Annotated in this window: 90 protein-coding genes, 1 tRNA gene, 1 other RNA gene and 1 pseudogene (1 of these 93 running past the window's edge); 40 read left to right on the top strand and 53 right to left on the bottom strand. The window is 69.3% G+C overall.

Features of this window, described 5'->3' with window-relative positions:
• The 3 genes from JFB92_RS03355 to JFB92_RS03365 form a co-directional block, all read left to right on the top strand.
• On the top strand, positions 1-619 hold the 3' portion of the coding sequence (locus JFB92_RS03355) for an MFS transporter (RefSeq protein ID WP_199035034.1). It extends 590 nt beyond the left edge of the window; only the last 619 of its 1,209 coding nucleotides appear in the window; the start codon falls outside the window, past its left edge; its stop codon occupies positions 617-619.
• A 126-nt stretch (positions 620-745) separates the two neighbouring features.
• Positions 746-1,171: a universal stress protein gene (locus JFB92_RS03360; RefSeq protein ID WP_199034898.1), complete on the top strand. Its 426-nt coding sequence runs from the start codon at positions 746-748 to the stop codon at positions 1,169-1,171.
• Between the two features lie 76 nt (positions 1,172-1,247).
• Positions 1,248-2,249 carry a 2-hydroxyacid dehydrogenase gene (locus JFB92_RS03365; protein WP_199034899.1) on the top strand — a complete coding sequence of 334 codons (1,002 nt, stop codon included), beginning with the start codon at positions 1,248-1,250 and terminating at the stop codon, positions 2,247-2,249.
• A gap of 69 nt (positions 2,250-2,318) precedes the next feature.
• On the opposite strand, the gene JFB92_RS03370 is transcribed toward JFB92_RS03365, so the two are convergent.
• Complete coding sequence (locus JFB92_RS03370; RefSeq protein WP_199034900.1) at positions 2,319-4,697, bottom strand: phosphoketolase family protein; 2,379 nt, start codon at positions 4,695-4,697, stop codon at positions 2,319-2,321.
• Positions 4,698-4,850: 153 nt separating this feature from the next.
• Between JFB92_RS03370 and JFB92_RS03375 the strand changes: the two genes are divergently transcribed.
• Positions 4,851-6,086, top strand: coding sequence for a GAF domain-containing sensor histidine kinase (locus JFB92_RS03375; protein ID WP_199034901.1), 1,236 nt, complete (start codon positions 4,851-4,853; stop codon positions 6,084-6,086).
• Here the strand turns inward: JFB92_RS03375 and JFB92_RS03380 are convergent.
• Positions 6,083-6,724 carry a response regulator gene (locus tag JFB92_RS03380; RefSeq protein WP_199034902.1) on the bottom strand — a complete coding sequence of 214 codons (642 nt, stop codon included), beginning with the start codon at positions 6,722-6,724 and terminating at the stop codon, positions 6,083-6,085. The genes JFB92_RS03375 and JFB92_RS03380 overlap by 4 nt on opposite strands.
• Positions 6,725-6,939: 215 nt before the next feature.
• On the opposite strand from JFB92_RS03380, the gene JFB92_RS03385 reads away from it, so the two are divergent.
• Positions 6,940-9,621, top strand: a complete 2,682-nt coding sequence (locus JFB92_RS03385) for a bifunctional acetate--CoA ligase family protein/GNAT family N-acetyltransferase (RefSeq protein ID WP_199034905.1) — start codon at positions 6,940-6,942, stop codon at positions 9,619-9,621.
• A 158-nt stretch (positions 9,622-9,779) separates the two neighbouring features.
• Here the strand turns inward: JFB92_RS03385 and JFB92_RS03390 are convergent, their stop codons facing one another.
• From JFB92_RS03390 to hypF, 10 genes are all read right to left on the bottom strand, one after another.
• Positions 9,780-9,956: a DUF397 domain-containing protein gene (locus JFB92_RS03390; RefSeq protein WP_199034906.1), complete on the bottom strand. Its 177-nt coding sequence runs from the start codon at positions 9,954-9,956 to the stop codon at positions 9,780-9,782.
• Complete coding sequence (locus JFB92_RS03395) at positions 9,953-10,774, bottom strand: helix-turn-helix domain-containing protein (protein WP_199034908.1); 822 nt, start codon at positions 10,772-10,774, stop codon at positions 9,953-9,955. Before JFB92_RS03395 ends, JFB92_RS03390 begins: the two co-directional genes overlap by 4 nt.
• 88 nt (positions 10,775-10,862) lie before the next feature.
• Positions 10,863-12,158 (bottom strand): Ni/Fe hydrogenase subunit alpha, encoded by a 1,296-nt coding sequence (locus JFB92_RS03400; RefSeq protein ID WP_199034910.1) that lies wholly within the window; start codon positions 12,156-12,158, stop codon positions 10,863-10,865.
• Positions 12,148-12,933 (bottom strand): NADH-quinone oxidoreductase subunit B family protein, encoded by a 786-nt coding sequence (locus tag JFB92_RS03405; RefSeq protein WP_199034912.1) that lies wholly within the window; start codon positions 12,931-12,933, stop codon positions 12,148-12,150. The genes JFB92_RS03400 and JFB92_RS03405 overlap by 11 nt, the downstream gene beginning before the upstream one ends.
• Complete coding sequence (locus JFB92_RS03410) at positions 12,933-13,802, bottom strand: FAD/NAD(P)-binding protein (RefSeq protein ID WP_233162213.1); 870 nt, start codon at positions 13,800-13,802, stop codon at positions 12,933-12,935. The genes JFB92_RS03405 and JFB92_RS03410 overlap by 1 nt, the downstream gene beginning before the upstream one ends.
• Complete coding sequence (locus tag JFB92_RS03415) at positions 13,799-14,890, bottom strand: 4Fe-4S dicluster domain-containing protein (protein ID WP_199034914.1); 1,092 nt, start codon at positions 14,888-14,890, stop codon at positions 13,799-13,801. The genes JFB92_RS03410 and JFB92_RS03415 overlap by 4 nt, the downstream gene beginning before the upstream one ends.
• 14 nt (positions 14,891-14,904) lie before the next feature.
• Positions 14,905-15,951, bottom strand: coding sequence for a hydrogenase expression/formation protein HypE (hypE, locus tag JFB92_RS03420; RefSeq protein ID WP_199034916.1), 1,047 nt, complete (start codon positions 15,949-15,951; stop codon positions 14,905-14,907).
• Positions 15,948-17,069 (bottom strand): hydrogenase formation protein HypD, encoded by a 1,122-nt coding sequence (hypD, locus tag JFB92_RS03425; RefSeq protein ID WP_199034922.1) that lies wholly within the window; start codon positions 17,067-17,069, stop codon positions 15,948-15,950. The genes hypE and hypD overlap by 4 nt, the downstream gene beginning before the upstream one ends.
• Positions 17,066-17,317 carry a HypC/HybG/HupF family hydrogenase formation chaperone gene (locus JFB92_RS03430; protein ID WP_199034924.1) on the bottom strand — a complete coding sequence of 84 codons (252 nt, stop codon included), beginning with the start codon at positions 17,315-17,317 and terminating at the stop codon, positions 17,066-17,068. The genes hypD and JFB92_RS03430 overlap by 4 nt, the downstream gene beginning before the upstream one ends.
• Entirely contained in the window at positions 17,317-19,614 is a 2,298-nt protein-coding gene (hypF, locus tag JFB92_RS03435; protein ID WP_199034926.1) for a carbamoyltransferase HypF, read from the bottom strand. The genes JFB92_RS03430 and hypF overlap by 1 nt, the downstream gene beginning before the upstream one ends.
• Before the next feature lie 142 nt (positions 19,615-19,756).
• Between hypF and JFB92_RS03440 the strand changes: the two genes are divergently transcribed.
• Positions 19,757-20,242 carry a hydrogenase maturation protease gene (locus tag JFB92_RS03440; RefSeq protein WP_199034928.1) on the top strand — a complete coding sequence of 162 codons (486 nt, stop codon included), beginning with the start codon at positions 19,757-19,759 and terminating at the stop codon, positions 20,240-20,242.
• A gap of 75 nt (positions 20,243-20,317) precedes the next feature.
• Here JFB92_RS03440 and JFB92_RS03445 read toward each other — a convergent pair whose 3' ends face one another.
• Together JFB92_RS03445 and JFB92_RS03450 are read right to left on the bottom strand one after the other, a co-directional pair.
• Positions 20,318-20,857, bottom strand: coding sequence for a DoxX family protein (locus JFB92_RS03445; RefSeq protein WP_199034930.1), 540 nt, complete (start codon positions 20,855-20,857; stop codon positions 20,318-20,320).
• Positions 20,858-21,066: 209 nt separating this feature from the next.
• A complete protein-coding gene (locus tag JFB92_RS03450) occupies positions 21,067-22,347 on the bottom strand; it encodes an NAD(P)/FAD-dependent oxidoreductase (RefSeq protein ID WP_199034932.1) in 1,281 nt (426 codons plus the stop codon).
• A 741-nt stretch (positions 22,348-23,088) separates the two neighbouring features.
• Between JFB92_RS03450 and JFB92_RS03455 the strand changes: the two genes are divergently transcribed.
• Positions 23,089-23,532 (top strand): OsmC family protein, encoded by a 444-nt coding sequence (locus JFB92_RS03455; RefSeq protein WP_199034935.1) that lies wholly within the window; start codon positions 23,089-23,091, stop codon positions 23,530-23,532.
• Between the two features lie 1,002 nt (positions 23,533-24,534).
• Positions 24,535-26,049: a lectin gene (locus JFB92_RS03460; protein ID WP_199034936.1), complete on the top strand. Its 1,515-nt coding sequence runs from the start codon at positions 24,535-24,537 to the stop codon at positions 26,047-26,049.
• Positions 26,050-26,113: 64 nt separating this feature from the next.
• On the opposite strand, the gene JFB92_RS03465 is transcribed toward JFB92_RS03460, so the two are convergent.
• Positions 26,114-27,016 carry a DUF6807 domain-containing protein gene (locus tag JFB92_RS03465; RefSeq protein WP_199034938.1) on the bottom strand — a complete coding sequence of 301 codons (903 nt, stop codon included), beginning with the start codon at positions 27,014-27,016 and terminating at the stop codon, positions 26,114-26,116.
• A 235-nt stretch (positions 27,017-27,251) separates the two neighbouring features.
• On the opposite strand from JFB92_RS03465, the gene JFB92_RS03470 reads away from it, so the two are divergent.
• A complete protein-coding gene (locus JFB92_RS03470) occupies positions 27,252-28,268 on the top strand; it encodes a LacI family DNA-binding transcriptional regulator (RefSeq protein WP_199034940.1) in 1,017 nt (338 codons plus the stop codon).
• Between the two features lie 79 nt (positions 28,269-28,347).
• On the opposite strand, the gene JFB92_RS03475 is transcribed toward JFB92_RS03470, so the two are convergent.
• The 5 genes from JFB92_RS03475 to JFB92_RS03495 form a co-directional block, all read right to left on the bottom strand.
• The gene (locus JFB92_RS03475; protein ID WP_199034942.1) at positions 28,348-29,640 is read right to left on the bottom strand and encodes an RICIN domain-containing protein; all 1,293 of its coding nucleotides are present in this window, start codon (positions 29,638-29,640) and stop codon (positions 28,348-28,350) included.
• An 81-nt stretch (positions 29,641-29,721) separates the two neighbouring features.
• Positions 29,722-31,401, bottom strand: coding sequence for a type 2 periplasmic-binding domain-containing protein (locus JFB92_RS03480; protein WP_199034943.1), 1,680 nt, complete (start codon positions 31,399-31,401; stop codon positions 29,722-29,724).
• 157 nt (positions 31,402-31,558) lie between these two features.
• Positions 31,559-32,368 (bottom strand): GH12 family glycosyl hydrolase domain-containing protein, encoded by an 810-nt coding sequence (locus JFB92_RS03485; RefSeq protein ID WP_199034944.1) that lies wholly within the window; start codon positions 32,366-32,368, stop codon positions 31,559-31,561.
• An 872-nt stretch (positions 32,369-33,240) separates the two neighbouring features.
• Positions 33,241-33,317, bottom strand: a tRNA-Pro gene (locus tag JFB92_RS03490).
• 80 nt (positions 33,318-33,397) lie between these two features.
• Positions 33,398-34,663, bottom strand: coding sequence for an MFS transporter (locus JFB92_RS03495; protein WP_199034945.1), 1,266 nt, complete (start codon positions 34,661-34,663; stop codon positions 33,398-33,400).
• A 64-nt stretch (positions 34,664-34,727) separates the two neighbouring features.
• Between JFB92_RS03495 and JFB92_RS03500 the strand changes: the two genes are divergently transcribed.
• The 6 genes from JFB92_RS03500 to JFB92_RS03525 all read left to right on the top strand — a co-directional run bounded on the left by JFB92_RS03500 (position 34,728) and on the right by JFB92_RS03525 (position 41,397).
• Positions 34,728-35,696: an ArsR/SmtB family transcription factor gene (locus JFB92_RS03500; RefSeq protein ID WP_199034946.1), complete on the top strand. Its 969-nt coding sequence runs from the start codon at positions 34,728-34,730 to the stop codon at positions 35,694-35,696.
• Positions 35,697-35,763: 67 nt separating this feature from the next.
• Complete coding sequence (gene macS, locus JFB92_RS03505) at positions 35,764-36,903, top strand: MacS family sensor histidine kinase (protein WP_199034947.1); 1,140 nt, start codon at positions 35,764-35,766, stop codon at positions 36,901-36,903.
• Complete coding sequence (locus JFB92_RS03510) at positions 36,878-37,516, top strand: response regulator (RefSeq protein WP_199034948.1); 639 nt, start codon at positions 36,878-36,880, stop codon at positions 37,514-37,516. The genes macS and JFB92_RS03510 overlap by 26 nt, the downstream gene beginning before the upstream one ends.
• A 96-nt stretch (positions 37,517-37,612) precedes the next feature.
• Complete coding sequence (dacB, locus tag JFB92_RS03515; protein ID WP_199034958.1) at positions 37,613-38,773, top strand: D-alanyl-D-alanine carboxypeptidase/D-alanyl-D-alanine endopeptidase; 1,161 nt, start codon at positions 37,613-37,615, stop codon at positions 38,771-38,773.
• Between the two features lie 4 nt (positions 38,774-38,777).
• Positions 38,778-40,589: a 3-oxoacyl-[acyl-carrier-protein] synthase III C-terminal domain-containing protein gene (locus JFB92_RS03520; protein ID WP_199034959.1), complete on the top strand. Its 1,812-nt coding sequence runs from the start codon at positions 38,778-38,780 to the stop codon at positions 40,587-40,589.
• Positions 40,582-41,397 (top strand): DUF6999 family protein, encoded by an 816-nt coding sequence (locus tag JFB92_RS03525; RefSeq protein WP_199034960.1) that lies wholly within the window; start codon positions 40,582-40,584, stop codon positions 41,395-41,397. Before JFB92_RS03520 ends, JFB92_RS03525 begins: the two co-directional genes overlap by 8 nt.
• Positions 41,398-41,427: 30 nt before the next feature.
• Here the strand turns inward: JFB92_RS03525 and JFB92_RS03530 are convergent, their stop codons facing one another.
• Complete coding sequence (locus tag JFB92_RS03530; RefSeq protein ID WP_199034961.1) at positions 41,428-41,751, bottom strand: DUF3817 domain-containing protein; 324 nt, start codon at positions 41,749-41,751, stop codon at positions 41,428-41,430.
• Positions 41,752-42,028: 277 nt separating this feature from the next.
• Here JFB92_RS03530 and JFB92_RS03535 point away from each other — a divergent pair, with 277 nt between their 5' ends.
• Together JFB92_RS03535 and JFB92_RS03540 are read left to right on the top strand one after the other, a co-directional pair.
• Complete coding sequence (locus JFB92_RS03535; RefSeq protein WP_199034962.1) at positions 42,029-43,225, top strand: MFS transporter; 1,197 nt, start codon at positions 42,029-42,031, stop codon at positions 43,223-43,225.
• 134 nt (positions 43,226-43,359) lie between these two features.
• On the top strand, positions 43,360-46,491 hold the full coding sequence (locus tag JFB92_RS03540) for an AbfB domain-containing protein (RefSeq protein ID WP_199034963.1): 3,132 nt from the start codon (positions 43,360-43,362) through the stop codon (positions 46,489-46,491).
• A gap of 90 nt (positions 46,492-46,581) precedes the next feature.
• Here JFB92_RS03540 and JFB92_RS03545 read toward each other — a convergent pair whose 3' ends face one another.
• The 4 genes from JFB92_RS03545 to JFB92_RS03565 form a co-directional block, all read right to left on the bottom strand.
• Complete coding sequence (locus tag JFB92_RS03545; protein ID WP_233162216.1) at positions 46,582-48,036, bottom strand: glycosyl hydrolase family 18 protein; 1,455 nt, start codon at positions 48,034-48,036, stop codon at positions 46,582-46,584.
• Between the two features lie 124 nt (positions 48,037-48,160).
• Positions 48,161-50,758 carry a bifunctional [glutamine synthetase] adenylyltransferase/[glutamine synthetase]-adenylyl-L-tyrosine phosphorylase gene (locus JFB92_RS03555; RefSeq protein ID WP_199034964.1) on the bottom strand — a complete coding sequence of 866 codons (2,598 nt, stop codon included), beginning with the start codon at positions 50,756-50,758 and terminating at the stop codon, positions 48,161-48,163.
• Entirely contained in the window at positions 50,751-51,434 is a 684-nt protein-coding gene (locus JFB92_RS03560; RefSeq protein ID WP_199034965.1) for a type 1 glutamine amidotransferase, read from the bottom strand. The genes JFB92_RS03555 and JFB92_RS03560 overlap by 8 nt, the downstream gene beginning before the upstream one ends.
• A 17-nt stretch (positions 51,435-51,451) precedes the next feature.
• Entirely contained in the window at positions 51,452-52,792 is a 1,341-nt protein-coding gene (locus tag JFB92_RS03565) for a glutamine synthetase family protein (RefSeq protein WP_199034967.1), read from the bottom strand.
• A 107-nt stretch (positions 52,793-52,899) separates the two neighbouring features.
• Between JFB92_RS03565 and JFB92_RS03570 the strand changes: the two genes are divergently transcribed.
• Positions 52,900-53,601 (top strand): MOSC domain-containing protein, encoded by a 702-nt coding sequence (locus JFB92_RS03570; RefSeq protein WP_199034968.1) that lies wholly within the window; start codon positions 52,900-52,902, stop codon positions 53,599-53,601.
• Positions 53,602-53,711: 110 nt separating this feature from the next.
• Here the strand turns inward: JFB92_RS03570 and JFB92_RS03575 are convergent, their stop codons facing one another.
• A complete protein-coding gene (locus tag JFB92_RS03575) occupies positions 53,712-54,410 on the bottom strand; it encodes an HAD family hydrolase (RefSeq protein WP_199034969.1) in 699 nt (232 codons plus the stop codon).
• A gap of 177 nt (positions 54,411-54,587) precedes the next feature.
• Between JFB92_RS03575 and JFB92_RS03580 the strand changes: the two genes are divergently transcribed.
• Positions 54,588-55,733: an RNA-guided endonuclease InsQ/TnpB family protein gene (locus JFB92_RS03580; protein ID WP_199034970.1), complete on the top strand. Its 1,146-nt coding sequence runs from the start codon at positions 54,588-54,590 to the stop codon at positions 55,731-55,733.
• Positions 55,734-55,863: 130 nt separating this feature from the next.
• Here JFB92_RS03580 and panB read toward each other — a convergent pair whose 3' ends face one another.
• From panB to JFB92_RS03595, 3 genes are all read right to left on the bottom strand, one after another.
• Positions 55,864-56,715: a 3-methyl-2-oxobutanoate hydroxymethyltransferase gene (gene panB, locus JFB92_RS03585; protein ID WP_199034971.1), complete on the bottom strand. Its 852-nt coding sequence runs from the start codon at positions 56,713-56,715 to the stop codon at positions 55,864-55,866.
• A gap of 124 nt (positions 56,716-56,839) precedes the next feature.
• The gene (locus tag JFB92_RS03590) at positions 56,840-58,579 is read right to left on the bottom strand and encodes an NAD+ synthase (protein WP_199034972.1); all 1,740 of its coding nucleotides are present in this window, start codon (positions 58,577-58,579) and stop codon (positions 56,840-56,842) included.
• A gap of 32 nt (positions 58,580-58,611) precedes the next feature.
• Positions 58,612-59,373: a sulfite exporter TauE/SafE family protein gene (locus JFB92_RS03595; RefSeq protein ID WP_199034973.1), complete on the bottom strand. Its 762-nt coding sequence runs from the start codon at positions 59,371-59,373 to the stop codon at positions 58,612-58,614.
• 31 nt (positions 59,374-59,404) lie between these two features.
• On the opposite strand from JFB92_RS03595, the gene rnpB reads away from it, so the two are divergent.
• An RNA gene (gene rnpB / locus JFB92_RS03600) (RNase P RNA component class A) lies at positions 59,405-59,792 on the top strand.
• Positions 59,793-59,876: 84 nt separating this feature from the next.
• A complete protein-coding gene (locus tag JFB92_RS03605; protein WP_199034974.1) occupies positions 59,877-60,344 on the top strand; it encodes an NUDIX hydrolase in 468 nt (155 codons plus the stop codon).
• Positions 60,345-60,394: 50 nt separating this feature from the next.
• On the opposite strand, the gene JFB92_RS03610 is transcribed toward JFB92_RS03605, so the two are convergent.
• Together JFB92_RS03610 and ctaC are read right to left on the bottom strand one after the other, a co-directional pair.
• Positions 60,395-60,841 (bottom strand): cytochrome c oxidase subunit 4, encoded by a 447-nt coding sequence (locus JFB92_RS03610; RefSeq protein ID WP_199034975.1) that lies wholly within the window; start codon positions 60,839-60,841, stop codon positions 60,395-60,397.
• 13 nt (positions 60,842-60,854) lie between these two features.
• A complete protein-coding gene (gene ctaC, locus JFB92_RS03615) occupies positions 60,855-61,781 on the bottom strand; it encodes an aa3-type cytochrome oxidase subunit II (protein WP_199034976.1) in 927 nt (308 codons plus the stop codon).
• Between the two features lie 138 nt (positions 61,782-61,919).
• Here ctaC and JFB92_RS03620 point away from each other — a divergent pair, with 138 nt between their 5' ends.
• Entirely contained in the window at positions 61,920-63,035 is a 1,116-nt protein-coding gene (locus JFB92_RS03620) for a cysteine desulfurase family protein (protein WP_199034977.1), read from the top strand.
• Here JFB92_RS03620 and JFB92_RS03625 read toward each other — a convergent pair.
• From JFB92_RS03625 to JFB92_RS03660, 8 genes are all read right to left on the bottom strand, one after another.
• Entirely contained in the window at positions 63,028-64,113 is a 1,086-nt protein-coding gene (locus tag JFB92_RS03625) for an ABC transporter ATP-binding protein (RefSeq protein WP_199034978.1), read from the bottom strand. The two genes, JFB92_RS03620 and JFB92_RS03625, sit on opposite strands and share 8 nt — an antisense overlap.
• Positions 64,103-65,092 (bottom strand): ABC transporter ATP-binding protein, encoded by a 990-nt coding sequence (locus tag JFB92_RS03630; RefSeq protein WP_199035040.1) that lies wholly within the window; start codon positions 65,090-65,092, stop codon positions 64,103-64,105. Before JFB92_RS03630 ends, JFB92_RS03625 begins: the two co-directional genes overlap by 11 nt.
• A 53-nt stretch (positions 65,093-65,145) precedes the next feature.
• Positions 65,146-66,069 carry an ABC transporter permease gene (locus JFB92_RS03635; RefSeq protein WP_199034979.1) on the bottom strand — a complete coding sequence of 308 codons (924 nt, stop codon included), beginning with the start codon at positions 66,067-66,069 and terminating at the stop codon, positions 65,146-65,148.
• Complete coding sequence (locus JFB92_RS03640) at positions 66,062-67,072, bottom strand: ABC transporter permease (RefSeq protein WP_199034980.1); 1,011 nt, start codon at positions 67,070-67,072, stop codon at positions 66,062-66,064. Before JFB92_RS03640 ends, JFB92_RS03635 begins: the two co-directional genes overlap by 8 nt.
• Positions 67,073-67,145: 73 nt before the next feature.
• A complete protein-coding gene (locus JFB92_RS03645) occupies positions 67,146-68,786 on the bottom strand; it encodes a peptide ABC transporter substrate-binding protein (protein WP_199034982.1) in 1,641 nt (546 codons plus the stop codon).
• 226 nt (positions 68,787-69,012) lie between these two features.
• Positions 69,013-69,735, bottom strand: a complete 723-nt coding sequence (locus JFB92_RS03650; protein ID WP_199034983.1) for a PfkB family carbohydrate kinase — start codon at positions 69,733-69,735, stop codon at positions 69,013-69,015.
• Positions 69,736-69,836: 101 nt separating this feature from the next.
• Entirely contained in the window at positions 69,837-70,202 is a 366-nt protein-coding gene (erpA, locus tag JFB92_RS03655; protein ID WP_199034984.1) for an iron-sulfur cluster insertion protein ErpA, read from the bottom strand.
• 142 nt (positions 70,203-70,344) lie between these two features.
• Positions 70,345-71,445 (bottom strand): glycerate kinase family protein, encoded by a 1,101-nt coding sequence (locus tag JFB92_RS03660; RefSeq protein ID WP_199034985.1) that lies wholly within the window; start codon positions 71,443-71,445, stop codon positions 70,345-70,347.
• A 110-nt stretch (positions 71,446-71,555) separates the two neighbouring features.
• Here JFB92_RS03660 and nadA point away from each other — a divergent pair, with 110 nt between their 5' ends.
• The 5 genes from nadA to JFB92_RS03685 all read left to right on the top strand — a co-directional run bounded on the left by nadA (position 71,556) and on the right by JFB92_RS03685 (position 77,247).
• On the top strand, positions 71,556-72,722 hold the full coding sequence (gene nadA, locus JFB92_RS03665; RefSeq protein WP_199034986.1) for a quinolinate synthase NadA: 1,167 nt from the start codon (positions 71,556-71,558) through the stop codon (positions 72,720-72,722).
• Positions 72,723-72,914: 192 nt separating this feature from the next.
• Positions 72,915-74,246: a UDP-N-acetylglucosamine 1-carboxyvinyltransferase gene (murA, locus tag JFB92_RS03670; protein WP_199035048.1), complete on the top strand. Its 1,332-nt coding sequence runs from the start codon at positions 72,915-72,917 to the stop codon at positions 74,244-74,246.
• A gap of 51 nt (positions 74,247-74,297) precedes the next feature.
• On the top strand, positions 74,298-74,948 hold the full coding sequence (locus tag JFB92_RS03675; RefSeq protein ID WP_199034990.1) for a DUF3043 domain-containing protein: 651 nt from the start codon (positions 74,298-74,300) through the stop codon (positions 74,946-74,948).
• A gap of 114 nt (positions 74,949-75,062) precedes the next feature.
• Positions 75,063-76,166 carry a WG repeat-containing protein gene (locus JFB92_RS03680; protein ID WP_199034991.1) on the top strand — a complete coding sequence of 368 codons (1,104 nt, stop codon included), beginning with the start codon at positions 75,063-75,065 and terminating at the stop codon, positions 76,164-76,166.
• 85 nt (positions 76,167-76,251) lie between these two features.
• Positions 76,252-77,247, top strand: a complete 996-nt coding sequence (locus JFB92_RS03685; RefSeq protein ID WP_199034992.1) for an aldo/keto reductase family protein — start codon at positions 76,252-76,254, stop codon at positions 77,245-77,247.
• Here JFB92_RS03685 and miaA read toward each other — a convergent pair.
• Complete coding sequence (miaA, locus tag JFB92_RS03690) at positions 77,219-78,115, bottom strand: tRNA (adenosine(37)-N6)-dimethylallyltransferase MiaA (protein ID WP_307789004.1); 897 nt, start codon at positions 78,113-78,115, stop codon at positions 77,219-77,221. The genes JFB92_RS03685 and miaA overlap by 29 nt on opposite strands.
• A gap of 122 nt (positions 78,116-78,237) precedes the next feature.
• Between miaA and JFB92_RS03695 the strand changes: the two genes are divergently transcribed.
• From JFB92_RS03695 to JFB92_RS03715, 5 genes are all read left to right on the top strand, one after another.
• On the top strand, positions 78,238-79,455 hold the full coding sequence (locus JFB92_RS03695) for a DUF349 domain-containing protein (RefSeq protein WP_199034994.1): 1,218 nt from the start codon (positions 78,238-78,240) through the stop codon (positions 79,453-79,455).
• Between the two features lie 106 nt (positions 79,456-79,561).
• Positions 79,562-80,308 carry a tyrosine-protein phosphatase gene (locus JFB92_RS03700; protein ID WP_199034995.1) on the top strand — a complete coding sequence of 249 codons (747 nt, stop codon included), beginning with the start codon at positions 79,562-79,564 and terminating at the stop codon, positions 80,306-80,308.
• 150 nt (positions 80,309-80,458) lie between these two features.
• Positions 80,459-82,177, top strand: a complete 1,719-nt coding sequence (locus JFB92_RS03705) for an ABC transporter ATP-binding protein (RefSeq protein WP_199034996.1) — start codon at positions 80,459-80,461, stop codon at positions 82,175-82,177.
• Positions 82,174-84,030 carry an ABC transporter ATP-binding protein gene (locus JFB92_RS03710; RefSeq protein WP_307789005.1) on the top strand — a complete coding sequence of 619 codons (1,857 nt, stop codon included), beginning with the start codon at positions 82,174-82,176 and terminating at the stop codon, positions 84,028-84,030. Before JFB92_RS03705 ends, JFB92_RS03710 begins: the two co-directional genes overlap by 4 nt.
• Positions 84,031-84,134: 104 nt before the next feature.
• Positions 84,135-84,614: a DUF1707 and DUF4190 domain-containing protein gene (locus JFB92_RS03715; RefSeq protein WP_199034998.1), complete on the top strand. Its 480-nt coding sequence runs from the start codon at positions 84,135-84,137 to the stop codon at positions 84,612-84,614.
• A 21-nt stretch (positions 84,615-84,635) separates the two neighbouring features.
• On the opposite strand, the gene JFB92_RS03720 is transcribed toward JFB92_RS03715, so the two are convergent.
• The 4 genes from JFB92_RS03720 to miaB form a co-directional block, all read right to left on the bottom strand.
• Positions 84,636-85,073 carry a type II toxin-antitoxin system VapC family toxin gene (locus tag JFB92_RS03720; protein ID WP_199035000.1) on the bottom strand — a complete coding sequence of 146 codons (438 nt, stop codon included), beginning with the start codon at positions 85,071-85,073 and terminating at the stop codon, positions 84,636-84,638.
• On the bottom strand, positions 85,070-85,378 hold the full coding sequence (locus JFB92_RS03725; RefSeq protein ID WP_199035002.1) for a FitA-like ribbon-helix-helix domain-containing protein: 309 nt from the start codon (positions 85,376-85,378) through the stop codon (positions 85,070-85,072). The genes JFB92_RS03720 and JFB92_RS03725 overlap by 4 nt, the downstream gene beginning before the upstream one ends.
• A 62-nt stretch (positions 85,379-85,440) precedes the next feature.
• Complete coding sequence (locus tag JFB92_RS03730) at positions 85,441-86,244, bottom strand: class I SAM-dependent methyltransferase (RefSeq protein ID WP_199035004.1); 804 nt, start codon at positions 86,242-86,244, stop codon at positions 85,441-85,443.
• Between the two features lie 107 nt (positions 86,245-86,351).
• Entirely contained in the window at positions 86,352-87,860 is a 1,509-nt protein-coding gene (gene miaB / locus JFB92_RS03735) for a tRNA (N6-isopentenyl adenosine(37)-C2)-methylthiotransferase MiaB (RefSeq protein ID WP_307789006.1), read from the bottom strand.
• 350 nt (positions 87,861-88,210) lie between these two features.
• Here miaB and JFB92_RS03740 point away from each other — a divergent pair, with 350 nt between their 5' ends.
• From JFB92_RS03740 to JFB92_RS03770, 7 genes are all read left to right on the top strand, one after another.
• Positions 88,211-89,392, top strand: a complete 1,182-nt coding sequence (locus JFB92_RS03740) for an ABC transporter substrate-binding protein (protein WP_199035008.1) — start codon at positions 88,211-88,213, stop codon at positions 89,390-89,392.
• Between the two features lie 43 nt (positions 89,393-89,435).
• On the top strand, positions 89,436-90,314 hold the full coding sequence (locus JFB92_RS03745; protein ID WP_199035010.1) for a branched-chain amino acid ABC transporter permease: 879 nt from the start codon (positions 89,436-89,438) through the stop codon (positions 90,312-90,314).
• On the top strand, positions 90,314-92,008 hold the full coding sequence (locus tag JFB92_RS03750; RefSeq protein WP_199035011.1) for a branched-chain amino acid ABC transporter ATP-binding protein/permease: 1,695 nt from the start codon (positions 90,314-90,316) through the stop codon (positions 92,006-92,008). Before JFB92_RS03745 ends, JFB92_RS03750 begins: the two co-directional genes overlap by 1 nt.
• Positions 92,001-92,711 carry an ABC transporter ATP-binding protein gene (locus JFB92_RS03755; protein WP_199035013.1) on the top strand — a complete coding sequence of 237 codons (711 nt, stop codon included), beginning with the start codon at positions 92,001-92,003 and terminating at the stop codon, positions 92,709-92,711. The genes JFB92_RS03750 and JFB92_RS03755 overlap by 8 nt, the downstream gene beginning before the upstream one ends.
• 50 nt (positions 92,712-92,761) lie before the next feature.
• Complete coding sequence (locus tag JFB92_RS03760; RefSeq protein WP_199035015.1) at positions 92,762-95,260, top strand: nitrate- and nitrite sensing domain-containing protein; 2,499 nt, start codon at positions 92,762-92,764, stop codon at positions 95,258-95,260.
• 10 nt (positions 95,261-95,270) lie between these two features.
• Entirely contained in the window at positions 95,271-95,813 is a 543-nt protein-coding gene (locus JFB92_RS03765) for a roadblock/LC7 domain-containing protein (protein WP_199035016.1), read from the top strand.
• Positions 95,814-96,361: 548 nt separating this feature from the next.
• Entirely contained in the window at positions 96,362-98,341 is a 1,980-nt protein-coding gene (locus JFB92_RS03770; protein WP_199035017.1) for a hypothetical protein, read from the top strand.
• 254 nt (positions 98,342-98,595) lie between these two features.
• On the opposite strand, the gene JFB92_RS03775 is transcribed toward JFB92_RS03770, so the two are convergent.
• The 4 genes and pseudogenes from JFB92_RS03775 to JFB92_RS03785 all read right to left on the bottom strand — a co-directional run bounded on the left by JFB92_RS03775 (position 98,596) and on the right by JFB92_RS03785 (position 103,094).
• On the bottom strand, positions 98,596-99,813 hold the full coding sequence (locus JFB92_RS03775; RefSeq protein WP_199035018.1) for an alpha-L-fucosidase: 1,218 nt from the start codon (positions 99,811-99,813) through the stop codon (positions 98,596-98,598).
• A gap of 33 nt (positions 99,814-99,846) precedes the next feature.
• On the bottom strand, positions 99,847-100,800 hold the full coding sequence (locus tag JFB92_RS26795; protein ID WP_233162251.1) for an aldo/keto reductase: 954 nt from the start codon (positions 100,798-100,800) through the stop codon (positions 99,847-99,849).
• Between the two features lie 198 nt (positions 100,801-100,998).
• Positions 100,999-102,129 (bottom strand): annotated as a pseudogene (locus tag JFB92_RS26800) (heparan-alpha-glucosaminide N-acetyltransferase domain-containing protein); the annotation flags it as partial.
• 47 nt (positions 102,130-102,176) lie between these two features.
• Entirely contained in the window at positions 102,177-103,094 is a 918-nt protein-coding gene (locus JFB92_RS03785; protein ID WP_199035020.1) for a LysR family transcriptional regulator, read from the bottom strand.
• Between the two features lie 72 nt (positions 103,095-103,166).
• On the opposite strand from JFB92_RS03785, the gene JFB92_RS03790 reads away from it, so the two are divergent.
• On the top strand, positions 103,167-104,159 hold the full coding sequence (locus JFB92_RS03790) for a DMT family transporter (RefSeq protein ID WP_199035022.1): 993 nt from the start codon (positions 103,167-103,169) through the stop codon (positions 104,157-104,159).
• Here the strand turns inward: JFB92_RS03790 and JFB92_RS03795 are convergent.
• The 5 genes from JFB92_RS03795 to JFB92_RS03815 all read right to left on the bottom strand — a co-directional run.
• The gene (locus JFB92_RS03795) at positions 104,146-105,069 is read right to left on the bottom strand and encodes a DUF6807 domain-containing protein (RefSeq protein WP_199035027.1); all 924 of its coding nucleotides are present in this window, start codon (positions 105,067-105,069) and stop codon (positions 104,146-104,148) included. The genes JFB92_RS03790 and JFB92_RS03795 overlap by 14 nt on opposite strands.
• A complete protein-coding gene (locus tag JFB92_RS03800; RefSeq protein WP_199035028.1) occupies positions 105,066-106,175 on the bottom strand; it encodes a Gfo/Idh/MocA family protein in 1,110 nt (369 codons plus the stop codon). Before JFB92_RS03800 ends, JFB92_RS03795 begins: the two co-directional genes overlap by 4 nt.
• A gap of 69 nt (positions 106,176-106,244) precedes the next feature.
• A complete protein-coding gene (locus JFB92_RS03805; protein ID WP_199035029.1) occupies positions 106,245-107,546 on the bottom strand; it encodes an ABC transporter substrate-binding protein in 1,302 nt (433 codons plus the stop codon).
• Between the two features lie 44 nt (positions 107,547-107,590).
• The gene (locus tag JFB92_RS03810; protein WP_199035030.1) at positions 107,591-108,502 is read right to left on the bottom strand and encodes a carbohydrate ABC transporter permease; all 912 of its coding nucleotides are present in this window, start codon (positions 108,500-108,502) and stop codon (positions 107,591-107,593) included.
• Positions 108,495-108,976: carbohydrate ABC transporter permease (locus tag JFB92_RS03815; RefSeq protein WP_199035032.1), on the bottom strand; the 482-nt coding region annotated here is incomplete at its 5' end. The genes JFB92_RS03815 and JFB92_RS03810, both read right to left, overlap by 8 nt.

A 108,976-nucleotide genomic window follows, 5' to 3' on the forward strand; every position in this document is an offset into this window, starting at 1 on the left:
GGAGTGGACGCCGAATCGTCAGCCGGCGGTGCCGCGGTTCCGGGCGGTGCTGAAACTCCGCGTGACCTGGCAGCTGTCACTGTTGTACGCACTCGCGTTCGGCGGTTTCGTGGCGTTCTCGACCTACCTGCCGACGATGCTGACCAGCGCATACGACTTCGCACAGACCGAGGCGGGCATGCGCGCCGCCGGGTTCTCGTTCGCTGCGGTCGTGGCCAGGCCGCTGGGCGGCATGCTGTCGGACCGGATCGGCCCGGTGAGAGTGTGCCTGGCGTCGTTCTTCGGCGCGATGGCGATGGCGGTGGTCCTCGCCTTCCACCCGCCGGCGGAGCTGCCGGCCGGGTTGTCGTTCGTGCTCATGGCGACCGCGCTGGGGCTGGGTACCGGAGGCGTGTTCGCGCTCTTGGCCGCCTTGGTCGAGCCGTCCCGCGTGGGCACGGTGACAGGGGTGGTCGGCGCCGCCGGCGGGCTGGGCGGCTACTTCCCGCCGCTGGTGATGGGCGTGGTGTACCAGGCCACCGGCGACTACATGCTCGGCCTGCTGCTGCTGGCGACGACGGCCCTGCTCGTCGGGATCTTCACGTTGAGGGTCTTTCGGGCCCGTTTCCAAAGCGCGTGATCCGCTCGCGACAGCCGATCGTCGAAGTCGTGCCTCAGCGCCCTGTGCATCGAGGACATTGGTCCCTGACTGCGGCAGTCCCCCGAGAGAAGACTTGGCCTCACAGACCAGTGAAAGGGTAAGAAGATGTCACAGGAGCAGAGCCGGGGTCGGATCGTTGTCGGAATCGACGGCGCGCCGTCGTCGGTCCGAGCACTGCAGTGGGCCCTGAAGCAGGCCGAGGCTACCGGTGCGGAGGTCGAGGCGGTGCATGCATGGCAGGTGCCGGCCTCCTTCGGGATGGCGGTTCCCACCACGATCGGTGAGGGATGGGCCGAGTCCGCCGAGGAGTCGCTGGAGAAGGTCCTCGCGCAGGACACCGACGGCTCGGTGCCCATCAAACGCTGGATCGTCGAAGGCTACCCCGCCAAAGTCTTGCTGGAGCGGTCCAAAGACGCCGGTCTCCTCGTGGTCGGCAACCGTGGACATGGCGGCCTCGTAGAGGCGCTGCTCGGCTCGGTGAGCCAGCACTGCATCCAGCACGCGACCTGCCCGGTGGTCGTGGTCCGTTGAGAGTGAAGCGATTCGCACGTGGCCGACGGTGGACGCCCGCCGTCGGTCCCGTCTTCGTCTGTTGAGGAGGACACGCATGAGGGTGGCAGTGTTCAGCACCAAGCCGTACGACGAGGAGTTCCTGCGGAAAGCGGGAGAGGGCGGCGTCCACGAGCTGAGGTTCCTGGAGCCGAGGCTCAACCGCGACACCGCCGCTCTGGCCGCCGGATGCGGGGCGGTGTGCGCGTTCGTCAACGACGACCTGGGCGCCGACGTCCTCGCCGCGTTGGCCGGGCAGGGCGTGCGGCTGATCGCACTGCGCTCGGCCGGGTTCAACCACGTGGACCTGCGCGCGGCGGCACGGCTCGGCCTGACCGTGGCCCGGGTCCCCGGCTACTCCCCGTATTCGGTGGCAGAGCACTGCGCGGCACTCGTCTTGGCGCTCAACCGGAAGATCCACCGCTCCTACAACCGGGTGCGGGAGCACAACTTCGCGCTCAACGGCCTGCTCGGCTTCGACCTGCACGGCCGCACCGTAGGCGTGGTCGGCACCGGCAAGATCGGCGTGTGCTTCACCCGGATCATGGTCGGCTTCGGCTGCCGCGTCCTCGCCTACGACCCCTACCCCAGCGAGTCGGCCCGCGCGGCCGGGGCCGAGTACACCTCGATGGAACGACTGCTCGCCGAGTCGCACATCGTGTCGCTGCACTGCCCGCTCACGCCCGAGACGTTCCACCTGATCGACCGCGAACAGATCGAGCGGATGCGCCCGGGCGTCATGCTGGTCAACACCAGCCGCGGCGCGCTGGTGGACACAGCCGCCGTCATCGACGGCCTCAAAAGCGGCCGGATCGGCTACCTCGGCCTGGACGTGTACGAGGAAGAGGCCGACCTGTTCTTCGAAGACCTCTCGGACCAGGTGCTCGGCGACGACGTCTTCGCCCGGCTCGGCACCTTCCCGAACGTGCTCATCACCGGACACCAGGCGTTCTTCACCGCCGAGGCCCTGGCGAACATCGCGGCGACCACGTTGGAGAACCTCACCGCGTTCGAGAGCGGCGAAGCAGGTCCGAACCTCATCGCGCTGGACGACGCCTAGTCTCATTCGGTCGCGCGAAGTCGCGGCCACCGATCTCGGTGGCCGCGACTTCGTCACGCCGGCCGGCGGTCAGGAACGGTTCACTCCCGTGAACTCCCACTCGGTGATCTGCGGGTGGTCCACGCCGTGGAGGCGGGTGTGGTCGCGGCATTCCAGGCGCATGTCGACCATGCGCTGGCGAAGCCCGGCGGCGGCCTGCCCCAGGCCCGGCACCCGGTCGATCACGTCGATGACGAGGGTGAACCGATCGAGCTCGTTGAGCATGACCATGTCGAACGGTGTGGTGGTCGTGCCCTCCTCCTTGTAGCCGCGAACGTGGAGGTTCTCGTGGCCGGCTCGCCGATAGGCGAGGCGGTGAATCAGCCACGGGTAGCCGTGGAAGGCGAAGATGACCGGCTTGTCGACGGTGAACAACGCGTCGAACTGTCCGTCGGGCAGCCCGTGCGGGTGCTCGCTGGGCGGCTGGAGCCGCATGAGGTCGACCACGTTCACCACGCGGACCCGGACCTGCGGCAGGTGCTCGCGGAGCAGGTCGGCCGCCGCCACGGTCTCCAGCGTGGGGACGTCGCCGGCGCAGGCCAGGACGACGTCGGGCTCGCCGCCCTCATCGCTGGAAGCCCACTCCCAGATGCCGATGCCGCGCTCGCAGTGGCGTGCCGCCGCCTCCATGTCCAGCCAGTTCGGCGCGGGCTGCTTGCCGGCGACGACGACGTTGACGTACTGCCGGCTGCGCAGGCAGTGGTCGGCGACCGACAGCAGCGTGTTCGCGTCCGGCGGCAGGTAGACCCGCACGACCTCGGCCTTCTTGTTGACGACGTGGTCGATGAAGCCGGGGTCCTGGTGGGAGAACCCGTTGTGGTCCTGCCTCCAGACGTGACTGGACAGCAGGTAGTTCAGCGAGGCGATCGGTCGACGCCACGGGATGCCGTTGGTCGTCTTGAGCCACTTCGCGTGCTGATTGAACATCGAGTCGATCAGGTGGATGAACGCCTCGTAGGAGGTGAACAGGCCGTGGCGGCCGGTCAGCAGGTAGCCTTCCAGCCAGCCTTGGCACAGGTGCTCGGAGAGCACCTCGAGGACGCGGCCTTCGGGACCGAGGTGGTCGTCGCCGGATTCGGTCCGGGCCATGAAGGCCCGGTCGGTGACCTCGAAGGCGCCGCCGAGCCGGTTGGACGCGACCTCGTCGGGGCCGAAGAGACGGAAGCGGTCGGGGTTCGCCGCGATGACGTCGCGGATCCAGGTCCCGAGGACGCGGGTCGGTTCGGCGGTCGAGCCGCCCGGCGCCGGCACGTCCACTCCGTACCCGCGGTAGTCCGGCAGGACCAGGTCGCGCAGCAATACGCCGCCGTTGGCGTGCGGATTCGCGCTCATGCGCCGCTCACCGGTCGGCGGGAGCGACCGCAGTTCGGCCACGGGGGCGCCGGTGGCGTCGAACAGCTCCTCGGGCTTGTAGGAGCGCAGCCACTCGTCGAGCGCGGCCAGTTGATCGGGGTGCTCCCGAACCGATGCCAGCGGCACCTGATGCGATCGCCAGGTGCCTTCGAGCGGAACACCACCCAGCTCGCGCGGCCCGGTCCAGCCTTTCGGGGTGCGCAGCACGATCATCGGCCATCGAGGACGGTCGCCGTCGCCGCCGGAGCGCGCCCGCCGCTGGATGTCGGCGATCTGGTCTAGGGCGCTGTCGAGCGTGGTCGCGAGCTGCCGGTGAATCGCGGCCGGGTCGTCGCCTTCGACCAGGTGCGGTTCGTAGCCGAAACCGCGCATCATCGACATCAGGTCGGATCGGGGAATGCGGTCGAGGACGGTCGGGTTCGCGATCTTGTAGCCGTTCAGGTGCAGGATCGGCAGGACCGCGCCGTCGCGGGCCGGGTTGAGGAAGACATTGGAGAGCCAGCTGGCGGCCAGCGGCCCGGTCTCCGCCTCGCCGTCGCCGATGACGCAGGCGACCAGGAGATCCGGGTTGTCGAATGCCGCGCCGTAGGCGTGCATGAGCGAGTAGCCCAGCTCGCCGCCCTCGTGGATGGACCCGGGGACCTCGGGCGCCACGTGGGAGGGGATACCGCCGGGAAAGGAGAACTGGCGGAACAGACGGCCCATGCCGGCCTCGTCCAGGCTCACCGAGGGATAGTGCTCGGAGTAGGTGCCCTCCAGCCAGGTGTTGGCCACCAGCGCCGGACCGCCGTGGCCTGGCCCGGTGATGTAGATTGTGCTCAGGTCGCGCTCGACGATGCACCGGTTCAGGTGCGCGTAGATCAGGTTCAGCCCGGGACTGGTGCCCCAGTGGCCGAGGAGGCGCGGCTTGACGTGCTCGGCCCGCAGCGGCTCGCGCAGGAGCGGGTTGTCGAGCAGATAGATCTGACCGACGGTGAGGTAGTTCGCGGCACGCCAATAGGCGTCGATCCAGCGCAACTGCGCGTCGGTGAGCGATTCGGGGAGCGTCTGCTTCATGTTCGTCCTTGCGGTTGGGTGGTCTCGGGACTACTTTCAGCGTCACCGCTTCGGCGCCCCGGAGGGAGGGCCGAAGGTCCCGTCCCGGCGGGCACAACGGCGAACCGCCGCATCGGACATCGGTCGGTGCCCTCGCATCGATACCATCGGTGTATGGCCTCCACGCCCGAACTCGGACCAAGCGGCTCCGACTTGCCGCACTCGCACCTGCCGGTCGATCAGCTGCTCGCAGAGCTGAGTTCCCGTATCGACGATATCGTGGTTGGCAGGGAGCGGCTTCGCGCGCTGTTGGACGCCGTCATCAGCATCGGCTCCGGCCTGGAGCTGGCCGCGGTCCTCGACCGGATCGTCGCCGCCGCCTGCAAACTCGTCGACGCCCGCTACGGCGCTCTCGGCGTCCTCGACGACTCCGGCGGCCTGGTCGACTTCCGCACCCACGGCCTGTCGGAGGAGGAGATCGCCGCGCTCGGTGAACCCCCGCGGGGACGGGGCATTCTCGGGCACATCATCGACCATCCCGCACCGCTGCGCCTGAAACGCCTCCAGGACCACCCCGACTCGGTCGGCTTCCCGCCGCATCACCCGCCGATGACGACGTTCCTGGGCGTGCCGATCCTCATCGGCGACAAGGCGTGGGGCAACCTGTACCTGACCGACAAGCGTGGCGGCGGCGAGTTCACCGAGGACGACATCGCCATGATCAAAGCCCTCGCCGTGTCCGCGGCCGTGGCGATCGACAATGCCCGGCTGTATGCCAAACTGGACGCCTCGCAGGTCGAACGCGAGCGCCTGGTGGTCTTCCGCGACCGCGACCGGATCAGTCGCGACCTGCACGACCTGGTCATCCAACGACTGTTCGCCACCGGGCTCCGACTCCAAGGAGCCCTGCACCTGATCGAGCAGCCCGAGGCGGTTACTCGCGTCAACGCCGCCGTCGACGAGATCGACAGCGCCATCGGGGACCTGCGGGCGGCGATCTTCAGCCTCCACACCGACGCCGAGACCGACCTGTCCACGACCGTGCGCGGACTGATCGGCGTGGTGCGCCACCAGCTCGGATTCTCCCCGAAAGTCCAATTCAACGGCCAGGTCGACAGTGCCGTGGACGAGGCGACCCGCATCGAGGCCCTGGCCGTCCTCCGCGAAGCGCTCAGCAACGCCGCCCGCCATGCGGCGGCGACGCACGTCGACGTCGAGCTGACCGTCGAGGACGGCATGCTCACCGTGCGCGTCGCCGACGACGGCCGCGGCATCCCCGAGCACGCGCAGCGCCGCGGCCTGGCCAATCTCGCCGCCCGAGCCGAGACCCTGGGAGGCGAGTTCAAGACCGAGGGGCGCGAGCCGAACGGCACCGTGCTCCAATGGAGCGTCCCTTTGGGGAATGCCTAGGCGAACAACCGGCTGGCCAGCACCGCCGCCTGCGTACGGCGTTTGAGGTCGAGTTTGGCGAGGATGTGCGTGACGTAGTTCTTCACGGTCTTCTCTGCCAGGTGCATCCGCTCGGCGATCTCCCGGTTGGACAGGCCCTGGCCGATGAGCTCGAGGACGTTCCGCTCCCGCTCGGTCAGCGCCTCGAGTTCCGGAGACTTCGGGGCGCCGTGCCGCAGCCGCTCCAGCACCGCACCGGTGACTCTCGGGTCGAGCAGCGAGGCGCCCGCGGCCACCTTGCGGACGGCGTCGACCAAGTCGTTGCCTCGGACCTGCTTGAGCAGGAATCCCGCGGCTCCCGCCTCGATGGCCGCGAACAAGATCTCATCGTCTTCGTAAGAGGTCAGCACCAGCACCGCGATCGAGTCGTCCGCCTGTTTGACCTCTCGGCAGACGTCGATGCCGCTGCCGTCCGGCAGCCGGGCGTCGACCACGACCACGTCGGGCCGGGCGGCCGGAATCCGCCGCAGCGCCTCCGCGACCAGGGCGGCTTCGCCGACAACTTCGATATCCCCGTCGCGTTCCAACATCTCGCACAGGCCCCTGCGGACGACCTCGTGGTCGTCCAGGAGGAACACGCGCGTATCAGGTGAGTTCATTCCTCCAGTATCGCCGCGATCGGTGCGAAGTCCACCGCCCTGGAGGTCCGCACCGACCGGGACCTTCGTCCCGACCTCCCGATCCGGGACCTATGACCCGGCCGTCGACGGCGTTCGGCACTGTCCCGCCAAGGCCCTCGCGGCGGATCGTGGTCTCAGGGCGCGGATCCGGTGAGATCCGCGGCCCGCACACCCCGCTTCGACGAGGAGTCAACATGACCGTTCAATCCCCCAGGCCGGCCGATGCGCTGGCCGCCGACGGCCGGATCGTCCGCATCCGGCCGGTCACCTCCGACGATGTCCCCGACCTGATCGCCATGCACGACGCCTGCACCGTGTCGGACCTGCGGCAGCGGTTCTTCGGCACCGGCCGCGGCGTCGTCGGCGTCGAGGTGGGACGCCTGGTCCACCTCAACACGGCCGGCAGCGGTCTGGCCGTGGTGGCCGTCGACGACGGAATCCCGATCGGCGCGGCTTCATTCGAGATCCTTCCCGACCGACCCGAGCGCGCCGAGTTCGGGCTCCTCGTCTGCGCCGCCCACCAGCACCGCGGCATCGGGACCCTGCTGCTCGAGCATCTCGCCCGCGCCGCGGTCGCCTCCGGCGTCAAGGAGCTGTCCGGGCAGGTCCTCGGCGGCAACATCGCCATGCTGCGCCTGGCAAGGAGCCTCGCTCCCGGTGTTCCGATGCCGTTCAGGGACGGCGTGGTCGACGTGGTCCTCTCGACCGATTTCGACCAAGCGTTCACTGAAGGCATCGAGCAGCGCGAACGAGCCGCCGAGCGCTTGTCGCTCCAGCCGCTGCTGGAGCCTCGTTCGGTGGCCGTGGTCGGCGCCAGCCGCTCCGGAACCGGAATCGGCCATGAGATCCTGCGGTCGATCGCCGACCACGACTTCAATGGACCGGTCTACCCGGTTAACTCCGCGGCCACCGAACTGGCCGGCATGACCGCGTATCCGTCGTTGGCGAGTCTGCCCGAACCGGTCGATCTCGTCATCATCGCGGTCCCGGCCCGAGCGGTCGCCGGTGTCGTCCACGAGGCCGGGACCGCCGGAGCGCGGGCCGCGGTCGTCGTCAGCTCCGGGTTCGCCGAGATCGGCGACGCGGAGGCGCAGGCCGAGCTGGTCCGCATTGCCCGGAACCACGACATGCGCCTGGTCGGCCCCAACTGCCTGGGCATCGTCAACACCGACGACTCGATCCGGCTGCAGGCGAGCTTCGCGGTCGACGCGCCGACTTCCGGCGGTCTGTGCCTGGCCTCCCAGTCCGGAGCCGTCGGCATCGCCGCGCTCGCCCACGCCAGCCGCACCGGCCTGGGCGTGCACTCGTTCGTCTCGCTGGGCAACAAGGCCGACGTCTCCGGCAACGACCTGCTCTCCTACTGGTACGACGATCCGCAGTGCAAGGCGGTGGCCCTGTACCTGGAGTCGTTCGGAAACCCGCGTAAGTTCGCGCGCGTGGCACGTGCGGTGGCCAGGCGCAAGCCGGTCCTGGCCGTCAAGGGCGGCCGCAGCGACTCGGGCCGCCGCGCCGGGCTTTCGCACACCGCCGCGGCCGCTTCCCCGGACGTCGCCGTCGACAGCCTGTTCGCGCAGGCCGGCGTCATCCGCACCGACTCTCTGGAGGCGATGCTGGACACCGCTCGAGTACTGGTCGACCAGCCGTTGCCCGCGGGCCGGCGGATCGGCCTGGTCGGCAACGCCGGTGGTGTGAACGTCCTGGCCGCCGACGCCGCGGCGTCGAACGCGCTGACCGTGCCGACTCTGAGTAGGGAGACGTGCGACCGCCTGAACGCGTCCGTGGCGGGCGCGGCCGCGCTGGACAACCCGATCGACTTGGGCGCCGCGGCCTCCCCCAGGGCCTACCTTGAGGCGATCACGATGCTCGGGGCGTCCGGCGAGGTCGATGCGCTGGTCGTGGTCTTCGCCGCGACCCGGACCAACGACATCCCGGGGAACCTGGACGCGATGGCCGCGGCGCTCGACGCGCTGCCCGGCCTGCCGGTCGCGGTGGTCGTACTCGGTCTGGCCGAAGCACCGACCGCTCTCGGCGAGCGGCGCATTCCGGTGTTCGACTTCCCCGAGGACGCGGTTGCCGCGATGGGGCGGGCCGCCGAATACGCGGCCTGGCGAGAGCGACCCCTGGGCAAGCGCCCCGAGCCGGACGGTGTCGACCGCGACGCGGCCCGCGCGATCGTCGACCGGCTGCTCGAGCGGGGCGGGGGCTGGCAGTTGTCGGTCGACGCCGTCGAACTGCTGCGGTGCTACGGCATCCCGGTGGTGGCCACCGAGCGTGTCGAGTCCAAGCGGGAGGCGGTCGCGGCCGCCCGCGCCTTGGGCTATCCGGTGGCGCTCAAGGCCGACGATCCGCGCCTGATCCACAAGACCGACGCCGGAGCGGTCCGTCTGGGGCTCGGCCACGACGCCGAAGTGCGCTCGTCGTTCCGGGACGTCGCCGCTCTGACCGAGGGCGACGGCGGCGCGATCGTCGTGCAGCCCATGGTGGAGGCCCAGGTCGAGCTGGTGGCCGGGGTGACCCACGATCCGCTGTTCGGGTCTCTGGTCATGTTCGGCATCGGCGGCGTCCAAACCGACCTGCTGGGCGACAAGATCTTCCGGCTGCTGCCGCTGACCGATGTGGATGCCGAATCGATGTGGCGTTCGCTGAAGACCTCGAAATTGCTGACCGGTTTCCGCGGATCGGGGCCGGTCGACCTGGCCGGACTGACCGACCTGCTCGAGCGCCTGGGACGACTCGCCGAGGACTTCCCCCAGATCGCCGAGCTCGACCTGAACCCGATCATGGCCGGCCCCGAAGGAGTCCAGGCCGTCGACGTCAAGCTCCGTCTCGCGCACGTCGGCGTCGAACCCGACCCGGTCGCGAGAGTGATGCGCTGAGGCGGGGCCGCCTGCCTCGGGCGAATCCGTGCCGGTATCCGCCGGTATGCGGCAAACCGACCGTAATGCGGCCTTCCCCGAATCGCGGGGAAGGCCGCTGCCGTGGGGCGAGATGCGTAGTCGGCGCGTCGTCGGTATCCTGCCGGTGGTCGACAGCGCTAGCGCCGCGCGGCGCGCATGAGGGTCGTGAATCCCTCGGTCGTGAGGTCGAAGATCGGGGAGTCGTCTCCGAGCTTCGAGTCGCGGATCTGGAAGCCCTCGCCGTCGGCGCGGACCTCTACGCAGTTGCCGCCAGCGTTCGCTGACCGGCTGGACTTGCGCCACTCGGTCTTCATCGCAGGTATTCCTCCAGTTCTACTGATTGCCCGTCCCCGACGGTTTCGAACACCGCCTGGTACTGCGACACTACGTCACCTTCGACGTAGCGCCCGCCGTCGATGTCCTCGACATAGGCGAAGGGCCGAGCGCCGGTGCTGTCGGGAGGCGTCAGAATCGTAAACGAGCCGGACATGGCGGCGTGGAACCCGGTGATCACTCTGATCTCGACCCCCTTCATCGCGTCGACCTTGCGCAGGCGGGCGATCTGGGCGTCCCTCATCGCCGGACGCGCATCGAGGTAGGCGAGTGCCGCGAGCCCGATCAAGAAGCGCATCTTGGCGGGGCCTCTGCGGCCGAACACGATCTCCTGTCGGCGCGCGCGGAGCTTGCGGAGGGTCTCGGCGCGCTCGGGTTCGATGGGAGGCAGTGCTTCCTGGACGGTGCGGTGGTACTCGGGGGTCTGGAGCAGCCCGGGGATGTGCTCGAGTTGAATGTCCTGGATGAGACGCGCGGTCGCCTCGGTCTCGGTTATGACCCTCAAGTCAGGCGGGACGTTGGGACCCTCGAACAGCCCGTCCTGCTTCGCGGCGAGCGCCAGCGAGGACATGCGGCTCATCTCCTCGGGCGTGGCCCCGACCGCCTCCGCGATCGCCTTGATGCTGATCGGCTTCGGAGCGAACTTGCCCGACTCCCAACGGCGGTACGTACTCACATTGATCCCGAGTTCGGCGGCGACCTCGGAAGGAGTCTTCCCGGAAGCCTCACGGAGGCGGGTGAGCAGCACGCCCGAGGCGAGCTTGGCGATCGTAGGCGTCGGTGTACTCGGTGTAGCCATCCCCACAGTATGTGAATCGTCCGGACGTGAGGCAAGGTCCAACGCGGCAACGCAGACCGTGCAAAATGCCGCACATTTTCTGCAGCGGCTAGCCCCGCTCCACGGTCAGGAAGTGCGCCGAGCAGGAGATGCAGGGGTCGTAGTTGCGGATCGCCCGCTCGGCCTCGGCGGTCAGTTCCCCGTCCTCGAGGTCGAGCCAGTCCGCGGCCAGGGTCTTCAGGTCCGCTTCGATGGCAGGCTGGTTCTGCGCCGTGGGCGAGACGATCTGGGCCTGTTGGATCAGGCCGTTCTCGTCGAGCTTGTAGCGGTGGTAGAGGATGCCGCGGGGTGCCTCGGTCACCCCGTGGCCCTCGCCGGCCCGCGGCGGGACGTCGACCGCGGGGCGGCGGGGCGGTTCGTACTCTTCCAGGATTCGCATGGCCTCGTCGATCGCGTAGACCACCTCGATCGCGCGAACGATGATGCTCTGGAAGGGATTCACGCACCGCTCCCCCAGCCCCGCGGCCCGGGCCGCCTGGCGGGCCAGCGGCGACAGGTTCGCGTAGTTCAGCGAGTACCGTGCCAGCGGGCCGCTCAGATACCGGCGTCCCCGGAGGAATGCTTGCAGCGCCGTCGAATGCGGCACCTGGACGCTCTCGATGAAGTCGTTCCAGGCCGAGGCCGGGAACTCTTCTCTCGAGGCGGTGATCAAGTGGCCCCGTTCGATCGGGTACGTGTCCGGATGGGACATCGCCAGGAGCTCGTGCCCGCAGTCGTAGTCCGGGAAGTCGAGGGTCGAGGTCCACTCGACGGTCTTGAGAGCCTGGTCAAGAGCCGGCCGGAGCATGCTCTTCAGGTGTTCGAGTTCTTCGGGGGTCGGGAGGCGGTAGAAGCCGCCGAGCCTGACGTTGACCGGGTGGATCGCCCGGCCGCCCAGGATCTCCATGATGTCGTTGCCGACCTTCTTGAGGGCCAGGCCGGTCTCGACCAGCTCGCGGTTCGTCTTCGCCAGTTCGATCGCGTCCGGCAGGCCCAGGAAGTCCGGGGCGTGCAGGAGGTAGATGTGGAGCGCGTGGCTTTCGATCCACTCGCCGCAGTACAGGAGGCGGCGCAGCGCCCATATCGTCTCCGGAACCTGGACTCCGCAGGCGTCCTCGATGGCCTGGCAGCTCGACATCTGGTAGGCCACCGGGCAGATGCCGCAGATCCTGGCTGTGATGTCCGGCGGTTCGGTGTACTTGCGTCCGACCAGGAACGCCTCGAAGTAGCGCGGCGGCTCGTAGATGTTCAGCTCGGCCTCGGCCACCTCGCCGTCGACCACGCGCAGGCGCAGCGCCCCCTCGCCCTCGACTCGGGCCAGTTCGTCGACGGCGACCAGCCGGTCACTCGCACCCTTATGCGTCATCGTGGGCCCCTTCCAGGCGGTCTCCGGCCGCCGCCAGTTTCGGCGCGGCGGCGTTGTAGGTGCGCAGCATGCGCACGATGTCCGGGTCGGCCAGGCCGAGTCGGGACAGGACGGGGATGAGGGCCTCGGGCTGAGCCGAGTCGCTCGGTCCGAAGCAGCCGTAGCAGCCTCGGTTGTACGAGGGGCAGATCGCCCCGCAGCCCGCCTGCGTTATCGGGCCCAGGCACGGCTCCTTCCCTTCCACGAGGAGGCAGTTGACGCCTCGTTGCTTGCACTCGTTGCAGACCGCGCCCTTGGGAAGGTCGGGCCTGCGGCCCTTCAGGAGCGCCGAGAGCAGGCCGAGGAGTTGGCGCTTGTCGATCGGGCAGCCGCGCAGCTCGTAGTCCACGTCCACGTGTGCCGCGATCGGGGCGACCTGCTCCAGGGAGTGCAGGAACTCCGGGTGGGGGTAGATGATCCGCTGGAACTCGTCCAGGTCGGCGAAGTTGCGCAGGGCCTGGATGCCGCCGCTGGTGGCGCAGGCGCCGATGGCGACGAGGGTTCCGGTCTCCTCGCGGATCCGCTTGATGCGCTCGGCTTCCGCCGGGGTCGAGATCGAGCCTTCGACCAGGGAGACGTCGAACGGGCCCGGCAGGTCTTTGCGGGTGGCCTCTGGGAAGTGCTTGATCTGCACCGCGTCGGCGATCGCCAAGAGTTCGTCCTCGCAGTCGAGGAGGGTGAGTTGGCATCCGTCGCAGGAGGTGAACTTCCAGACGGCCAGCGTCGGCTTTCCCATCACAGCTCCTCTATGTCGAGCAGGTCGGCGACGGCGTCCCAGCGGCACACCGGGCCGCTGCGGCACAGCAGGTGCGGACCGAGCTGGCAGTGGCCGCACCAGCCGACGCCGCATTTCATGTTGCGTTCCAGGGAGACCTGGATGCGTTCGGGAGGCACGCCGCGCGCGGCCAGCGCGTCGGCGCAGACCTTGATCATGATCTCGGGCCCGCACAGGTACGCGGTGGTCCGTTCGGGGACGATCGCGGTCTCGGCGAGCGGGCCGGTGATGAGCCCGACTCGACCGGTCCATCCGGGGTCGGGCCGATCGAGGGTCACCGTGACGGCGGTGTCCCGGCGGCGGGCCCAGGCGTCGAGCTGGAGCGGGTACAGCAGGTCGGCATAGGAGCGGGCACCCGCGAGGAGGGTGACGTCGCCGAAGTGCTCGCGGCGGCCGAGCGCGGAGCGGATCAACGGGCGCAACGGGGCCAGGCCGATGCCTCCGGCGACGACGAGGAGGTCGCCGTCGAGCGCGGAGGCGAGTCTCCAGCCGTGGCCGTACGGGCCCCGGACGCCTATCTCGCTGCCGGCCTCGGACCGGCACAGTGCGGCCGAGACCGCCCCGACCTCGCGGATGGTCTGCACGAGCCGGCCGTCGTGCTGGTCGTCGGGGTCGCCGCTGATCGAGACCGGGATCTCGCCGATGCCCTCGGCGGAGAGCATCGTGAACTGACCCGGTCGGAACCGGGGCAGGGCGGTGCCGCGCCCCGGCAGCAGGGTCAAGGTGACGGTGTCGTGCGTTTCGCGACGGTGGTCGACCACGGTGTAGGCCGCTGGGACCATCGCCTCGGCCCGGGCCGGGCGGGCGGTCTCGCGCATCGCCTGGATCATCGCGTCCGCTCCTTCTCGGCGAGGGCTGCCGCCTCGGCGGTGATGTCGATGCCGGCGGGGCACCACGCGATGCAGCGACCGCAGCCGACGCAGCCTGAGGTGCCGAACTGGTCGTGCCAGGTCGACAGTTTGTGGCTCATCCATTGCCGGTACCGGGAGCCGACGGACTTCCGGACGGCGCCGCCGTGGATGTAGGAGAAGTCGGGGTCGAAGCAGGAGTCCCACCGCTGCCAGCGCTCGGCGTTGTCGCCTTCCAGGTCCGTGGCGTCCTCCACGGTGGTGCAGAAGCAGGTCGGGCAGACCATGGTGCAGTTGGCGCAGGCCAGGCAGCGGTTCGCCACCTGCTCCCAGTGTTCGGACCCGCGGGCCCGGTTGAGCAGTCCGCGCAGGTCGGTCTCGGGCATGGACCGGCCCATGCTTCCGGCCGCGTCGTCGACGGCCCGCCTGGCCTCGCGGATCTCGCCTCCGGTCGCGGTGCGGTGGGTGAGGCGGTCGAGGATCTCCTCGCCGGCGACCGACCCCGTGCCCAGCAGGAACCGGTGCCCGCCTTCGCCCTCCTGTTCGGTGAGGACGAGGTCGTAACCCCATTCGGCGGCGGGGCCGGTGCCGGTCGAGGCGCAGAAGCAGGTGTTCCCGGGTTCGACGCAGTTCACCGCCACTACGAAGATCTGGTCGCGGCGGGCCAGGTAGCGGTCGTCGGGATAGGGGGCGGCACCGAGGACGCCGTCGAGGATCGCGAGGGCGGCGAGGTCGCAGGGGCGAACGCCGATGAAGGCGAGGCGGCGGACCGGCTCGGGCGCATCGACGCGCTGGCGGGGCGGGTGGACGAACTGCTTCCACGACTGCGGTCCCGCCGAGTGGTTGAAGACGGCGCCGTCGGCGCGTTCCCGCAGGCGGTAGTGCCCGGCGCCGGTCTCGACGCCGATGCCGTCGGGGAGGTCGGCGCCGCCGGCCAGTTCGTCCAGGACGAGGGCGCCGTCGCGTTCGGTGGGGCCGACGACGGTGTAGCCGTCGGCTTGCAGCAGTTTGACGAGCTGGTCGAGCCCGGCTCGGTCGATGACCTCTGGGAGCGGGTGGTCGAAGAGCATGGTGCCGCCTCTTTTCAGCAGATCCTCGGGAGTTGCTCGCCCAGCGGCATGTCGACAACGCGGGTCGCGCCGATGCCGGTGCGCGCGGTGACGCGCCCGGCGGGCGAGTCGGTGACGGTGCCGATCCGGTGGGCTCCTTCGCCTTCGGGCCGGGCTCGCATCGCGGCGAGCACGTCGTCGGCCGCTTCTGGGGCGACCACGGCGACGAGAGTGCCTTCGCAGGCGAGGTGGAACGGGTCGATGCCGAGCACCTCGCACACGGCGGCGACCTGGTCGGGAACGGCGACGGCGAGTTCTTCGATCCGGATGCCGGCCCCGGAGGCGTGGGCGAGTTCGTTCAGGACGGCCGCGAGGCCCCCGCGGGTGGCGTCGCGCAGGACGTGAACACGGCGCCCGGAAGCGCGGATCATGTCCTCGACCATGCCGGCCAGCGCGCACGAGTCGGATCGGAGGTCGAAGACGAAGCCCTCGCGAGCGGCGAGGACGGCCGCGCCGTGGCGTCCGATCGGACCGGATACGAGGACGGCGTCGCCGGGCTCGGCCCCCGCTGCGGTGACGACGGCGTGCGGCAGGAGTTCGCCGATCCCTGTGGTGTTGATGTAGATGCCGTCGGCGCCGCCGCGTTCCACCACCTTCGTGTCGCCCGCGACGATGTGGACACACGCTTGTTCGGCGGCGCGGGCGGCGGAGGCGGTGATTCGGGCCAGTTCGGCCGTCGGGAAACCCTCCTCGATGATGTAGGCGAGGGTGAGCGCGACCGGCCGCGCGCCCCGCATGGCCACGTCGTTGACGGTCCCGTGGACGGCGAGCGACCCGATGTCGCCGCCGGGGAAATCGTGCGGAGTGACCACGAAGCTGTCGGTGGAGATCACCACACCGACGCCGTCCACGGCGACGATGGCGGCGTCCTCGGCGACGGGGTCGGCGCCGATGGGCGGACCGATGACGGTGTCGAAGAGCTCGGCGAAGAGTCGGCCCCCGGCTCCGTGTCCCATGAGGACGCGGTCGGCGTCGGTGCGGGGCACCGGGCACGCGAGCCCGAGCGGATCTGAGGTCTTCATGTGTTTCTCCCTGCGGGCGAGGTCTGCGGGGCGGCGGTTCGCCCGGCGAGGTGGTAGGCGGAGCAAGTGCCTTCGGTGGAGACCATCGGGGCTCCCAGCGGGCGGCGCGGAGTGCATTCGGTGCCGTAGGCGGCGCAGTCGGTGGGGAGGGCGCCGCCTTGGAGGATCCGTCCGGCGATGCACCGGGGGTCTTCGGTGGCGTTCAGGTCGCCGACGCCGAAGCGCCGCTCGGCGTCGTAGTCGGCGTAGCGTTCGGCGAGGGCCAGGCCCGAATCGGGGATCGGGCCGATGCCGCGCCAGTGGCGGGTGGCGACGTCGAACACCTCGCCGATGGCGTCCTGGGCGGCGGTGTTGCCTTCGCGGCGGACGGCGCGGACGTACTGGTTCTCCACCTCGCAGCGTCCCTCTTCAAGCTGGCGGACGGCCATGACGATGCCTTCGAGGAGGTCGAGCGGCTCGAAGCCGGTGACGACGATGGGGGTGCCGAATTCGGTGGCGAGCGGCTCGTACTCCCTCCAGCCCATCACCGCGCACACGTGCCCGGCGGCGAGGAAGCCCTGGACCTCGTTGTGCTCCGATTCGAGGATCGCGGTCATCGCCGGTGGCACCAGGACGTGGGAGGCGAGCATCGAGAAGTTGTCCAATCCGAGGCGGTGCGCCTCCAAGACGGCCATGGCGTTGGCGGGTGCGGTGGTCTCGAAGCCGACTGCGAAGAACACGACCTGCCTGTCGGGTTCGGCCAGCGCGATGCGGACGGCCTCGAGCGGCGAATAGACGACGCGGACGTCGCCGCCGGCGGCCTTGACGCTGAGCAGGTCCGTCTCGGAGCCGGGGACGCGGAGCATGTCGCCGAAGCTGGTGAAGACGACGTCGGGCCTGGCGGCGATGGCGAGGGCGCGGTCGATGGTCTGGAGCGGGGTGACGCAGACGGGGCACCCTGGGCCGTGGATCATGCGCATCCCGGCGGGTAGCATCTCGTCGATGCCCTGGCGCACCAGGGTGTGAGTCTGGCCGCCGCAGACCTCCATGAGCGTCCACGGCTCGGTGGCGAGCCCGCCCAGTTCGGCGAGGAGGGCGCGAGCCAGGACCGGGTCGCGGTATTCGTCGAGGTACTTCACTGCCCCACCCCCAGTTCGGTCTCCAGAGCGCCGGGCAGGGCGCGGATGACGGCGAGGGTCTTGGCGGCCTCGTCGGGACGGACGCGGCTGATGGCGAAGCCGACGTGGACGATCACATAGTCGCCGATCTCGGCCTCGGGGGTGTAGGCGAGGCAGACGGACCGGCGGATGCCGCCGAAGTCGACCGTGCCCGTCGGCGGGGCGGAGCGGTCGATGGAGAGGATCTCGCCGGGGATGCCGAGACACATCAGCGCTCGTCCTTCCTCGCTCGTCGGGCGGCCAGGATCGCGGCCTGCCCGTATGCGATGCCGCCGTCCCCGGGTGGGACCTTCTCGCCGAGGTGGACCTCGAAGCCGTCGTCTCCGAGGGCGGCGATGAGCCCGTGCGCGAGGATGCGGTTGGCGAACACGCCGCCGCCGAGGCACACGCGCGTGGTGCCGGCGCGGTAGGCGGCGATCTTCACGAGTGCGGCGGTGGCTTCGATGATGGAGGCGTGGAAGCGGGCGGCGACGCGGCCGATCGACTGGGTGCGGGCGTCGACCAGCATGGTCTGGAGCGTCACCGAGGGGTCGAAGACCCACAGCCCGTCGCGTTCGGTGATCTGCCACGGCAGCGGCCGTCCCCCGTAGCCGCCCGCGGCGGCCTCGAGGCGCATCGCGGCCTCGCCTTCGTAGGTGTTGTCGTCGCACAGGCCGAGCAGGCTGGCGGCGGCGTCGAAGAGGCGTCCGGCGCTGGAGACGAGCGGCGAGTTGACGCCGCGTTCGATCATGCGGCGGACGACCGCGATCTCCCATTCGTCCATGCGGTTCAGGAACGGGCCGGCGTAGCCGAGGTCGATCGCGCCCAGTCCGGCTTCAGGGCCGAAGAGGTGGCCCATGGCCATCCGTGCGGGTCGCTCGACGGCTTTCTCGCCGCCGGGCATCGGGACGCGGGCGAAGCGGCCGGTGTGCTTGAAGCCGGTGTAGTCGGCGACCAGGATCTCGCCGCCCCACAGTCGGCCGTCGTCGCCGTAACCGAGGCCGTCGTAGGCGACGCCGACGAACGGGGCGGCCACGCCGTGCTCGGCGGCGCAGGCGACCACGTGGGCGTGATGGTGCTGCACGCCCACGTGGTCGATCCGCTCCAGCTCCTCGGCATACTGTGTGGACAGATATCCGGGGTGCAGGTCATGCGCCACCGCGGCCGGCTCGGCGCCGTACAGCCGGGTCAGTTTCTCGGCGGTTCCGATGAACGCGTCGTAGGACTCTTCGCTGTCGAGGTCGCCGGTGTGCGGTCCGAGTACGACCTGCCCGCCGACCGCGATGGCGCACGTGTGTTTGAGCTGCGCCCCGACCGCGAGTAGCGGCGTAGCCACGGCTTCCGGGAGTGGAAGTGGAGCCGGGGCGTACCCGCGAGCGCGACGCAGCAGCCGCGGCCTGCCGTCGACGATCTGGGCCACAGAGTCGTCGTAGCGGTCCGCGATCGGCCGGTCGTGGGCGAGGATTCCGTCCACTTCACGGCCGAGCTTGGTGACGATCTCGGCGTCGTCGGTGATCATCGGCTCCCCGGGGAGGTTCGCGCTGGTGACCACCAGTGGCCGGTCGAGATCGTGCAGGAGCAGGTGGTGCAGGGGACTGTTGGGCAGGAACAGGCCGATGCGGTCGGAGCCGGGAGCCAGGCTCCACGGGAGGGTTCCGCGGGATTCGGCCAGCACGATGGGCCGGGCCGGTTCGAGCATCAGCGCCTTCTCGGCCCTGGACAGGTAGGCCCCGGCAATGGCGTCGCCGATGTCGGGGACCATCACCGCGAGGGCCTTGGCGGGCCGGGCCTTGACCGCTCGGACGCGCGCGATCGCCGCTTCGTCGGTGGCGTCGCATACCAGCTGGTAGCCCCCGATGCCCTTGACGGCGATGAGGCCGCCCTCGGCGACGGCGCGGACGGCGGCCGCGAGAGCCTCCTCGCGTTCGAGGACACCGCGCCAGGTCAAGTGCGGCCCGCACACCGGGCATGCGATCGGCTCGGCGTGGAAGCGCCGGTCTACCGGGTTCTCGTACTCCTCACGGCAGTGTTCGCACATCGGGAAGTGCCGCATCGTGGTCCGCTCCCGGTCGTACGGGAGGTCCTCGACGATGGTCGCCCGCGGCCCGCAGGACGAGCAGTTGAGGAACGGGTAGCGGTGGCGACGGTCGGCGGGGTCGAACAGCTCCGCGACGCACTCGCCGCAGGTGGCGATGTCGGGGGTGAGGCCGTGGGCCGTGGAGTGTGCGGCCGAGCTGGGGGCGATCGAGAACCGCTCGTGGAGCTGGTCGTCCAGCGGAGTCGTCAGGATCTCGCTGATGAGCGCCCCCGGCGGGATCTCTCGCGGGAGGCGGGCGACGAAGTCGCGGACGGCCCGGTCGTCGCCGAACGCCTCGATGACCACGTCCCCGCCGGCGTTGCTGACCTGTCCTGCGATGCCGCAAGCGTGGGCGAGCCGGTACACATAGGGACGGAAGCCGACGCCCTGCACGATGCCGTGCAACTCGATTCGCTGCGCCGTCCGTTCTGATGCCTTCGCGGTCTTCATGTCCACTCCCTTCGCCGGTACCACCAGCATCGGCTCGCCCGAGCCCCGGCGCATGGGTACTCGCGCCCGTCCATGGGGGACCTTCGGCCTCATATGCGGTGCGCGCGGGCGTTCTAGCGTGGGTTCCAGGAAGGGGGCCGTCATGATTCGACCCGCAGTGATCATCGGCGTCGGCAACGTCTACCGGCAGGACGACGCCGTCGGCATCGAAGTAGTGAACCGTCTGCGCTCGAACGGGGTGCCGCCGTGGGTTACGACGGCCACCTCCGACGGCGAGCCCGCTCGGCTCGTCGAGCTGTGGTCGCAGACGGAGCTCGCGGTGGTCGTCGACGCGTTGAACGTGCGCTCCCCCGATCCGGGCGCCATCCACAGGATCGAGCTCGAGGCGGTCGAGCGGGCCCACGGTTCCTCGGCCAGCTCGCACGGACTCGGCCTCGGCACGGCGGTGCGGCTGGCGCGCGAGCTCGACCGGCTGCCGGGACGACTCATCGTCTACGCCGTCGAAATCAGCGAGTTCTGCTTCGGCGCCGGCATGTCCGGCCCCGTGAGCCGGGCCGCCGACCATATCGCCGAGCATGTCGAAGCCGACCTCGCCGAGTTCCTGGCGTCTCAAGAGCTGATGGCCTGACGCCGTCCCACAGGCCACGAGCCGACGGGCCGCGATCCGATTCCGGATCGCGGCCCGTCTGGTGTCGCGGACAGGTCACTTCAGCCAGGAGTGCTTCTTGACGATCTGGAGGCTCCCCCAAGCCTTGCCGAGGCCGAGCGTGTTCTCGGCGCCGACCAGCGCCAGGCCGATGAGAAGGCCGGCGTAGATCAGGTGGTCGTCCATGAACGGGTTGTTCTCCGGAGGCAGCACCGCGGTCCACATCAGGACCAGCAGCAGCGCCCCGGAGACGGCCGCGATGCGCATGCCGATCCCGGCCACGAGCGCGACCCCGATGCCGGCCAGACCGGCCATGAACAGCACGTCGGCCCATGCCTCGCCCGCGAAGCCCTGATAGAACTCCGCGAACGGACCCGTGGTGGCGAAGCCCAGGAACCCGGAGGTCGGGCTGCCGCCTTCGGTGACGGCGTTCGCGGACTCGGTGGCGAAGCCGAGGCCGAACATCTTGTCGAGGAACGCCCACAGGAAGACCCAGCCCAGTGCGATGCGCAGGCCCGCCCAGACGTAGTCGGCGGCGGAACGCTGCCTCGCCGGGCTCGTGAGCGCGGCGCTGTCGGACTGGTAAGAGGTGGTCATGACTATTCCTTTCGGTTCTGGTCGCCGGTTCCGGTGACACTTACAGCGAACCTCGATTCAGGGTCCCTGAGCAGGGGACCGAGGCCACGACCTGTCGGGACGGTGGACGAAGGTCACCGGGACCCTGGTCCCGAACCGGACATGCGAACGGGCGGCCCCCCGCATCGGAGGGGGCCGCCCTGGTGCGATCGCGGTGTGCGCGGCCGCGATCACGTCCTCGCAGAGGAGGCCAGTGCCTTCGACATGCCTTTGAGGCCGAGTTCCATGGTCTGCCAAGGCAGTCCGCCGTGGAAGGGACGTCCCGCGCGGAACTGCTGCGGCAGGTAGATCCCCAGTGCCTTCTTGCCCAGGCGCCAGACCGGCGAGACGCCGACCAGGTACTGGTCGGACGCGTCGGCGCGGACGTGCACCGGGTGGGCCGGGTCGCCGGTGACCGTGAGGGGCACCTGCGCGAACGTGGCCTTGTCGAACATCTCCATGACGCACATGCTCACCGGTTCGAAGCGGCGCGGGTGCGGGACCGTGCCCGGTTCGATGCGCGAGGCGATGTCGTCGGCGACCGCGTCGGCCTGGAGGAACGCCAGGAACGCCTGCTTGACCGGGAAGTTTCCGGCGTCGCCGGGCGCGTAGACGTCCTCGGTGCCTTTGACGCGGCGGGTCTCCGGTTCGGTGAGCAGGAAGCCGCGGTCGTCGACCGGCAGGTTCGGGTAGTCCACTGCCGCCGAGTAGGGCGGAAACGAGATTAGCAGGTCGTAGGTGTGGACGGTGCCGTTGGCATAGTGGACCCGGTCCGGTTCGACGGCGGTGACGGCGTGCTGGGTGTAGCCGTTGATGCCGCGCTCGCGGAACTGTTCGATCACGACCTGGTCGAGTCGGGGCCCGAACGCCTGGATGTAGGTCTCCTCGTAGGTGGTGAAAGTGACGCAGACGCTGTCGCGCAGGTGGTGGCGGCGCAGCCAGGTCTCCAGCATGAACACGATCTCGTACAGCGGACCGGCGCATTTGTTGCCCGGTGGCACCAGGAACAGCACGTGCTGGGGCTTGCCCGACTCGACGGCGGCGCGGAGCTTCTCGAGGGAGGCGCCCAGCGAGCGCATCTGGTCGGGCGTCCATATTGTCTGGGCGTATTCGGCCAGGCCGGGGATCTCTTGGGGACGCATCGCGGCACCGGTGGCGAGCACGAGGTAGTCGTACGGCACTCGCGTGCCGTCGGTGAGCTCGACGTGCTTGCCGACCTTGTCGACGTGCGTGAGCGATCCGCGGAGCAGCTCGATGCCGCGCCGTTCGGTCGGCTTCGAAAGAGGGATGCGGAGCTTCTCCTCCTCGCCGCCGAACGGGATGTAGATGGTGTTCGGTTTGAACAGGAAATCGCGGTCGTCGGCGATCAGGATCAATTCGACCCGGTCGCCCAAGTGCGATCGCAATGTGAAGATCGTCTCCAGGCCGGCGAATCCGCCGCCGACCACGACCACTGTCGGTGTCGCGTTCATGGCCCCTCCCGAGGTGTATCAGCGCACCTCAATACCACCAGCGGAACGCCGGTCTCGGCAGTGACCAAACACCGGACCGGCCGGGACCTCGGTCCTTCCTGCACAGGGTTCAGCCTCCGGCGAACGTCCGAATCCCGGCGGCGACCTGTCGGTACGCCTCGGCCGCCGCACGGACGTTCGCCCCGCCGACGTCCCCGGCGAAGGTCTGGCGGATCGCCTCTAGGACCGCATGGGGACGATGGTCGGCGGTGCTCGTGACCGCGGATCGGCGCGAGGGGCGCCGATTGGCTCCAGGAAGTCCAGGCCCCGCTCGGCACTCGAGCGGTCGCCTTCGACACGCGGTCCGAACTCCGCATCCCCGGCTCCGCCGCCCGAAACGCGACTCGCAGGCTCCGCAAGGCCGGCTTCCGCATCGCCGCCGGCCCGGAGAGCTTCTCGGTCAAGAGGACCCTGGGACCGCTGCTGCCCGACGAGGTCCAGCGCGCTCACCGTTGGGCGGCCGAGCTCGCCTCCCGACTACCGACCGTCGAGCAATAGGTCGACCAGATGCGTTCGAAGGCTCGGTCGGTCTGCGAAGGCGCCGACGGATTGTCCGGGGAAGCGTCACGAGCCGACGTTCGCTGGTCGGAGGTCCCGCGCGGGTGGGACCAATGGACATGGCCCGGGGCGCGGCCGCGAACAAGGGTTGAACCAAGAAGGCTCCGCACCTTCCAGGTCGGAGCCCGGACCAAGGGAGACCCGATGCCGACGATCATGACCACCTACAACGGGAAGATGCGCTTCCGCGCCGCGATCAGGGACCGTCGACTCGATATCGACGTCGCAGCGGGTTTCGGCGGCACCGGCCCGGAGCCGACACCCCCCGAACTGTTCGCCGCCTCGATCGGGTCATGCGTGGCCGCCTACGTCGCCGGCTACTGCGAGCGGCACGAGATCGACACCACCGGCCTTGCCGTCGAAGTCGACTACGCCAACGCCACCGGCCCGGCCCGCCTCGACGACTTCAAGGTGATCGTGCGACTGCCGAACGCCTCGGTCGGGCCGCAGCGCGAACGGATCCTCAAGGAGGCGCGGCGGTGTCTGGTCCACCAGACCCTGACCCACCCGCCCAGCATCGAGTTCGCACTGCTCGACGCACCCGCCCGCCCCGCCGACCACCCGCGCACCGTCCAAGAGGCCCGCTGATGGGCACATACGGACGTCAGATCGTCGGCGACCGCGTCGATGAGATCATCGACCGACTCAACCAGGGCATCGCCGCCGAGTTGAACGACGCCTACCGGTAGCAGAACGCGTTCCCGCAGAGCGAGGTCGGCACCGCGACCTCCTCGAACAACTTCTTCCGCGAGATCGGCGCCACCCTCGGTGTCGCGGTAGTCGGCGCGATCTTCACCAACCGGCTCACTGACGCACTCGCTGGGATCGGGACGGACTTCGGCGGCGCCGGGGCCGAGTCGATCACCCCCGCGATCGTCAGTGGACTGCCGGACGGCATCCGCGACCAGATCGTCACCGCCTACGCCGACGCCCTGCTGCCGGTCTTCGCCGGCCTCGTTCCGGTCGTGCTCGTCGGCACAGTGCTCGCGTTGCTCCTGCCCAACCGCGAGCTCGGGGGTGACAGCGCCGAGGAGCCCGACAAGGAACCGGTCTCCACCGGAGCCGCCTGAGCGATGCCCCGGATGTCGAGCTGAGCGCCGCCTTCACTGCCATCCGCAGTGCGGGCGGCCTCATCATGGAACTCGTTCCCCGAAGCATCGCGAAGCCATTGACATCCGTAGATTTCTTGGTGGATAATAGTTTTATAAATAGATCCAACAAATAGCCCATCCGGAAGTCGCTGCGGTCGAATCGAACCTTCACGAAAGGAAGTGCGATGCCTCCGAGGGACGGCGGCGAGCGTGGGAGCCGGCGTCTTCGACCTTCCGCGAGGCACCAGCGCGGCCACCGTGATCCCCAGCCGCTCGGCCTGGAGCTCGCGGAGGCCGCCTCCCAGCGGCCAGGTCTACTGGAACACCGGCGTCGGCACCGCATGGGACTTCGAACGTCAGCGGCTACAGAGAGAACCAGTAAGGGGAAATGCTCGTGGGTTCAACAAAGGGAAGAATCAGGGCCGCGTTCGGCGCCGTGGTGTTGGCGGTCGTCGTATCGGTCACCAGTATCTGGACGACCCCTGCGTCGGCCGACACCATGACAGAGCTGAACGCATCGCAGATCGTCGCGGACATGGGCGCCGGTTGGAACCTCGGCAACAGCCTGGAAGCCAACGCCAACGGCTATCCCAGCGAAACCGCGTGGAACAACCCGACCGTCACTCAGTCGCTGATCGACAGCGTGCAGGCGGCGGGGTTCGACACGATCCGGATCCCGGTGTCCTATCTGAATGCCATCGGTTCCGGCCCGGACTACACGATCGACGCCGCCTGGCTGAACCGAATTCAGGAAGTCGTCGACTACGCCTACGACCGGGGCATGTATGTGGTCATCAACATGCACGGCGACGGCTACCACACCATCGACGGTGCCTGGCTGCTCTGTGACGCGTCCGATCAGACGACGATCCAGGCCAAGTACCAGCGGGCATGGGAGCAGATCGCCACCAGGTTCGCCGACTACGACGAGCACCTGATCCTCGAGTCCATGAACGAGAACTTCGACGGACAGTACGGCGAACCCACGCAGCCGTGCTATTCGAACATCAACACCTACAACCAGATCTTCGTCGACACCGTGCGACAGACCGGTGGCAACAACGGTTCGCGGTGGCTGCTCGTCCCCGGCTGGAACACGAACATCGACTACACCACCGGAGACTACGGCTTCGAGATCCCGACCGACGACCACCGCTCCTCCTCCGTTCCCGGCGACGAGCAGCGGATCATGATCTCCGTGCACTACTACGCTCCGTGGGACTTCGCCGGAGAGGAGAACGGCAACATCACCCAATGGGGTCCCAACGCGACCGATTCATCACGAACGTCCACCTGGGGACAGGAGGACTACATGGACTCGCAGCTGCAGAAGACCCACGAGGCATTCGTCTCGCAGGGATACCCGGTCGTCGTCGGCGAGTGGGGCTCGATCGACAAGTCATCGCACGACTCGGCGAACAATCAGTACCGCGAGGACTTCGCGAACACCCTGGTGTCCACCGCCGGCCAGTACGGAGCCGCCACCATTTACTGGGACAACGGCGTCAACGGGCAGTACGGGTTCGGACTGTTCGACCGATACTCCAATACGGTGACCCAACCGGGCATTGTCGATGCCATCATGAGCGCCATCGGTGATGACGACCCGGATGACCCGGACAACCCGGGCGACTCCGCCGCGATCGTGGGTGCGGCGTCGGACCGCTGCCTGGACATCCCGAACTCCTCGACGACGAACGGGACGCAGGCGCAGCTGTGGGACTGCCAGCAGACCTCCGGCCAGCAGTTCACCCACACCTCCGCAGGCGAGCTGGAGGTGGGCGGCAAGTGCCTCGACGCGGAGGGCTGGGGTTCGACCGACGGCACTCGGGTGGTGATCTGGGACTGCACTGGCGGTAACAACCAGCGGTGGAGCGTGAACTCGAACGGCTCCATCACTAACATCCACAACGGACTCTGTCTGGACGCCGACAGCGGCGGCACCGCCAACGGCACCCAGATCATCCTCTGGACCTGCCACGGCGGCGACAACCAACGCTGGGCCCTCCAGTAGACCCGACCGCATTGGGCGTGTGGGCGGCACCGCGATGCGGTGCCGCCCTTTCCTTGCGCCTGACTCAGAGGGCCTTGCGTACGGCCGCCGCCAGGTCCGGGGCCGCGTCTTCGTCGGCATCGGCGATGCCCACGCCGTAGTGGAACCCCACAGTCGCTCCATCAGAGACGGTCAACTCCTCGGAGAAGAACGGCGCGGGGTTGAGGCAGGCGAACTCCTCGCTGCGGGCGAACCACTGCGGCGGACGGTGCGGGTTGTCGGCGTCGTCGACCATGAGCACCAGCGAGGTGGCATCGGCGTCGTCGTGGCGCCCGGCGAAGCCCATCCACTCATGACGCTGACCGCGAACATCGTCGCCGGAGCCGGAGCCCTCTGCGGTGACGAGCCGGCCACCGGTGAAAGCGCGCGGCCCGCGCCAGAACAGGCCGCCGTACCCGGCATTCTCGCGCCCCTTGGTGGTCGGCGAACCGATCGCGATGTCGCGTCCGGAGACGTTGGTCAGCTCGGTCTCGAAGGTGAGCATCCAGGCGGCCGAGGAGAGGATCCTGGCGCTGAGGCTACGCCGCTCGGAGATGAACCTGCGGCCGGACTGGGTGATCCAGTCCAGTTCATGGGCCAATTCGACGGCGCCACCGACCTGCTCCAGGCGGGTGAAATCGCGGTGCAGCTGCGCGCCGTTGTTGTCCTTCTGCACGTAGAACCGCCCGTGGACGTAGGTCGGCCCGCCCCAGAAGTTCTCCTCCCCCACATGCGGCAGCGACAATGTGATGCCCTTGTGCCACACGTGGTCCCAAGGCCGGAACAAGCTCACCAGGTGACCGGCGCGGGTGCGGATCGGGTGCAGGTACGGCTTGGGCGACTCCAACTGCGGCGTGTCGGGCCGGTAGACGTACCGGAACAGGTCGATCTCGCCGTCGCGGACGATCACCGCGGTTCCGAGGTCGTGGCGGATGTCGAGCTGGCTCATACGGTCCTCTCCTTGAGCGGCGCCCAAGGGACGGCACCGCCATCCATGCTGCGGGTGAACGGGTCGTCTCCGGAGTGCGTGCGGCGCATGTGTCGCGGGCGGCGTCGGGACCCGGCATCGGCGTTCCTTCGCATCAATAAAGTGATCGTTCACTATCTGAGGTTCAATTTAAGATAGTGAACGATCACTCCTGTGTCAAGATGATCAGTGAAGTCAGTGAGAGGAAACTGAGCGCATGACCGAACGTTCCACCGAATCGCGACGGCCGACGATCAAGGAGGTCGCGCGCCTGGCCGGTGTCTCTCACCAGACGGTGTCCCGCTACCTGCGCTCCAGGAACGGCCTGAAACCGGACACGCTCTCGCGCATCGACGCGGCCGTCAGCGAACTGAACTACCGGCCGAACCTGGTCGCGAGATCCATGCGGACCCGCCGGACCGGCCGCCTGGCGATCCTGTTGCCGACCATGGTCTTCAACCCGGCGCGGTTGTTGCACGGCGCGACCGAGGCCGCCCACGAAGCCGGCTACACCGCCGAGGCGGTCAGCGTCATCGGCGACGCCGAGGCCAGGACCGATCGGCTGCTCGAGATCGCCGGCACCGGACAGGTCGAGGGCATCCTGGCACTGGCCCCGATCACCCCCGGAGTCGCGGACCACCTACCGCGAGAAGAGACCATCGTCGTCGCGGCCGACTTCGACGACCAGATGCGCGGCATCGGCGAGCTGGCCGACGCCTCGGCGCTGGTCGAGATCATGGAGGGTCTCGTCGAGTTCGGGCACCGTCGCTTCTTCCATGTGACCGGGAATCTGCAGTTCGCTTCGGCGCGGGCCAGGAAGGCCGCGTACCTCGAGACCGTCGACCGGCTCGGCCTGGAGTCCGCCGGGGTCGTCGACGGCGACTGGTCGGGCAAGTCCGGATACGACGCAGTGCGCTCGCTTCCGGACGAGGCGATGCCGACGGCCATCGTCGCGGCCAACGACGTCGTGGCCGCGGGGGTGATCCGTGCCCTGTTCGACCGCGGCCTGGAGGTTCCCGGCGACGTCAGCGTCACCGGCTGGGACAACAACGAAGTGTTCCAGTACCTGCCGCCGACCCTGACCAGCGTCGCAGTCAACTTGGAGGGCCTGGGCCGCAACGCCATGCTGAACCTGGTCAAGGCGATCACCGGCCGCGAGCTCGAACCCGCGCCGCACCCCCTGCAACGCGTGATCTGGCGCGAATCGACCGGCCCGACGACGCACGACGGATAAGGCCGAATATCCGGAGGCACGGCACCCGCTGAGACGGCGGGCGGACGTCATAGCGTGCATTCGACCGTCCGGATTCGGGTCAGGCGGCTTGGCGGGTAAAGCGCTGGTTGTCGTTACCGGTGTAGGTGTATTGGGAGAAGCGGGCGCCGTCGGCGGTCGAGTACTCCCACACGTCCATGGCCAGGCCGGAGGCCCGGTTGATGAGGCTGACGGCCCCGCCGCCGTGCTCGACGATGCTCCACTGCTGGCCGGCGGCGTCCGATTCGGGTTGCTGGGTGATGTCGGCGCCGTTGTCGTTGCTCGCCACTTGCAGGACGAGGCCGGAGTGGCGGGCCTTGATCCGGTAGTGGTCCTCGCCGGCGTCGATGAACTCGAACTGCTGGTTGGTCCGGCCGGTCGGCGTCCACTGGATCAGCGTCGCCCCGGCCGCGGTCGAGATCCCGTCGATGTCGGCGTACTTGCCGCTGTGCTGGGCGACCAGGCGGTAGAGGCCGGTGGGTTCGGACGGCCCCTCACCCAGTTCGGCCTCCCACCGGGTGTCCGATCCGGCCGCGTCGGCCGGGAGGCGGTCACGGGCGGCGGTGTCGCCGTACATGCTCCAGCGCGCCCAGTCCTTGACGGTCATCCTGAAGCGCTGGTCGTGCCAGAAGTCGGAGTGGCCGCCGCCGATGAAGGTGAGGAACCCCTTGGGCCAGGTGATCTCGTTGTACGCCTGCCGGGCCGAGGAGTACGCCGTGGTCGGGTCCTGGTCACCGTGGACGAACAGGACCTTGGCCGAGACCGAGTCGGCGGGGTCGCCCATGTCGAGGCACGACTGCGGGTTGGCGGAGATGATGCGGCTGTCGGGCCAGGCCGTGAGCAGGCCGTGGGTGGTCATGCCGCCCATGGAGTGGCCGCAGACGCCGACGCCGATGTCGGTGTTGATGTGCCCGGCGAGCGGTCCGCTGGTGTTGAGGTCGAGGGTGTTGGTGAGGAGCTGTGAGACGTCGCGGGAGGTGTTGCCGCTGTTGACGTCCTCGAAGTTGTGCTGGAAGTGCGGAGCGGGGACGATGAAGCCCGCCGAGGCCAGGTCAGGGGCGAACGTGGAGTTCTGCGGGTTGCCGCCCAGGCCGTGGGTGTAGTTGTAGACGGGGAAGACCCCGTCGGCGACCGGTGCGCCCGTGACTGGGCTCCCGCCAGGCGCGCCGGTGGCCGGGTAGAACACGTACGTGGTGACTGGGCGGCTGCCCCGGTACCAGTCGTACCGGCGCACGCCCACGGCGAACGGATCGGCCGGAGCGGGATCGGCGGCCGCGTGCCCGAAACCGAGCATGGACGCGCCCGCGCCCAGGACTCCGGCCGCGCCCAGATGCAGGAAAGTGCGTCGTTGCATTGACATGAGGACTCCTTCTTGGAGGGGGCGGATGGTTCGGGGGCCGCGGTCCACCGGCGGACGGCGCCCCGGCCCTGCGCCTTATTCGCCGTTGACGGTCTTGTAGGCGTCGGTGAAGGGCGCTCGCGCGGCCTCGCCGCCGTTGTTCAGAAAGGTTTCGACCATGGCCGGGATCTCCGCGATCTCGGCGCGCCCATACGACACGTCGGCCTCCTGGTCCTTCAGGGTCTGCGACGCGGCAAGGAAATTCGCGGGGGCATCGACGCGGATGCCTGCGAAGATGTCCTTCTCAAGGAACTCCAAGACCGAGGCGTCGTAATCGAACCGCTGCCGGACCAGCTCGGGGTCGCCGGTGTGGAACGTCTGGACCCTGCCGGAGATGCCGTAGTAGCCGCCGATGACCTCGCTGCCGTGTTCGGTCGTCCGCGGGACCCCTTCGTCGTCGAACTCGAAGTGCTCGCCCTCGATGCCGTAGTCGAGCAGCTGGTTCTCGATCGTGCTGAAGGGAGCGGCGCAGAAGTTGGCGACGTCGAGGATCTCCTCGACCTGCTCTGCGGAGAGCTTCTTGCTGAGGAACAGCCAGCCCTCGACATCGTTGCCGCCGAATACCACCGGGGCCCGATCGCCCACGGCGATGGGGCCGAGCGGGACGATATCGCCCTCGACCTCGCCTCTGGTGACACTGCTGTCGAAGTCCCCCCAGTAGGACATGCCGTCCTGCTTGAACAGGGTCGTCCCCGCCTTGTGCAGCTCCTTGGAATCCAGCGAGGCCGCGGGGGCGTCGGGGTGGACGAGCTTCTCGTCCCAAAGCGTGCGTCGGAACTCGAGCCACTCGGTGTACTCAGGGCGTTCGCAGTTGTGAACGAGTTTTCCGTCGATCCAGGCCCAGCCGTGGCCGGAGGCCAGACCGAACCACTGGGGAGTGAGGTAGTCGAGGCCGTAGAAGGCCCACTTGCCGGCCGCCTCGTCCGACCAGGCGCGGGCGACCTCGAGCACCTCCTCGACCGTGGTGGGGATCGCCAGGTCGGCCTCCTCGAGCAGGTCGGTGCGGACGAACATCCCGTTCTGCGGACCACCGCGCAGATTGCCGGGAATGCCGTAGAGGCGGGCGCTCTCGGAATCCTCGGGGTCACTCGACCAGACCGACTTGCCCCAGGCCTCTGTGGCCCGGCCGGCCAGCAGCGGCCACCGGTCGGAGATGTCACCGGTGAGGATGTCGGTCAGATCGTAGAACTGGTTGACGACCGTTTCGCGGAAGTCCGTGTGGGAGGTGAGCATCCAGCTGTACATAAAGATGCCGTCGCCGAACTCGCCGGCCCTGAGCCACTGGACCGAGGTGTCGGCGAAGGTGTTGCCGTCGGCGTGGCGGAGGTCGATGGTGGTGCCGCCCCATGCCTCCTGGACTGCCGAGAAATAGGAGTCGTCGCTGGAAGGGGGCGTGCCCCAAGTCGGGATGGTGAGTCCGTAGGTGCCGGTGTTGGCGGGGACTTCGGCGATCGCCTGCGCCGGCTCCGGGTATGAGGTGAATCCGGACGGGTGGTTCGGCGGCTCGCCCACCAGATCGGGCTCGACCGGCAGCGGCCATTCCTTGTACTGCGGCAGGAAGTCGAAGCCTTCGGTGAGCTGAGTGCTGCCTTCGCCCGTCTCGATGTCGCCGCAGGCGGCGATGAAGGGAAGGCCCGCGGCGCCGACCGCGCCGAAACCGGCCGCCTTGAGCAGGGAGCGGCGCCGGAAGACCGACGAGTCTGAGGGAGTGGCCACGTTGCTGTCCTTTCGGTCGTACTGCGTTGTGAGGGTTCGTATGGAGGGGGTACAGCCGGTAATGCGTTCGGCTGTTCGAATAGCCGCCGCTGAGCGCCCGCCACGGCGATGACTGCTCGCCTGCGGCCCAAGGCGGCCCGGACCCGACCGCCCGCGGCTATCGGACGTCGACCCAGTAGCTGTTGGTGTCCAACTGGCCGCTGCCGGTGAAGACCTCGGTACCGGCCTGGACGCTGGTGAGGTACTTGCTGTTGCTCAGCCACCCCCGGTTCACGAGGTTGCTGGTGAAGTCCCGCAGGTCGAAGCCCACCGAGTTGGTGTTCGAGGTGCGGATGAACGAGAACACGTTCCATCCGACGCCGTTGCCCGCGTCGATCCAGCCGCGGTACAGGTCCCAGGAGCCGCCGCCGAGGTTGACGGTGGTCTGGTAGGTGCCGGCCGGCCCCGCCCCGCCCGTCCGGTAGGGCCAGATCATGATCTCGTCGGTGGGGTTGTTCGACCAGTCCGGATCCGACTGGGGATGCAGCCACAGGTCATAGGCGACGTTCATCGTGCCCGACGCGTTCACGCTGTAGTCCCAGGTGGTCGGGACACTGCGGTTGTCGCTGAGCCGCACCGGGAGTTCCGTGCCGGGACGCTCCCAACCCCAATGCCAACCCAGGACAGAGCTGGAGAAGCTCTTGACCGAATAGGGATCCCCGCTCCAGTCCCAGGTGGTGCCCCACCCGATGGTGTCGCCGGACTGCCAGTTGTCCCACGTGCACTGCCATCCCGAACCCGAGCCGTTGCCCCAGAGGTTGTTGGTGACGTAGTACTTGCCCATCGCGATGGTCGCGCCCTTATCGCAGGTGCTTGCAGCCTGGGCGGGCGAGGCCGCGACCAGGGTCGAGGCCAGGGCGATGCAGAACGCGGCGACGAGCCCGGTGATCAGACGCTTGAGGGGCGTCTTTCGTCTCTCGAGGAGCATCTCAGATCCTTCCGTTGCGGTGCTGTCGGACCAGAGTCGGTCACGAATGACTAGTTTGTTTAGTCACCTTATAAAACTAGGTTATAGCGTCGAACTCAAAACTGTCAATGCATCTGTTGAAGAGTTTTCCGAGGTCAAAACGGAAATTGGGCATCCTTTTAGGCCGGATCGTCGATCGAAGCCGCACCGGCGCGAGCGGCTGCCGATTGACCCGGAACCCGGTCCCTCATGGAGGCCCGTCCACTTACTCCTCTCCTCGAACTGCCGTTACCTCGGTGCTCCTCCGAAGGGCGCCACGGAGGGCCTTGCGCACGGCCGCCGCCAGGTCCGAGGTCGCGTCCTCGTCGGCATCGACGCCCCCTTGCGTAAATAAAGTGATCGATCACTATTTGAGGTTCAGTCAAAGATAGTGATCGATCACTCCTGTGTCAAGATGATCATTGAAAACAGTGAGATAAACTGGACGAAGTGGTCGAGTTGGGGTGAGAGCGGGACGACTCCTAGGGACTGCGCCAAGAGCGCCGACCGGCTTCCCTCCGGCACCCCACGATCAACTTCCGGGGCAGCATTTAGACAGGCGAATCCATGAGGTCGCAGTCCCGAGATCGGATCGATCCAGGATCCTTGCGACGGCGCCACCGCGGCCCGTCACGGCGGTTATGGTCGGATGCGCCGCGGCCGCGCAAACGCTTCACCAAGGGCACTATGCCGATCGTGCCGGAACGACTGCAAGGCATTCGCCGAGTCCGGGGCCGAGCACGCCCGCGACTACCAGCCCACCGGCCGACCCAAAGGCCCCACCAGACCTGCATAGCAAAACAGGCCGAACCTTTGCAGGTTCGACCTGTTTCCCATCTCCTGAGAGATGACAATGGTCGGGACGACAGGATTTGAACCTGCGACCCCCCGCTCCCAAAGCGGGTGCGCTACCAAGCTGCGCCACGTCCCGGGGTCGGCCGTCCGGGGACGGCCGTAGTCAGGTTACAGCAATCGTGCTTGAGTTCCTGACCTGGTTGACTGCAATCAGGGTCACTGTCCTGCTGCGGGGCTCGGGGTGGTGGGGTGTTGGAGGGCGTGGCGGGCGGTGTAGAGGATGGTCCATTGCAGGGCCATTCCGGCCGCGCCGCACCACATGGCCGCTCTTGGGGAGGCCAGTTCGCCTATCGTGGCGGCCGCTGCCGCTCCGAGGGCCACCGCGCCCATGAGGGCGAAGCGGAACACCGAGTTCATGCGGCCGAGCAGGGGGTCGGGGGTGACCTGTTGGCGCAGGCTGACGCCGATGACGTTGGCCATGCCGACGACCGACCCGACCAGTGCCCAGGCGGCTCCCGCCAGCCACACCCGCCAGTCGGGGCCGACCAGCGGCAGGCACAGCGCGGGCGGGGCGGCGATCGCGCCGACCGCCCACAGGGCGCGGCCGGTGCCGAGCCGGGATCGGAGTCGGCGGGCGAGGGCCGCGCCGGCGAAGGTGCCGGCGCCGCCGGCGGCGAGCATGAGCCCCAGGCCGTAGGTCGGCAGGCCGGAGTCGATCCAGACCAATGGCAGCATCGCCAGGAACATCTGGATCGACCAGTTGTTGACCGCCCCGGAGAAGGCGAGTGCCCGCAGGGCGCGGTGGCGCCAGACGTGGCGCAGTCCTTCGGCGATCTGCCGGGCCATCGGGGCGGCCGGTTCGGTCGTGTCGGCCTCGGTGCGGATGCGGCGTACGAACAGGGCCGACCAGATGAACCCGGCGGCGTTGCCCAGGACGGCCAGCGGGGCGCCGATCAACGCGATCAAGAACCCGGCGATGCTTCTGCCGCCGATGTTGAGACCGGAGTCGAGCGCGACCAGTCGGGCGTTGGCGCCGGTGAGGCTCTCGCGGTCGACGATCGCCGGCAGCAGGGACTGCTGGGCGATGTCGAAGGCGGTCGTGCCGATCCCGGCGAGGAACACGACGGCGTACAGCTGCCAGATCGTCAGCGCCTCCAGCCACCAGGCGAGCGGCACACTGGCCAGCAGCGCCGCCCTGGCGAGGTCGGTGACGACCATCAGCCGGCGTTTGCGGCCGCGGTCGATCCACGCCCCCGCGGGCAGGCCGAACAGCAGGGCCGCCGCGGTGGCCAGGGCCGCCAGCGTGCCGACCTCGCCGGCGGACGCGTCCAGCGCCTCGATCGCGACCAGTGGCACGGCGACATACGAGATGTGGGTGCCGAGCCTGGCCGCGACGGCGGCGGTGAACAGGTCGCGGAAGTCGCGATTGCCGCTCAACCGGTGGGAGCGGGACTCGTCTGGGCGTGTCGGTGTCTCGGTCACCGGGCGAGCGTGTCGCCGGGGCGAGGTTCGCGACCATGAATTTAGCTGGAGCTAAATTCAGAAGGTGATCGAGTTGCAGTTGTCCGTCGCAGATCTGGCCAACACGAGGTTCGCGCTCTCACCGCTGTGGGAGGTCGTCGCCAGTATCAGGGTGCTCAAGGCGCCCGGGGAGCACCTGCTCCACCGCCGTTGGGTCGGCCGCGCCGCCCAGCGCCTGCGCGGGGCCGACCTGCGACAGCTGTTCGACCTAGTCCCGGTGCCGACCGCGAGCCTGCCCGCCTTCCTGGCCCCGCCCCCGGCGACCTCGACGCCCGATTTCGGAACCGAGCTGGCCGCGGTGCGGGCCCTGGACACCGGCCTGATCCGGGACGGCTTGGAAGCGCTGCCGCCCACGCCCGCCGTTGAACGGTTCCGCGAGGACGTCCCCGCCGGGCTCGAACGCCTCGCCACGGCGATCGAAACCTACTGGGAGGCGGCGCTCGCTCCGTGGTGGCCCCGGATCCGCACCCTCTGCGAGAGCGATCTGCTGTACCGCTCGCGGGTGCTGGCCGAAGGCGGCGCGCGGCGGCTGTTCGCCGACCTCGACCCGCGGGTCTCCTGGGACGCCGGCGGGACGCTGCGGATCGAGAACCCGCTGTTCGACCGCACCGAGCCGCTGGGCGGGCGCGGCCTGCTGCTGGTGCCGTCCGTCTTCGGCGGCGAACGCATCTTCTCGGTCTCGGCCGAGCCGTGGCAGCCGACGGTGCGATACTCCCCCAGGGGCCTCGGCCTGCTGTGGCGGGCGCCCGACCGGGAGGCGGAGGCGGGATTGGTCGGCGTCGTCGGCCCGACCCGCGCCGCCCTGCTCACCGCGTTGAGCGAACCGGCCACGACCACCGAGCTCGCGACGCGATGCCGCCTGAGCGCGGGCGGGGTCTCGCAGCAGCTGCGGCTCCTGCTCCGGGCCGGACTGGTGACCCGGCACCGCATCGGGCGGCGCGTCCTGTATGCGCGGACCCTCGCCGCCGAATCCCTGCTCGAAGCCGGGGAATGAGACCTCATCGACCTCATCCACAGTAGCCTCTCCGTGGGCGTCCCTCGATGGCTGCGAGAATGCGGGCGTGGGCATTGAAACGCAGTTGCGGCGGGCCATCACCGTCTTCCGGTTCGCCGCGCTCGGCTACCCGCTGGTGATGTGCGCGATCCTGTTCGGGGTCCTCGTCCGCCCGGTCACGGCGCTGCTCCTGGTCGCCTCGATCGCGCTGTGGACGTGGCTGGTCAGCGCCTCCTATGCGCGCCACGGGTTCAAGACGAGCCTGCTCTACGCCGACCTGGCCGCCACCGTGGCGGCGGTGGTGGCTTCGGCCTGGGCCCTGGAACTGTCCGACCGGACCGCCGGGATCTCGGTCGGGCCGTGGCAGGCCGGGGCGGTGCTGGTGTGGGCGGTCTCGGGAGGCCGCCGCCGCGGCGTGATCGCGGCGGCCGTCATCTCGGCGGTCACCATGCTCTTCCGCGGCGGGATCAACGAGAACACCGTCAGCGAGGCGATCCTGCTGATCCTGACCGGCCTGATGGTCGGGCACCTGACCCGGCTCGCGGTCGAGGCCGAGCGGCGGATGCGGCAGGCCGCCGCCCGGTCGGCCGCGGCCCGCGAGCGCGAGCGGCTGGCCCGCGACATCCACGACTCGGTGCTCCAGGTGCTCGCGCTGGTCCAGCGGCGCGGCAACGAGGTCGGCGGGGAGGCCGCCGAGCTGGGGCGGCTGGCGGGCCAGCAGGAGGAGGCGCTGCGGACCCTGATCAGCTCCGAGTCCTACCGCCATCCCCTCGACGGGCAGCGGGACGTGCGCGAGCTGCTGGGGAAGCACTCCGGGGAGTCGGTCACGATCGCCGCCCCGGCCGTGCCGGTGCGGCTGCCCTCCCGTTACGCCCACCAGTTGGCCGCGGCCGTCTCCAGCGCCCTGGACAACGTCCGCGAGCACTGCCCGGAGGGCACGCACGCCTGGATGCTGGTCGAGGACGACCGCAACGCGGTCACCGTCACCGTCCGCGACAACGGCCCCGGCATGGCCCCGGGCAGGCTCGCCGAGGCGGCAGCCGAGGGGCGCCTGGGGGTGGCCCAGTCGATCCAGGGCAGAATCGAGGAACTGGGCGGCGAGGTCGTCGTCGTCTCGGCGCCGGGCGCCGGGACGGAAGTGGAGATGCGGATGCCGCGTCCCAGACCGAAGGCGGGAGGCCATGGCGACACTGATGGTGGTCGATGACCACCCGATCTGGCGCGACGCGATCAGCCGGGACCTCGGGGAGGCCGGGCACGAGGTCGTCGCCTGCCTGGGCGAGGGACGGCAGGCCCTGACCGCGATCCGCCAGCACCAGCCGCAGGTGGCGATCCTCGACCTCCAGCTTCCCGACCTCTCCGGCGTGGAGGTCCTGCGCGCTCTCGGCGAGGACTGCAGCACCGAGGTGCTGGTGCTGTCGGCCAGCGGGGAGTCCGACGACGTCCTGGAGGCGGTCAAGGCCGGAGCCCGCGGCTACCTGCTGAAATCGGCCAGCACCGCCGAGCTGCTGGAGGCGGTCGAGCGGGTCGCGGCCGGGGACGCGGTCTTCACTCCGGGCCTGGCCGGGCTGGTGCTGGGCGAGTACCGCCGCCTGGCCGGCGCCCCCGCCGAGGAGCAGCGGCCGCGCCTGTCCGAGCGCGAGACCGAGGTGCTGCGCCTGGTCGCCAAGGGGTTGACGTACAAGGAGATCGCCGCGCGACTGTACCTGTCGCCCCGGACGGTGCAGAACCACGTGCAGCGCACGCTGGGCAAACTCCAGCTGCACAACCGCGCCCAGCTGGTGCGGTACGCGATCGAGCACGGCATCGACGAAGCGTGAACTGAGTACTTTCGCTCAATCCCCTGAGTAGTACGCACCGGTAACTCAAGCTGGTTCGCCGATGCGCTCCGGCCCGGGATGCGGCCGAATAGAGGTATGACCACCGCAGCCCCCAGCCCCCCGCGAAGCGCCCTGGCTTCCCGGCTCGACGCGATCCTGGACTCCGGCCGCCTGCCGGGGCGCGTCGGCGCCGTCTTCGCCGAGGCCGACAGCGGACGGATCCTCTACGAGCGCGACCCCGACCGGCTGCTCACCCCGGCCTCGGCGCTCAAGGTCGCCACCGCCGTCGCCGCCGCACACCGGCTCGGCCACCAGCACCGCATCCCCACGTCCCTCGCCGAGGCCGGCGGCGACGCCGTCGCACTCCTGGCCGGAGGAGACGTCACGCTGAGCCGCAACGGCATCGGCCACTATCCCGGTGCGGCGAGCCTCGGCCGCCTCGCGCGGACGGCCCTGGTCGCCCGGGGCGGCCGGACGCCGCGCACCCTCATCGTCGACCCCGCCGCCCGGGGTGCCGCCCCTGCACCGGGGACCGATCCGGAGGACCTGCGCCACGCCACCGCACCGATGGCGCCGATCATGCTCAACGGCGGCCGCCTCCGGCGCACCCACGACCGCCGCCGCCACTCCCCCGGCGCGGTGGCCGTGCGCAGCCTGAGCCGGATGCTCGACATCGACCGCGTCCTCGAGCTCCCGGTCGATCCGGTCTCGGCCCCGATCGCGACCGTGTGGTCGCCTCCCATGTCCGTCCTCATCGGCCATATGCTGCGGGAGTCGGACAACACCCTCGCCGACGCGATCGCGCTGCGACTGGCCGAGAGCGCCACCGGCGCCCGCACCTGGACGGGGGTCGGCCGCGCCGTCACCGCCGCGCTGGACGAGATCGGAGTGGACTGCGCGGGCGCGGCCATCGTGGACGGCTCGGGGCTGTCCCGCGCCGACCACTGCACGGCCGCCTTCCTCACCGACCTGCTGATAGCCGCCTGGAACCGGCCGCGGCTGCGTCCGATCCTCCAGACTCTGCCGATGGCCGGGGAGACCGGCACCCTCCGCGACCGGTTCGCCCACGCCCCGGAGGCGGTCGGCGCCGTCCGCGCCAAGACCGGCACGCTCACCGGGGTCGCCTCCCTGTGCGGCGTCGCCACCGGGCCCCGCCCCATCGCCTTCGCCATTCTCAGCGGAGGCGTCACCGACCAGACGGCCGCCCGCGCCGCACTCGACGAGGCCGCCGCGGCGGCCGTGGACTTCAGGGAGTAGCACCATGACCGAGAACGCCTATCTGACCGGCGCCGGAGCCTATCTGCCCGGCGAAGCGGTCGGCAACGACCAGATGGCCGCCCGCCTCGGCGGCGTCGACGACCGCGGCGAGCGCCTGCGCCGACGCGTCCTGGCCTCCAACGGCATCGCCGCCCGCCACTACGCGCTCGACGCCGAGGGCCGCACCACCGAACTCAACGAGGAGCTGGCCGCCAAGGCGATCGGCGCCGCCCTCGCCGACCGCGACCTGGACGCCGCCGACCTCGACATGCTCGCCACCGCCACCACCCAGGGCGACCTGCTCGTCCCCGGGTTCGCCTCGATGGTGCACGGCCGCCTCGGCGGCGGGCCGATGCACCTGCTCTCGGCCTCCGGGGTGTGCGCCTCCAGCCTCGCCGCGCTCGACGCGGCCGTCGCCAAGGTCCGCCTCGGCGACCACGAGCGGGCCGCCGTGGTCGGCTCCGAACTGGCCAGCCGCTGGCTGCGGCGCTCCCGCCTGGACGGCGCCGAGGCCGACGCGGCGTTCCTGCGCTGGATGCTCTCCGACGGCGCCGGGGCCGTCATCGTCGAGCCCCGGCCGCGCCCCGGCCGGCCGTCGCTCCGCGTCGACTGGGTCCGGCACGTCTCCCTCGCCCACGAGCATCCGGTGTGCATGCGGGCCGGGCTCGGCGACGGCCTCGAACCGCGCGCCGGAGCCACCTGGCAGGACCTCGACCTGGAGGAGTCCGTGGCCTCCGGGATGATGCGGCTGCGGCAGGACACGAGCGCGCTCGGGCGCCTGGCCGAGGCCGGCCTGCGCGAGTTCCAGCGCCTGACCCGCGCCGGACTGGTCGACCTCGACCGGCTCGACCACGTGCTGTGCCACTACAGCACCCACGCGTTCCGCGACATCGTCTTCAAGCTGCTGGCCGACGCCGGAGCGGACGTCCGGACCGAGAAGTGGTTCTCCAACCTCGCCGAGAAGGGCAACACCGGGGCGGCCTCGATCTTCATCGCGCTCGAGGAGCGCTGGCGGTCCGGCGCGATCGAACCCGGGCAGACCGTGCTGCTCGCCGTCCCCGAATCCGGCCGCTTCTCCTTCGCCTTCGCCCACCTGACCTGCGTCGCCCCCGACGAAACGGAGCCCGTCATGCCCGCCCGGATCGAAGCGGCACCGGCCGCCCCCGAAAGCCTCCACGGCCGCCTCGACGAGGTCTGGCAGGACTTCGAGCGCCGCCTCGAACAGGTCCCGATCCTGCGCCGCCTCGACGAGGGCACCGTTACCCGCCACGACTACATGCGTCTGCTGCACAACCTGCGCCAGCAGGTCGCCGACGGCGCCCGCTGGATCACGCGCGCCGCCTCGAACTTCTCGGTCGAGAACTTCACACTGCGCAGCAGCGCGATCCACCACGCCGACGAGGAGCACCGTGACTTCATGATGCTCGAACGCGACTACGTCGCCTGCGGCGGCGACGCCGAGGACATCCGCTCCGGCGAGAAGAACCTCGGCTCCGAGGCCCTGTCGGCCTACATGTTCCACACCGCGAGCCGGCCCGACCCGGTCTGCCTGCTCGGGGCCATGTTCATCATCGAGGGCTTGGGCAACGGCAAGGCCGCCGAATGGGCCGTCCGCTTCCAGGAGGTGCTCGGCCTGCGCGACGACCAGGTGAGTTTCCTGCGCTACCACGGCATGGCCGACGAGGACCACTACGCGAAGCTCCAGAGCCTGCTCGCCTCCGAGCGGGTGAACCGGGAGGCCGACGCGATCGTCAAGACCGCCAAGGTCGTCGCCCGCCTCTACGCGCTCCAGTTGGAGGAGCTCGATAATGTCTGACCCCTCGTTGTGGGACGCGGTCGAGGCCGACCCGACCCTGCCACTGGAGGCCGACGTGGCCCGCAAGGTCGTCGACGACCAGCGGCGCTGGAGTCGCACCTGGCTCTACCCGGTCGCGCGGCCCGTCTCGCGGATCACCGCGCTGCTGATCGTGGTCGCCAAGCGACTCACCCCGTTCCGCTGGACCGCCCACCGGACCATGGACCGGCTGTGCCTGTGGTTCCTGCGCCGCTTCGTGTCGGCGAACGCGGTCGAACTGCTGATCCGGCACTTCGTCATCGAGACGAACCTGCTGAACTTCATCATCCGCAACACCGGCGCGCCCGGCCTCGAGCCGGTGTCGCTCCGGCCGACCACCCTGTCGGGCCTGGGCGACCGCGCCGTCATCGAGCACGACATCAACGTCTACGACGTCCTGTCCGCCCTCGGTCCGGTCCCCAGGGAGAAGCCCCTGCTCGACTACCGGGACCTGGAGATCCCCGAGCTCGACCCCGAACCGCGCAGGCGCCGCCTGCTCAACCTGGACATCCAGACCGCGCTGTGCCTGATGAACCTGCCGTTCGCACTCTGCCTGACCCCCGAGGAGTACCGGCGGGCCGTCCACTCCATGCGCTTCGACGACTCGATCCTGACGATCCTGGCCGAGATCACCGGCGACCCGGCGTTCCTCAAATGGCACCGGGGCGAACTGACCGTCAGGGTCGACTCCAACACCGACGTGCCCGAAGCGGTCTACCGCCACGCCGTGATCTGCGAATACGCGCACGCCCACCTGCTCCGGGCCGCGGCCGAGCGGCGATCGGCTTGAGCGCGGGCGCGATGCCGAAGCAGGTCGGGCTCAGGCGCCGGCCGGTTGGGCGGCCTCTTCGGCCTCTCGGAACCGCTCGCGCTTCCAGTGGTGGAACCAGAACGGGGCCAGCGGCACGACCGCGCAGATCAGCGCGATCAGGGTCGTGCCGAATCCCCAGGACAGGCGACGGCGGATCAGGAGGGTCGCGACGACCAGGAGGACGAAGAGCGCGCCGTGGAGGCTGCCCAGGGGCATGACCAGGTCAAGGTCCGAGACGCGGCTGAGCAGGGAGCCGAAGACCAGGAGGAGGACGAAGGACCAGCCCTCGGCCAGGGTCAGCATGCGGTAGCGGAAGACGGGGTTGGCGATCATGGTGTTCCTCGCATCGAGTGGTCGCGGCGTCTCTGTCCCGCATCGTAAGCGCGGCGGCGGAAGTGTTCGGCGGTGCCGAGCGCGGTGATGTCGGGCGTCACCGAAGCGCGGGAAGACCTTCGGACGGGGCGGGGGCGGCGGGTGCCTGTCAGGTCACACCCGTTTCGAATTCGCTTGTCGAATCACCGGGCACCGGCGCATGCTGGTCGGCACGGGCCCGATCCGGCAGCAGGGTCCCCGCCTCCCCGTTGATTGGACTACCGTGACCCACCCTGCCGTGAGCGCGCCCGCCGGCACCGATCCGGCCCTGCTGCGCTGGCGCAACGCCGTGCTCGCCATCTTCGCGGCCTCGGGGTTCGCGTTCGCGAACTGGGCCGCACGCGTCCCGAACGTGCGCGACATCCTCGGGGCCTCCACCCGGGAGATGGGCATCCTCATCCTCGGCATCGCCATCGGCGCGATCCTCGGGCTCGTCGCCTCCAGCCACGTGATCGCCCATTTCGGCGCCACCGCCTCGATCCGCGGGTTCCTGGTCGCGACCGCGGGCGGCCTGGCCGCTGTCGGGCTCATCGCCGAGGTCGCGCCGGGTTTCTGGCTGCTGTTCGCGGCCTTGGTCGTGCTCGGCGCGGGCAACTCGATCGTGGATGTGGCCATGAATCTGTCGGGCGCGGCCAACGAGCGCCGCATCGGGAAGACACTGATGCCGCTGTTCCACGCCCTGTTCAGCCTCGGCACCATGCTCGGGGCGGGGTTCGGGGCGCTGACCGAGCAGGTCGGCGTCCCCATCGGGGCCCACCTCGGCCTCGTCGGGCTCACCCTGGTCGTGCTGGCCTTCTACGCGTGCCGCCACCTGCGACCGGCCGAGGAGCCGGCCTCCGAGGAGGACGGGAAGGCCGGCTGGCGCACCCGCCTCGCGGCCTGGACCGACGTCCGGGTCCTGCTCATCGGCCTGATCGTGCTCGGCATGGCGTTCACCGAGGGGACCGCCAACGACTGGCTCAGCCTGTCCATGGTCGACGGCTACGGCCTGTCCAACCCGGGAGGCGCGACCGTCTTCGCCGTCTTCGTCACCGCGATGACCGCCGGGCGGCTCTGCGGCGGCGCGGTCCTCGACCGGTTCGGCCGCATCCCGGTGCTGGCGGGCACGGCGCTCCTGGCGTTCGCGGGCCTGCTGCTGGTGATCATCGGCCCGACCGCGCCGGTCGCGATCGCGGGCGTGGTCCTGTGGGGACTGGGGGCCTCGCTGGGCTTCCCGGTGGGCATGTCGGCCGCGGCCGACGACCCGGTGAAGGCGACCGCCAACGTCGCCGCGGTGGCGACGATCGGGTACGTCGCCTTCCTCATCGGGCCGCCGCTGATCGGCCTGCTCGGCGAAGAGGTCGGGCTGCGCAACGCGTTCTTCGTCGTCCTGGTCCTGGTCGCGGTGGCGCTGCTGTGCTCGCCCGCCGCCCGCGAGCCGAAGCGGCGATCCTGAGCGAACCGGTTCTCTGAGGTCTTGCCTCGGGGTTCACGTCCCGGTACGGTGAGCAGCGAACCGGTTCGCCACCCCTCTTGGCGGGCTCCGCCCGGGGCCGTGAGCGAACTTCTCAACGACGAGAGTGAGTTGTGATGAACGTACGAGCACGGCCGGCGGCCCGGCTGCTGTGCGCGGCCGCCGCCGTCATGATGGCCCCCTGGGTCGCCGCGCCCGCGTCGGCGCAGACCGACGGGACCTTCAGAGTCGACTTCGGCGAGTCGACCGGAGACTTCCTCGGCGGTGCCTCCGGAACCCTGTACGGCCTCTACGACCAGGGGCTCCCCTCCCAGAACCTCATCGACGGCATCGACCTCCAGACCGTGTCCACCAAGGCCCAGGATGGCCCGCAGCACCCCGGCGCGGACGCGCTCGAAGTGCTCCCGGGGCTGGTGGAGGGGTCCGACGGCGACGTCTACATCTACATGACCGACATCCACCGGGGCTTCCCCTACCAGTGGCCGGGCGACACCCCCGAGGAGAAGCTCGACACCTACCTGGAGAAGATCCGCCTCCAAGCCGAGCAGGTCGCCACCCTCCCGGCCGACCAGCGCGACAACCTCGTGTTCATGCCGTTCAACGAGCCCGCGGGCAACATGTTCGGCACCGGCGAGTGGAGCTACAACGGCATCAGCTGGCTCGACGACCCGCAGTACTTCTTCGACGGCTGGGACCGCGCCTACGAGACGATCCACTCGGTGCTGCCCGAGGCGCGGATCGGCGGACCGAACTCCATCCACCTCTACGACCAGGTCCGCGGGTTCATGGAGTACACGATCCAGGCCGGCACCGTCCCCGACGTGGTGGTGTGGCACGAACTGTCCGACCCGGCGACCATCCGCGACAGCGTCGACCGCTACCGCGGCTGGGAGACCGAGTTCTTCGCCGGAACCCAGTACGAGGGCACCGAGCTGCCGATCAACATCAGCGAATACGCCTACAACTACCACACCTCGGTGCCCGGCCAGATGATCCAGTGGGTCTCGGCGCTGGAGGACTCCAAGGTCTACGGCGACATCGCCTACTGGAACATCGACGGCAACCTCTCCGACTCGGCCGTGCAGGCCAACCGCGCCAACGGGCAATGGTGGCTGCTCCACGCCTACAGCCAGATGAGCGGGCAGACCGTCGAGACCACCCCGCCCCGGCCCGGGGAGAGCTACACCCTCCAGGGCGTGGCGACCCTCGACACCGGCCTGAAGCAGGGCCGCGTCCTGCTCGGCGGGGCCGGCGGCTCGTACACCCTGGGCCTGGACGACCTGCCCACGGAGGTCTTCGGCGACACGGTCCACGCGGTCGTGCGCGAGATCGGCTGGAGCGGCCAGATCGGGGACTCCGCGCAGCCCGACACCATCGGCGAACTCGACCTGACCGTCCAAGGCGGCACCGCCGAGGTCACCTTCGGTGACCAGCTGCCCGAACTGAACGCCGAATCGGCCTACGAGGTCATCCTGACTCCGAGCGCCTCCCCGGGCGAGACCGGCGAGTCCCGCACCTCGTGGGAGGCCGCCTACGAGGCCGAGGATGCGACGTTCACCGGAGAGGGCCTGCACGTCAACGGCCCCGAGGGATCGCCTTCGAACGTCTCGAAGTTCTACACCTCCGGTTCGTACAACGTCGGCGGCATGCGAACCGGTTCGCACAACTCCCTGGAGTTCTCGGTGAGCGTGCCCGAGGACGGCACCTACGACCTCAGCGTCTTCGCCAGCTCGCTCAACACCGACGAGCAGGTGCAGGACCAGGGACCGACCAACGTGTTCCTCAGCGTCGACGGCGATCCGGCGACCGAGCGGGAGCTGTTCCTGACCCTCGGATACAAGTGGGTGGTGTGGGACCACACCGACACCACCGTGGACCTGACCGCCGGCGACCACGTCATCTCCCTGTCGACCGACGCCCTCGAGGGCGAGGGCTCGATCACCGGCGACGTCATCGTCGACAAGATCGACCTCTCGCTGGCCAACCCCGCGTACGGCGGCGACGTCTACGAGGCCGAACTGGCCGAGCTGACCGGCGGGGCCGCGCCGGTCTACCCGGAGGGGCACCAGGGCTCCGGTCCGGGCGCCGCCGAGGTGCCCTCGGGCGGCGAGGCGACCTTCTGGGTCTACTCCCCCGACGACGGTCCCGCCCGCCTGGACGTCGACTCTCGGGGCGATCGCGCCGTGGAGCTCGAGGTCAACGGCGAGCCCGTCACCACCGGCCCCGGCGGGATGGTCGACGCGTTCCTGCTCGGCGGCATCAACAAGGTGACCGTCCACGGGGAGAACGGCCTGGCGGTCGACCGCCTGGCGGTCGGAACCACCGGGGATGTCGATACGGCCGTGTACGAGGCCGAGGACGGGACCGCCTCCGGGACCGCGCAGGTCGAGGACCTGTCGCTGGCCTCCGGCGGCCAGGCCGTGGTCGGCGTCGGCGGCGAACCCGGCAACGGGAACACCCTCTCGTTCACCGACGTCGAGGCGCCCGAGGCCGGACGGTACGCGGTGACCTTCCGCTACTCGAACGAGGAGCAGTCGCCGGCCACCCACTACAACCCCGACCCGGTGGCGCGGTACGCGCTCGTGTCCGTCAACGGCGGCGAACCGGTTCGCGTGGCGTTCCCGCACTCGTTCCACGAGAACAACTTCTGGGAGCTGACAGTGCCGTTCGACCTCCAAGAGGGGGCCAACGAGATCGTGGTGCGCGGCGAGGAGAAGCCCCAGTTCGACGGCGTCAGCTACGCCTCCGACAACTGGCCGGACGTCCTGCTGCGCTCGCAGTTCGCGCCCAACCTCGACCGGATCGCCGTCACGCCGCTGTTCGGCGACCCCGCGTCGTACCGGTTGCAGTCCCATAATTTCACCGACCGGCACGTCCGCCACACGGACAACGATATCCGCCTGGAGGCCGACGTCAGCCCCGCCGAGGACGCCCGGTTCCGGATCGCCCCCGGCCTGGCCGACTCCTCGGACGGGATGGTGTCGTTCGAATCGGTGAACCACCCGGGACAGTACCTGCGCCACTCGGACTTCGAGCTGGTGCTGGCGCCCGACGACGGCACCGCGCTGTTCGACCAGGACGCGACCTTCGAACTGGTCGAGGGCCTCGCCGACGAGTGGTGCGTCTCGCTCCGCGCGCACAACTACCCCGACCAGGTCGTCCGACACTCGTACTTCGACCTGCGGCTCGATCCGGACGACGGCACGGGCCTGTTCGCCGAGGACGCGACCTACTGCCTCACCGACTGACCGCGAACGGGATAAGGCGGGCGGCTCCGGCGCGTCCATGGCCAGGTCAGTGAGCCATGAGCGCGCGGAACCGCCCGCCTTACGGGGTGGCTAACTCAATCCGTTGTGGATCGCAGCCACGAGGTCGCCGCCGGCGGTGTCGCCGGACAGCTCCCAGGAGAAGGCGCCGAGCATGCCTTGGTCGTTGAGCCAGTCGACCTTTCCGGCCACGGTCTCGGGCGTGTCGTAGCTCCACCAGTTGTCGCCGCAGTGGGCGTAGGCGGTGCCGGCGACGGTGCCGGTGGCCGGGCAGGAGTCGACCAGGACCTTGTAGTCCTCTATGCCCTGCTCATAGGTGCCGGAGGCGGGCCCGGTGGCCGAGCCTCCGGGTTCGGATTCGGTCACGCCGGTCCAGCCTCTCCCGTAGAAGCCGAAGCCGAGCAGCATCTTGTCGGCCGGTACTCCCAGCGATTTGAGCTTGGACACGGCGGTCTCGGCGTTGAAGCCGTCGATCGGGATGCCGCTGTAGTCGGTCAGCGGGGAGTGCGGGGCGGTCGGTCCGTCGGCGTCCCAGGCGCCGAAGTAGTCGTAGGTCATGACCATGTAGAAGTCGACGTACTGGGCCGCGTCGCCGTAGCCGCCGGCGTCGATCTTGCCGCCGCCGGTGCCGTCGCCGGTGATCGCGGCGGTCACCAGCTCGTTCCCGAATTCCGAGCGCAGGGCCCGCATCAGGTTCGGGTAGGCCTGCGTGCCGGAGCTGTCGCAGGTGAGCCCGCAGGCGTTGGGGTACTCCCAGTCGATGTCGATGCCGTCGAAGACGCCGTCCCAGCGCGGGTCGTGGACCAGGTCGTGGCAGGACTGGGCGAACGCGTCCGGGTTCTGGGCGGCCTCGCCGAAGCCGCCGGAGTAGGTCCAGCCGCCGAATGACCACAGGACCTGGATGTGGGGGTGCATCTCCTTGAGCTTGCGCAGCTGGTTGAAGTTGCCGCGCAGCGGGTCGTCCCAGGCGTCGGCCTCGCCGTCGACCGATTCGGCCGCGGTGTAGGTCTTCTCGATCGCCGCGTAGGAGTCGTCGAGCCGGCACTGCCCGTTCTGGACGTTGCCGAAGGCGTAGACGATGTGGGTCAGCTTCTCGGCCGAGCCGGAGGTGACGATGTCCTTGACGTGGTAGTCGCGGCCGTAGACGCCCCATTCGGTGAAGTAGGCGATGTTGTACTGGTCGGTGGGCGGGTCGACCGGGCCGGTGGGGTCGTCGGTCGGGTCGCCGGTGGGCTCGTCGGTCGGGTCGCCGCCGTCGCCGCACTCGCCGAGGTCCTCCCAGACCCCCCATTCGCCGGTGGTCCCGGGCTCCTCGCCCTGGGTCCACCACTTGGCCCGCCATTCGTGGCCGTCGTGCCCGGTCTGGTCGCCGCCGACGTAGACGGTCGAGGAGTCCCATGCGGGTGAGCAGATCTGCTGGGCGCCTGCGGTGAAGGGACTGGCTACCGCGTAGATCGCGCCGGTCAGCGCCACGGCAAGTGCCGCCGACAGCGAGATGATCGCGCGCCTTGTCTTGAGGCGTCTCAAGGCGTCCTCCCAAAAGTAAAGAGAGTTAATTGATAACTATCTTTATCTTTACCGCCGACCGGACGCAAGTCAAGGGGCGAAATGGAAATTTTTCAATACGTAAAGATCAGGAAATTTATGGACGTCACCGCCCATAGACCACCCTATGCGACGCCTCGTGGGCGCGGCGGGTCAGCCTCCGGTAGTGGTTGAGGAACTCTTGCGTGTCCTCGCCGAACCCGAGGGTCTGGGCCAGACCCGCCAGCTCCGTGCCCGAACGCGGCAGCTCGTCGCGGGCCACCCCGCGCGCCAGGGTCATGTCGTTGCGCACCCGGGAGACGAACTCCCAGGCGTCCCGCAGATCCTCCATCGACGACCGGTCGAGGAACCCGGCCGCGGCCGCGGCCTCCAGGGCCGGGACGGTCCGGGTGGTGCGCATGGCCGGCTCCTCGCCGTGCTCGAGCTGGAGCAGCTGGGCGACCCACTCGATGTCCACCAGTCCCCCGCGCCCGAGCTTGGTGTGCGCGTTCGGATCGGCCCCGCGGGGAAGCCGCTCGGAGTCGACCCGGGCCTTGACGCGGCGGAACTCCAGCCGCTCGGCCTCGCTGAGCCCGCCCGGCCGGTAGCGGATCTCGTCGGCCAGCATCTTCCACTGGTCGAGCAGATCCTCGTCCCCGGCCGAGGCGCGGGCGCGCAGCAGCGCCTGCCGCTCCCACAGCCGCGCCCGGTCGGTGTAGTAGCGGCGGTAGGCCGCCAGGCTGGTGACGATCGGCCCGCCCTTGCCCTCCGGCCGCAGCCCCAGGTCGAGCTCGACGGGAGGGTCGGCGGTCGGGGCGGTCAGCAGCGACCGCACCGACTCGACCACGCGGGTGGCGGCCTTGCGCTCGGCGTCGGTCCGGCCGTCGTGCAGGAACACGACATCGGCGTCCGAGCCGAAGCCCATCTCGCGGCCGCCGAGGCGGCCCATGCCGATCACGGCCACCGGCGGCACGTCGGTCACGTCACGCGAGGCGATGGCCAGCGCCGCGTCCAGGACCGCGTCGGTCAGGTCCGACAGGGCCAGGCCCACCCCCTGGTCGTCCAGGAGGCCGAGCAGGTCGGCGGCTGCGATGCGGATCAGCTCGCGGCGGCGGATGGCGCGCACGGCCGACACCGCCGCCGACGGGTCGGTATGCCGCTTGGCGGCCTGCCGCATCCCGGCGGCCAGGTCGTCGCGGCCGCGGGGTTCGAGGTCGGCGTTGTCGGAGAGGAACCGCAGCGACTGGGGCACGTGCAGCAGCAGGCCGGTGAAGTACCGGGAGGTGCCCAGCAGTCGCGCCAGGCGGACCGCGGCCGGTCCCCCGTCGCGCAGGAGCCGCAGGTACCAGGGGGTCGAGCCGAGCTTGTCGGAGACCTGCCGGTAGGCCAGCAGCCCGCGATCGGGCTCGGGCGAGTCGGCCAGCTCGTGCAGGACCACCGGCAGCAGGGCCCGCTGCACGGTGGCGGTGCGGCTCACTCCGGCGGTCAGCCTGCGGATGTGGGTCAGAGCGGCGTCGGGGTCGGCGAAGCCGAGGACCGCCAATCGGTCGGCGGCCTCGGACTCGCTCAGGCGCAGCTCGTGGGTGGGCAGCTGGGTGACCGCGTCGAGCAGCGGCTTGTAGAGCAGCTTCTCGTGCAGGCGGCGGGCGGTGGTCGCGTGACCGCGCCAGGCGTTCATGAACGCCTCGTCGGTGGTGTAGCCGAGGACCCGCGCCAGGTGGTGGAGCGGTTCGCCGCCGTCGGGGACGCGGTGGGTGCGCAGCAGCCGCTGGAGCTGGAGCCGGTGCTCGACGGTGCGCAGGAAGACGTAGGTGCCGGTCAGCTCCTCGCCGTCGCGGCGGGCCAGATAGCCGCCGTCGACCAGCACGGTCAGGGCCTCCAGGGTGGAGCGGACGCGCAGCGACGGCTCGCCGCGGCCGTGGACGAGCTGGAGGAGCTGGACTGCGAACTCGATGTCCCGCAGGCCCCCGGGACCGAGCTTGATCTCCCAGCGGCGCTGGTCGCCGGGCACGGACTCAGCGACCTTGCGCCGCATGTCGCGGATGTCGGCGACCACGCCGGGGCGGTTCGCCGCCGCCCAGATGAACGGCTGGACGGCCGCGAGCCATTCGAGCCCCAGCCCGAGGTCCCCGGCGGCCGGGCGGGCTTTGAGCAGGGCCTGGAACTCCCAGGTGCGGGCCCAGTCCCGCAGGTAGGCCACATAGGATTCGACCGTGCGGACCAGGGCCCCGGCGCGGCCCTCGGGGCGCAGCCCGGCGTCGACCGGCCAGGTGAAGGGCCCCACGATCTGGATCATGCGGGCCGCCCGGCGGGTGGCCAGTTCGAGGTCCCCTTCGGCGACGAAGACGACGTCCACATCGGAGACGAAGTTGAGCTCCTCGGCGCCGGTCTTGCCCATGGCGATCACTGCCAGGCGGGTCTCCCCGGGAAGCTCGGCCTCGGCCAGTTCGAGGCCGCGGGCCAAAACGGCGTCGGCCAGTCGCGAGAGCGCCAGCGAGGTCGTCTCCAGATCGGTCGCACCGGTCAGGTCGGCGGCGGCGATCCGCAGCAGGTTGGCCTTCCAGGCGTAGCCCAGCCCGGTCGACGAGGCCGAGCGGATGCGGTCCAGGCCCTCGGATTCGGCCTCGGTCAGGGCGGGCTCGACCTCGGGGTGGGCGCGCAGGAAGTCGGCAAGGGCGTTGCTGGCCTCGACGACCGCCTGTCGCGCCTGGTCGCGGTCAGGCATCGATCACCGGGAGCTCGCGCCGCTCCCCGGCCGCGATGCGGGCGAACCGCTGCATGATCGGCCGCCACGCCTCGACGATGTGCTCATCGACCTTGCGGGCCTTCTCCAGGAGCGCCTCGTCGAAGGACTCGAATTCGGCCAGCTGCTCGGGGGCCAGCTCGAAGTGGGACTGGACGCCCCAAGCCGTCTGCCGCAGGCGGAAGACCTCCAGGGCCCCGTACGGGGACGCGGCCAGGAGAGTGGCCTCCTCGGGGAGCCTCACCAGTTCGTAAGCGCGCCAGCAGATCACGTCGAGGGTCATGGGCGAGGGCCCGAACAGCAGGTCGCGTCCGGCCTCGTCGCGCTTGGCGAGCATCCGCGCGCCCTGCGGCTCGGTGCAGGGCTCGATGTCGCCGCCGAAGGCCCCGGCGAGCAACTGGGACGACGAGCACAGCGCGAGCGTGGGAGTCGAGTCGGCGACGGCGCATTCGAGCAGGCCGACCAGCTCCTCGGCCCATTCGGCGCTGCGGGTGCCGCCGAGCGCGATCAGGGCCTCGTGGCCCCCGGCGCTCTTCGGTACGGCGTCGCCGGCGTGGGGCCGCACCACGTCGAACTCCATGCCGGCCTCGGCCAGCCATTCCGACGCGCGTCCGAGCCCCAGCTGGGGGTCGTTCTCAATGACGAGTGCGGTGGTCACCGTCTCATCCTAAACGGTCACAGATTGATATAACGCTGCCGTTCGAAGGCGGTCACCTGGGTGCGGTAGTCCTCCCACTCGTTGCGCTTGTTCTTGAGGAAGTAGTCGAAGACGTGCTCCCCCAGCACCTCCGGGACCAGCTCGGAGGACTCCATGGCGTCGAGGGCCTCGGCGAGGCTGGACGGGAGCGGCTGGTAGCCGGCGGCGACGCGCTCGGCGTTGGTCAGGGCCGAGACGTCGTCCTCGGTGCCCGGCGCGAGCTCGTAGCCCTCCTCGATGCCCTTGAGGCCGGCGCCCAGGAGCACCGCGTACGCCAGGTACGGGTTGGCCGCCGAGTCGAGCGAGCGGATCTCGACACGGGCCGAGTTCGGCTTGCCGTAGGCCGGGACGCGCACCAGCGCCGAGCGGTTGGCCCTGCCCCAGGACACGTACGAGGGGGCCTCGACGATGCCGCCCTGCATCGGGCTGGAGTAGAGCCGCTTGTAGGAGTTGACCCACTGGCAGGTGATGGCGGTGAACTCGGGGGCGTGCTTGAGCAGACCGGCGATGAACGCCTTGGCGGTCTTGGAGAGCCGCTGCTCGTCGCCCGGATCGTGGAAGGCGTTGTCCTCGCCCTCGAACAGCGACAGGTGGCTGTGCATGCCCGAACCGGGCTGGTCGGTGAACGGCTTGGGCATGAACGAGGCGTGCACGCCCGAGGTCAGCGCGATCTCCTTGACGATGTGCCGGAACGTCATGATGTTGTCGGCCGTGGTCAGGGCGTCGGCGTAGCGCAGGTCGATCTCCTGCTGCCCGGGGGCGACCTCGTGGTGGCTGAACTCGACCGAGATGCCGACCCGCTCGAGCGCGAGGATCGCCTGGCGGCGGAAGTCGCGGGCGACCGAGTGGGTGGTGTGGTCGAAGTAGCCGCCGTCGTCGACCGGCCTGGGCTCGTCCGTGCCGTCCTGGAGCAGGAAGAACTCGATCTCGGGGTGGACGTAGAAGGTGAAGCCGCGGTCGGCGGCCTTGGACAGCGAGCGGCGCAGGACGTGGCGCGGGTCGGCCCAGGACGGGGCGCCCTCGGGGGTGAGGATGTCGCAGAACATGCGCGCGGACTCGCCGATGCCGCGGCCCTCGAACGGGAAGACCTGGAACGTGGTCGGGTCGGGCATGGCGACCATGTCGGACTCGTAGACGCGCGCGAAGCCCTCGATCGCGGAGCCGTCGAAGCCGATGCCCTCCTCGAAGGCCGACTCGAGTTCGGCGGGCGCGACGCTCACGGACTTGAGCGTTCCGAGCACGTCGGTGAACCAAAGCCGGACGAACCGGATGTCACGCTCTTCGAGCGTGCGGAGCACGAACTCCTTCTGCCGTTCCATTGCGCGTTCCTCTCGGTCCTGGGGCGGCAATTGTCTCACTAGTTTGTGTCCGCGACGTTAACCCGGCAGGTGGCCCGGAGGGACGCGAAGTCGGTAGATTCGTGAGCATGTTCGCAGGAACGGTGACCCGGATGTGGCGCTGGCCGGTCAAGGGCCTGCGCGGTGAGACGGTGCGCTCGGCCCGGATCGGGCCGAAGGGCATGGAGGGCGACCGGGTCCTGAAGGTCTTCAAGGCCGGGAGCGAGGGCGACATCTGGCCCCCGAGCCACCCGAGGATGCTCGGCTGGGAGGCCGCCTGGCCGGCCCAGTGCGGGTGCGAGGACGGCGTCGGCGGCACTCCGGTGGTCTACGCCCCCGGCGGGGCGGCGTGGGCCTCCGACGACCCGGGGCTGGCGGCGGCGCTGGCCGAGGACGTCGGCTCCGAGCCGCTCGAACTGCGGCCGGTCGAAGGCGCGAACGGCCGCGTCCTGGTGGTGTTCGAAGCGAGCCTGAAGCGGCTCTCAGAGGAGATGGGCCGCGAGATCGAGGTCGAGCGGTTCCGCCCCAACGTGCTGGTCGCCGCCGACGCCGAGCCGTACTCGGAGGTCGAGCTCGAACCGGGGACGCCGGTCAAGATCGGCGACGGCGAGTTCACGGTGCACAAGCCGTGCGAGCGGTGCGTCTTCCCCAGCTGGGATCCCTTCGGGCGGGAGCGCGACAAAGAGCTGCACCGGCACATCGTCCAGGAGCTCGGGAACCACTTCGGGGTGTACCTGCGGATCGCAGCAGGGGCCGAGGTGCGCTTGGGCGACCCGGTAGCGGCACACTAGTACTCGCGCCCTGAGCCGGGGATCGGCCGGCTCAGGGCACCTTCTCAGCTTAAGGCTCGGCGGCGACATATTCGGTACACAACCGCCGCGATCCCGTATCGTCCCGGTGATCAGACTCCGGTCGCGACGTGCTCGCCGACCCAGCGCCGCACGAAGGGCCACAGCGCTTCCGGGGCCGGGGCGGAGACGTCGGCGCGCGGCCACGGCCGCCCGAAGTGGTCGATGTAGGCGGTCGCGCAGCCGCGATCGGCGGCCGGGGCGAGGTCGTTGCGCGGAATGTCCCCGATGCTCAGGAGGGTTCCGGGATCGCGCCCGTCGAGCAGGTCGTCGAGGACGTCGGCCAGGCCGTCGGGCTTGCGGGCGTCGCCGACGATCCGGTCGAACAGGCCGTCCAGGCCGAGGCGCTCGAGGGAGGGCTCCAGGCTCGCGGCGGGGGCGTTGGTGACCAGGACGACCTCGACCTGCTTGGGCAGGCCCCAGATGAGTTCGCGGATGCCCTCGGGGGCCCAGATCTTGAACTCGCCTTCGGCCATCCGCTCCCGGGTCGCCTCGTAGGCGGCCTGCCGGTCGGCGTCCTCGACGCCGTATTCGACGGAGAGCCGCCGGACGGCGTTGTCGGGGTCGTAGGCGTCGAAGGTCGAGGCGGTGGTGGGCTTGCCGGCGAGGAACGCCTCGTGGGCGGCGATGAACGCCCGCCGGTCGTCGTCGGGAAGTTCGGCGGCGACCAGGTGGGCGTAATGGCCGGAGTGCTCCCAGCCGAGCCGGACGGTCCCGTCGAAGTCGAAAAGCAGTGTGGCTTCGATATTCACCAGCGCAACGCTACCGGCCGCCAGGGCCGTCCCTGGGAGGAAGGGACAGGCCTCACGGATAATCTTGGAGCCCTCCGTTTTCTAGCGGACTCGGATCCCGAGTAGCTACTTCGGGCGACTTGTTGGCCGTTGGAGCGAATCCGAAGATTGTCGCACCTGGCCCGTATGGTTTGTCACGTGCAGCTTCGTTACGCCTACCGGGTCTATCCGACCGCGCCGCAGCGCAACGCGCTCGCCAGGGTGTTCGGATGGGTCCGGACGGTTTATACCGATGCGATCGCAGCAAGAAAGGCCGCGCGCTCTGCGGGGCTGCCGTTCCCTACTACGGCAGCACTCGACAAGCTCCTAATAACGGCCGCGAAGCGCACCCCAGAGCGGGCGTGGCTCGCCGAGGTGTCCACGGTGCCGTTGCAGCAAGCGCTCAGGGACCGCCACGCTGCATACAAGAACTTCTTCGACTCGCTGCGCGGCAAGCGGAAGGGGCGCAAGGTCGGACCCCCGAGACTCAAACGCCGTTCGGCCCGGCAGTCGGCCCGATACACCCGCAACGGGTTCTCCCTGAAGCCGAACGGACGGCTGTGCATCGCGAAGGTCGGGGAACTCCAAGTGGCCTGGTCGAGGGATCTTCCCGCCGAGCCGTCTTCGGTAACGATGCTCAAGACCCCTACAGGTAAATACTTCGCCAGCTTCGTCGTGGCAATCGATGACGATGCCGGGATGCTCGACGAATCCGACGAGGAAACCGGGATCGACCTCGGGCTCAAGTCGTTCGCGGTGCTTCGCGGCGGGAAGGTCATCGACAACCCGCGCTTTTTCAAGCGCATGGAACGGCGGCTGAAGAAAGCCCAGCGAGAGTTCTCCCGAAAGCAGAAAGGCAGTAGTAAACGGGAGAAGGCCCGCATCAAGGTCGCGAAAGTCCACGGACGGACTCGGAGCATGCGCGACGACTGGCTGAACAAGCTGGTCAAGACGCTGGTGAGCGAGAACCGAGCTCTCTACGTCGAGGACCTGAACGTTCACGGCCTGTCGCGTGGCAGAGGGGCGAAGAGTGTGCATGATGCCGCGTTCGGTATGTTCCTGAACCGGCTCGAATCCAAGTCGACCCGATGTGGCAGGACGTTTGTGCGCATCGACCGGTTCTTCCCGTCCACGCAGCTGTGCTCAGTCTGCGGAGCCATGGCTGGGCCGAAAGGCCCGGACAGCCTCCGCGTCCGCCAGTGGGCGTGCGGGTGCGGCGTCGCACATGATCGGGATGAGAACGCCGAGATCAATATCCGTCGCGAAGGCAAACGGATGGTCGCCGCGGGGCTCGCGGAGACCTGAAACGCCTGCGGAGGGCCCGTAAGACCGGGGGAAACCCGGCCCGGCCCGCTGAAACAGGAACCCACCCGTAGATGGACTGCACCAGCGGCCCACAAGCCGGGAAGCCTGTCTCACTTGGGACGGGTGGATGTCAATCGAAACCGTGCTCCGGGGTCGGGAACTGGCCGGTTCGGACCTCGTCTGCGTAGGCGCGGGCGGCGTCCTGGATGACGGTGGCGGCGTCGGCGTAGCGCTTGACGAAGCGCGGGGCACGGCCGCGGCGGAGTCCGGCCATGTCCTGCCAGACCAGGACCTGGGCGTCGGTGTCGGGGCCGGCGCCGATGCCGACGGTCGGGATCGGCAGCTGCTTGGTGATCTCGGCGGCCACCGAGGAAGTGACCATCTCCAGGACCACGGCGAAGGCCCCGGCCTCGGCGACGGCGTGCGCGTCGGCCTCGACCTCGGCGGCCTGGGCGTCGCGGCCCTGGACGCGGTAGCCGCCCACAGCGTGCTCGCTCTGCGGCGTGAAGCCGACGTGGCCCATGACCGGGATTCCGGCGTCGACCAGGGCCTTGATCTGGGCGGTCATGCGGCGTCCGCCTTCGAGCTTGACGGCGTGGGCCCCGGCCTTCATGAACTTGACGGCGGTCTCCAGGGCCTGGACGGGTCCGGCCTCATAGGACCCGAACGGGAGGTCGGCGACGACCAGGGTCCGCTGCGTGGAGCGGGCCACGGCCGCCACGAGCGGCAGCAGCTCCTCGACGGTGACGGGGATGGTCGTCTCGTAGCCGTAGACGTTGTTGGCGGCCGAGTCGCCGATGAGCAGGGCCGGGATGCCGGCCTCGTCGAACAGCGACGCGGTGTACATGTCATAGGAAGTGAGCATCGCCCACTTCTCGCCGCGCTCCTTGGCCTCGATGAGGTGGCGGGCCCTGATCCGCTTGACGTTCTTGCCCGGCCCGTACAGGCTCGGGATCTCGTCGGGGGAAAGATTCTGGGACATCTTCGTGCTCCTTGTTGCTCCTCGCGGCCGGCCTGTAGCCGGTCCCCGGGCTTACTGGAACGAGACTAACGCTCTTCGATGTCCCAGAGTCTGGACCGAAAGCGGGTGTGACGAACTCCCTTCGCTACCGACCCCGGAACCGGTTCGTGATCGGCAGGCGGCGGTCGCGCCCGAAGGACTTGCCGGAGACCTTGGTGCCCGGAGCGGTCTGGCGGCGCTTGTACTCGGCGCCGTCGACCAGCGAGGCGACCCGCTGGACGACCTCGGGCGGGTAGCCGAGCCCGACCAGGTCCTCGCGGTCCTTGTCGCCGTCGACGTAGGCGGCCAGGATCGCGTCGAGGACCTCGTAGTCCGGCAGCGAGTCCGAGTCCTTCTGGTCGGGCCGCAGCTCGGCGCTCGGCGGCTTGAGGATCACGTTCTCGGGGATCGGCTCGGTCTCGCCGAGCTTGCGGGCGTGCTCGTTGCGCCAGGTCGCCAGCTCATAGACCAGGGTCTTGAGCACGTCCTTGATGGGCGCGAAGCCGCCGACCGAGTCTCCGTAGAGGGTCGAGTAGCCCACCGCGTACTCGCTCTTGTTGCCCGGGGCCAGGACCAGGTGCCCATGCTGGTTCGACAGGGCCATCACGATCGTCCCTCTCACGCGGGCCTGGAGGTTCTCCAGGGCCAGGCCGGACAGCGAGAGGTCGGCCAGGTAGCCGTCGACGATCGGCTGGATCGCCTCGACCGAGTAGTTCAGGCCGCACCGTTCGGCCAGTTCGGCGGCGTCGTCGAGCGAGTGCCGCGAGGAGTAGCGGCTGGGCATCGAGACGACGCGGACGTTCTCGGCGCCGATCGCGTCGCGGGCGAGCACGGCCGTCAGCGCCGAGTCGATGCCGCCGGACAGGCCGAACACCACCGACTTGAAGCCGTTCTTGCGCACGTAGTCGCGCAGGCCGAGCACCAGGGCCTCCCAGATCTCCTCCAGGCGGTCCAGGCCCGGGGCCAGGGCGGCCTCGACCGGCACCCCGGGGACCTCGGCGGTCTCGGACAGGACGTGGTGGACCACGCTCATGGTCGTCGAGGTGTGGTTGGCGAAGTCGGCGTCGCCGCCCTCGGCCAGGCGGAGGTCGGCCACGAGCAGCTCGGGCTCGAACCGCCGGGCCGCGGCGTGGAGCTCGCGGCCGGGGCCGACGATCATCGAGCCGCCGTCGAAGACCAGCTCGTCCTGGCCGCCGACGGTGTTGACGTAGGCGACCGGAGCGCCGACGTGGTCGGACCAGTGGTCCAGCAGCGCCCGGCGCCGCTCCTGTTTCCCCTGCTCGTAGGGCGAGGAGTTGATGTTGACGACCAGGCCGGCCCCGGCCTCGGCGGCGGCCTTGAACGGCACGCCCTCCTGCCACAGGTCCTCGCAGACGGTGAAGGCCACATCCACGCCGCCGATGCGGGCGATGTGCAGCTCATGGCCCGAGACGAACCAGCGATCCTCGTCGAAGACGCCGTAGTTCGGAAGATGGTGCTTGTAGTAGCGGAACAGGACCTTGCCATGCTGGATCAGGGCGAGGGCATTGCGGATTCCGTGGCCCTGCTGGCCGCCGACGGGTCCGTCGGCGTCGAGGTAGCCCACGGCCACCGGGAGGCTCCCGTTGCCGTCCGCGGCGATCTCGGCGGCGAGCCGGTCGAGTCGGGCCCGGCTGGCCTCGACGAAGGAGTGGCGCAGGGCGAGGTCCTCGACCGGGTAGCCGGTCAGCGCCTGCTCGCCGGTGGCCAGCAGGTGGGCCCCGGCGGCGGAGGCGGCGGCGGCCGCCTGCCGGATGAGTTCGGCGTTGGCGTCGAGGTCGCCTACGGTCGGATTGTCCTGGGCGAGGGCGATACGCAGTGTCGGCATGCGCCTATTCTTCCGCGTCCGCGACGCTTGCGTCATCTGACCAACAGAATGAGACTCAGCACGAATCCGTAGACGACGATCGCGATGCGCAGCGGCTTCTCGGGGAGCTTCTGGAATACCCGCGCGCCGAGGTAGCCGCCGAGGAAGGTGGCGGGGACGAGGATGCCGATGGCCCACCAGGCGACGTCGGCCCAGATGCCGTAGACGACGCTGGTCACCACGCCGACGATGAAGGTGCAGAAGTTCTTCAGCGCCCCGACCCGGACCAGGCTCTCGGTCAGGCTCATGGCGATCACCGCGATCAGGACCAGGCCGAGCGCGGCGTTGAAGTACGAGCCGTACATGCAGCCGAGGAACACGCCGCCGTGGAGCGCGACCGGGTGGAGGGGCCGGTCGCCGTTGAGCCTGGTGACCATGCGGTTGACCCACGGGCCCACCGCCATCAGCAGCGTCGCCAGCAGCACCAGGAACGGGACGATCGCCTCGAACGCGGCGTGGGAGGTGTTGAGCAGCAGGATCGTCCCGCACACGGAGGCGACCAGCGCGGTCGGGATCAGGCCGAGGGCGCGGCGGCCCTGGCCCCGGAGGTTGTCGCGGGAGCCGAACGCGGCCGCGGCGTAGGCCGGGGCGACCGCGATGCCGTTGGTGGCGTTGGCGTACAGCGGCGGCACGCCGACGGCGATCAGCGTCGGGTAGGTGATCAGCGACCCTCCCCCGGCGACGGCGTTGAGCCCGCCGGCGGCCACGCCGGCGAGCAGCAGTCCCGCCACTTGGAGCACCTGAATCACAGTCATCGCGCGGACAGCGTACGCTTGATCGCCGGGACGAGTCGGCCAGGCGGTCGCGTCAGTGATGTCGGTGTCCTTCGGGACGCGGCGTCGCTGCCGAGGAACGTCCGGACTCCACAGGGCAGGGTGGTTGCCAACGGCAACCCGGGGTGACCCGCGGGAAAGTGCCACAGAAATCAGACCGCCGGCTTCGGTCGGTAAGGGTGAAACGGTGGTGTAAGAGACCACCAGCGCCGCCGGTGACGGCGGCGGCTCGGTAAACCCCACCCGGAGCAAGGTCAAGAGGGGCCGCGAGGCCCTGCGCGAAGGTCGGAGGGCGGCCCGCCCGAATCCTTCGCGGGTAGACCGCTCGAGCGCGTCGGCGACGGCGCGCCTAGATGGATGGCCGCCCAGGACAGAATCCGGCGTACCGGCCGACTCGTCCCCCGCCTCCTGGCGGGGGATAGGGTGTGGCCGTGACTCCCTCTGTGCAGCGACGTCGGGCTCCCTTGGTTCGCAAGGCGGTCGGGTTGGTCTTCTACAGTCTTCCGATTCCGGTGCGGCGGCGGATCGTGCGGATCGCCACGCCCACGTACACGCTCGGTTCGGTGGTGCTGGTGATGGACGAGGCGCGGGAGCGGTTGCTGATGCTGCGCCAGCCACCGGGGAAGCGGTGGTCGCTGCCGGCGGGGCTGCTGAATCGGCGGGAGCAGCCGATCGAGGGCGCCCGGCGGGAGTTGAACGAGGAGACCGGGATCGAGGCCGAGCTGGACGAGCTGGTCCCGGCCGTGCCTTGCGCGGTCGTGCACACCTCGGGGCGGTGGGTCGACAACGTCTTCCGGCTGGTGCGCGATCCCGAGACCACCCAGATCCTGGTCGACGGGCACGAGGTGTGGGACGCGGCCTGGCATCCGGTCGACGAGCTGCCGGAGATGACGCGAGCGACGGCCAAGCTGCTGGGTCACTATGAGCTCGGACCGCTGGCCGGGTCCGTATAGGCGAGAGGCCCGGCGCACCGGCGGTGCGTCGGGCCTTGTCGTCGTCGCGCCTACTCCGGGCCGAGTTTGCGGGTGCCGGTGTAGTACTCGAAGGTCAGGCCGCCGGTCGCCAGCAGGAGGGCGACGCCGCCGGCCACGATCAGCCACGGCAGCCAGAACACGACGCCCAGCCCGGCCAGGACCGCGGTGGCGGCCAGGCCCAGGGGCCAGTAGGAGCCGGGGCTGAAGAAGCCGACCTCGCCGGAGACGTCCGAGATCTCGCCGTCGGGACGGTCCTCGGGGCGCGGGTCGATGCGCCGGGAGACCATCCAGAAGTAGAGCCAGATCATGCCGGTCAGGAAGCCGGAGAGGATCAGGCCGATGAAGCCGATGACCTCGATCTGGCCCGGGTGGCCGTACGCCGGGTTGTCGTTGTGGTACGTCCAGAAGCCGTAGATGCCCGCGAACACGAACATCGACACCATGACGATCAGGAAGAGGCGGTTCTCAGTCTTCATGCTGCGATTCCCCTTAGCTCGCTTCGCCCGAGTTCGGGTCGGTGTTGAACGTGTTCGACGTGGTCGCGTACGGCTCCTGGCCGATCGCCTCCAGTGCCTCGGGGGTCGTGGCACCGTCGACTCGGGCGTCTACGAAGGTCTGGTAGTCGTCGGGGCTGACCACGCGCATCTCGAAGTTCATGAAGGCGTGGTAGGCGCCGCACAGCTCGGCGCAGCGGCCGATGAAGGTGCCGGTCTCGGTGAAGTCGACCTCGAAGCGCTGGGTCTGGGCCTCCGAGCCGGGGATCACGTCGCGCTTGAACAGCATGTCCGGAACCCAGAAGGAGTGGATGACGTCCTCGCTGCGCAGTTCGAAGCGCACGTCCTCCTGCTGCGGGACCACGATGACCGGGATGTAGTCGGAGGTGCCGGTCTCGGTCACCGCCTCGCCGTCCGCGCCCTCCAACGGCTCGCAGTCGGCGTCGGAGTAGGTGAACTGCCAGTTCCACTTGAACGCGGTGACCTGCGTGCAGTTGGTCGGCTCGTCGCTCATCTCGGTGACGTCGTCCTGCACGACCACCGTGAAGTAGAAGAGCACGAAGATCATGATGAACGGCAGGCCGGTGAAGGTCAGTTCGGCGGGCAGGTTGTACTTGGTCTGCCGCGGCAGCTCTTCGGGATCGGCGTCGGCGCGCTTCTTGTAGGCGGTCACGCACCAGAACGTCAGGCCCCACACGATGACGCCGACCGCGAGTGCGGCGACCGTGGCGCCGATCCACAGGTCCATCATCAGTTCGGACTGCTCGGTCGGCTTGGTCCGGGGCCAACCGAGGTAGAAGGCGTCCTCGAGGCTGCATCCGGCGAGGACCACCGGGAGCAGTACGGCGATGCCGGCGAGACCTATGGCGCGGCGGGCTCGGCCGCGAGATTCCCGGAACGGTTTTCCGACCACCTGTCTCATGCCTTTCTCAGTCCGGGGCTGCCGGTCGCAGCGGGCAGCGGCGACACGCAGATCTAACGGACCAGAGCCTACTGCCCGACCCGGGCCCGTGTACGCAAGGGGTTGGGTTCTCGGCGAGGCGTCTTCTATGTTTGGCGGGTGGCACGGATCTACTTCGACGGCGCGACCGCGCAGCCGACCCACCCGGCCGCGGCGGACGCTTATGCTGCGGCTTTGGCGGAGGGCTGGGCGGGTCCGGGACGGCTCTACACATTGGGCAGGCGGTCGCGCATGCTGCTGGAGGCGGCCCGCCAGTCGGCGGCCTCCTCGCTCGGCGTCGCTCCCGATGAGGTCACTTTCACATCGAGCGGCACGCATGCCGTGCACGCCGGGATACTCGGCGTCACCGCCGCTTCCAGTGAGCCGGGACCGCTGGTCTACGGGGCGGTCGAGCATTCGGCGGTTCTGCATGCGGCGGACTGGTTCGAGCGTTCAGGGGGGCGGTCGGTATCGGTGCCGGTGGACCGGTCGGGGCGGGTCGATCCGGACCCGCTGGCCGGGATCGACGGGGCCTCGGTGCTGGCGGTGCAGAGCGCCAACCACGAGGTCGGGACGCGCCAGCCGATCGGGGCGATCGCCGCCGCTTCGGCGGGCGTCCCGCTGGTGTGCGACGCGGCCGCGAGCGTCCCGTGGGAGCCGGTCCCCGAGGGCTGGTCGGTGCTGGCGGCCAGCTCCCGCAAGTGGGGCGGACCGGCCGGGAGCGGCATCCTGGTCGTCCGCAAGGGCACGCGGTGGCGCAACCCGTTCCCCGGTGAGGACTCCTCACTCCAGGAGGCGATCGGAGAGATCGACGTCCCGGCGGCGGTGGCCGCCGCCGCTTCGCTGCGCGCGGTCGTCGCCGAGCGCGAGGAGACCGCCGAGCGGGCCCGGGAGCTGACCGAGCGGATCAGGGAGACCGTGGCCGAGACCGTCCCTGACGTGGAGCTGCCCGGCGATCCGATCGACCGCCTGCCGCACATCGTGACGTTCTCCTGCCTCGGCGTGGACGGCGAGGTGCTGCTGGGCGAGCTGGACAAGGCCGGTTTCTCGGTCTCGTCGGGTTCGGCGTGCGCCTCGACGCGGCTGCGTCCCTCGCACGTCCTCCAGGCGATGGGCGTGCTCAGCCACGGCAACGTGCGGGTCTCCCTCCACCGCGGCAGCACCGAGGAGGAGGTGGACCGCTTCCTGGAGGTCCTCCCGGGGATCGTGGAGGACCTCCGGAGGCTCGCTACTTGACCGCGTGGGTGACGTCCTTCTCCTCGGCGTAGAAGCAGGCGGTCGGATGAGTACTGCCTTCAGGCTGGTTCGGGTGGTGGTGGGAGACGGGAGGGCGGGTGCCGTTGTCGCCCACGTCGAGGGACGGGACCTCTTCGGCGCAGCGCTCGGTGGCCTTCCAGCAGCGGGTGCGGAAGCGGCAGCCCGAGGGCGGGTTGATCGGCGAGGGGACGTCCCCTTGCAGGATGATCTCCTCGCGGCGGCCGCGCAGTTCGGGGTCCGGGACCGGGACGGCCGACAGCAGCGCCTGCGTGTACGGGTGTCGCGGATGGTCGTAGATCTCGGCCGCGGTGCCGCGCTCGACGATCTTGCCCAAGTACATCACCGCGACCTCGTCGGCGATGTGGCGCACCACCGACAGGTCGTGGGCGATGAACACGTACGCCAGGCCCAGTTCGTCCCGGAGCCGTTCGAGCAGGTTGATGACCTGCCCCTGGATGGAGACGTCCAGGGCGCTGACCGGTTCGTCGCAGACCAGGATCTGGGGGCGCAGGGCCAGCGCGCGGGCGATGCCGATGCGCTGCCTCTGGCCGCCGGAGAACTGGTGCGGGTAGCGGTTGACGTGGTCGGGGCTGAGCCCGACCAGGTCGAGCAGCTCCTTGACCTCGGCGGTGACCTTGTCCTTGGGGACCACGCCGGGGTGGATCGCGAACGGCTCGGCGACGATGTCGCCGACGGTCATGCGCGGGTTCAGCGAGGTGTACGGGTCCTGGAAGACCAGTTGGATGTCGCGTCGGTGGGGCCGGATCTTGCGCTGCGGGAGGTTCCCGATCTCCTGTCCCAGCAGGTTGATCGATCCCGAGGTCGGCGGTTCGAGTCCGACCAGGAGTTTGGCGAGGGTCGACTTGCCGCAGCCGGACTCGCCGACGACGCCGAGGGTCTTGCCCGCGTGCAGTTCGAGGTCGACCCCGTCGACGGCCTGCACGTGCCCGACGGTCCGCTTGAACACGATGCCGCGCTGCACCGGGAAGTGCTTGACCAGGTCCCGGGCCTCCAGGACCGGTTCGGCGGCGTGCTCTTGGCCCAGCTCAGCGTTCATTTCGGTAGACCTCCTCGGCGAAGTGGCAGCGGCTGCGGTGTTCCTCGGCGACGCTCGCCCAGGGCGGTTCCTCCACCGAGCACTTCTCTTCGGCGGCCCAGCAGCGCGGGTGGAACGAGCAGCCGCCCGGCAGGGAGGCCGGGTTGGGGGGCAGGCCGCGGATGACCTCGAGCTCCTGGCCGAGGGTGTCCACGCGCGGGATGGCCCGCAGCAGGGCCTTGGTGTACGGGTTGGCCGGGCGCTTGAACACGTCGTGGATGGACGCCTGCTCCATGATCTGCCCGGCGTACATGACCGCGACGTCGTCGGCGACGTCGGCGACCACGCCGAGGTCGTGGGTGATCAGGATGAGCCCCATGCTGCGCTCTTCCTGGATCTCCTTGAGCAGGCGCATGATCTGGGCCTGCACGGTGACGTCGAGCGCGGTGGTCGGCTCGTCGGCGATGAGGATCTCCGGTTCGAGCGCCAGGGCCATGGCGATCATGACCCGCTGGCGCATGCCGCCGGAGAACTGGTGCGGGTAGTGGCCGATGCGGTTCTTCGCGTCGGGGATGCCGACCAGGTCGAGCAGTTCGCCGGCCCGCTTCTTGGCGTCCTTGCGGCTGGAGCCGCGGTGGACGCGGAACAGCTCGCCGATCTGGAATCCGACCGACCACAGGGGGTTGAGCGCCGAGAGGGCGTCCTGGAAGACCATGCCGATGTGGTTGGAGCGGATGCCGCGCTTGGTGTCCTCGTCCTGTTTGAGGATGTCGACCCCGTGCAGGCGGACCGCGCCGCCGGTGATGTATCCGGGCGGGGAGTCGAGGATGCCCATGACCGCCTGGGAGGTCACCGACTTGCCCGAGCCGGACTCGCCGACGATCGCGAGGGTCCGGCCGGTCTCGAGCGAGAAGTTCGCGCCGCGGACGGCGGGGACGCGCTTGCCGCGGATCTTGAACTCGACTCGCAGGTCCTCGACTTCGAGCAGCGGCGCGTTCATGTCGACGCCCGGCAGGGTGTCGCCGATGATGCGGAGGTTCTCTGCCACTGTTGTCACCTCAGCTTCGGGTCGAGGGCGTCGCGCAGGGCGTCGCCGAAGGTCGCGAACGAGAACACGGTCAGGATCAGCAGCAGCAGCGGTATCCCGAACAGGTAGATGTAGCCTCCGGCGGCCCATTGGGTGCCGTTGGACAGCAGCACGCCCCAGCTGGTCGCGGGCGGCTGCACGCCGATGCCGAGCACCGCCAGGGCCGATTCGGCGACGATGATCGAGCCGAGGGTGGTGGGGATGACCGCGGTCACCGGGATGATCGCGTTGGGCAGGATGTGCTTGAACATGATCCGGCGGTCCTTGGCGCCCAGGCAGCGGGCGGCGGTGACGTAGTCGAGGTTCTTGGTCTCGATCGTCGCCGCACGGGTGTAGCGGGTGAACTCCATCCACCCGAAGATGGCGAGCGCGATCGCCGGTGGCGCCACGGTCTCGAACAGGTTGTCGGGCGCCCCGCGGCCGCGGAAGAGGCTCAGCAGCAGGATCGCTCCGAGCATCAGCGGGACCACGATGAACACGTCAACGGCGCGGGAGATGATCGCGTCGATCACGCCGCCGTAGTAGCCGGCGAGGATGCCGGTGACCATGCCGATCAGGACCGCGACGATCATCACCGACAGGGCCAGCGTGATGGTCGGCCGGGTGCCGTGGACGAGGGTGGCCGCGAAGTCGCATCCGAACTGGTCGGTGCCGAGCGGGTGCTCTCCGGTGAACCAGGTGTCGGGCCGCTCCCTGGCGTCGCTGCCGATGCACCTGGTGGGGCTCTTGTCGGTGAACAGCGTCGGGAACGCGGCCATGGTGAACACGAAGAGCATGATCAGCGAGGCGATGATGACGTCGGGGCGCCTGCGCATGGTGCGGAAGGCGTCCTTCCACAGCGAGCTCTGCGCGGTGTCCGGTTCGGGCTTGGGTGCGGTCAGCTCACTCATAGCGGATCCTCGGGTCGAGGGCGGCGTACAGCAGGTCGACGATGAGGGTCACGATCACGACGACCACCGCGGTGACGGTCAGCCCGACGATCACCAGGTTCACTTCCTGGCGCTGGACGGCCTGGAAGATCATCCGCCCCATGCCGGGGATGTTCATGATGCCCTCGGTGAGGACGGCGCCGGAGAGCGCGAAGGCGAAGATGTATCCGACTCCGGTGACGACCGGGATCATGGAGTTGCGCACCACGTGCACGACGGTGATGCGCATGTTGGGCAGGCCCTTGGCTTTAGCGGTGCGGACGAAGTCCGAACCGAGGTTCTCGAGCTGGCTGGCCCTCACCAGGCGGGTGAGGGTGGCCAGGCCGACGGTGCCGACGATGATGCCCGGGATGATGATCGTCGTCCAGGGATGGTCGGGGTCGTAGCTGGGACTGAAGACCTCTCCCATGAACGTGTCGGCCCCCCAGATGTCTCTGGCCCAGTTGGTCAGCGGCACCGCGGCGAGGTAGACGTAGGCCAGCAGGACCAGGAACACCGGGACCGAGTCGATCAGGATCGTGGTGCCCCGGACGGTGTGGTCGATGAAGCCGCCTCGGTGGCGGGCGGCCCAGGTGCCCAGCAGCATCGCGACGATGACCAGGGTGAGCGTGGAGAATATGAACAGCCGCAGCGTGTTGGGGATGTAGATGGCCAGCAGGTCGCCGACGTCGCGGTTGCCGTTGAGGGTGGTGCCCAGGTCGCCGGACGCGTATCTCTGGAGGCGTTCGACGAACGGCACCAGGCACGGGTCGCCAGGGCGGTCGTAGCACGCGTTGTCGAGACCGTAGAGCTTCTCCACCTGAGCGAGCATGGCCGGCGGCGGGGTCCTGTCCCCTCCGAAGAACAGGATCGCGGGGTTGCCGCGGATCTGCACCGACAGCGCCATCAGGTAGTGCAGCAAGAACAAGACGATGCCGAGGGTGAGCAGCCCCTGGAGCAGTCGTCGAATGACGTAGCGTCCCATTATCTTCCGTCCTCAGGACCGCGGGCGGGTCGACGACCCGCCCGCGGAATATCCGTTGTGTTCCGGCTACCGGCTATTCGGTGAGCTCGACGTCGCGCAGTTCGAGGTCGCCGCCGGGCGCGGCGTAGATCGGGTTGACCACGGCGTTCTGGACGCGCTCGGTGTAGTAGAAGTTGATCTTGCCCGCCCAGAGCGGGACGCTCGGGAACGTCTCGGCGAGGATCGCTTCGGCCTCCTGGTAGAGGGCCACGGCCTCGTCGAGGGTCTCGGCGGCGGTCGCCTCGGCGATCTTGGCGTCGTACTCCTCGCTCTCGAAGCCGTTGTCGTTCTTGTCGAAGCCGCCGCCGTAGATCGGCTCGAGGTAGTTCTCGTTGAGGTTGTAGTCGGGGCCCCAGCCGTCGCGGAACGGGCCGTCGAGGCCGTGTGCCTCGCGCTCGGCCAGGTAGTCGGTCCACTCCATGGTCACCAGCTCGTATTCCAGGCCGATCGACTCGGTGATGGAGTCGCCGATGGCGCGGAAGATGTCGACGTTGTCGTTGGAGTCGTTGACCCAGATCCGCAGCTTCTCGCCCTCGGGCCAGTCCGAGGCGTCGAACAGCCGCTGGGCTTCATCGGGGTTGTACTCGCAGTACTCGCCGCAGGCGCCCTGGCCTCCGCCGAGGATGGACTCGGGCACCCAGCCGTCCAGCGGCGTGCCGCGTTCGGGGCCGATGACGTTGAGCACGCCCTCGCGGTCGATGGCCATCGACAGGGCGTGGCGCAGGTCGATGTCCTGGAACTTCTCATCGTAGAGCGGGAGGCCCAGCATGGTGATGCTCGGGTCCGGCATGGCGATGTGGCGCTCCTGGAGCTCAGGGTCGTTCTGCGCGGACTCGTAGGTGGCCGCGGTCGGGCGGCAGATGTCGATGTCGCCGGTCTCGAAGTCGGCCCAGCAGTCGTTGCCCTCGAGGTAGACGTTCCAGGTGACGCCGCCGATGCTCGGCATCTCCCCCTGGTAGTCGTCCCAGGTGACGGCGGTGCCGCCGGACTCGACGTCGTAGGGCTCTTCGAACATGAACGGGCCGTTGCCGATCGGCCGCGCCTCACAGGCTTCGAGGTCGTCCAGGCATTCCTGGGCGAGCGGGAAGAACGCCTCGTATCCCAGCATGGTCGGGAAGCCGAGGAACGGCGAGGTCAGGTTGACCTCGAGGGTGTGGTCGTCGACCGCGGTCAGGCCGGACATCTCGGTGGGGACGTCGTCGGGGAACTCCGGCACGTCGGGGTCGGCCCACTCCTCTTCCGGCAGCGGGTCGGGGTTCAACGCGCCATAGCCTTCGATGGTGGCCATGAAGTAGTTGAGCGGCAGGGAGTTCGGGGCGTATGCGACCCGGTTCCAGCCGCGGATGAACGCCTCGGCGTCCACCGGCTCGCCGTTGTGGAAGGTCAGGCCCTCCTTGATGGTGATCGTCCAGGTCTGGTTGTCCTCGGACGTGATCTCCTCGGCGACGAGGTTCTCGGCCTCGCCGGTGTCGGCGTTGTAGTAGACCAGTCCGTCGTAGACGTTCTTGATGACGCGGTAGCCCTCGGATTCGCCGGCTCCGCCTGGAATCAGGCTGCGGACTTCTCCGATCGGCATGTTGAAGATGCCGCCGTCGCCCTCTCCGTCGCCGCCTACGTCGCTTTCGTCTCCGGCGCAGGCGCTCAATGCGAGTGCGGCGGCTGCGCCTGTGGCCACAGCCATTTTGATTCGTCTCACTGGTCGCTCCAGGGATGTGAGTTGAGTCGTGGGATAACTCACACCATGTCGCACAAATCATCGAAACGAAAGGGTGCGTTGTGAAATCGTTACCTAGAGGTGGGCACCCGGAGACCTTGAAGCTCGAATATTAAGTTTGGATTACCGCCCCAATCCAGACTTGTGAGAGTCATGTTGCGGCTGTGGTTCCAGTCAGCGCAAGTGTTCACTCCGGCAACAGATATGCGGAGGCCTCCGCGGCGCAGGCGGGGCCGTACGACTCCTCCAGCCTGCGCACGAATTCGACGGAATTGATCGAGTATCCAGTGGTACCGACTGATTCGAGCGCCACCGTGGTCAATTGACCGCCGATCTCGGCGGCGCGGCGCAGCGGCATGCCCCAGCCGAGCGCCGAGAGCAGCCCGGCCTTGAAGGCCGCCGTCGCCCCGGCCGGGTCGATCACCTCGCGGGCCCTGGCGACCGGGACGTGGACGCGGTCCATGTCGTGCCCGGCGATCTCGATGCCGTCCTGGTCGAGCGTGGTGATCCGCACCCGCACCTTCGAGAGGACCTCGTCCTCGTCCAGGCCCGCGGAGGCCTTGAGGAACTCGTATTCGGCCTGGCCGGTCACCAGGAACTTCGCCCCGGAGATGAACTCGGCGGCCTCGTCGCCCTCGAGCCCGGCCGGGTCGGCGCTGAACTCCAGGCCCAAGTCCCGGCACTGCTCGGCGTAGTAGAGCATGGCCTTGGGATCTTCCGGTCCGATGTGGATCAGACCCAGCGGGCCGGTGCGCTCCATGACCTCGATGAGGTCGGGGTTGTCCACGGCGACGCTCACGGAGCCGTGGGTCAGCACCGCGCCGGGCTCCAGGGCCGCGGCATCGCGGCCGAGCCGCGACATCCCGTAGACGATGTCCCCGGCGTCGAGGCCGGTGACGGCGGTCTGCATGGTGAGGAGACCTCTTCCAGAAGGATTTCAGACAGAGAAATGGCCCGGTCGGGCACTCGCTATGGGCGGATTCGACCGGGCCGTCGGATGTCGCGCGGCGTCTAGTGGAAGGAGTCGCCGCAGGCGCACGAGCCCTGGGCGTTCGGGTTGTCGATCGTGAAGCCCTGGGCGTCGATGCGGTCGGCGAAGTCGATGCTGGCGCCCATCAGATAGGGAACGCTCATGCGGTCGACGACGACTTCGAAGCCATCGTAGGCGGAGATCACGTCGCCCTCGCGGCGGTCGGTGTCGAAGAAGAGCCCGTAACGCAGGCCCGAACAGCCGCCGGGGCTGACCTCGACGCGCAGCGCCAGGCCCTCCTCGCCTTCCTGCTCGATGAGGGCTTTGACTTTGTCGGCGGCCGTGTCGGTGAGCACAACGCCCGTGGCGGTGTCCTTGACTTCCTCGGCCTGCTGAGTGGCGCTCACTTCTGGTCCTCCTGAAGATTCGAGATCAACGGCATCAACAGTACCTAACAACGGCGCTGGTATGCCTATTCCCGAGCTCAAGCGACCGGGACCTTGAACACGGTCCGAACGCTTGAACGCGGGATCTGACGCACAGCCTAGTTTAGTGCCAGGATCTCGCGACCGACTCCGCCAGCGCCTCCAGGCCCTCTACCGGGGCCTTCATCGCCTCCTCGACGCCGCCGACCAGGTCGGTGACCGAATGGACACCGGCCAGCTCGGGGTGCGAGTCGATGTCGGCCCTCCCGGCCATGACCAGGCAGGGCCTGCCGTGGGCTCTGGCTCCGGCCGCGACCTCGGCGGCCAGCTTGCCGCGCAGGCTCTGGGCGTCGAACGAGCCCTCGCCGGTGACGACCAGGTCCGAGGCGGCGATCGCGGCGTCGAGCCCCACGGCCCGGCAGGTGAGCTTCGCGCCCGATTCCCGCCTTCCGCCGAGCAGGAAGAAGGCCATTCCGAGGCCGCCGGCCGCGCCCGCGCCGGGCAGGGAGGCCGCGCCGGGGGCCTCCAGGTCGCGCTCGGCGACCTGCGCGAACGCGGCCAGCGCCGACTCCAGCAGCGGCAGGTCGGCGTCCCTGGCGCCCTTCTGGGGGCCGAACATGCGGGTCGCCCCGACCGGTCCCAGCAGCGGGGAGTCGACGTCGGTCGCGGCGGCGAACTCGACACCGCGGGTGCGCGGTTGCCCGGTGACCGACTCGCACGCGGCCAGGGCCGCGCCGCCGTGGGGCAGCACGTTGCCGCCCGCGTCCCGGCAGGTCAGGCCGAGGGCGGTGAGCATTCCGGCGCCGGCGTCGTTGGTGGCGGAGCCGCCCAGTCCGACCACGATCCGGCGGGCGCCGGTCTCCACCGCGTGGGTGATGATCTGGCCCAGGCCGTAGGTGGTGGTGCGCCGCGGGTCGCGCTCGGCGGGCGCGAGCAGGTGGAGGCCGCAGGCGGCGGCCGATTCGACGTAGGCGGTGCCGCCGTCGCGCAGGTAGTCGGCCCTGACCGGGCGGCCCAAGGGGTCGCAGGCGTCGACGGTGACGCGGCGGGCGTCCGGCAGGGCGGCCTCGAGGACGTCGACGAAGCCGGGTCCGCCGTCGGCCAGGGGCAGTTCGGCGGTCTCGTCGTCGGCCCGTGCGCGCTTCCAGCCGGCGGCGATCGCGGCCGCGGCCTCGGAGGCGGTCATGGTTCCGGCGAACTTGTCGGGAGCTATGAGGATGCGCACACCGAAAGCCTAATGGATGGCCCGGACCGTTGGGTAACCGCTTGCCAGGCCGGATCGGTCCGTTTTTCGGAGTGTGCGGAATGTGATCGAGACATGCAAGAATTGATCGCATGACGGGCTTCAATGAACCTGCTCCCACTCAGACCGCGCTCCTGCTGCTCGGCCGGGGCACCGACCCCGACTCCGAGCGCGGCGTCGACTGTCCCGGGGAGCTGCCCGAACCCAGCGACCCCGAGCTGGTCGAACGCGCCCGGGCCGCCAAGGCCGCGCTCGGCGACGACCTGTTCATCCTCGGCCACCACTACCAGCGCGACGAGGTCATCCAGTTCGCCGACGTCACCGGCGACTCGTTCAAGCTGGCCCAGCAGGCCGCGGCCCGCCCCGAGGCCGAGTACATCGTCTTCTGCGGCGTCCACTTCATGGCCGAGAGCGCCGACATCCTCACCGGGCCGCACCAGAAGGTGGTCCTGCCGGACCTGGCCGCGGGCTGCTCGATGGCCGACATGGCCACCGCCTCGCAGGTCGAGCAGTGCTGGGAGGACCTGACGCGTGCCGGGATCGCCGAGACCACCGTCCCGATGACCTACATGAACTCCTCGGCCGCGATCAAGGGCTTCGTCGGCCGCGAGGGCGGGGTCGTGTGCACCTCCTCCAATGCCGAGCGGGCCCTCAGGTGGGCCTACGAGCGCGGGGAGAAGGTCCTGTTCCTGCCCGACCAGCACCTGGGGCGCAACACCGTGGTCCGCGACATGGGCTTCGAGCTGGACGACTGCGTGCTCTACAACCCGCACAAGCCGGGCGGCGGCCTGACCGACGAGGAGCTGCGCGAGGCCAAGATCATCCTGTGGAAGGGCCACTGCTCGGTCCACGGCCGGTTCACCCTCGACACCGTCGAGGAGATGCGCGAGCGCAGGCCCGAGGTGAACATCCTGGTCCACCCCGAGTGCCGCCACGAGGTGGTGTCCGCGGCCGACTACGTCGGCTCGACCGAGTACATCATCAGGACCCTGGCCGCGGCCGAGCCCGGCAGCTCGTGGGCCGTGGGCACCGAGTTGAACCTGGTCAGGCGCCTGGCGAACGAGCACCCGGACAAGGAGATCTCCTTCTTGGACCGGACGGTGTGCTACTGCTCGACGATGAACCGGATCGACCTGCCGCACCTGGTGTGGGCCCTGGAGGAGCTCGTGGCCGGCCGCGTGCCGAACCAGATCACGGTGGAACCGGTCACGTCCAAGCACGCCCGCGCGGCCCTGGACCGGATGCTCGAACTGCCGTAGCGGCGCAACGCTTGTCCGGGGGCGTCGGTTGCGGCCCGCCGAGGTGCGCATGATCACCGTGGGTTACGTCGCTACCTGGGCGTATTCCCCGTGGCCGTTCCGTTATCGTTGGTCGACGATCCCGGTTGATCACAGGTCCACCCATCCCACTGAGGAGAGCTGTTGAGCGGCACCGCGACCACCCCCGAAGACATGCTCATCGTCCATGGCGGTACCCCTCTCGAAGGTGAAGTGACCGTCAGAGGCGCGAAGAATCTCGTTTCGAAGGCGATGGTGGCCGCGCTGCTCGGCACGGCCCCTTCGGTGCTGCGCGGTGTCCCGGCCATCAGAGACGTCGAGGTCGTCACGGGCCTGCTGCGCGTCCACGGCGTCGACGTCGACCTCGAGGGCGACACGCTCTACATGGACCCGACCTCGGTGGAGTCGGCCGGAGTCGACCAGATCAACGTGCACGCCGGGACCAGCCGGATCCCGATCCTGTTCTGCGGCCCGCTGCTGCACCGCCTCGGCCACGCGTTCATCCCCGACCTGGGCGGATGCAACATCGGCGGCCGCCCGATCGACTTCCACCTGGACGCGCTGCGCCAGTTCGGGGCCGTGGTCGAGAAGTCCCCCGACGGCACCCACATCTCGGCCCCCGACGGACTCAAGGGCATCCGCTACGAGCTGGAGTTCCCGTCGGTCGGCGCGACCGAGCAGGTGCTGCTGGCGGCGGTGCTCGCCGAGGGCACGACCGAGCTGCGCAACGCGGCCATCGAGCCCGAGATCATCGACCTGATCTGCGTGCTCCAGAAGATGGGCGCGATCATCAAGGTCCACACCAACCGGGTCATCGAGATCGTCGGCGTCGCCGAGCTCAAGGGCTACACCCACCGGGCCCTGCCCGACCGCATCGAGGCGGCCTCGTGGGCCTCGGCGGCCCTGGCCACCGAGGGCAGCGTCTTCGTGCGGGGCGCGAAGCAGGCCGACATGATGACCTTCCTGAACGTCTTCCGCTCGATCGGCGGGGCCTACGAGGTCGACGACGACCCGGTCGAGGGCGGCATCCGCTTCTGGCACCCCGGCACCCCGCTCAAGCCGGTGGCGCTGGAGACGGCCGTCCACCCCGGGCTCATGACCGACTGGCAGCAGCCGATCGTGGTGGCCCTGACCCAGGCCGACGGGCTGTCGATCATGCACGAGACGGTCTACGAGAACCGCTTCGGCTACACCTCCGAGCTGCGCCGCATGGGCGCGGGCATCGAGCTGTACTCCGACTGCCTCGGCGGCACGCCCTGCCGCTGGGGGCGGCGCAACTTCCTGCACTCGGCGGTCATCGCCGGTCCGAGCAAGCTCCACGCGACCGACCTGCAGATCCCCGACCTGCGGGCCGGGTTCAGCCACCTGATCGCGGCGATGGCGGCCGAGGGCACCAGCCGGGTCTACGGGGTCGACCAGTACATCACCCGCGGTTACGAGAACTTCGAGGCGAAGCTCCGGGGACTGGGCGCGAAGATCGAGCGTCCGGCCGCGCAACGGGCATAGGTATGCTGGGAGTCAGCACGCCGTCGCGAATCTAGGAAGGTCGAGCGCCCCGTGGGGAAGAAGTCCGCCGAAGCCGCCGAACCCGTCGAAGAGGCGGGTCCCTCCGCCACCGGGAAGAAGGGCAAGCCCACCCCGAAGCGGCCCAAGCAGGTGAAGGCTCGCCCGCCGGCCAATCCGCCGATGACCTACAAGGAGAAGCGGAAGCAGGCGAAGTCGGGGAACTCCAAGCTCACCAAGGAGCAGAAGAAGCAGGCCAAGTCCGACCTCCGCGCCGAGCGGGCCCGCATCGCCGAGGGCCAGTGGAAGGGCGACCCTCTGTTCGACAAGTACCACCTGGCGCGCGACCGCGGGCCGGAGCGCCTGCTGGTGCGCGACATCGTCGACTCCCGGCGCACGATCGCCCAGTACTTCTTCGCGATCACGATGGTGCTGCTGCTGGCCACGAACGTGTTCCCGACCGCGGTCGGCATTCTGATGCTGGTGTGGGTGGCGATGATGGCCGGTCTGGCGCTGGACTCGTACTTCCTGTGCCGGAAGATCAAGCGACTGGTCTGGAAGCGGTTCCCCAAGACCGAGCAGCGCAAGGGCGGGCTCTACTGGTACGCCATCCAACGCTCGATCATGTTCCGCTCGATGCGCAACCCCCGCGTGCGGATGAGCTACAAGGCCACCGAGGAAGATCTGGGCCAGGTCGTCCGGTAACTGGCTTTGGCGTATTTCGCGAGCTATATATTCCTCTAGTCTGCCCCGGCCTTCGTTCGACCCTCGCGCGGTGGTCGGGGATGGCTTAATCTGAATGTCGTAACCCTCAGTAACTTGTTGAAAGTTGTCGTCAACGTGGTGGATGTCGCGGCTGACCTGCGCGCCGGGCTGGTCCGCGCCCTGGGACCGCTCGACCGCGCCACCATGCGGCACGGCATCGCCGACCCCCACGCTCTCCAGCAGATCCGCGAGGAGTCGGGCCAGCGCCTGGCCAGGCACCCGTCCGAGGCCGACCAGTCGCGGCTGCTGGGCATCCGCGGCGTGGTGCTGCGGGTCCTCGGCGACTTCGACGGGGCCGAGGTCGACGCGGCCGCGGCCGTCAAGTACGCCGAGGCCGTCGGCGCCGACATGCTGCTGGCGCCCGCGCGCGCCCGGCTGGGCCAGGTGCTGCGCGTGCAGGGCCGCTACGAGGAGGCCGACCAGTTGTTCGCCCTGGCCGAGGCCGGGGAGCTGCCGCGCACGCTGACCGGCGCGGTCCGCGCCTACGCGGGGCTGTCGTGCCTGGCGCAGGGCCGGGTCACCGAGGCCCTGATCCACATCCAGCGCGCCACCGAGTACAACCCGCACGCGTTCGTCATGCAGATCGCCGAGGTCGCGCTCGACCTGGCCGAGGAGCGGGCCGCCAAGGCCGGCTTCGGCCTTCCCCCGCGCGGCTGGGCCGAGCGGGCCGGGCACCCGGCCCCCGAGCGCTTCCAGGACCAGCAGACCGGCCGCTACGGCTACCTGGGCCCGGACGGGCGCCCGGTCATCCAGGCCGCCTTCAGCCAGGCCGGGGACTTCCGCGGCGGCGTCGCCGCGGTCTGCCAGGCCGACTGGGGCGCGATCGATCGCACCGGGACCGTGGTGGTCCCGATGCTCTATAACTCGCTCGACACCACCACGGTCGACGGCCGGACGGTGACCGGTTTCGTCGGCGGCGTCGCCGTGGCCGGGCAGCGGGGCCGCCTGGGCGTGGTCCACCGCTCCGGCCGCATCATCGCCGCGCCCCGCTACCAGCAGGTCCAGGTCCACCCGGCCGGTTTCCTGGTCTCTGTGGACGGATATTCGTGGGGCACGCTCGGGCTCGACGGCGCCGAGCAGGTGCCGATGCGGGTCGACCGCGCCGAGGCCGTGCGGACCCTGGACGCGGCCGTCTCGATCGACGACGGCCCGCTGTAGGGCCCGCGATTGACAACCGTGGCTTCTTAATGCGTGTGATATTCCGATCCTTGACGCTAGCCGCGCGGCAGGTAGGCTCTTGAGCATGGAGTTTCGTCATCTCGGCCGCTCAGGCCTCGTCATTTCCGAACTCGTCTACGGCAACTGGATCACCCACGGCGGCCAGGTCGAGGAGGACGCCGCACAGGCATGCGTGCGCGCCGCCCTCGACGAGGGCATCACGACCTTCGACACCGCCGATGTCTACGCCCACGGCGCCGCCGAGGAGGTCCTCGGCCGCGCCCTCAAGGGCGAACGCCGCGACGGCCTGGAGATCTTCACCAAGGTCTACTGGCCGATGGGCGAGGGCAAGAACGACCGCGGTCTTTCGGCCAAGCACATCAAGGAATCGATCAACAACTCCCTGACCCGGCTCCAGACCGACCGCGTCGAGCTGTACCAGGCCCACCGCTACGACTACGAGACACCGCTCGAGGAGACCATGCAGGCGTTCGCCGACGTGGTCCGCGCGGGCAAGGCCCACTACATCGGCGTCTCGGAGTGGACGGCCGACCAGATCCGCCGCGCCCACGCCCTGGCCGAGGACCTGAAGATCCAGCTGGTGTCGAGCCAGCCGCAGTACTCGGCGCTGTGGCGCGTCATCGAGGCCGAGGTCGTCCCGGCCTCGGAGGAGCTGGGCATCGGCCAGATCGTGTGGTCCCCGCTCGCCGGCGGCGTGCTCACCGGCAAGTACAAGCCGGGCCAGGAGGCCCCGGCCGGATCGCGCGGCGCCGACCCGAACTACGGCCGCTTCGTGGAGCGCTGGATGAGCGACGAGGTCCTCGAGCGCGTCCAGCTGCTGGCCCCGATCGCCGAGGAGCAGGGCCTGAGCATCGCCCAGCTGGGCCTGGCGTGGGTGCTCCAGAACTCGAACGTCTCGGCGGCGATCATCGGCGCGACCCGCCCCGAGCAGGTCAAGGAGAACGTCAAGGCCGCCGGGTTCAAGCTCGACGCCGACGTCATGGCCAAGATCGACGAGGCCCTCGAGCCGGTCGCCGAGACCGACCCGAACCTCACGCAGAGCCCGAAGCCGCGAGTCTGACCGCTCGCTCCAGCAGTTCCGGATCGGCCGCATCGAACCATTCGATGCGGCCGTCCCGTTTGAACCAGGAGCGCTGGCGGCGGACGAACCGGCGGGTGCCCTGGACGGTGCGGCGGAACGCCTCGTCCTCGTCGTACTCCCCCGCCAGGTGGGCCAGGACCTGCTGGTAGCCCAGGGCCCGCGAGGCGGTCCGGCCCCGGCGCAGGCCGCGCCGCTCCAGCTCGCGGACCTCCTCGACCAGTCCGGCCTTCCACATCGTCTCCACGCGGCGCTCGATGCGCTCGTCCAGGGTCTCGGTGTCGAGGTCGACGCCGATGCGGACGGCCTCGATGCGGGCCTTGGGCTCGGGGAGGCTGGCGGTGAACGAGCCGGTCAGCTCGATCACTTCGAGGGCCCGGACGATGCGGCGGCCGTTGGAGGGCAGGATCGCCTTCGCGGCGGCCGGGTCGGCGGTCCGCAGGCGCTCCCACAGCGCGGCCGAGCCCTCGCGGTCCAGTTCGGCCTCGAGGCGGGCCCGGATGGCCGGGTCGGTGCCGGGGAAGTCCATCTCGTCGAGGGCGGCCTGGACGTAGAGCCCGGAGCCGCCGACCAGGACGGGCCGGTTCCCGCGGGCGCGGATGTCGGCGACGGCGTCCCGGGCGAGCTTCTGGTATCCGGCGACGTCGGCGGCCTCGGTCACGTCGAGGACGTCGAAGACGTGGTGGGGCACGCCGCGGCGTTCGGCCTCGGTGACCTTGGCGGTCCCGATGTCCATTCCCCGGTACAGCTGCATCGAATCGGCGTTGACCACCTCTCCGGAGAGGCGTTCGGCGAGGGCGACCGAGAGCGCGGTCTTGCCGGCCGCGGTAGGCCCTACGACCGCGATCACCGGCGGCGGTAGGGTGGGTGTGCTGTCTCCTCGGACCAACAGAAGACCCTTCCGATTCGTACGGCCTGTATGGTACGGGGAGTATTCCCCAAGTTCGTGCTTAAGGATTTGAGATTACCGCGATGAGTGACCTCGGAGACTGGACCCGCTTCGGCCGGATCGACGCCGATGGCACGGTCTATGTGAAGACCTCCTCCGGCGAGCGCGCGGTCGGCTCCTGGCAGGCCGGCTCCACCGAGGAGGGCCTAGCGCACTTCGCCCGGAAGTACGCCGACCTGGTGGTCGAAGTCGATCTCATCGCGGCACGCCTGAATTCCGACTCGGCCGACGTGGAGCAGGCGGCCTCGCAGCTGCGCAAGCTCCGCGAGGGCCTGGAGACCGCCGCAGTCGTGGGGGACGTCGAGAGCCTGGCGACCCGCCTGGACGAGCTGTCCAAGCACGCCGACGAGCGGGTCGAGGAGTTCAAGGCCGTCAAGGAGGCCGAGCGCGCCGACGCGGTGGCCGCCAAGGAGGCGCTGGTCGCCGAGGCCGAGGAGATCTCGCAGCGCGACAGCCACTGGAAGGCGTCGGGGCAGCGCTTCGGCGAGATGGTCGAGGAGTGGAAGTCGATCCACGGGGTCGACCGCAAGACCGATCAGAAGCTGTGGCGGAAGTTCGCCGCCGCCCGGGACGCCTTCACCCGCCGCCGCGGGGCCTACTTCTCGCAGCTCGACGCCGAGCGCAAGGTGATCGCGGCCAAGAAGGAAGAGCTCATCGCGGCCGCCGAGGAGCTTTCGACCTCGACCGACTGGGGTCCGACCGCCGACCACCTCAAGGCCCTCATGGCCGAGTGGAAGGAGGCCGGGCGCCTGGCCCCCGACGCCGAGCAGAAGGCGTGGAAGCGGTTCAGGGCCGCCCAGGACGTGTTCTTCAACGCCCGCTCCGAGGTCTTCAGCGCCCGGGACGCCGAGCTGGAGTCAAACCAGGCGGTCAAGGAGGAGCTGCTCAAGCGGGCCGAGGCCCTGGACATCCAGGCCGACCCGAAGGCCGCTCAGGCCACGTTCCGCGAGATCCAGGGCGCCTGGCACGACGCCGGCCCGGTTCCGCGCAAGCACCAGGCGAAGCTCCAGCGCCGCCTGCGCAACGTCGAGGACAAGCTGCGCGAGGCACTCGACACGGCCTGGCGGAAGGTCCCGGTCGAGGAGAATCCGCTGCTGATCCAGATGAAGCAGCAGGTGGCCGAGGCCGAGGAGAAGCTCGAGCGGGCCAAGTCCGACGGCGACGCCAAGCGCATCAAGAAGGCCGAGCAGGAGCTGGCCGGGAAGCGGCAGTTCTTGGAGTTGGCGGAGAAGTCGCAGTAGCGGACATAATCGAAGTACTACAACGGCGTGGACCCCAGCGGTTCACGCCGTCTTCATTCTGCGGGACGATACTCACAGTGACACCCCGCCGACAGGAAGGCAAGGCATGGCCCTGGAATCCACTCTCCCCCAGCAGTTCATCCCCACCGAGCAGGTCTTCAACCTCCGCGACATCGGCGGGCTCGACGCCGCCGACGGCAAGAAGGTCAAGACCGGCATGGTGTTCCGCTCGGACAACTTCGGCCAGGCGACCGAGTCCGACCTCGACTACATCGTGAACGACCTGGGGGTCCGCCACGTCATCGACCTGCGGCGGCCGAACGAACTGGAAGTGACCGGCCGCTTCCCCGAGGTCGAGGGGGTCGACTTCCACCACTTCGAGCTGCGGCACATCCCCTGGGAGTCGGTCGAGCGGGAGGTCTTCGCCGACTCCCCCGAGGAGGAGATCGTCCGGTTCCTGCGCCAGCGCTACTCGGGGATGATGGAGGCCGGGTACAAGGCGGTCCGCGACTCCCTGGATGTGATCTCCCTGGGCGAGCCGGTGATCTTCCACTGCATGGCGGGCAAGGACCGGACCGGGATCGTCGCGGCGGTGCTGCTGGCGCTGCTGGGGGTCGACGACGAGGACATCGCCGCCGACTACGAGCTGTCCAACATCGGCCTGGAGCGCTGGCGGGCCTGGCGTGACGCCAACCTCGGCGCCCCGGAGCGGGACCGCGGCCTGGGCACGCCGGCCGAGGCGATGCGAGCCACGATCGAGGAGATCAACGACCGGTTCGGCTCGTTGGCGGTCTACGCCAGGGCGATCGGCTTCGACAAGGCCGACCGCGTCAGGGAGCTCCTGCTCGAATAGTTACTAGCCGCACGGCTAGAAAATCGCTTGCCGGTCGTCTCGGGGTCGTTTTACCGTTACCTGGTGGGTTCAGATCGGTCAACTTCGAGTTCTCAGTCCAAATCAGACGATCCCCGATTGCGTCGCAAGCCCGGACCCAATCTGTTGAGGATGCGGCGGTACCTGTACCCGTACAGGTACCGCCTCGCATTGCTGTGGACGATGGTCCTGCTCAACATCTGCGCCGGGCTCGCCGTCCCTCCCCTGGTCGGAGCCGCCATCGACGGCCCGATCACCGATGGCGACCTGGGGGCCCTGTGGGTCTTCGCGGGCGTCATCGCCGGGGTCGGCGCCCTCGACGCGGTGCTCAACCTGATCCGCCGGTACTTCCAGACGGCCACCGCCATGGCCATCGAGGCCGACATCCGCGAGGCCGTCTACGAGCACCTGCAGCGGCTCCACACCGGCTTCCACGACCGCTGGCAGACCGGGCAGCTGCTCGCGCGGGTCACAGTCGACCTCGGCATGGTCCGCCGCTTCTTCGCCGGCGGCATGGTCTTCGCGATCTCGTCGACCGGCATGACCATCATCATCATGGTCCAGCTGTTCTGGATCGAGTGGCGGCTGGCGCTCATCGTCGCGGTCGCGGCGGTGCCGCTGTTCCTGATCGGGCGCGGCTTCTTCCGGAACTACCTGCCGGCCGCCCGCAAGGAGCAGGACCAGTCCGGAGAGGTCTCCAGCGCCGCCGAGGAGTCTGCCAACGGCATCCGGGCGATCAAGGCGCTCGGGCGCGGCCCGCTCATGGCCGACCGCTTCGAGAAGGAGGCCGAGAAGCTGCGGGTCCTGGGCATCCGCAAGAACCTGATCGCCGCCAAGTCCTGGTCGGCCTTCGGCGCCATCGCCTCGACGATGCTGGGCTCCACGCTCGTCATCGGCGCGATCATGGTCGCGAACGGCCAGCTCACCCCCGGGCTGCTGACCGCGTTCATCATGCTCCAGCTGAACCTGCTGTGGCCGATCGAGGCCGCCGGGTGGGTCATGGCGCACGGCAACGAGGCCATGAGCGCCGCCGACCGCGTCTACGAGGTGCTCGACACCGAGCCGACGATCCGCGACCGCCCCGGGGCCAAGGCGGTCGACCGCTCCTCGATCCGCGGGAAGCTGGCCTTCGAAGGGGTGCGGTTCTCCTTCGACGACGATGACCGCGAGGTCCTGCGCGGAGTCGACCTGGAGGTGCGGCCGGGCGAGACGCTGGCGATCGCGGGCCGGACCGGCTCGGGCAAGACCACGCTGGTGTCCCTGCCGTCCCGGCTCAACGACCCGACCGGCGGCCGGATCACCCTGGACGGCACCGACATCCGCGATTTGAAACTCGAGAGCCTGCGCAGCGTGGTGACCACCGCGTTCGAGGAGGCGACGCTGTTCTCCATGAGCGTGCGGGAGAACCTCGCCCTGGGCAGGCCCAACGCCGACGAGCACGACGTCGAGCAGGCCGTCCGGGTCGCGCAGGCCGAATTCGTCTACGACCTGCCGTACGGGCTCGACACCCGCATCGGCGAGCAGGGGCTCTCGCTGTCCGGCGGGCAGCGGCAGCGCCTGGCGCTGGCCCGCGCGGTCGTGGTCCGGCCGGCGGTGCTGGTCCTGGACGACCCGCTGTCGGCCCTGGACGTCCACACCGAGGAACTGGTCGAGAAGGCCCTGGAACAGGTCCTGGTCGACACCACCGCGCTGGTGGTCGTGCACCGCCCGTCGACGGTGGCGCTGGCCGACCGCGTCGCCCTCCTCCACGAGGGACGCATCGCGGCGATCGGCACGCACTCCGAACTGATGGAGGGCAGTCCCGAGTACGTGGACGTGCTCTCCGCCGAGGCCGAGGGGGTGGCGGCGTGACCGCACCTGCGCACGACGACAAGCACGTGTCCTGGCGCGGACGCAGCGAACAGGCCGACGCCGAGCGCACCAGCGCCGAGCTCGACGACGCCGAGGCCATCAAGGAGCTGCGGTCCCGCTCGCGGCGGCTGCTGGGATCGATGATGCGGCCCCACAAGAGGTCGATCGCGGCCCTGGTGCTGATCCTGCTGGGTCAGAACGTGGCGACCATGACCGCGCCGATCCTGGTCATGTACGGCATCGACCACGGCATCCCGGCCATCACCGACCGCGACGACTACTCGGTCATGATCGCGGTCGCGGTCGCCTTCGCGGCGGCGGCGGCACTGGAGTACGTGTGCATGCGGCTCTACATCGTGCAGTCCGCGAAAGTGGGCAACGCGATGCTGTACGCCCTGCGCAACCGCGTGTTCTGGAAGTTCCAGCGTTTGTCGGTGGCCTTCCACGAGCGGTTCACCTCCGGCCGGGTCACGGCCAGGCAGAGCTCCGACATGGAATCGATCCGGGAGCTGACCGAGAACGGCGTGGACGACCTGGTGCTCGCGGCGATGAACGTCGTGACCATCGCCGTGGTCATGCTGGTGATCGAGCCGCTGCTGGCGGTGGTCTCCCTGCTGACGTTCCCGCTGATGCTGCTGCTGGGCAAGTGGTTCAGCCGGGTCTCGGCGATCGCCTACCGCAAGGCCCGCGAGACGGTGGCGCTCCTGATCGTCTACTTCGTGGAGTCGATGGGCGGCGTCCGCGCCGTCCAGGCCTACCGCAGGGAGGACCGCGACCGGGAGATCTTCGGGCGGCTCAACTACGACAACCGGTTCGCGCAGGCCAAGGGCCACCAGCAGAACGCGATCATGGCCGGGGGCATGCGCGGCATCGGCCACCTGGCGACGGTGGTGGTGCTGCTGTTCGGCGGCTGGCAGATCATGCTCGGCAACACCGAGATCGGCGTGCTGGCCGCGTTCCTGCTCTACATGAAGCGGTTCTTCGACCCGCTGAACGAGCTGGTGCAGTTCTACAACGTGCTCCAGTCGGCCACGGCCGCCCTGGAGAAGCTCTCGGGCGTCATGGACGAGAAGATCGAGGTCGCCGAGCCCGAGAACCCGAAGCGGATCGAGAGCCCGCGCGGTGAGCTGCGGTTCGAGAACGTCCGGTTCCACTACCGGGAGGACCAGGTGGTCCTGCCGGGCCTGGACCTGCACGTGCCCGGCGGCCAGACGGTGGCACTGGTCGGCGCGACCGGCGCGGGCAAGACCACGATCGCCAAGCTGGTCAGCCGGTTCTACGACCCGCGCGGCGGCACGGTGCGGCTCGACGGGGTGGACCTGCGCGATCTGTCCGAGTCCGACCTGCGGGAGGGCGTGGTCATGATCACCCAGGAGAACTTCCTGTTCAACGGGACGATCGCCGAGAACATCGAGCTGGGGCGGCCGGGCGCGACCCGGGACCAGATCGTGGAGGCGGCCCGGGTGGTCGGCGCCGACGAGTTCATCGAGGAGCTGCCCGACGGCTACGACACGCACGTGCGCAAGCGCGGCGGGCGGCTCTCGGCCGGGCAGCGGCAGCTCGTGGTGTTCGCCAGGGCGTTCCTGGCGGACCCGCGCGTGCTGATCCTCGACGAGGCGACCAGTTCCCTGGACATCCCCTCGGAGCGGCTGGTGCAGCGCGCGCTACGCACGATCCTGGCCGACCGGACGGCGATCATCATCGCCCACCGGCTGTCCACGGTGGAGATCGCCGATCGGGTGCTGGTCCTGGAGTCGGGCCGCATCATCGAGGACGGTCCGCCGGAGTCGCTGATCGACTCCGGCGGCCAGTACGCCGAGCTCCACCGCCAATGGGAGGACAGTCTCGTGTGAGACCGGGGCGGACGGCGCCGGACGCCGTCCGCCCTTTCCGGTAGGCTGGACGCCACCCGAACGCGCGCCGCGCGGAACCCACCCGGCTTGGAATCCTCTCGAAAATGCCCGAACCAGACCCCGAGCGCATGCGCGTCTCCAACGCGGAGCGCGAAGCGGTCGCCGCCCGACTCCAGGAGGCCCTGGAAGCCGGGCGCCTGGATCTGTCCGAATTCGACCAGCGAAGCCGGGACCTCTACGACGCCCAGACCTACGCCGAGGTCAACCGGCTGCTGGAGGACCTCCCGTCCGCGCCCCTGGCGGTCCCGCCATCCACGGGTGCGGCCGAGGAACCGACGTCCGACGAGGACCGGCCGATGGAGAACGGCATGGGTATCGCGGCACTGGTGACGGGAATCCTGGCGATGGGGAACGTCATGCCGTTCGCGCTCCTGGCGATCGCCTTCGGCGCCGTGGGCTTGTACAAGGTCAGGCAGGACAGGGCCGACAATCCGGCCATAGCGCTCGTCGGCCTGCTCTTCGGATTGGTTAGCATTCCGCTGGGGATCTTGTTCATGGTGCTCGGCGTGTTCTACTGGTGGTGACCGCTCAGCGGCATCCGGCCGCTACAGGATTGCGAATCCGCGAGCGGCCGCCACTTCGGCCTGCTCCTTGTCGCGGGATGCGAACGCATACTGCTCTCCGGCGGCGAGCTCTGGGACCACCAGCGACGCGGTCGCGAGGTGCCAGGCATCCATCGCCCTGATGCCGTAAGCAATCACGATTTCGAAGGCATCACGTTCCACCTCGGCCTGCGGAGCCGTCAGAACGGTGATCGCTCCGTTAGCGGCGGTATCGGCCTCCCAGGAGGAGAGCAACATCGCCTGGTCGCCGCGATTCGCGCGCGCCGCCCGCACCAGTGCTCCGCTGACCTCGATCCGCGTCCACGACCCGGTGACGACCTGGATGTCGGGATCGCGCAGAAGCCTCTGAGCGCGGTCGTGCTGCTGCTCATCGGGCAGGTACGCCCGAGCGAGGACCGACGAGTCGGCATAGACGATCACAGGCGGTCCCGATCCTCATCGATGATCGCATCGAGGATCCGTCCGGCTCCGCGCATGGATTCGGCGGCTCGGGCCCGCAGCTCCTCGGGATCCTCGGTCACGTCGACCGGACGCAGCGGTTCGGCGAGTACACCGAGGGCCGCCGCCCGCGCTCGGACCTTCTCCTGTTCGGAGCGATGTTCATCCGAGCCGACCACGTTGAGTATCTCATTGGCGATCGCGTTGACCGACCGGTGTTCGCGCTTCGCGCGCTCGGCGAGTCGGGCGTGCAGATCGTCGTCGACGCGCAGGAGTAGCTGCTTCATACGCAACATGATATCACTTTCACTCAAGTGATATCTTCACATTCGGTCGACGACTTCGGCGTTCATCGGCGGCCGGTCAGGAGGTAGTAGTCGATCCAGCCGTTCTCGTAGCACTTCAGCCAGTTGCGGCCCCATGAGTCGCGGTATTCGGTCTGGGAGATCCAGCGGTCGAAACCGTGCCAGACGCGCTCGCCGATCGATTGCACCCGGACTTCTCTCAGGCCGCCCTCGCGGAGGTCGGATTCGAAGTCGCCGACCAGGTGGATGACGTCGATGCGGTCCCCGACGGTCTCGATCATCTCGGCGATGTGCGAGGCGCCTTCGAGTCCGGGGGCGAAGAAGGTGGCGGCGGCGAAGCGGCCGCCGGGACGCAGGACGCGGTGGACCTCGGCCACGACTTGGACGAGGTCGTCGACGTGCTGGAGCATCTCGACCGAGTACACCGCGTCGAAGGAGGCGTCCGGGGCGGGGATCTCGGTGACCGCGCCCTTCCGGAAGGACAGGCGGCCTCCGAGCTCGGTGAGGGCGGTTCGGTTGACCTCCGCGGCGCGTTCGAGCTGGTCGTCGGAGCGGTCGAGGCCGGTGACGGCGGCCCCGGTCTCGGCGGCGGTGAGCGCGGCCCCGACGCCGAGGCCGCAGCCGAGTTCGAGCAGCTCCTCCCCCGGTGCCGGTTCGAGGCGGGCGACCACCTGCCGGTACAGCTCGGCCTGGCTCTCGGTGCGCTCCTCGACGGTGATCGGACGGTCGGGCAGCTCACCCCAGTAGCCGTAGTTGATGAACGATCCGGAGAAGAGCGTCAGCGAGCTCAGATCGTGCTCGCCGTACATCAGGTCGCGCCGCTGTTGGGCGCTCGGCCGCTGTTCCATACCACCCGATTCTGGCAGATCGCGCCGGGCCGGTCACCGCCCGGCGCGCCGAACGCGCCTCAGGCGGCTGGCGGAGTCGGGAACCGTCGGCGGGGCCCGGTGCCGCGTCAGCAGGCGCAGCCGGGGGTCTCTTCTGGCTGGGGCGGTTTGCGGCCGATGGTGGGCATGCCGAGGCTGACTCCGGGGAGTTTCGGGGCCCGGCCGGCCCCCCAGGCGTCTCCGGCCCTGGTGCGGCGGTGGGTCAGGATCTCGGCGTCGGCCACCAGGTGGTGGGGGGCGCCGTAGGTGACGGTGGTGGTGATGACGTCGCCGGGGCGGACGCCTTCGGCGTTGCCGTGGGCGGCCTCGCCGTCCGGGGTGACCGAGAAGTGGACCAGGCGGCCGTCCCGGGCCCGGCCCGACATGCGGCCGGTGGCCTCGTCCTTGCGGCCGTCGCCGACGGTGACCAGCAGTTCGACCTCGGTGCCCTCGAGTTTGCGGTTCTCCTCCCAGGAGATGCGCTCCTGGAGTTCGACCAGGCGCTCGTAGCGCTCCTGCACGACCTCCTTGGGCACCTGGTGCTCCATGGTCGCGGCGGGCGTGCCGGGGCGGATGGAGTACTGGAAGGTGAAGGCGCTGGAGAAGCGGGCGGCCTCGACCACGTCGAGGGTGCCCTGGAAGTCCTCCTCGGTCTCGCCGGGGAAGCCGACGATGATGTCGGTGGTGATCGCCGCGTCCGGCATGGCCTCGCGGACCTTGTCGATGATCGACAGGAACTTCGCCGACCGGTAGGAGCGGCGCATCTCCTTGAGGACCCGATCGGAACCGGACTGGAGCGGCATGTGGAGCTGGTGGCACACGTTCGGGGTCTCGGCCATCGCCGCGATCACGTCGTCGGTGAAGTTGCGCGGGTGGGGGCTGGTGAAGCGGACCCGGTCGAGGCCGTCGATCTCGCCGCAGGCGCGTAGGAGCTTGCCGAAGGCGTACTTGTCGCCGAACTCGACGCCGTAGGTGTTGACGTTCTGGCCCAGCAGGGTGACCTCGGAGACGCCCTCGTCGACGAGCGCGCGGATCTCGGCCAGGATCTCGCCGGGGCGGCGGTCCTTCTCCTTGCCGCGCAGGGAGGGGACGATGCAGAAGGTGCAGGTGTTGTTGCAGCCCACGGAGATGGAGACCCAGCCGGAGTAGGTGGACTCGCGCTTGGTGGGGAGGGTGGAGGGGAAGACCTCGAGGGCCTCGAGGATCTCGACCTCGGCGGCCTCGTTGTGGCGGGCGCGTTCGAGCAGCGCCGGGAGGGACCCGATGTTGTGGGTGCCGAAGACCGCGTCGACCCAGGGGGCGCGCCCGACGATCGTCTCGCGGTCCTTCTGGGCCAGGCAGCCGCCGACGGCGATCTGCATGTCGGGGTTGCGCTGCTTGGCCGGGCGGAGGTGCCCGAGGTTGCCGTAGAGCTTGTTGTCGGCGTTCTCGCGGACCGCGCAGGTGTTGAACACGACCAGATCGGCCTCGTCGCCGCCCGAGGCCGGAACGTACCCGGCGTCCTCGAGCAGGCCCCCGATCCGCTCGGAGTCATGGACGTTCATCTGGCAGCCGAAAGTCTGGACCCGGTAGGTCCTCGCCGTGTCAACGTCAACCACCAGACCAGGATAGCCGTCCCGCCGATCGCTCCGGTCGGGCGAGTCGGTCGAGTAGCCCCGCCCACCCTGGTGCGGCAGGGGCCTCTGGGCTGTGACGAATGCCATGCGACATGATCCATGCAGATCCCAAATGGTCACTCACATATCGTATCGACGTGGATACAGCGAATACTCCGGTAGGCAGTGAATTAAACAAGTTCTCCCTGCGAATCTCCTTTTTGCAACAACGAGAGGATCGCTCTTGTGCCTGCCGAAGCGTCCCTATAAGGTGACCCCGTGCCGTCGGCGGGGACTGCCCGCCCGCGGGCGGACCCGCTGTCGCCCCACCCGTCAGTGATCCAAGGAAGAAGATGCGTTTCAACAAAACCTCCGGAGCGCTGCTCGCCGCAGCCGCCCTCATGACCACCGCCGCCTGCGTTTCCGAGGAATCCTCGGGTTCGGAGTCCGACGACGCCCTTGTCGGTGAAGGAACCGGCGCGGACTGCGTCATCGAAGAGACCGTCAAACTCGGCGCGGTCCTCAGCCTCACCGAAGGCGCCGCCTTCGCCGGCGAGTACCAGCGCGAGGGCCTCGAACTGGCCATCGAGGAACTCAACGCCCAGGACGGCGTCACCTACGAGCTCATCGTCGAAGACGACCACACCAACGTCGAGGACTCCGTCTCCGCGTTCGAGAAGGTCATCGACCGAGACCAGGTCAGCGCCATCATCGGCCCCACCCTCTCCAACCAGGCCTTCACCACCTACCCCGACTCCCAGTCCGCGGGCGTTCCGACCGTGGGCATCTCCACCACCGCCGAGGGCATCCCCGAGATCGGCGACTACATCTTCCGCGCCTCCCTCCCCGAGGAAGTCGCGCTCGCCGAGAGCATCCCGGCCGCCGCCGAGGCCCTCGACCTCGAAGAGGTCGCGATCCTCCACGACAGCGCCGACGAGTTCACCGCCTCGGCCTACAACACGATGATGGACGTCCTCACCGACGAGGACATCGAGGTCACCGTGGACGAGAGCTTCGAGACCACCGACACCAACTTCAGCGCCCAGCTGACGGCCATCCAGGAGGGCGAGGTCGACGCGGTCATCCTCTCGGCGCTCCCGGCCGCCACCATCCCGCTGATCACCCAGGCCCGCGAGCTCGGCATCGAGGCGCCCATCGTCGGCGGCAACGCGTTCAACTCCCCGGTCCTGGTCGGCTCCCTCGAAGACGCCGCCGAAGGGCTCATCGTCGGCGGCGCCTGGAGCGCCGCGGCCGAGACCACCGGCAACGCCGACTTCATCGCCGCCTACACCGAGAAGTACGAGCGCGCCCCCGACCAGTTCGCCGCCCAGGCCTACACCGCCGGCTACCTGATCGACCAGGCCGTCCGCGCCGACTGCGACGCCAACCGCGAGGCGATCAAGGACAACCTCGGCCAGATCCTGGAGTTCGACTCGATCCTCGGGCCGATCTCCCTGGACGAGAACGGCGAGGTCACCCAGAACGCGTTCGTGCAGATCATCCGGGACGGCGAGTTCACCCTCCTCGAGGGCTGATCCGCCGATACACGGTTCCAATCTCCGCTAGGGAACGCTGAAAATGCTGCAACAGCTGGCCAACGGGGTCTTCTCCGGGGCTATATACGCGCTGTTCGCGATCGGGTTCACACTCGTATTCGGGATCCTGCGCCACCTGAACCTGGCCCACGCCGCCATCTTCACCGCCGGCGCCTTCGTCGGCATCGAGCTGGCGACCAGGTCGGGGATACCTCTCTGGCTGCTGCTGCCGATCGTGGCCGCCGCGGGTGGAATCGCGGGCGTGCTCCTCGAGCGCGTCGCGTTCCGCCCGCTGGCGGGCCGCGACGACGAGCACTTCGCCGGTCTGATCTCGTCGGTGGCCTTCGGGAGCGTGCTGATCGCGCTGCTCCAGGCCCGCTACGGCACCGAGCCGCAGAGCTTCCCGTCCGGGTACTTCCCCAACCAGCTGTACGAGATCGCCGGGGTCAGGGTGACGCTGGTGCAGCTGCTCACCCTCGGCCTGGCCCTGGCGCTCATGCTCGGACTGGCCTGGCTGGTCTCCAAGTCCTCGCTGGGCCGGTCCATGCGGGCCGTGGCCGAGAACCCGACCGCCGCCAGGGTCGTCGGGGTCAACGTCGGGCGCGTCACCGCCGGCACCTACGCGCTGTCCTCGTCGCTGGGCGCCGTGGCCGGGGTGCTGCTGTCGATCAACCTCGGCCAGGCCAACCGCGACCTCGGCCTCTCGATCGAGCTGATCGGCTTCGCCGTGATCATCCTCGGCGGCCTGGGGTCGCTGTGGGGCGCGATGGCCGCCGGGCTCATCCTCGGGCTGGCCGAGGCGCTCACGATCCACTTGTTCGACTCGACCTGGAAGGGCCTGGTGGCCTTCGCGTTGCTGTTCGCGGTGCTGGTGCTGCGCCCCAAGGGCCTGTTCGGGTCCGTCAGGGTCAGGGAGGTCTGATGCTGGCCGGTTACGACACCCTCATCACCACCGTCGCGCTGGGCGCGATCCTGGCCTACTCCTTCTACGTCGTGCTCATGGCCGGGCAGCTGAGCCTGGGCCAGGCCGGGTTCGCGTCGCTGGCGGCCTACACCTCCACCCTGGTCGTGCCGACCGAGCCGCTGTTCGGCTCGCTCTCGCCGGTCCTGATCGGCATTCCGGTCGGCGCCCTCGTCGGCGGCGCGGCCGCGTTCGTACTCGGACTGCCGGTGCTGCGATTGCGCGGGGTGTTCCTGGCGATCGCCACGATCGCGTTCGGCGAGATGGTCAGGGTGTTCATGACCAACGCCGAGTGGACCCGCGGCGCGCTGGGCATGAGGCTCGACAAATGGGTGACCATCGACCTGGCCTGGATCGTCGTGGCGGTCCTGGCCTACCTGTTCTGGCGGCTGGGTCCCTCGCGGACCGGCCGCGCCTTCGCCGCCGTCCGCGAGGACGAGCTGGCGGCCGGGTCCATGGGCGTGGACGTGGTCCGCACCCGCATGGCCTCGTTCGTGGGCTCGGGCATGATCGCCGGGGTCTACGGGGTCATGTTCGCCTACTTCTTCGGCCGCATCACCCCCGGCAGCTTCGACTTCGGGCTGATGATGGACGGCCTGGTCACCGCCGTGCTCGGCGGCTACCTGGTGTTCTTCGGGCCGGTGCTGGGCGCCGGGTTCCTCAGCGCCGTCCCCGAGGGACTGGACGCGACGGGCCTGGAGGCCGGCTGGGTCTACCCGTTCTTCACCGGGCTGCTGCTGCTGGCGGTGATCCTGTTCCTGCCCGGGGGCCTGTCGAGTCTGTTCCTGCGGCGCCGCCGCAGGCCGAAGCCGGTCGAGCTGACCGACGCCGAGCGCGCCGGCCTGTTCGCCGGGTACTCCGAGCCGGGCACCGAGATCGCGCGCGTGCGGGGCCTCGGCAAGTCCTACGGGGCGGTGCAGGCGGTCCGCTCGGTCGACCTGGAGCTGAAGTCCGGGGAGATCCTCGGCGTCATCGGCCCCAACGGGGCCGGGAAGACCACCCTGATCAACATGCTCAGCGGCCTGGAGCCGCCAACTTCGGGCGAGGGCGAGGTGCTGGACGTCAAGCTCGGCCAGACCGGCCGGTCGCACCGCTTCGCCCGGGCCGGGGTGAGCCGGACCTTCCAGCACTCCAAGCTGTTCAACCGGCTCAGCGCCTTCGAGAACGTCCTGGTCGGGACTCACGTCAAGGTCAAGGGCACGTTCCTGAAGCGGCTGCTGTGGCTGCCGTCGGCCAGGCGCGAGGAGCACCTGGCCCTGGCCGTCGCCTGGGAGCAGATCCGCCGGGTCGGCCTGGAGGACCGCGCGCATCTGCGTCCGGGTTCGCTGTCCTACGGCGACCAGCGGCGGCTCGAGATCGCGCGGGCCCTGGCCTCCTACCCGGAGCTGCTGATCCTGGACGAGCCGGCCGCGGGCATGAACCACGTCGAGGCCGGCGAGCTGGCCGAGCTGATCGGCTCGCTCGCCGCGGACGGCATCACCGTCCTGCTCATCGAGCACAACGTCAAGATGGTCCTGGACACCTGCACCCGGGTGGTCGTGATGAATTTCGGCGAGGTGATCGCCTCGGGCGAGCCGCGCGAGGTCGCCACCGACCCGAAGGTCGTCGAGGCGTACCTGGGCGCGGAGGACACCGGGGAGAGCCAGTATGTCTAGTCCGATCCTTTCGGTCGAGTCCGTGCACGTCTCGTACGGGCGGGTCGAGGCCGTCCGCGGCGTCTCCGTCGAGGTCGACGAAGGCGGCCTGATCGCCCTGGTCGGCGCGAACGGGGCCGGGAAGAGCTCGGTCCTGGCCGCCGTCTCGGGACTGGTGCGGCCCAAGGCCGGCAAGGTCCTGTTCGACGGCCGGGACGTCACCCGCTGGCCGGCCCACCGGCGAGTCGGGGCCGGGCTGGTGCTCGTCCCCGAGGGCCGACAGATCCTCGGGACCCTGACCGTGGCCGAGAACCTGCGGCTCGGCGCCCACCGGCGCCGCCGCCAGGCCGCCCCGATCGAGGACATGTTCGAGCTGTTCCCGGTGCTGGCCGAGCGCCGGAACCTGCCGGCCAGCGCCCTTTCGGGCGGCGAGCAGCAGATGCTCGCCATCGCCCGCGCCATGATCGCCCGACCCCGGGTCATGCTGCTGGATGAGCCGTCGATGGGCTTGGCGCCCAAGATGGTCGACGAGGTCTTCACGGTCATCGAGAAGATCCGCGCCACCGGGGTCACCGTCGTGCTGGTCGAGCAGAACGCCCGCCGGGCGCTGCGCGCGGCCGAGCACGGATACGTGCTGGACACCGGGGAGATAACCCACAGTGGACCGGCCAAGGAACTGCTCGACAACCCCCGAGTCGTGGAAGCGTACCTCGGGGCCGAATAACGATCCCCCCACCTGTCCACTCCGCCCCACCACACGAAGGAGCCCCGCGAATGGTGGAGGTCCGCTCCGATACGGACACCGGCGGAGGCGAACGCGCCTCCGGCCGGTGGTCGTCGATGAAGATCCGCACCAAGCTGGCGATCATGCTGCTGATTCCGGCGCTGACCCTCACCGGCATGGTCGGGCTGCGCCTGTACGAGTCCGCCGGCGAGGCCCGCTCGGCCGGGGACACGGCCGAACTGACCGGCCTGGTCGGTGACATCAACGAGGTCGTGCGGCAGGTGCAGGCCGAGCGCCTGGCCGTGGCCATGCTGGTGTTCGAGGAGAACACCGGGCTGGCCGAGCCCGACGAGCTCCTGTCCCGCTTCAACGAGGCCGCCGAGGCCACCGACGGTGACCTGGACGCCTTCGAGCAGGCCAGGTCCGATCTCGACCAGAGCCTCGATGACGAGGTCGGCGACCTCCTCGAGCGCGCCGACAAGCCGCTGGAGCGGCTCCAGACCGCCCGCGAGGCGGTCGAGGCCGGCACCGTCGAAGAGGTCCACCTGACCGTTTACAACTCGATCGTCACCCGCCTGTCGGCAGTGCTGGACCGGGCCATCGACGAGGCCGGGACGGCCGACCTGAGCCGGGAGCTGCGCACCGCCGGACTCCTGCTGAACATCGACGAGTACTCCGAGCAGCTGCGCATCCTGGTGCTCGGGCTCGAGGACGGCGCGCCGCTGGCCAACGAGTACCGGCCGTTCGTGCGCCTGACCGCCTCCCGTGAGGAGGCGCTGGTCGAGTACCGGCGCGTCGCCGCCGAGACCGACCCGGACGCGGCCGTGTTCGAGGTCGGCGGTCTCGGCTCGGGCGGGGCGCGCCCGGCCAACCGGCTCGAGAGCTCCGTGTCCGGTTCGCGTTCGGACGACGAGCAGGAGATCGACCACGAGGTTCTCAACGACTCGTACGAGGCCCGGCACGAGGCCACCGCCGCGCTGGTGAGCGAGACGCTGGAATCGACGCTCGAGAACGCCGACGCCACCCGCGACGCGGTCGTGCAGCGGTTGGTCCTGGAAGGCGCGATCGCGGTCGCGGCCCTGGCCATCGCGGTCCTGATCGCCTCCGGTATCGGCCGCTCGGTCACCAGGGGTCTGCGGGACCTGTCCGGTTCGGCCCGCCGCATCGCGATGGTCGAGCTGCCGCGCGCGGTCAAGCACGTCGACGAGCAGGAGGGCCTGGGCGGGCGGAGCCCGTTCGAGTTCGCCGCCGAGACCACGCCGCCGCTGCGCACCAAGGGCAACGACGAGCTGGCCGAGGTCGGTGAGGCGTTCAACATCGTCCACCGCGAGGCGATCCGCATCTCGGCGCAGCAGGCGCTGCTGCGGTACCACGTCGGCGCGATCTTCGTGCGGCTCGCCCGCCGCGGCCACTCGCTGAGCGGGCGGCTGACGGCCGAGCTGGACGAGGCCGAGCGCAACGAGTCCGACCCCGAGCGCCTCCAGCGGCTGTTCCGGCTCGACCACCTGGTGTCGCTGCTGGGCCGCACCAACGACTCCCTGCTGGTCCTCGGCGGTGCCTCGGCCGCGAAGGTCCGCACCACCGACGCGAAGGTCTCCGACGTCCTGACCGCCGCCCAGAGCCGCATCGAGTACTACACGCGGCTCGACCTGTCCTCCGACGACGGCGCCTGGATCAAGGCCGACGCGGTCGACGACGTGGTGCAGCTGCTGGCCGAGCTGATGGACAACGCGACCCGCTACTCCGAATCGGACGCCGAGGTCCAGGCGCGGGTGCTGACCGGGCAGGTCATCATCCAGATCCGGGACCACGGCATCGGCATCGATCCGGAGCGGATGGCGTACCTCAACGACCGGCTGCGCCGCCGCGTGCCGGTCGACCTGGAAGCCATGGAGGCGATGGGCCTGACCGTGGTCGGGCACCTGGCGCTGCGCCACGGCATCGAGGTCGAGCTGCGGCCCTCGATCGGCTCGGGCACGATCGCCGAGATCGCCATTCCCGGCACGATCCTGTCCTTCACCGAACCCGAGCGGCAGAAGAACGCCGCTCCCGCCGCGATCGCCGCCGGGGCGGCCCCTCCGCCCGACCCGATCAACCAGCGGCGCAACGCCCCTCTGTTCATCCAACCGCAGGAGGCGTCTGCTGCCCCGGCGGAGCCTCCGCCTCCGGCCAAGCCCCTCGCCGCGGCCCCGATCCGGGGCGTGGCGGCCGTGACGTCGGGTCCTTCGACGGCGTCGCTCCACGCGCCGACCGAGGCGCTGGCGCAGTTGCCGGAGCTGAAGTTCGACGTGCAGTACGTCCATGCCGACCCGTCGCTGCGGGCCGGCCAGGCGCTGCCGCCGGCCGAACCGGCCGAGCAGTCCTTCACCGACGGGGGCCTGCCGATGCGCAGGCCGATGTCGAATCTGGTCCCCGGTGCTGTCGCACCGACGGCCGAGCGTGCCGACCAGCCGATCGAGCGTGATCCCCGGACGATCGGCGCCACCTACTCGGCGTACGCGCGCGGCCTCGCAGGCAGCAGCAGAACCCAAACCAGCCCAAGGAATTGAGGATTAGGCCATGACCAGCCCGCAATTGGACTTCCTGCTCAACGACTTCGTCGGTCGTGTTCCTCACGTGACGCACGTGATCGCGGTGGCGGCCGACGGACTCCTGATCGCCTCGAACGACACGCTTCCGAGGGATGAGGCCGAGCGTCTGTCGGCGATCGCCTCGGGCCTGACGAGCCTGCTGGCCGGGGCGGCCCGGTCGCTCCAGGCCGATCCGGTCATCAGCAACCTGACGGAGATGAACGGCGGCTATATGTTCTCGATGTCGGTCTCCAGCGGCGCGAGCCTGCTGGCGCTGGCCGGGATCGGCTGCGACATCGGCCAGGTGGGGCACGAACTGGCGAACCTGATCAACCAGGTGGGCCCGGCCCTGACTCCGGCTGCGAGGCAGGTGGCCGCCTCGCAGCGGCACTTAACTCAGGCGACCGAGACGGCCCAGCCGAGAGAGACAACAACTAGAACAGACGGAACAGGGCTACCAGAGAGAAGAGTTCCGAGAGCACAGAACGAGATCTGGAAGGCCGCCGACCGAAACCAAGGTCAGCGGCCCTGATCTGAATCGGCTTCATACGGGACTGTGCTCGTGCTTCACTTCGTGCTGTGCTCCTGGTTCACTTCGTGCCGTGCCTCTGCTTCACTTCGTGAAGTCGAACTCGCCGTCCTCGGCTCCGGCCAGGAAGGCATCCCACTCAGCGCGGGCACACCCGACGCCCCTCCCCCGAGTCAGTCCCCCACCGGACTCCACCAGGCCGATTCCCACCATGCTCCGGACTCGTCATAGTCATCGTCGGTGTCGCCCTCGGGAGCATCATGCAGATCCCACGCGAGAATGCCCTCAGCCGCGTTCGGACTTCGACCAGAACGGCCTCGCCACGCATGCCGCCGACAACGCCCCGGCGGAGTACCGGGGTGGATTCACCTGGTGAAAGAAATACCACAGAAGCCGCTGACCGCGGACCTCGGTGCTGTGCGTCTCGGTTGTCACCGTATGCGATAGATGATGTTCATTTTCAGTATGCAACCCTGCCGTCGTTGGCCGCGTCTGCGAATGCGGATGGATCATCCGATCCATCCGCATTCGACCTAACCCGAGGGTTCAATATGCAGAAACGACACGCCATCGGCGGCGTCGTGGCGGCGATCGCGGTCGCCGCCACCGCGCTCGCCGGCGGAATGTCCGCCAACGCCGAGACGACCGAAGAACCGACGCCGGCCCCTGCCGACGCGGGCGGCGTAGCGGCCGAGACCGTGATGCTCCCGACCGGGGACACTGTGACGGTAGCGCCCAACGGCGCCACCGCGATCAACCCCGCCGAGGGCCGCGAGGACATCGGCTTCCTCACCCTCCCCGTTCCCGGGGCTCGGGACGAGACGCTCGTCATCCCCCACGACGTGGCCGACGAGATCCGATCCGGCCAGGACGACGCGCGCCGCTACAACGTCTCGGCGCTGGCCGAGGAGGGGCACACCGATGCCGCCGAGGTCAGCGATGCCGACCTCAGCGGACCCGAGGACCTGTTCGCGGCCGAAGAGGACCCCACCGCGGCAGCGCAGACACTCACGGTGACGCTCCGCGACCGCGCCGGTGCCGTCCCCGACGGCAGCTGGGTGACGTGGAGCAGCGACCAGACCGACGAGTTCGACTCGATCGAGTTCGACGAGAACGGCGTCGGTACGATCGCATTGGAGCCCGGCTCCTACACGATCGTCCACGAGACCTGGAACGACCCCACTGAGGACACGGACGGCGAGAACGTGCTGGGCATGACCCCGGTGACGATCGGAGACGAGCCGACCCAGCTGGTCATCGACGGCGCCGAGGCGGCCGAGGTGAGCGCCGAGGTCGACCGGCCCGACGCCGAACTCCTCGGGGAGCAGATCGTGATCGAGGCCAGGTCCAGGAGCGGGGACGACTGGCTGGCCACCGGCGCGTACGGCGGCCCCGACATCGACTTCTACCTGATGCCGGAGCCGGAATTGCCGGACCACGAGCTCGGTTTCATCTACCAGCCGGTCCTGGCGGCTCCCGAGGGAACCGAGGACGACTATGTCTACAACCTCGCCTTCCACGAGCGCGGCGGCTTCCCCGACGAGACCGCGTTCCACCCATCCGATGAGGATCTGGCTGTCGAGGAAACCACATACCACTCGCTCGGCGCGGACGTCGAGGGCTTCACCTGCGATTATGGCGACGCGACCCCGAATATCGGACACGGCCTCTGTTACCTGGTGCCCACCTCGTTCCCCGCGGAGCGGACGATGTACTACACCGCCGATCCGGACATCGAGTGGTCCGGCTTCCGCCAAGCGGGCGTCTTCTCCGATCAGGGGAGGTTGGTGGACGGTTTCGTCGACAGCCTGGACCGGGGCTCGCTGGAGGCCGGCGAGACCACCCGCGCATTCGTCCACGGCCCGCTGGCGGCCGGAGTCCCCGAGGCGTTCCTCTACTCCGAGGAGGGCACTCCGTACTTCTACGCCTCCACTGGGCCCGCTGGCAGTCTCAACGACGAAGAGCTGAGGCTCAAAGGTCACGAAGGGACCGCGGTCCTGAGCACCGACGGCCAGAAGGTCGGAGTCGTGGAGGGTATCGACCCGGAGGACGGCTTCGAATTCGATCTCACCGGATTCGAGGCGGGCCGCTACACGCTGCACGTCGCGTCGTCGCGGAGCACCGATACCGCGCTGGTGGGCACTGCCTCCACCCAGGAGTGGGCCTTCGACCTCGACCCGAGCGCGGTGCCCTCCGGCGGGTCCACCGACATGACGCTGCCGGTGATCGCCGTCGAGACCGATGGCGTGGACGGCGGCTTCACCGAGGCCGGGGACGATGTGGACGTGGAGCTCAGCCTAGCGGCCGCCGAGTACCTGCCGGAAGTCGAGGCCGAGGAGATGGCCCTCCAGGTCTCCTTCGACGACGGCCTGACCTGGGAGGAGATCGAGCTCGATTGCGACGGCGGCGCCTTCACCGGCGAGATCGAGCACCCCGATGACGCCGAGTACGTCTCGGTCCGCATGACCGCGCTCGACGACGCGGGCACCGAGATCACCCACACCACCATCCGCGCCTACGGCCTCCGCTGACGAGCGAGACGGGCGTCCCGGGCCGGGATCTGATTGCTCGATCCCGGCCCGGACTATTACGTGGACGTGGCCCGCACGGCCCTCATGGCGGCGACTCCGCAAGGCGGTCGGTTGCTGAGGGCGGATGCCGATCTCCCGGCGCTGCTCGACCTTCAGCCTGCGGTGAAACGTAGTCCTTCACCATCCGCTGCGCCGAATGCGACGCCGCACCCGGCTCGCACCGAGCCCGGCCATCTACTGCTCAACCGTGCCGATCACCGGTCGGCTTCAGGCAGAGCAACACTCACTACCTCAAGCCCGTTCGCGGCCACCTCCACGGCCTCCGGCCGATCGGCCACCACCACCAGCCGATCCCCGCTGATCCAAGCGCGACACCAGTTGTCCTCGGCACTGGTCACGGCGACCTCTTCACCGGTCACCGGCCGCCGGTCGGTCGTGAACGGCTTCAGCTCGGTCATCCACGACGAGACCCCTTTAAGGGTCCGCAACTGAACCTCCGGAATCCGGCCCGCCGCGTCCGGGCCCACATTCAGCAGCAGCCGACCGCCTCGCGAGACCACGTCCGCATACAACTCCGCCGCCTCGCGCGGGGTCATCGTGAGCGATTCGTCCTCGACCCGGTTGTAGCCGAACGAGAAACCGAGCCCGCGATTGTGCTCCCAGCCGATCCCCGTCTCATTGTGCGTGGCGGCGGAGTACTCGCTCGTCCGGTAGTCCCAGACGTCGGCGCCCCAGCGGTCGTTCACGATGCCGTCCGGAACGACGGAACGGTAGTAGGTGATCAGCTCGTCCAGGGTGCCATCGGCTTTACCGGCGTCCGGCCAGTCGATGTCGTTCCAGAGCACCGAAGGCTGGTAGCGGTCGATCAAGTTGCGGACGTGCTCGGTGGCATAGGCGGCGTACTCGGCGTTGGTGGGCCGGAATTCACTGATGTCCGGGCCCTTCTCGATCGCCGGGTAGTCCGTGATCGACCAGTCGAGTCCGCCCGAGTAGTAGACGCCGAAGCGCATCCCCTCAGCGCGCACGGCCTCCGCGAGCGGGCCCAGCAGGTCCCGCTTCGGACCGCGGTCGACGGTGTTGAACCCCTCGCTGCCGGGGGCGTCCCACAGAGTCACGCCGTCATGGTGCTTCGTGACCGGCACGACGTAGTCCGCTCCCACCTCGCGGAAGATCCTCGCCCACTCGGCGGGCTCGTAGGCTTCGGCCCGCCACTGGTCGAGGAAGTACTCGTAAGGCACCGATCCGTAGACCTCCGCGTGATGCAGCGCAGCCGGAGACGCGTCGATGCGGATGGTGTTGGCGTACCACTCGGCGTAGGCGCAGTGGGCGAACCACTGCTCGTCGGGGACCGTGCCCAGCGCGCCGACCGGTTCGGCCCACGCGGGCACCGAATACGGTCCCCAGTGGATGAAGATTCCAAAGCTCGCGTCCTTGGCCCAACCGGGCAGGTCCCTGTCACGTGGTTCCGTCATGTTCTCTGCTCCGCTCGGCGGGTGGTGTCGGGGTCAGCCGATCGCGAATTCGTCGATGGCGGCCAGTTCGCTGTCGTCGAAGTCCGGACGATCCAGCGCTCCTACGTTGTTCTCGAGCTGCGCGACGCTGCTGGCACCAATGATGACGCTGGTCATGCGTTCGTCGCGCAGCGCCCAGGCCAGCGCCATCTGCGCCAGCGACTGGCCGCGGTCGGCGGCGATCGCGCTCAGGCCCTTGATGCGGGCGAGCGCGGTCTCGTCGACCTGGTTCTTCATCCACTCGTAGGTGTCCGCGCGCGAACCCTCGGGGATGCCCTTCAGGTACCGGTCGGTCAGCAGACCCTGCTCAAGGGGGCTGAACACGATGCAGCCCGCGCCGACCTCTTCGAGCGCGTCCAGCAGACCGTCCCGCTCGATGCGGCGGTCGAACATCGAGTAGCGCGGCTGGTCGATCAGCAGCGGAGTGCCCAGGTCGGCCAGGATCTCGGCGGCCCGGCTCACCTGTTCCGAGGTGTAGTTCGAGACGCCGACATATAGGGCCTTGCCCGAGCGCACGATGTGGTCGAGCGCGCCCATGGTCTCCTCCAAGGGCGTGTCGGGGTCGGGCCGGTGGTGGTAGAAGATGTCCACATAGTCCAGTCCCATGCGCTTCAGGGACTGGTCGAGCGAGGCGATCAGGTACTTGCGCGAGCCGTGGTCGCCGTAGGGTCCGGGCCACATGTCGTAGCCGGCCTTGGAGGAGATGACGAGCTCGTCGCGGAAGGGTCGGAAGTCGGCTTCGAAGTGGCGGCCGAAGTTCTCCTCGGCGGAGCCGTAGGGCGGCCCGTAGTTGTTGGCCAGGTCGAAGTGGGTCACGCCGAGGTCGAAGGCCCGGCGCAGGATCGCCCGCTGCGTCTCCATGGGCCGGTTGCGCCCGAAGTTCTGCCAGAGCCCGAGCGAGATGGCGGGGAGCTTGAGCCCGCTGCGCCCGGAGCGCCGGTATTGCATGGAGTCGTAGCGGTCTTCCGCGGGATTCAGCACGGTACGCGTTGCTCGTTTCTGTAAGGGGATTCGGCGCTGATTCGGTGTCACGCCCGTCCATGGTCGCGGTAATCCTATGCGATCTTTCGGTTGCTCTCCAGCCGTCCGGGGCCGTTCGACGAGCCCCGCGAGGCCGGTGGCGGCGGCCATGCCGTATTCGAGCGGGCCGCGCTTGAAGAACCGGGACCACACGAACGCGAACACGACCGCTCCTGCCACGAAGTAGCCCCACAGCGTCCAGCTCGACTCGTAGGGAAGTTCGCGCCGGTCGAACATGAACCACAGGACGACGATGTGGCCGACGTACACGGTCAGCGACATGGCCCCGACCGCCGTGACCGGCGTCAGCAGCCATCGCAGGCGCCTGAACCGGGCGAGCAGGACCACCGCGGCGACGATGACGGCGACCGCGATGCCGATGTTGCCGACCAGTTCGAACGGCGTGCCGCTGTGCGGCGACGCGCCCAGCAGCGCGGTTGGCGTCCCGCCCCAGATGTCGGCGCCCGCCTGGATCAGTTTCGAGGCCGGCCACGAACCGCAGTAGCCGATCAGCGCCAGCGCCGGACCGATGACGGCCAGCCGGATCCGGTTCGCCTTGGAGGCCAGGTCGAGCCTGCCGATCGCCATCCCAGCGAACACGTACGCCATCCACGCCACCGCCGGGTAGAACCCGACTAGGAGCAGCGCCAAGACCCCGTCCACGCCCCACGCCACGAGCGGATCGCGCTCGTACCACGGTTCGGCCCAGTCCATGTGGCCCGCCTGCAACCACAACCGCAGGGCCGAGCCGCCGATCGCGCAGACCCCCGCGAGGACGGCCAGCGTCCGGGCCCGAAGCCTCATGAACGGCAGCGCCAGCAGGAAGTACAGGCCGTAGTAGGCCAGGATCACGGCCACCGAGGTGTCCAAGGCGGTCAGCAGCGACCCCAGGACGAGCAGGATCACCGCGCGGACGGCGATCTTCACGGCGACCCGGCGGCCCTCCCGGCCCGTCTTCGGGCGCTTCCCACCGGCCAGCAGCACCAGCGAGACCCCGGCGAGCGTGGCGAACAGCGCCGATGAACGCCCGTGCGGCAGCTCCATCAGCCACGCCGCGAATCCTTCGCCACCGCCGTCCCTCGGGGCGACATGCGCGAAGTACATCCCGAACACCGCGAGCGCCCGCGCCAGATCGATGCCGACGATGCGGCCGATCGGCTCGGGATCCCTCGCGGCCGGCGGAGACTCGGCTGGCCCCTCGACGAGCTCCAGCCCCGCATTCGAGCCCTCCGGAGAGGTCGAGCGGTCAACGTCCATCGGTCAAGCTTGCGCCACCCCGTCCACCCCGCGCACCGGACTCGGATTCAGGCTCTTGCCGACAACGGTGTGTCGTGGAGTGCTTCGCGGAGATGCGTCATGAAGGCTTCCAGGGCTAGCGGGGCGGTCCTGTTGCTGGTCAGCAGCACGATGTCGCGATACGTCACAGGGTCCAGCGGGCGGAACACCACTCCGGGCTCGTGGGCGAGGCCGCCCGTCGGCCTGGGGAGGCACGCGACGGCCAAGCCCGCCCGTACCAGAGCGAGCTGGGTGACGTGGTCGGCGACATGGTAGTTCATGTCGAGATCGATGCCGTGCTGTCGTGCGTTCCGGACCAGTGCGGTGTGCGGGTCGGATCCCCGGGCGCAGGTCGCCCAGCGCTCCTCGCTCACTTCTCGCACCTCGAGTCGCCTGCGCTCACTGAGCGGGTGGCCGACGGGTAGAGCCAGGTAGAGGGGCTCGCGTGTGAGCCGTTGAACGCGGATTCCAGTGGGCGTGCGCAGTGGCGAGGTGTTCCAGGACTCGGCGAAGACCAGGTCGAATCGGCCCTCCAGAAGTCGCTCGAGGTGGTCGGCGGTCTCACCGTCCTCGATGCTCACGCGGACCCGGGGATGTTCGCGAAGGAACACAGGCAGGCTCGCGGTCAGCAGGCCGCGGACGACCGACGCGATCGCGGCGATGCGGAGGTGCTCGATCCGGGCCGCGTCCCGGTGGAGATCGTTGTCGGCCTGCTGCATCAGGTCCGCCATCCGGTGGGCGTACTCGGCCAGGAGCTTGCCCTCGGGGGTGAGCCGGACCCCGCGGCCGTCGGGGACCACCACCTTGGCGCCGGCTTCGGCTTCGATGCGGCGCAGCTGCTGCGATACGGCCGGACCGGTCATGTGCAGCAGCGCCGCCGCGCGGGTCACCGATCCGACGCGAGCGACGGCGTCAAGCACTCGGAGCCTGCCCCACTCGATACTCATAAGCAATTCTTAACACAATAGATAATAAATGAGAAGTAGTGCTTAGGAGCAGATCCGGTTACCGTCGGCGACATGCCACTTCCGGACTCCCGCTCCCCCTGTGACGCATCGCGTGCGCCCCGCCTGGCGATCTCAAGCCGCACGACCGCCGTCGCCGCGGTCCTCACCGGCGCCGTGTGCCTGTCGGCCTCGGCGATCCTAGTCAAGCTCGCGGGCGTCGACGCCGCCACGACGGCATGGCTGCGCTGCGCGATCGCCGTCCTACTCCTGGTCCCCTTGGCGCTCCACGAGAGAGCGCGGCGCGGGCCGCTCCCGGCGGCGGGAATCGCCTGGGCACTGGCCGCGGGGACGGCGCTGGGCATCGACTACGCGGCTTGGGCGACATCGATATACCAGGTCGGCGCCGGAATCAGCACGGTACTGATCAACGTGCAGGTCATCGTGCTCCCACTGCTGGCCTTCCTCATCGACCGCGAAGCGATCCCCGTGCGCTTCCTGGCGGCACTGCCGCTGATGCTCATCGGGATCAGCCTCGTCGGCGGACTCTGGGAGGCGGCCGCGCCCGGCCCGAAATCCGCCGCCGGAACCGCGTTCGGCGTGCTCGCGGGCATCGGGTACGGGTGCTACCTGTTCATCACCAGGCGTGCGGGCGCGCTCGCGCCCCGCCATGTCATCCAGCCGCTGACCTGGGCCACGGTGGCGGCGGGCGCAACCGCGGCCTCGGTCTCGCTGCTGTCCGGCGGCGCCGACCTCGGCTCCATTTCGGCCCGCTCCTGGACGTTCTTGGCGGTCTTGGCCGTGATCGGTCAGGTCGTCGCGTGGCTGTTCATCAACCACGGCAGCGCCCGGCTCGCGCCGACCACGACCGCCGGGCTGCTGCTGATCCAACCCGCTCTGGCGCTGGGTCTGGCAGCGGCCGTCCTGGGCGAGCAGCCCAGCGGTCTGCAACTGTTCGGCGCGGTGGTCGTCCTCGTCAGCGTCGCGATCGCGAACGGCGCGGTCCCCGGGCCCTCGGTCGGAGGAAAAGGTCGGCCGATGACCCGGAGGTCGCTCACGCCGCGGTAAAGGAGCCGGGCATTCGGGATCGGACTTCGGCGGCCAGTTCGGGGGCGGCTTCGGCATCGGCGTCGGCTATTGCGATGCCGTAGCGGAACCTGATCGTCTCCCCGTCGGCGACGGCCAGTTCCTCGGAGAAGAACGGGGCCGGGTTGAGAGCGGCGAACTCCTCGCTGCGGGCGAACCACTGCGGCGGGTGCTGCGGGTTGTCGGCGTCGTCGACCATGAGCACCAGGGACGTGGCGTCGTCGTGGTCGTGGCGGCCGGCGAAGCCCATCCACTCGTGGCGGCCGCCGCGCATCTCGCTGCCGGGCCCGGAGCCGTCGGCGGTCACCAGGCGGCAGTCGGTGAAGGACCGGGGCCCGCGCCAGAACAGGCCGCCGTAGCCGGCGTTCTCGCGGCCCTTGGTGGTCGGCGAGCCGATCGAGACCTCGCCGCCGGAGACGTTGGTCAGGCTCGTCTCGAAGGTCAGCATCCACGCCTCGTCCGAGATCACCCGCGCGCCGATCACGCGCTTCTCGGTGAAGAACTTGGCGCCGGCCTGGGTGATCCAGTCCAGGTCGTGGGCGATGGCGGCGGCACCGTCGGCGGTCTCGAGCCGGGTGAACTCGCGGTGCTGCTGGGTGCCGTTGTTGTCCTTCTGGACGTAGAACCGCCCGTGGACGTAGGTCGGGCCGCCCCAGAAGTTCTCCTCCCCCACGTGCGGCAGCGACAGGGCGATGCCCTTGTGCCACACATGGTCCCAGGGCCGGAAGAGGCTCACGACGCGTCCGGCGCGGGTGCGGATCGGGTGCATGTACGGCTTGGGCGACTCCAGTTGCGGCGTGTCGGGCCGGTACACGTACTCGAACAGGTCGACCCGGCCGTCGCGGACGGTCAGGGACGCACCGAGGTCGTGGCGGATGTCGAGACGGGTCATGCGAGTTGCTCCTTGATCGGGTTCCATGGGACGGCGCCGCCGTCCATGCTGCGCGCGAACGGGTCGCCGTCGCCGATGTCTCCGGCGCGGACGGGGACGTGTCTGAACGCCGAGGCGTAGGTGGCCGCGGCGAACTCCAGGGTCCGGCGGGCCTCCTCCAGGGACACCGCCGGCTCCTCGCCCGCGGCGATCGCTTCCAGGACCGCCTCGATCTGCAACGGGTGGCCGCTGGCGCGGTCGGGGCCCGGCTCGGGCCACAGGTCGGCCAGGTGCTCGTGCCCGGGCGCGGGTGTGAAGCGCCAGTCGGCCTCGGTGTAGCCGTAGAGGTGCTCGACCTCGACCGTGGCGTGCTCGAAGTCGAACCGGAGCCGGGAGGTCTCGCGGGGCGAGACGACCGAGTTGACCACGGTCGCCATGCACCCGTTGTCGAAGCGGACGACCGCCATCGAGACGTCCTCGGTGTCGGTCGGGCGGGCGAGCCGCCCGGCGAGCGCCGCGACCTCGGTCCACGGGCCGAGGATCGACAGCAGCAGGTCGAACTGGTGGATGCCGTGGCCCATGGTCGGGCCGCCGCCCTCGTTCTCCCAGCGTCCGCGCCACGGCACCGCGAAGTAGTCGTCGTCGCGGTACCAGAGCGTCTCGCAGGTCGCGGTGAGCGGCCTGCCGAGCTTCCCCGAAGCGGCCAGGCCGCGGAGACGGACGGCCGCGGAACCGAACCGGTGCTGGAACACCGTCATCACCGGCACACCGGTCTCGGCGTGGACCGCCGCGAGCTCGTCCATCTCGGCCAGGCTCAGCGCGGTCGGCTTCTCGACCAGCGCCGGCACGCCCGCGCGCATCGCCGCGACCGCCAGCGGCGTGTGGCTCCGCGGCGGCGTGCAGATGTGGACCAGGTCGAGCGCCTCGGCCGCGAACAGGGACTCGGCGTCGTCGTACACGCCGGGGATCGCGAACCGCTCGGCGAACTCGGCGGCCCTGGCCGCGTCGATGTCGGCCACCGCGGCCAGCTCGACTCGGTCAGGGAGGGCGGCCAGCGCGCTCGCGTGGGCTCCGGCGATGCCGCCGGTGCCGATGACGGCGGCCCGCAGTACCGGGGATGAGTTCATGAAGTTGCTCTTCCGTTCGTGTGGTGCTGTGGGTTCCGGTGGCCGCCGGGCGGCCACCGGAACCCGGGGTCACTTGGCGGCGTCGATCTGGCCCTGGATCTCCTCGATGAACGCCTCGGCGGCCTCGGCGGGCTCGCGCTCGCCGAAGTAGACCTCCTGGGCGTAGCGCTGGATCATCGGGTCGACGTCGCTGCCGCCGTTGGGGGTCACCGGGGAGACCGGTCCGGGCTCGAGCGAGTTCATGTAGTCGAGGGCGAGCTGGTCGCCCTCTTCGAGGTCCGTGCTGACGCGCTCGCGGAGGTCGGTGTTGGCGGGGATGCCGCGCTCGGTCTTGAGGATGTCGGCGGCGGCCTCGCTGTTGACCAGGAAGTCGATCAGGAGCGCCGCCTCGGCGGGGTGCTGGCTCTGAGAGGAGATCGACCAGTACATGGACGGTTTGAAGTAGAGGCCCTCCTCGCCGTCGGGCTTGAGCGGGGGCCGGAGCAGGCGGAGGTCGGCGCCGGCGGCGTTGCGCAGGGCGGTGATCATGGTGTTGTAGGCGTTGCCCATCGCGACCTTGCCGGTGGCGATGTTGCCGGAGTCGACACCGCCGTTGATGCTCTCGACCATCTCGGCGGGGCTCTCGACCGCGCCGGAATCGATCAGGCCCAGGAAGAACTCCCACTGCTCGACCAGCAGCGCGGGGTCGAGGGCGACGTTGCCGTCCGCGGTGAACAGGTCGGATCCGTTCTGCCGGGCCCAATAGCGCACCGAACCGTGGTCGAAGCCGCCGGTGATGCCCGAGCCGGAGATGGCCCCGCCGCTGGCCTCGGTCAAATCGGCGGAGAGGGCGGCGTAGTCGTCCCAGGTCCAGGCGGAGTCGTCGGGCAGGTCCATGCCGTACTCGGCGAAGAGGTCGGCGTTGGCGACCAGGGTCAGCACCCCGGCGCCGATCGGCATCGCGTACTGGGTGCCGTCGACCTTGCCGGTGTCCATCAGGGACTCTTCGATCTTGGAGGAGTCGAGGTACTCGCCGGTGTCGGCGAGGTCGAGGAGGGCGCCGCGCCCGCCGTAGGAGGCGAGGTAGAGCTCGTCCATCTGCATCACGTCGGGCGAGTCGCCCCCGGCGGTGGTGGTGGCCAGGGCGTCCCAGTAGCCGGTCCAGTCCTTGTACTCGGACTTGATGGTGATGTTCGAGTGCTCGGACTGGAACGCCTCGATGGCCTCCTGGGTGAGGCCGTGCCGGGTGTCCGAGCCCCACCAGGTCATGCGGAGGGTGACCTCCTCGTCGGACAGTTCGACGTCGCCGCCTCCTCCGGTGCCGCAGGCGGTCAGGCCGGGCAGGGCGACGGCGGAGGCGCCGAACCCCTTGAGGATGTTTCTGCGTTGCATGGTCTCGCTCCTTTGCGAAGGGTCGTGAAGGGTTGCGGGCGGTGTCATTTCCCGCCGGTGGTGGCTATGCCTCTGAGCAGGAACTTCTGTCCGAACAGGAAGGCGAGGAAAATGGGCAGCAGGGACAGCACGCTCATGGCGAGCGCGGCGCCCCAGTTGGTGCCGGCCTGGGCGTCGACGAAGGCGCGCAGGGCCAGCGGCACGGTGTACTTGGTCGGGTCGGTCAGGTAGATCAGCTGGGAGAAGAAGTCGTTCCACGTCCAGATGAACGTGAAGATCGCCGTGGTGGCCAGCGCCGGAATCATCAGCGGCAGGATCACCTGGGCGAAGATGCGGGGGTGGCCCGCGCCGTCGATCCGGGCGGCCTCGTCCAGCTCGGTGGGGATGCCGCGGATGAACTGGACCATCAGGAACACGAAGAACGCGTCGGTGGCCAGCAGCTTCGGCACGATCAGCGGCAGGAACGTGTTGACCCAGCCGAACTGGGAGAACAGCACGTACTGCGGGACGATGATGACGTGGATCGGCAGCATGATCGTCAGCAGCATGATCGCGAACCACCAGCGCTTGCCGGTGAACTCGAGCCTGGCGAAGGCGTAGGCGGCCATCGAGCAAGAGACGAGGTTGCCCAGGATCGCGCCGAGGACGACGATCGAGGAGTTGATCAGGTAGAGGCTGAACGGGTCGGCGAAGGCGTTCCAGCCCTCGGCGTAGTTGCCGACCTCCAGGTCGTTCAGCACCAGACTGGGGTCGCGGAAGATGACGTCGTTCGGCCGCAGTGAGGAGACGACCATCCACAGCACCGGGTAGAGCATCACCAGCGCGAACAGGATCAGCAGCGCGTGCTTGAGGAACGCGCGGACCGGGCGGAGGCCGCTTCGGGACTCGCGTCGCCTCGGCCGGTCCTGCCGGTTCGCCCCGGTCGAGGCGGTGGCGGGGGTGAGGGTGTCAGTCATTGTAGAAGACCCAATACTTCGAAGCCCAGAAGTTGATCGCGGTGAACGCGCCGACGATGAGCAGCAGCAGCCAGGCCATCGCCGAGGCGTAGCCCATGTCGAAGCTGCCGAAGCCGCGCTGGTAGAGGTAGAGCGTGTAGAACAGGGTCGAGTCGGCCGGTCCGCCGGTGCCGCCGGAGACGATGTACGCCTGCGTGAACGACTGGAAGGCGTGGATGATCTGCAACACCAGGTTGAAGAAGATGATCGGCGTCAGCAGCGGCAGCGTCACCGACCGGAACTGGCGCCACTTGCCCGCGCCGTCGACGTTGGCCGCCTCGTAGTACATGCGCGGGATCTGCCGCAGCCCGGCCAGGAAGATCACCATCGGCGAACCGAACGTCCACACGTTCAACGTGATCAGCGTGCCCAGCGCGGTCTCGGGCTCGGAGATCCAGCCGCGCCCCTCGATGCCGATCAGGGCCAGGCCCTCGT

It is taken from the genome of Glycomyces salinus (assembly GCF_016428645.1).
Classification (GTDB): Bacteria; Actinomycetota; Actinomycetes; order Mycobacteriales; family Micromonosporaceae; genus Glycomyces; species Glycomyces salinus.

Bases quoted from the DNA above. Each gene is read 5' to 3' on its own strand.
- JFB92_RS03360 (WP_199034898.1), top strand. From the start codon at position 746: ATGTCACAGGAGCAGAGCCGGGGTCGGATCGTTGTCGGAATCGACGGC.
- JFB92_RS03365 (WP_199034899.1), top strand. From the start codon at position 1,248: ATGAGGGTGGCAGTGTTCAGCACCAAGCCGTACGACGAGGAGTTCCTG.
- JFB92_RS03370 (WP_199034900.1), bottom strand. From the start codon at position 4,697: ATGAAGCAGACGCTCCCCGAATCGCTCACCGACGCGCAGTTGCGCTGG.
- JFB92_RS03375 (WP_199034901.1), top strand. From the start codon at position 4,851: ATGGCCTCCACGCCCGAACTCGGACCAAGCGGCTCCGACTTGCCGCAC.
- JFB92_RS03380 (WP_199034902.1), bottom strand. From the start codon at position 6,724: ATGAACTCACCTGATACGCGCGTGTTCCTCCTGGACGACCACGAGGTC.
- JFB92_RS03385 (WP_199034905.1), top strand. From the start codon at position 6,940: ATGACCGTTCAATCCCCCAGGCCGGCCGATGCGCTGGCCGCCGACGGC.
- JFB92_RS03390 (WP_199034906.1), bottom strand. From the start codon at position 9,956: ATGAAGACCGAGTGGCGCAAGTCCAGCCGGTCAGCGAACGCTGGCGGC.
- JFB92_RS03395 (WP_199034908.1), bottom strand. From the start codon at position 10,774: ATGGCTACACCGAGTACACCGACGCCTACGATCGCCAAGCTCGCCTCG.
- JFB92_RS03400 (WP_199034910.1), bottom strand. From the start codon at position 12,158: ATGACGCATAAGGGTGCGAGTGACCGGCTGGTCGCCGTCGACGAACTG.
- JFB92_RS03405 (WP_199034912.1), bottom strand. From the start codon at position 12,933: ATGGGAAAGCCGACGCTGGCCGTCTGGAAGTTCACCTCCTGCGACGGA.
- JFB92_RS03410 (WP_233162213.1), bottom strand. From the start codon at position 13,802: ATGATCCAGGCGATGCGCGAGACCGCCCGCCCGGCCCGGGCCGAGGCG.
- JFB92_RS03415 (WP_199034914.1), bottom strand. From the start codon at position 14,890: ATGCTCTTCGACCACCCGCTCCCAGAGGTCATCGACCGAGCCGGGCTC.
- hypE (WP_199034916.1), bottom strand. From the start codon at position 15,951: ATGAAGACCTCAGATCCGCTCGGGCTCGCGTGCCCGGTGCCCCGCACC.
- JFB92_RS03430 (WP_199034924.1), bottom strand. From the start codon at position 17,317: ATGTGTCTCGGCATCCCCGGCGAGATCCTCTCCATCGACCGCTCCGCC.
- hypF (WP_199034926.1), bottom strand. From the start codon at position 19,614: ATGAAGACCGCGAAGGCATCAGAACGGACGGCGCAGCGAATCGAGTTG.
- JFB92_RS03440 (WP_199034928.1), top strand. From the start codon at position 19,757: ATGATTCGACCCGCAGTGATCATCGGCGTCGGCAACGTCTACCGGCAG.
- JFB92_RS03445 (WP_199034930.1), bottom strand. From the start codon at position 20,857: ATGACCACCTCTTACCAGTCCGACAGCGCCGCGCTCACGAGCCCGGCG.
- JFB92_RS03450 (WP_199034932.1), bottom strand. From the start codon at position 22,347: ATGAACGCGACACCGACAGTGGTCGTGGTCGGCGGCGGATTCGCCGGC.
- JFB92_RS03455 (WP_199034935.1), top strand. From the start codon at position 23,089: ATGCCGACGATCATGACCACCTACAACGGGAAGATGCGCTTCCGCGCC.
- JFB92_RS03460 (WP_199034936.1), top strand. From the start codon at position 24,535: ATGACAGAGCTGAACGCATCGCAGATCGTCGCGGACATGGGCGCCGGT.
- JFB92_RS03465 (WP_199034938.1), bottom strand. From the start codon at position 27,016: ATGAGCCAGCTCGACATCCGCCACGACCTCGGAACCGCGGTGATCGTC.
- JFB92_RS03470 (WP_199034940.1), top strand. From the start codon at position 27,252: ATGACCGAACGTTCCACCGAATCGCGACGGCCGACGATCAAGGAGGTC.
- JFB92_RS03475 (WP_199034942.1), bottom strand. From the start codon at position 29,640: ATGCAACGACGCACTTTCCTGCATCTGGGCGCGGCCGGAGTCCTGGGC.
- JFB92_RS03485 (WP_199034944.1), bottom strand. From the start codon at position 32,368: ATGCTCCTCGAGAGACGAAAGACGCCCCTCAAGCGTCTGATCACCGGG.
- JFB92_RS03510 (WP_199034948.1), top strand. From the start codon at position 36,878: ATGGCGACACTGATGGTGGTCGATGACCACCCGATCTGGCGCGACGCG.
- dacB (WP_199034958.1), top strand. From the start codon at position 37,613: ATGACCACCGCAGCCCCCAGCCCCCCGCGAAGCGCCCTGGCTTCCCGG.
- JFB92_RS03520 (WP_199034959.1), top strand. From the start codon at position 38,778: ATGACCGAGAACGCCTATCTGACCGGCGCCGGAGCCTATCTGCCCGGC.
- JFB92_RS03525 (WP_199034960.1), top strand. From the start codon at position 40,582: ATGTCTGACCCCTCGTTGTGGGACGCGGTCGAGGCCGACCCGACCCTG.
- JFB92_RS03530 (WP_199034961.1), bottom strand. From the start codon at position 41,751: ATGATCGCCAACCCCGTCTTCCGCTACCGCATGCTGACCCTGGCCGAG.
- JFB92_RS03540 (WP_199034963.1), top strand. From the start codon at position 43,360: ATGAACGTACGAGCACGGCCGGCGGCCCGGCTGCTGTGCGCGGCCGCC.
- JFB92_RS03555 (WP_199034964.1), bottom strand. From the start codon at position 50,758: ATGCCTGACCGCGACCAGGCGCGACAGGCGGTCGTCGAGGCCAGCAAC.
- JFB92_RS03565 (WP_199034967.1), bottom strand. From the start codon at position 52,792: ATGGAACGGCAGAAGGAGTTCGTGCTCCGCACGCTCGAAGAGCGTGAC.
- JFB92_RS03570 (WP_199034968.1), top strand. From the start codon at position 52,900: ATGTTCGCAGGAACGGTGACCCGGATGTGGCGCTGGCCGGTCAAGGGC.
- panB (WP_199034971.1), bottom strand. From the start codon at position 56,715: ATGTCCCAGAATCTTTCCCCCGACGAGATCCCGAGCCTGTACGGGCCG.
- JFB92_RS03590 (WP_199034972.1), bottom strand. From the start codon at position 58,579: ATGCCGACACTGCGTATCGCCCTCGCCCAGGACAATCCGACCGTAGGC.
- JFB92_RS03595 (WP_199034973.1), bottom strand. From the start codon at position 59,373: ATGACTGTGATTCAGGTGCTCCAAGTGGCGGGACTGCTGCTCGCCGGC.
- JFB92_RS03610 (WP_199034975.1), bottom strand. From the start codon at position 60,841: ATGAAGACTGAGAACCGCCTCTTCCTGATCGTCATGGTGTCGATGTTC.
- ctaC (WP_199034976.1), bottom strand. From the start codon at position 61,781: ATGAGACAGGTGGTCGGAAAACCGTTCCGGGAATCTCGCGGCCGAGCC.
- JFB92_RS03625 (WP_199034978.1), bottom strand. From the start codon at position 64,113: ATGAACGCTGAGCTGGGCCAAGAGCACGCCGCCGAACCGGTCCTGGAG.
- JFB92_RS03630 (WP_199035040.1), bottom strand. From the start codon at position 65,092: ATGAACGCGCCGCTGCTCGAAGTCGAGGACCTGCGAGTCGAGTTCAAG.
- JFB92_RS03635 (WP_199034979.1), bottom strand. From the start codon at position 66,069: ATGAGTGAGCTGACCGCACCCAAGCCCGAACCGGACACCGCGCAGAGC.
- JFB92_RS03640 (WP_199034980.1), bottom strand. From the start codon at position 67,072: ATGGGACGCTACGTCATTCGACGACTGCTCCAGGGGCTGCTCACCCTC.
- JFB92_RS03650 (WP_199034983.1), bottom strand. From the start codon at position 69,735: ATGCAGACCGCCGTCACCGGCCTCGACGCCGGGGACATCGTCTACGGG.
- nadA (WP_199034986.1), top strand. From the start codon at position 71,556: ATGACGGGCTTCAATGAACCTGCTCCCACTCAGACCGCGCTCCTGCTG.
- murA (WP_199035048.1), top strand. From the start codon at position 72,915: ATGCTCATCGTCCATGGCGGTACCCCTCTCGAAGGTGAAGTGACCGTC.
- JFB92_RS03685 (WP_199034992.1), top strand. From the start codon at position 76,252: ATGGAGTTTCGTCATCTCGGCCGCTCAGGCCTCGTCATTTCCGAACTC.
- JFB92_RS03695 (WP_199034994.1), top strand. From the start codon at position 78,238: ATGAGTGACCTCGGAGACTGGACCCGCTTCGGCCGGATCGACGCCGAT.
- JFB92_RS03700 (WP_199034995.1), top strand. From the start codon at position 79,562: ATGGCCCTGGAATCCACTCTCCCCCAGCAGTTCATCCCCACCGAGCAG.
- JFB92_RS03705 (WP_199034996.1), top strand. From the start codon at position 80,459: ATGCGGCGGTACCTGTACCCGTACAGGTACCGCCTCGCATTGCTGTGG.
- JFB92_RS03715 (WP_199034998.1), top strand. From the start codon at position 84,135: ATGCCCGAACCAGACCCCGAGCGCATGCGCGTCTCCAACGCGGAGCGC.
- JFB92_RS03725 (WP_199035002.1), bottom strand. From the start codon at position 85,378: ATGAAGCAGCTACTCCTGCGCGTCGACGACGATCTGCACGCCCGACTC.
- JFB92_RS03730 (WP_199035004.1), bottom strand. From the start codon at position 86,244: ATGGAACAGCGGCCGAGCGCCCAACAGCGGCGCGACCTGATGTACGGC.
- JFB92_RS03740 (WP_199035008.1), top strand. From the start codon at position 88,211: ATGCGTTTCAACAAAACCTCCGGAGCGCTGCTCGCCGCAGCCGCCCTC.
- JFB92_RS03745 (WP_199035010.1), top strand. From the start codon at position 89,436: ATGCTGCAACAGCTGGCCAACGGGGTCTTCTCCGGGGCTATATACGCG.
- JFB92_RS03750 (WP_199035011.1), top strand. From the start codon at position 90,314: ATGCTGGCCGGTTACGACACCCTCATCACCACCGTCGCGCTGGGCGCG.
- JFB92_RS03755 (WP_199035013.1), top strand. From the start codon at position 92,001: ATGTCTAGTCCGATCCTTTCGGTCGAGTCCGTGCACGTCTCGTACGGG.
- JFB92_RS03760 (WP_199035015.1), top strand. From the start codon at position 92,762: ATGGTGGAGGTCCGCTCCGATACGGACACCGGCGGAGGCGAACGCGCC.
- JFB92_RS03765 (WP_199035016.1), top strand. From the start codon at position 95,271: ATGACCAGCCCGCAATTGGACTTCCTGCTCAACGACTTCGTCGGTCGT.
- JFB92_RS03770 (WP_199035017.1), top strand. From the start codon at position 96,362: ATGCAGAAACGACACGCCATCGGCGGCGTCGTGGCGGCGATCGCGGTC.
- JFB92_RS03775 (WP_199035018.1), bottom strand. From the start codon at position 99,813: ATGACGGAACCACGTGACAGGGACCTGCCCGGTTGGGCCAAGGACGCG.
- JFB92_RS26795 (WP_233162251.1), bottom strand. From the start codon at position 100,800: ATGCAATACCGGCGCTCCGGGCGCAGCGGGCTCAAGCTCCCCGCCATC.
- JFB92_RS03785 (WP_199035020.1), bottom strand. From the start codon at position 103,094: ATGAGTATCGAGTGGGGCAGGCTCCGAGTGCTTGACGCCGTCGCTCGC.
- JFB92_RS03790 (WP_199035022.1), top strand. From the start codon at position 103,167: ATGCCACTTCCGGACTCCCGCTCCCCCTGTGACGCATCGCGTGCGCCC.
- JFB92_RS03795 (WP_199035027.1), bottom strand. From the start codon at position 105,069: ATGACCCGTCTCGACATCCGCCACGACCTCGGTGCGTCCCTGACCGTC.
- JFB92_RS03800 (WP_199035028.1), bottom strand. From the start codon at position 106,175: ATGAACTCATCCCCGGTACTGCGGGCCGCCGTCATCGGCACCGGCGGC.
- JFB92_RS03805 (WP_199035029.1), bottom strand. From the start codon at position 107,546: ATGCAACGCAGAAACATCCTCAAGGGGTTCGGCGCCTCCGCCGTCGCC.
- JFB92_RS03810 (WP_199035030.1), bottom strand. From the start codon at position 108,502: ATGACTGACACCCTCACCCCCGCCACCGCCTCGACCGGGGCGAACCGG.